Source organism: Parapedobacter composti (genome assembly GCF_900112315.1).
In the GTDB taxonomy this organism is placed as follows: domain Bacteria; phylum Bacteroidota; class Bacteroidia; order Sphingobacteriales; family Sphingobacteriaceae; genus Parapedobacter; species Parapedobacter composti.
On sequence record NZ_FOLL01000007.1, the window covers coordinates 1 to 115,343 of the forward strand.

Sequence of the window (115,343 nt, forward strand, 5' to 3'; positions counted from 1 at the left end):
CAGGTCAATTCAAATCAAAAAATCAAAGAACGACTATAATATATTTATATACAATGCTTTACAATGAATTTTAAAAACTTAACGCATCACTAGTAATTTCAAAATAAGCTTCGCCTGTCATCGTTACACGTCTTTCTTCATCGGAAAAATGTACAGGGTAGGTTAAGGACGAAGCAGCGTTTAGCAGCACATTGGAGCCGTCCGGCAGCGTAACCCGGTACTGGCCTCCCCGGGGGGTCGTGATGGTGTTGTATGCGATTTCAGCAGGCCTCTCCTTTTGCTTCGCCCTATAGCGGATACTACCGTCATTTTTCTTTTCTACCTCCAACCCACCCTGCAAAGCGATCGTGCCCACTTTAGCATTGGACAAGGACACCACCGATCCATCTGCCAAGGTCAACAGCGCCTTGTCGGCTCCGGGAAGAATCAGCGTATCTCCTACCCTGGCTTGCGACTGAACGCCGGTATCCGTCTTAAAGAAATAGATGGACACCCCCGCCAACAGCACCAATCCTATAAACACGGCGGCGTAGCTAAGCAGGGATCGTCTATTTCGCAAAACAGCGATTTGTTTATGGCCTTCCTGCTTTTCTACCGCAGCAAGTAAACGCTTACTCCAACGATCCAGCAGGTTCTGGGGCGCGATATGCTTTATGGACTTAGATTTCCAGTCTTTCTGCGTAATTTCCTCCATCACCCCTTGGGCTTCCGGCTTTCGCAGCAGCTGCTGTATATGTTCGTATTCCTCGGCTGAATAATTATCATCAAGAAACCTTTTTAACAACTCTTTTTCTAATTCAGTCACTTTTTTCTTAAATAAGTATACAAAAGGCTTACCTACAAAAGTTAACCCCTCTATATGTAGAGTCGAAAAAATGCAGCTGTACCACCACTGGTATTGGCACTTTTTTTCAATAAATCATCAGAAGTTATGTTGTTCAGGATTAAAGTCCTGTCAGAAGCGCGGCAATCAAAAAGGTCAGGTAGTCATGATAAAACAACCGCATTCTCTTCAGGGCGGTGGAGATGTGGCGTTCAACCGTATGGCGGGAAATTTCAAGTTGGTTGGCAATCTGGTTATAAGACAGGTTCTCCTCCCGGCTTAGTTGAAACACTCTGCGACATTTTGGATGCAGCGTATTCAAAGCGAGTTGATAGCTGTCGTTTGCTTCCCTGTACCTCATCGGATAATCCGTGGATTCCGCCGAAAAACGGTTATCGTCTTTCATCATTTCGACATCGACATACACCATCTGCTTTTTCCGGAGGTAGTCGATGCATCGAAAATGCATAGCCTTAAAAATATAGCTGGATATATCCTTTTCAATGGTAATTTCGCCTCTCCTTTGCCAGATATCCAGAAAAATATCAATACCAATCTCTTGACTTCTCTCTTCGTCCTTTAAGTAGCGCATGCCAAAATCATATAGTTGCGGAGCGTACCTATTGAATAGCTCGTTGTAAGCCCGAAGGTCCCCTTTTTTGCATCCGTCCCATAGATTGTTGTCTGTCAAGTTTTTATAGTCCACGCTATAGAGAATTAACCGGTACAAACTTGGCTATCACGTTTGATCTTATTGCAAGTCAGTGATTAATTATTTGTTAATTTTGTATGTAGAATTATGAGCCAGCCCCCCCGGTGAAACCCCGAAGGCAGCCGGAAAAACATAACACAATAGTAACCTATTCGTAATCGCCAGCAGACATTAATTAAGTTTCTTGCATAGCAACTTATATCAACTGCATGGACGTTTCTTCAATTGTTATGTGTCTGGGATTTGTTTTGGCGTCTTACTCCGTCGTGGGAAATGACACTATTCAGACCCTGGGTACATTTTTAAGCTCCAATGAACGGAAGAGGTGGTGGGTCCTCTGGTTTTTTGCGGGAGGCATTCTTACTTGTACCCTTATATTTGGTTATTTGGACCATGGCGGGGATGTTTCCTATGGCCGGCTGGAAAAATATCCACTGCCGGATCCTTTTGAGTGGTATTTTCTTTTACCGCCCATTATCCTGCTGCTCCTAACGCGTACGGGGATACCAGTGAGCACCTCTTTTCTGATCCTGATGTTTTTCAATCCGGAAAACCTGATCAGTATGGTAACCAAATCTGTCTGGGGATATGTGGTGGCTTTTGTGGCGGCGGTGGTGCTGTATATCGCCATTTCAAAGATGCTGGAAAAAAAGTTTATTGAACATCCGATTACCCGCAGGGAAAACGGAATATGGACAGTCTTGCAATGGGGTTCTACCGGATTTCTGTGGTCGCAGTGGCTTATTCAGGATTTTGCCAATATTTATGTATACCTGCCCCGCGAGCTGCCCCCATGGGGACTCGTATTTTCCCTATTGGTTATACTCGTGATATTGGCCTACATCATTGCCTCAAAAGGTGGAACCATCCAGCATATCGTCCGGTCGAAGACCAATACGATCGATGTCCGGTCGGCCACGATCATCGATTTCTCGTACGGCATTATTCTTTATTTTTTTAAAGAGCTGAACAATGTGCCCATGAGTACCACATGGGTATTTATTGGTATTTTGGCCGGCAGGGAAATCGCGCTTAATTTTATGTTGCGGAAAAATGAGGGCCGCCGCGCGATGTTCAGAACGCTGGCCGTGGATCTGGCCAAGGTTGTTATCGGGTTGGCAGTAAGTATTCTGTTGGTTTTTGCGGTTAAATACCTGGCCACGTTATGAAACCTCCTGCCCTTTCATAGGCGAAAGGACGTCTCTCCCCGAACTGGCGGTGATGGGGACGCGCGGCAAAGGACTAAGATATATGAACAAAGTTTTACAGCATCATGATGAAAAGCATACTTTTCCCGACCGATTTCTCAAGTGCGTCCCTTAACGCATTCGGTTATGCAGTTAAATACGCCGAGAAAACGCAGGCCAGGCTGGTTGTTTACCATAGTTTTATGCCGGACACGGAACTTAACGAAGAAACCCGCGAAATTTATAAAAAACTCGATATTGAAAACTTCCGTTCTAAGAAGGATAAGTTCCCGCCGTTTGAAAAGCTCATCGAACAGCTCGGTGTAGACAGCGTAACGGTAAAGTATATTGTTGAAGAAGGGGCTTTTATAGAAAATTTCAAAGCATATGTCAAGCGTAAGGAGGACGCGATAGAACTGGTGGTTATCGGTTCGCAGGCAGCAAAAAAAGGAATGTTTGAAGTCTTCCTGGAAACCAACACGGCTATCATCCTTGAGGAAATCAACAAACCGGTAATCGCCGTGCCACAGCGGGCGCGATTTGATGGCGTTATCGATCACATAGCATTTCTGGTGGACTACCGTGAGGATGAGCGGGCTCCCCTGACCCAGGTGATGAAAACTTGCCGGGAATTCGGGGCTAAGCTCCATGTCCTGCATTTTGATTTGGCTCATGGAGAGTCTATCGTGCCGTTAATGGAACGGTTCAAGAAATCCCTCCGCGTGCCGCCGCACACAAGCGATACCGTGTTCCGGTCCATCGACACGATAAACCTGAAGGCGTCCCTTGCTGATTATTGCAGGGCCAACCATATCGATCTGGTCTGTCTGGTTAACCATAAACGTAATTTTTACCAACGCCTTTTTTCTTACAGCCTGGCCCAGGATCTCTTGCGTAATATCGACGTGCCGGTTATGGCTATTTACAACGATTAAGGCGCCGGGTCCCTATTGTAACGGTGAAGAAGGCAAAAAAGTACTTATCTTTATCACAGATCGAATAAAAAGGAACGGGCCATCAACATGAAAGCAAAAAAACAGATGAAAGCAGTTATTTGTACAAGATACGGTTCGCCTGAAGTTTTACAACTGCAGGAAATAGCTAAGCCCGTTCCGAACAGCCATCAAATACTTGTCAAAATTGTCGCAACTGCCGTTAATTCGGGAGATGTAAGGGTTAGGAGTCTTGATGTCAACGGGTTTATGAGGATTATTATGCGCCTGGCTTTAGGGATTTCAAAACCAAGAAAACCAATTCTGGGCACGGTATTTTCGGGTGTTGTTGAAAAAGTTGGAAAAAACGTATCCAAATTCAACGTCGGAGACCGCGTATTCGGGATGACGGGGTTTACGTTCGGCACGTATGCGGAATACATCGCTGTACATCAAAACAGTAACGTAATCGAGATGCCGAATAATGCAACGTACGAAGAAGCCGCAGCTATCGTCTTTGGCGGGCAAACAGCCATTCATTTTTTGGATAAAGCGGGGATAGCTGGGAGGCCAAACCCAAAAGTCCTGGTTATCGGTGCTACAGGTTCCGTCGGCACAGCAGCCATCCAGCTGGCAAAGCATCACCATGCCGATATCACAGCCGTTTGCAGTGCCGAAGGAATCGGGCTGGTGAAAAGCCTGGGAGTAACCAACATTATGCGCTACGACAGTGCGGACCATACCAGGCAGACAGATAAGTTTGACATCATCTTTGACGCAGTGGGCAAAACGCGCAAAAATGAATGGAAACACCTACTGAACAAAAATGGCGTGTACAAAAGCGTGCGTACGGGATATGCTTCCGAAACCATACAGCAACTGATGTTGTTAAAGGAGCTATTTGAAAACGGAAAATATAAAGCGGTAATCGGCAAGACCTTTTCCATGGACGAGGTAGTGGAGGCGCACCGATACGTAGACACAGGCCGGAAAAAGGGAAATGCCGTTCTGAGAATCAGCGAATGAGGGGAAAATGATGCGTAACGCCCAGAACGATATCCGTGAATTCCTGAAAGCGCACGTCAAGCTACGGGGCGGCAGTTCGCAATACGAGAAGTACCTTGCCAGGCCAGGCAGCTTACTTGCTGAAGGCTTCACCGTTGTTGAGGTTGGCGCCGACTTTGAAAAGGTTTCGCAGGTTGACCCTGCCTTTCATACCATCGCATTGTGCATTTCCGGATCGGCAGTCATCAACGGCGGCACCAGCCTGCCTGCCCGGCACATGACATTTATCCCGGCCGGCAGGTCGTTTGTATTTACGGATTTCACCCGCGATTTCCGTGCAGACCTCCTGCTCTTCACTCCCCAGTTCATCCGGAAAGGACTTGCCGTGAACGAGGCAATGGACGACCTGCTCCCTGCGGAAGAGGGTTTGTTGCACTGTTACCCGTTATTTCCTGAGGCTTATGCGGATGTTTCCGCCAAGTTCGCTGGCATCAGCCGTGAACTGGAATGGGCTGCTCCGTTCCAACCGGAGATGGTACGGCTGTATCTTATGCAGATCTTGTACAGCTTTAACCGGGTGTGCGAAACCTGTTTGCTACAGGCTAAATATAAAGACAGCAGAAAATACAGCTTGGCCCATGAATTCCGGAAACTGGTCAATCAGCATTTCCGGGAAGTCAGGTCGGTAGCTGAATACGCATCCATGCTTCATATCACCCCGAAATACCTGAGTGAGTGTACACAGGCCCGGTATCGCTATCCGGCCATAAAACTCATCCATCAGCGGCTACTGCTGGAAAGCGAACTGTTATTGCTCTATTCCTCCATGAGCATCAAGGAGATTGCCCATGTTCTGCGTTTTGACACCACGGCCCATTTTGCCCGCTTTTTTAGATCGTACAAAGGCATTGCACCAGCGGCCTACCGGAGCAAACCGTAAAATTGGTTCTACTTGCCGGAATACCGGTATTGGCGTGAACAGCAATTCCGGCGACCTTTGTATGTATGCTTTCCAGAAGGGAGTTCATCAAACAGGGCTGCGCAGCGGCATCGATGCTGGCACTGCCACACCCATGGACATCGTTAACACCAAAAGACATGATATCAGAAAAAGATTACGACACCATCATCATCGGCGGCAGCTATGCCGGCCTTTCTGCGGCGATGGCCCTTGGCCGCTCACTCAGGAATATTTTGATCATAGACAACGGCAATCCTTGTAATGCACAAACACCGCATTCGCATAATTTCCTTACGCAGGATGGCGAAAAACCCGCTGTGATTGCAAAAAAAGCTTGGGAGCAAGTCTCGAAATACCACACCGTGGAATTCTTGAACGGCCTGGCGGTGGATGGAAAGCAAACGGCTGACGGCTTCTCCATCGTTACCCAATCGGGTGAAACGTTCAGCGCGAAAAAACTCATTTTGGCCACTGGAATAAGCGATACCCTGCCGGATATAAAGGGGTTTGCGGAATGCTGGGGTATCTCTGTTATCCATTGCCCCTACTGCCACGGTTACGAGTTCCGCGGCAAAAACACCGGCATCATGGCCAACGGGGAGCGGGCCTTCCATATAACGTCATTAGTCAACAACCTGACCGATACCATCTCCGTGCTGACTTCAGGCAATGCGGATTTCAGTGCAGAACAAATGGAGAAGTTCCGCAAACACGGCATCCAAATCATCGAAACACCGGTCGCCGAAATCGAACACGAAAACGGGCATCTCAGTCACGTGGTCTTTGCGGATGGCCGAAAACTGGCGTTCGATGCAGTTTATGCGGCAGTTCCATTTTCGCAACATTCAGACATCCCGGTGTTGTTGGGTTGTGAACTGACCGAACAGGGGCACATCAAAGTGGATATGATGCAGAAAACGACGATTGATGGTGTCTACGCCTGCGGCGACAACTCCAGCATGATGCGCTCGGTGGCTTGGGCCGTGGCAACGGGAAATATCGCCGGGGCGATGGTGAATAGCGCCCTTACGGGCGAAACGTTCTGAACCTATTTCTTGGCAAACATTCCCTCGGTCCGGGCGCGTCTTCCTTTCTGGTCTTCGACGGTAAGGATAACCCGGTAGTCGCCTTCCGGAGCTTCTGAAACATGCACATGCTCATGGAAATGGTGGGTAAGTTGCCCTACCAATTGCTCGCCGGCGAACTTGAATTCTTTGCTCCATGCATTTCCTTCTATCGCAACGAACACGCTTTTGATGCCACTGGGGGCAGTCAGTTCCGTTTCCAGGTGGAGGTCGTTGCCGGCGGCGTTGATACCTACGTCCAGGCCGGAAGCGGTCGGCACGGTACTGTCAATGGTCAGCCGGAAATCCGCAGACGCTTCCGTAACGGAACCATCCGCTTCGACGAGGCGGAGTGTCAACCGGTAGTTACCCGGTTCGGCTGTGGCGGGTATCGCCACGTCGGTACGGAAATCCGCCTTGTTTTTTCCGGCGATGCCGTCGCTGTACTGCGCTGCGAATGTCCAGCCTTCATCTGAAACCGGCCGGATCGCAATACTTATTTCAACTATCGCCGCCTCGGCGCTCACCCGTGCCGAAACAGGAAGCGACAAGCCCACGAAGGCTTCCGCTTTTTCGCCCACCTGTAAGTCGGAAATTCCCCTGCCGGGTGAGCTGCAACCGGCCAGCAGGATGATAAGTGCGAATAATAAACCGGGCACGCCGGTCAAACGGTGTCCGGCCCGGTTTAAGCGTGGTATTGTTAACGATGCCATCATAAAATAACGGTTATGCAATTCGATTTAACAACAAAGGTACACAATTGATGGTGATTTGCAACAAAATTGCATCCGATTCACCGGCATGTTCCATCATTTGCAGATACATCGAAATATACGGAACCAGCGCTTATATATGCGAATCCGCAATCGATAACGCTGAAAATGATGGCGCTCTACCTGGGAGTATGGCTGGAGGCTTGCGGCTCGATGGATACTGGTCAATGGTATCACTCATAGGTTGCGGAATGCATCGAGTGAGATTCATTTGCTTCAGACCCGGCCGGAGTCCCTTGTTCCGGTTGCTCTTTCACGGTTGGTCTTGGGAGATCAGCGTTCCATATCGTTTTATATATTTTTCGGAAAATCATCGTGCCAAAGCGTATAGCGCCAATCGTCTGCCTCGCCTTCGGTGAGCAGACACTTTTCCAGGTCGCGCAGGTGCTTCTCCCTGTCGAGATGCTGGCCGATGAACACCAGTTCCGTCTTCCGGTCAGCCCATTGCGGGTGCCATCGCGCCTCAATGGATGTGCGGTGCTCAAGGTAGTCGGCATAGCGGTACCGTTCGGATTCAGGGATGCTGCACCACCACGCTCCCGCGCTCTCAATGCGCAGGCTGCCGCCGGCTTGGCTGAAGCTTATGGCCACATTAGGTCGGGAAGCCATCCAGAACAGCCCTTTTGCCCGGATCATTCCTGCTGGATAGTGCTCATTGAGGTATTTATACCACCGTTGCGGATGAAAAGGCCGTTGCGTGCGGAACACAAACGAAGAAATACCGTACTCCTCCGTTTCAGGCGTGTGCTCATTTTCCAGTTCCTTTATCCAACCCGCTGAAGAAGACGCCTTCTCGAAGTCGAAAAGTCCCGTGCCGATGATATCCCCCGGCAAGACCTTCCCGAAGTGTGACCGGATAATCCTCGCATCCGGGTTCAACTTACGTAAGGCCGCCTCCAACGTACCCACGGTTTCATCCGAAACCAGATCTGTCTTGTTCAGCACGATGACATTGGCAAACTCTATTTGATCGGTGAGCAGGTTCACGATGGTCCGCATATCCCGTTCATCAGTTGTCAACGCCCGGTCAGTGAGCGTCTCATCCGAGCCGAAGTCCCGGAAGAAATTATAGCAGTCGACCACCGTTACCATCGTATCGATATAGCTAAACCGGGAAAGGTCTATCCCGCTGCCTTCATCCACATAGCTGAATGTCTGCGCCACGGGGATTGGTTCAGCGATGCCCGTGCTTTCGATAAGCAGGTAATCGAAACGGTTTTCCATGGCCAGCCGTTCCACTTCCACCATCAGGTCTTCGCGCAGCGTGCAGCAGATGCAGCCGTTGCTCATCTCTACCAACCGCTCTTCGGTTCGCGACAGGGTATTTTCCCGCTCTACCAGCTGGGCATCGATGTTAACCTCGCTCATGTCGTTAACGATAACCGCCACCTTGAGGTTATCTTTATTGTGCAAAATGTGGTTGAGTAAAGTCGTTTTCCCCGCTCCGAGGAATCCGCTTAATACGGTTACCGGCAGTTTCTTTGCTCCCATTGTATTCTATTAATTTTAGTAGCTTCCTTGTAAACACCTCGTTAACAGACCGGCCGATTCACAGCACGCGCTCCGTTGCTATCCGCGTAAACCAAGACACGACACGCCGATGGTGTTCCTCCCCATATAGCTTGATAAATTGCCGCGTCTCTGAATGACTGAGGTTGTTGTAGACCTCCAACCGTTCCCTGGCAAATGCGGCGGTAAGCCGTATCCGGCACCTGCGTTCAATGCAGTCTTTCCAGTCTTCAAAATCCTGTGGTATCATCTGTTAACGTTTTCGAGCATGCCAAAGTTAGGAACTAAAACCAGTAAAAGCAACAAGGTTGCAAATGTATTTATGAGAAGCCAGCGCGGTAAGTATAAAACGATAAAGGCGGCGGAATCCGATACCGGTCCGCCGCCCTCGCACAAACACACAATATGTAAATATTGTAAATATTTAGTGGTGGTGCCCGTGTTCCGCGTGGATTTCGAACTTCAGCTCCAGTACATTTTCGCCCGGAAACGCCGTAGTATAATCGCTGCGGTTCCAATCCGACCGGGTGATATTAGCCTTCACACCGGCGTTCAATTTACGCAACACGTACGTCACTTCCTTGGTGGGCCCTTCATTATCGTGCCCGATGGTGAAGTAGCTCAGTATGCCCGTGGTTTCATATTTCCCCCCCACCGCTGTACCGTCAGCGTATGTTTGCTCCCGCGGCTGGAAAATAGCTCCGCTTTCATCATCGCTGTCAGGATTCAGGACGAAATCCCCGCCGATGAGGAATGCTTTGTATTGATCGGCCGTCGCCTTATCGGCGATGAAATCGTTCTGCACCTCTTTTCCGGTGTAGTCCCAGGCTTTCAGTTCGATTTTGTAGACCGCATCGGCCTCCAGATGCAGGTGGCCATTGGAAGTGGCGATGCCGTTCTCATCGAACTTGACGGTGATGGACTCACCTTCAACAGCACCTCCCAGTCCGTGGAAATGGTCTCCGTGCGGATAAACGCCATCACCGCTGACCTCCGTAAAAATGAGCTCAGCCTTTTCAATCCCTTCCTTCACCGGGTCAGGGTCATTGTTATCCTTATTGCAGGATGCCAGTGAGCATGCTGTAAGTCCTACCAAAGCCAGTGCCGCAAATTTGTTTTGTTTTTTCATTTCCATTAGTATTTAATATCGTTTGTATAAAAAAATGCCTATTGTATTTTTATGCTCAGCCCCCGCATCGTCTGCCAACCCTCGCGGTCGGTCACCCGAATCATGAAGTGATAATCGCCAGGATCCACGTCGGCCGGTACTGTCAGTTCCACGCTGGCTTCATAGATACGCGGCGCGCCCGGAATTTCGAACGAGTTGATGTAGACAAAAGGTTTGACCGGTGTTTTCACCGGTTCCATATCGCATTCGTTCACCTCTGTGCTGTGCGTATGGTGATCGAAATTATCGTGCACATCCAGACTGAAGGATCCCAGCGCGACGTTATCGCTGAATTTTGCCCGAAATACGAAGGTTTCACCGCGCTGGATGGTACTGCACTGCACGGGAAAAGCATCGGCATAGGCAATGTCAATAACCGGATACTCCGTGTCGGTCGTGCCGTCATCCTTGCCGCACGACAGCAACGATGCCATGGCAAAAAAAATGATAATTCGTTTCATGATTCGCTGTGTTTAAATGCCTGTACTGAACTTATGTTTTTGGGTTTACCAATGTTAACTGATGATCAACGTCGGGTCAACAGGAAGGTTTTCGCGCAGGTAAATACGAATCGTGTGCTTTTCTTCCAGCTTGGCACCGTTCTGATCCTGCACCACAATCACAAAGTCGTAAGTTCCTTCCGGCGCATCCTCGGGGATATCAAAATGCTTATGCACATTAGTATTCCGGGCGCCGCGGTATTGATCCCAGGTAACCTCGTAGCTCCATTGCCCGGCATAAGTTTCATCGGGCCGTTGCTCGATCCGGATTTGAATGAAGTCGATCCGTTCGCCTGCCACCACATCCATATCGAAGTGGAAATCCTCGCCGACAACGCCGATTCCGTTGTTGCCCGACCCTATTTCCACGTTCTCCACGGTGGGCATGGCGGGGTCTGCCGGGGAATCCTTCTTGCAGGACGAAACAATCAACGCAGCAGCCCCGATAAATCCGAGGATGAAATTTAATTTTCTTGTTCTCATTTTCTTACTATTTATCCACTACTCTTTAATACTATTGCGATTCGCTATACCGACCGGTATCCGCATGGAGAAGACAATATTCCTGCCCATCTCGGGGAGTTCTATCAGCCGGTAAAAGCTTGTATGATCCATATATCTCGTATTCAGCAAGTTTTGTACCTGCAGGTTCAGGTGAACCTCCTGGTTCGCCACGGATACGGTATACCCCGCCTGTAGCGCCGCCACGCCATAGCCATCAGTCTTCCGCTCGGGGGGCACGATCCGGTATTGTCGGCCCACCAGCTTATAATCCAGCGACACAAAGGGGTTTCCTGCCCTATCCGGAGCCCAGGTCATGTTCATCAATACCGACGGTGGTGGGGCAAACGGCAGCGAAAACCCTTTTTTTGCGCCGGAGAGCTGTTTGGAAAACAGGTATTCCGCAAGCACCTCAGCGGTCAGCGCACTGCTTATGCGACGGGATAGCTGCAATTCGCCACCGTACCGCATTACCCGGCTTTGTTCGTACTGGAATACCTGATTACCCGCTCCATAATAGTGGTCGAAGCGTGCTGTGGGATTCAGGTAAATGTAATTGGGAAAATAATTATAAAACGGACTCACTATGATGCGCCAGCCACCATGTTGCCACGCTGCCGACAGGTCTGCTTGGTACGATTGCTCAGCCGACAATGACGGGTTGCCCTGTTCATAGCTGAAATAATGGTAATTCACCCCGTTGGCCGAAAGCTCCTTGGCAATCGGCATGCGGAAGCTCTTGCCGATGTTAGCCTTCAATGAAACCGCATCAGCCGGGTCGTAATTAATCCCCACGGACCACACCACGCTATTGAAACGGCGGTGCAGGTCTGCAGCCCGCAGCAAGTATTCCTGCGTACCGCTGTCGTCTACCGGTGATGGAAACCAGTCGCGGTATGCCGACATGCGCAAGCTACCGTGGTCATACCGCAGGGCTGCATGCAGCAACGTCTTATCGTTCAGCCGGTATTTATCATACACAAACGCTCCGGCTGTCAGCTGGTCAAACGAAGGCACCAGAAACGTCCACCCGTCAATAGCGTTATCCTGGTACTCGCCATTAAATCCGAACGTCAGCGTATGGCGACCGGTCTCCCAGTGATCTTTCACATTCAGTGAATAAACAAATTTATCAAATTCCCGTTCAAGCCCCATTGGTATACCGAGTGTATCGGGGAACACCGGCGGCATGTAACCGTGGTTGACATACTGGCTGAACTCCTGCCTGAAATTTCGCTGGAATCCCAGTTCCGCCTGCAAGTGGTGCGCTCCGAAATGGACGGCGTTCCGGCTGATCACCTTGAAATGGTTCACTTGCTGGCGGGGCATCAGAATGTCCCTCGCCGAACGGTCGTGCATACCGGCGTCAACCCTGCGCGGTTCCAGGCCATGCGCGTTGGCAAAGAATCCGGCCTTATTGTACGTATTGCTCACATAAAGGACGGAGTTGAACCGCTCACCGAGGTAACCCGCCGTCAGGTGAAGATTCATCTCCTGTCCGGCTGTATTCCGCAGGTGTTGCTTATGAAGTGCTACCGCATAATCATAAACATGCACCGTGTCTGTGGGAACCCGGTAATCGCCATAGCGCTGATAGGTGGCACGCCCATCGCCGAACCATCTGCTCCCGCGGCCTCCAAAACGTACGGAGGTGCCGTAGCTGCCGTTATTGCTTCTCCCCATAAGATCTACCGAAGCCATCGCCGTGTGCGGCGCCGGCGGCGACTCGGGCTTCACGTCAATAGCGCCGCCGATGGCATCCGAACCGTAAACGAAAGATGCGGCACCTTTGATGATTTCCACCTCGCCGGCAGCGAACTGATCCAGTTCCAGGCCATGATCGGCTCCCCACTGCTGGCCTTCATGCTTAACTCCCCTATCCACAACCATTACCCGGTTGAATCCCAACCCCCGGATAAGCGGTTTCGATTGGCCCGAGCCGATGCCGATGGTCTGTACCCCCGGCAACCGCTCCAGCGTTTTCATCAAGCTACCGCCCAGATTCCGGTAGATGAAATCCCGGCCGACGACCTCTACGTTCAGCGATTCGTGCTGTTTTCGCCGCTCCACATGGTTATCGGTAACCAGCACTTCATCAAGTACATGCATCGCACTGTCGAGTCGTATCGCTATCTGCTGGCCATCACGCTCCAGCCGGATTTCAGTCCGGTGGCTCCGGTAACCTTCCTTCTGGACACGGATACTGTAACTTCCCTTTGCCAGCGCGGCAAAGGAAAATTCGCCATCCTTACCGGTGTTTGCCTGCCTGCCGGTTCCCAGCAGCACAACATGAGCGTCTGAAACAGGAGCCCCATCCCCACCAGTCACCCGGCCGGACAACCGGAAGCCCTGTCCGCAGGCGAAACTAACGTAAAACAATCCGGCAACAACACCGAGAACGATTTTCATCGAATATTATAATGTTAAAAAGACTTATGCACAATGCAGATGTACAACCATTTCCGGCTCGGAAACGGAAGAAAACGAACTCACGCAGGCAGTAGACAGCCTGTCTGGTTTGTTAAACTGATTGGGAAACGAGAGGCGGCCCCTTATTGGTGTGCCGGTCGCACAAGCCTTCATTGGGGGCCTTGGCTACGGGATGCGCGGCTAACCTTTTCAATTGAAATAAAGGAGCACACAGCGTAAAAGCCGGTTTAAGCACGGCCTGCGCAGGAATGTAGTGGGTATACAGCTGGCAGAACGTACAATCCTGCATAGCTGCAGCGTCGTCATGATTTTCCTCGTGGTGATTATGGCTCTCACAAGGGGAACCAGCATGATGATGAGTATGCATCGCATACATCAACGGCACGCTGATAACCGCCATCATTACGCTTATCGCGGCTATTTGCATGAATACCTTTGACATCTGTACGCAACGCTTCATAATTCGCAGCAAAGTTGCATTAAAATTCCGTAAATGACAAATCAGGATCGATATTTTTACGACATTGCTTACCATTTGGCACCCACTTAACGTAAAGAAGCCGTCTCGACTTTCGTTGAAACGGCTTCTTTACGCGGTATTCGGTAACCGCATGGCTGATCGATCAATCAACTCAATTCTGCACCAATGCGCTCAAGCAGCCGCTTGGTCGCTTTTATTCCGTCCTCTTCGCTGAGCTCCTTGCCCTCGTATTCGATGCCGATATACCCCCGGTATCCCGCATCCTTGACGATCCGGAGCATCCTCCGGTAATCGATATTGGCCTCGTCGCCGTTCGCATCAAACACGTTGGCCTTAGCGCTTACGCCTTTGGCGAATGGCATCAGTTCCGTTACGCCCTGGTAACGATCATATTCATAAAAATTACCGAAATCAGGAAGACTTCCACAATTGGGTTTGTTTACGCCTTTCAGCACCGCGGCAAGCCAATCGCCATGCGAGGATATGCCCCCATGGTTTTCCACGATGACGTTTATGCCGTGCTTCGCCCCGAACTCGCTCAATCTGCCCAAACCGTCAATGGCGGCATCTTTCACCTCTTCCGGCGTACCTTTACCGGCCGCATTAACCCGGATGGCATGGCAGCCGAGGAATTTGGCTGCCTCTACCCATTTATAATGATTTTCAACAGCCTTGATGCGTTCGTTGTCGTCGGTAGAGCCCAATGGCCCCTCCCCATCAACCATGATCAGCACATTTTTTACGCCGTGGTCCGTGGCCCGCCGGAGCAAGTCGGTCAAATATCCGTTATCTTTCGCCTTGTCTTTGAAAAACTGATTTACATATTCCACGGCGTGGATACCAAACGTTTCAGCGGCCGTCTTCGGAAAGTCAAGATTATCCAACCGTTTTGCAAAGATTGTCTTGTGGAGCGACCATTGTGCGAGCGAAATATCGAAAAACAAAGCATTCTTATGTTCAGACATGGACGACATCGCTACCGACGGTAACACGGACAACCCCAGGGCGCCAACACCCAACTGTTTCAAAAATGATCTTCTATCTGTCATCGTATTTATAATTTGGTCTCTTTTCTCCGCTAAATATTGGCCCAACCATGAGCAAGCACGTCCGCCAGATGCATGGTTTTAATGGGCAGCTGGTGTTTGTCTATATACCCTTGGAGGTGTAACAAGCAGGATGAATCCGTGGAAATGATAAAATCCGCTTCCATTTCCAGTGCGTTATGTACTTTCTGTTCGGCCATGGCACTGGATATGGCTTCAAATTTGACGGCAAAGGTACCTCCGAAACCACAGCAGGTATCCGTATCCCGCATCTCTACCAGTTCCAATCCGTCCACTCTACTTAACAGTTGCCTTGGTTCTTCCTTGATGCGGCATTCCCGCAGGGCCGAACAGGAATCGTGGTACACCGCGCGCCCCTCCAATTCTGCGCCAAAGTAATCCTTTTTAAGCACATTTACCAGAAAATCAGACAGCTCATAACTGTTTCCCTGAATTGCCCGGCAACGGTTATGCACCATGGTATTGGTGAACAAATCATTATATGCATTCTTAACCATCCCCGTGCAGGAAGCCGACGGCGACACGATGGGCTGGTCATCTGCAAAGTCATGCAGGAACTTATTCCCTATTTTCTTAGCCTCATCCCAGAACCCCGCGTTATAAGCCGGCTGCCCACAACAGGTTTGCTGCGGATTATAAACCACTGTGCACCCAGCTTTCTCCAATACACGGACGGTATTGAAAGCCGTTTCGGGGAACAACTGGTCAACGAAACAAGGGATAAAGAGCTGAACCGTCATGCGCTGTATGATATGGCAGCAAATTTAAGGGAATCTTTGACAAATCGATTACGCCTTACCCATTCAGCACATGAATCTGCATCAATACACCCCTATTTGTTCCACATTAATAAATTGATTGGCAACGATATGCGGCTCTGTTGCAATAAATTTAATATACCTTGCACGAACGCGGCTTTCCAACTGAAAGGTATGCCAGATACCCGGATTAGTTAGTGGTATTTCCGTATCTATCACTTTTTCCCAATGTTCGTTGTCTGTGCTCACGTGAAATTCAAGCCTCTTGATGGGGCCATTGTTACTGGCGCGCTGAGTCATTCCAAAACCATTCACGAAACGTTCGGTTTTCATGTCGATAATCAGCCAATGCGGATATGGCGTGGCTCCTCCTGCATAGTTGGTATGCCATATCTGGGTGTTGTTTTGCAGAACGTTGGCCCCAATATTCTGGGTTGGGTTCGTTGTTTGATGATAGCTGCTCACTCCCAGCACATCCCAGCCGTCGGTATTCATCACCGATTCACGGTCCCACCGCGTGCTTACCTCCATATCAATAGCCGCTGATTTTTGACCTAACACTTTGGTGGTTAAAGGACTACCTCCAGGGAAGCGCGTGTCATCTACTTCCACCTGCAGAATATTAGGTACCGTCACGCCTTCCAGCACCAGTATCCCAGCTTCATTGGTTTGCCCTTCATAAATCAAGCTGAAGTCTTCCTGCCCCCGGGGCTTCTCGTACACGTTCAGGTTTACGTTGGAGAGTGGTTCTCCATTTGTCCGTCCGCGTACGGAAATAGTAACATCAGCTTCTGTTTCCTCGGGCCCGCCATAGCTGTCAATATCCAAGTCGCCGCTGCAAGCCATTATCAATAGTTGCCCAATGGATACAATGGCCCACATAAGCAAATTCTTTTGTTTGAATCGTGTCATTGTCATGGTTTATTTCATCTTTAACATTTATTCACACTGCCTCATTGCATGGTTTTGTGGATAGCTGAACGCGTTATCCACCAGCCATCGTGCTTTATAAATCCGCAGATCATTTTGCTGAAAAATGCTCCGTCCATCGGTATCCTTTACCTCATCGGTATACCATTCCCGTTTGGGTTGTATCAAAATGACCGGAAAACCATCCGGTCCGGACGAAATGCTTTTAATTGCATATTGTAATTCCGTATCCAGCATGGAGAACGTTTGGGTCACCAGATTGAATTTGTACACATTAGTGGTTGTGGAAACAAACATCGCGTCTTCGCCATATACCGGAAAAAGGTCGTGGGCGTTGGTTCCAGGCCCGGGGATGTTGATGGTCTCCACTTCCGAGAGGTCTGGCGACTGGCAATTGTTGTTATAGGCGAACGCTTTCAATACCGTATTGGACGTCGCCCAAAGCACCTTCCGAGTGTTATCCCAAACCACATTATGTCCGTCATCAATGGCAATGACACGTTTAAACCCCTCATTCGGGTAGGCCAACGTGTCCACATGTAGCAACGTCAGCCGATTTCCCGTGCTCGATGAGGTTACAATGTTTCCATCTGGGAGTATTTCAGCCGAATGCGGATTCCCGCCGACATTGGCATAAAACAAAGTCTTTTTGTCTTTGATGCGGATCAGCGCTACACCGCCACCTGACGCTGTCATCAATATATACCGTCCGCCATAAACCGGTTTGGCCTCATCCGGCAGGTTAAACCAGGCGATATGGGGAGTAAGGACATTCGACTCAACGGCTGTCCATTCCCAGATAATATTCGCCGTGTTAATGTCAACGATTGCAATTCTGTTTTTTGATTGCTCGGCCAGCACAAGACACCGCTGGCAATCTTCCACCTCAATCAACTCTACAGGCGGCTCAGGTTTTTCAGGAACAGCAGGCGCGTTGCTATTTCCTTTTGAACAAGCGGTGGCGAGCAACGCTATTTTCAAAAATGAATAAAAGGTGGTGATGCTCATCTTTTTTCTGAGGTTCATTATCGTTACCAGTTGGGATTCGGTTGCAACTCTGGGTTCAGTTCGCGCTGCCGGTCGGTAATCGGCCACCAATAGTCGCGTTGCGGATTAAACGACCGAACGACAATTGGATTTCCAGCATGATTGTGTACAGGGCCGTTCATCACCTCTTCGGCAATGCGCCACCGCCTTATATCCGTATAGTAAAGGCCTTCTCCCGCCAATTCTATACGCCGCTCCCGGCGAATAATTTCACGCATTTCGCCCTTGGATAACCCACTGGGAAGCGTATACGGATCTAAGCCAGCCCGGCGGCGGACGGCGTGCAGGGCGTCGTAAACACTTTGGTCGGGCACTTCCGATGCTTCGTTATGCGCCTCCGCATACATCAGCAACACATCGGCATACCGGAGTATCATGTAGTTGATTTCCGACACTGCCGGGATAGTGCTGTTGGGGGCTTCGTCGTAAATGCTGTATTTCTTTTGTGTATAACCCGTATTCACGAATGTACCGGCGGTAACCACCGATCCGCGGAACGTAGCCCCCGGATAAACAATCGTTTGCGCCATGCGCGGATCGCGGTTGGCATAAGGGTTATTAGCATCGTACAAATTTGACTCTTCCTTTGTTTTCCCATCGCGCATCCAGTAGGCATCTACCAAATTTCTCAATGGCGCAACGGTATTGTACTGACGTAGCACAACGTCAAACCCTGTCCCATACTCGGGAGCCTTAAACTGCACGTCAAAAATAGATTCCGAACTATTTTCATTGTCAAGCATAAACAGGTTACGATAATTCGGAAACAAGGCATAGCCGGCGCCCTGCAGCTCCATCACGGCTTTGGCAGCTGCGGCGGCATCCGCCCATCTTTGTGCATTATTGCTGACATTAATTAACGGACTGGCCTCAAAGAGCAAGACACGAGCTTTGAGGGCCAAAGCGGCGCCGCGGGTGGCACGTCCAATATCCGATACGGTTGTATACCGCGGCGGCAATACACCGGCCGCATCATCAAGGTCTATCAATATTTGTGCTACTACCTCGGCCCGTGGCGTTCGGGGTAGGCGCTCCTGGGTAATGTTGGGTTCATCCAGAATGAGCGGGGCGTCGCCATAGTAAGTTGTCAGTAGGTAGTAATAGAGTGCACGAAGGAATTTCGCTTCAGCTTTCATCCTTTCTTTTACGGACTCATCAAGCGGTGAGCGGTCTACCCGGGCAAGAAACATATTACACCGTCCGATGCCTTCATAAGCGTGGTTCCATCGATCATTGATGATGGCAGAATTGGTTGCCGATGTATGGGTGCCCAGCGCAATCACGTTAAAACCGCCCGAATTATCATAATTATAGGCGTTCGGCGTGGCGGTTTCTTCCCATAGCACCGTGGCAGTTCCACCAAATGTACCGCTCTTGGTCAGACTGTTATAACAGGCAGTCAACGCGCCGATGGTCCCTTTTTCTGATTCCCAGAAATTCTCAATGGTATAGCGGTCTGTTGGTATCGTGTCCAACAAATGGCCACAAGACTGGAGTATCATGGCGGTCACCGCGGTATAAAATAGTTTTTTCATGTTCTGTCTCATTAGAAGGTTACGTTCACTCCGAAGTTGACGGTTTTCAAAAAGGGATAATCATAGAGGTTGTCGGTTTTGATGTCTTTTTCCGGATCCCATTGTGTATAGTTCGCGAAAGTGAGCATGTTCTGCCCATTCACGAACACTACCGCGCGACTGATATGTGCCCTGGTTAACCAAGCTTCCGGCAGGTTGTAGTTAAGTTGCACATTTTGCAACCTGAGGTAAGAGGCGTCCTTGAGCCAAAATGTTGAGTTCTGGAAGTTTTCCGTTGCGCCGGTTGCGGTGGTCAACAGTGGGTAGCGGGCATCGGGACGCTCGGGCGTCCATGTATTATCAATCCAATCGCGTGTAATACCGGCTCCATTATTGAAAGGAAAGGCCAGGTTTGCGGTGGGGTAAATACTCAACCCACTTACTCCTTGAAAATACGTGGTTAGTGCAAACCGTTTATAGTTCAAATTGACGCCAAAAGCAAACGTATAGTCAGGCATCGATTGTCCGGTTATGATGCGATCATCACCATCTATCTTTCCATCCCGGTTGATATCCCGGTATTTGATATAGCCCGGCTTCACGGCATTGCTCACCGTGGCACTATAATTGACATCGTCCCAACTTTGATAATAACCATCAGCCAACAAAAGGTAATAAGAATCAATAGGGTATCCCTCCTTGATGATCCGGCGCCCACTGATGATGGTTTCCCCGGCCAAATCGACCACTCTGTTCTTCACGTAATTGATGCTGGCATTGACATCATAGCTAAATTCCCCGATGCGATGCCCGTGCCGTAGCATCAATTCGTAACCTATATTATCCACTACACCGATATTCCGCTGCGGCCCCGACAGGTTACCGATCTGCGCCGGTATGCCGACCGACCGGAGAATGCCCGAAGTACGCCGTTTAAAGACATCGGCAACCACCCCGAGCTTGCCTTGCCAGAGGTCTACGTCTATCCCTGCATTAATAGATGTGGTCGTTTCCCAAGAAATACCCGGATCGTTATAACTGTTTACTGCTGCTCCGGGGCTAATCACGTTTCCGAAGGAATAACGGTATTCATTGCCTACATTGACAATGCTCAAGTAACTATAAAGTGGAACGGACTGATTACCAAGCTTTCCCCAGGAAAGACGCAGTTTCAACTGGTCAATCCAGTCGGTGTCATTCAGGAAGTCTTCGCGATCAATGCGCCATGCAGCCGATACCGCGGGGAAAAAGCTCCATCGATTGTTTGGTGAAAACCGCGACGAACCATCGTAGCGAGAAGTGATTTCTAACAGGTATTTTTCGTCATAAGCATAATTCACACGGCCGAAATAACTCAATAACCTGTCCTGTGATGTTCTCCCCCTTGCAACCTGATTGGTGGAACCTGCATCCAGATCGGTCAATTGGTTATCAAAGAAGCCTTCCGTATAGGCATCGAAACTTCGGTTATTGAAACTTACGTAACTGCTCCCCAGCATAACAGCGAGATCATGCTTGCCCGCAAATGTCTTTTTCCAATTTAGCGTATGGTAGAGCGTTAGGTTTAAATAATTGGAACTCCAATCCCGTACACGAGGTGCCGCGGTATTAAATGCCCGCTGTTCGCCTGTTTTTGGATTATAGGTATACATCTGCGGGATGTGGTCTTTACTGAACCTATCGTGCTTATCGAACCCGATATCACCGTTATAAGTGATACCTAAGGGTAGTTGGACTTCGGTAAATGCTTTTGCCAGAAAACGCTGGTTCTGCCTAAATATGGTTCCTTCTTGCACCTCCATGCGCGGGTTTTCGTAATTATTACGGCCCGGCGTGGGGAGCCATGAATTGCCATAGGTGCCGTTCGCCAGTGTATCAGTCATAATCGGTAGACCGCGCATTGTCACGTTGAAAATCGTGGTTGCCCCATAACCGGGTTCTATGAACTGACGCAAATTACCGGTCACGCTTCCTCCCACCTTAATCCGTTCGGTAACCTGCGCGGTTACTTTCATATCGAGCGAATAACGATTGGCTTCGTCATTTGCGATTAAGATACCTCGCTGGTCCATATACCCCAAGCCAATATTATATTGAGTCCGTTCGTTGCCACCTCGAAAAGCGAGGTTATGTTGCTGAATCTGCCCGTCTTTCAGGATAATATCGAACCAATCAGACGCCGGATATACTACGGGGTCCGTACCTAACCCGTTCCGGTATTCTTCAATCCATGCATCCGTATAATCGCCAACCAACTTGCCTTCATTCAACACCGCTTCATTCCGCAGTTCCATATAACGGATAGGATCCGTTAACACATCCGGCAGAAAGGTGGGGCGTTGAATACCGTACGAATAACTGTAGTTGATGGCATTTCGGCCCTCCCGTCCTCGTTTCGATGTAATCAAGATAACGCCATTTGCTGCCCGCGACCCGTAAATGGCAGCTGATGCGTCTTTCAGTACAGTTATGGTTTCAATATCGTTTGGGTTGATCTCGCTCATCGGATACTCCACTCCATCGAGCAGCACCAAAGGCGCACTGTTGTTAAGCGTACCTATTCCGCGGATGCGGATAGAAGCACCGTCTTGCCCGGGTTGCGACCCTGCCTGATTGACCCACAGCCCCGGAACACCGTGGAGTGCCTGGCTGACGTCGGTAATGGGTTGGTTTTCCTTTTCCTGCATATTCAATACCGATACCGCTCCGGTAAGGTTTTCCTTGCGGGTACTTCCGTACCCTACCACTATTACTTCCTGCAAGTCTTCCGAAACTTCACCGAGCCTCACCAGGAGCGAATTATTGTCGCCGGGGCGGATAATGAAACCGCTTTCTGTGTGTGTTTCATATCCGATAAGGCTTATTACAATATCATAAGCTCTATTAGGACTTAGTCCGCTCATGGCAAACGTTCCGCTGTTGTCCGTTGCCGTCTTTTCAACCACATTTCCTTCATCGACAACTGTTACCAGTACACCACTAAGTGGCCGCCCCGCTTGGTCTATGACGGTTCCTCTAACAACACCTCGCTGCTGCGCGACCGATACTAACGGCAACAACAATATCCATAGGCTGCAACACCATCTGGAAATCCATGATAATCTGCATCTTTTCATAGTATTATGACATTTACATTTATTAATCATTAACCCAAAAGTCTCCCGTCCGGCTCCGAAAAGCCGATTATATCACTTCAATATGTTTACGCTTACTTGTTCCTTATGCGCAGCTTGCCATTGTCATCCTCGTATGTCAAATCGTTCATATTACAGATTACATTTAACATCACATGCAATGAATCCGTAGGCTCAAAGGTTCCCGTAAAGGTCAATCCGTCCAATCTGACTGACGCCAAATCGACAGTTTGGCCATGGCTTGCAGCAATACGGGCAAATACTTCTTTCAATGGTGCTTTATTAAACATCAGACGACCTTTTTCCTCCCATACCACTCGGCTATTCTCGATACGGTCATCGTTTATGATCGGTGCAGGAGTCTTTTGGCTTACAGACCAGCGCCCACTAAGCTCGTTAATATTCAATTCCTCTCCCGGCTTCAGATAAATGTCTGCCAATATTACCCCACTTTGCTCAGTGGCCCGCACAACTACCTTTCCTGTCAATAACTTAACAAATATCCGATTCGGCACCGCCGTGTTTACAACAAAAGACGTACCCAGAGCGGTAGTCGTATACCCTTTGGCGCGCACGGTAAAGGGCCGCAGTGTGTCTCGCGCCACATCAAACCGGGCTTCGCCGTTCAAGTCGATTTCACGGGAAGCATCACTGAAGCCTTTCACATAAGCTATCGAACTTCCGGGCGAAAGGTACACGACCGTACCGTCTTCTAAAGATATAGTTGTAGGATTGTCACCGTCATTGGTGTTGGACACCGTATCAAGCACCGCTATGCTATTTGATTCCAAAGGCAATGCGTCTCGTACCGAAACGGCTCGATATACATTCCAGCAAAGCACAACAACAGCTGCCGCTACTGCTACGCGTATGAAAGGCCGTAACCGCTGAATAATCGGCTTCGGCGGATTGGGCGTAATACCAGCCTTTGACTGAATGAGTGAAAACAATTCGTCGGCGCGCACCGGGTCAATCGGATTTCTACTATCGTCAGATACCTGAAATTCACGCAGCAACTCGTCCCTCCACGCCTCATGCTGGTATTCAAGATAACCCAACAGTTCCTTTCGCTCCTCGTCAGTTGCTTCGTCTCTCCAGAATAGTTCAATAAGATAGCGTATCCGCTTTTCCATATTCATTGTTTCTATAATAAATACTCAGGAAAAGCAAAAAGGGGATGCTTTTTTTTTTAAAATCAAATGTTTTCGGCTAATAAAGCGAAAACCGTTAGACTGGCGGTGCCATAGGGATACTTGGAAATGATGTAATTGCGTATTGCCCGGTTGGATTGTTTGAGATAGTCTTTGACCGAATCGGGCGATATGCCCATCATCGAGGCGACCTCTTCCTTAGACCTGCCTTCAAAGCGGCATAAACGGAACACCTGCCGCTTTCGGGCCGGCAAGGCGTTTACGGCCTCCTCTACCATGGCCAACTGGCTCGTATAATGCTCCTCATCTACCGATTCTTCTGGAACAACCTGCTCGAAAGCCTCATAATTTCCCACATATTCCAAGGACTCATTAACTTTCTTCTTCAGGAAGGAAAGCGCCTTGTTGTAACTGACTACAAAAAGCCAGCCACCCACCGATTGATCAGACCGTATTTTGAAGCGGTTTTGCCACAACGAAACAAAAACATCTTGGAGAAGATCCTCGGCATATTCAGTTCGCTGCACCAGCTTCAGTACGTTGGCATATACAGCCCGATGGTACCGCTCGTACAACAAACCGAATGCATCAACAGAACCAGTGGAAAGCGCAGCTGATAATTGCGAGTCAGATAAATTCTGAGACATCCCCATTACAATTGGTCCATGCAAAATTACTAATAATCAACAAACGCGGCAAATTTACCCCAAAAACGGCCGACCGGAGTACAAAATAAGATTACGAAATTGTTAATTCAACAGCGATAGCTCCTACCTTTCAGCCGGCAACAGCAACATCCGCCACAGCAGCGCCAAGCCCAGCAGGAAAAAAATCCCCAGAAACAAGGCCGAATACCGGATATTGTCGGTCAGTTGCTCAATAAGGGCAAAGGAGAAGAGTCCGATTACAATGGCCACTTTTTCCGTAACGTCATAGAAGCTGAAAAAAGACGCCGTATCTTCTTCGCCTACGGGCAATAATTTGGAGTACGTTGACCGCGAAAGCGACTGTATACCTCCCATTACCAGTCCAACCAAAACCGCCAACACGTAGAAGTGCACTTCATGGCTAATGAAATAAGCCGATACGCATATCGCCATCCACACGCATACCACCAGCATCAATACCCGGACATTGCCGATGTAGCGGGCAAGTACCGACATGAGGTAAGCCCCTCCAATAGCCACCAGTTGGATAATCAGGATGGTGCCAATCAACTTTGCTGCCCCCAAATGCAGCACTTTTTCGCCGAAGGCCGCAGCGACAATCATGACCGTCTGTACCCCCATGGCATAAAAGAAAAATGCGGGCAAAAACCGCTTAATGCCGGGGATGCCCTTCAACCTGTTCCAAACATCGCGCAATTCCGAAAATCCTTTGCTTAACACTTGCTTGGTAACCCGTTCGCCCCGGTGTTCGTCAGGAGGGAGTTTCCGGAACGGTATCTGTGAAAATCCCAGCCACCATACGCCAACAAGGAAAAAAGACAACCGCGCCGGTAAAGTGGGATCCGTAATACCAAACCATTCAGGCTTAAGTACAAACACAAAACAGATCAGCTGCAAGAGCACACACCCTACATATCCATAGGCAAAACCCTGCGCGCTCACGCGATCTTGCTGGTCTACAGTAGCGATCTGCGGCAGGTAGGAATTATTAAACAACACCCCTCCCACATACCCCATGGCCGCCAGAATGAAACAAAAAATGCCCCATTCCAGTGTTTCGAGCCTAAAGAAAAACAAGCCCATACAAGCCAAACTGCCCAGGTAGGTGAAGCCTTTCATGAAAGCCTTTTTGTTGCCCTTGAAGTCGGCCACAGATGACAGGACGGGCAACACCAATGCCATGAACAGGTAGGCAAACGACAGGGCAAAATTGGACAGCGCGGTATTAACCATCGCTATACCGAAAAAGCGGACTTTGTCGCCATAGGCCTCTGTATACGTGATGGCGGTATAATATGCCGGAAAAATGGTTGAGGTAATAACCAGGTTATAAGCGGAATTTGCCCAGTCGAACATGGCCCATGCGCGTATGGTGGGCTTATCGTTTTTTATCAGTTTCATGGTCTATTGAAAAGGCTAATATAGGAAAAAGATTAAGTCCTATCTTTGGGACATGATTATTCAGTATCCTAAACGTTTCGCTGACATGCTGCCGTTGTTATCCGGCGCGCTGGTGGTGGGTTTGCTGTCGCTGGCCTGCAACGGCACAAACGGTAGCCGCTCACACCGCACGAGCGCTCCTGTAACGACCGAAACGGTGACTTTCCGTATGGACACGATCAACACGGGGCTCAACCAGCCTTGGGGAATGGTGTGGTTGCCCGACGGCCGGATGCTGGTTACCGAACGCGAAGGCGCGATTCTGCTGCTCGAACGCGGGGCAGGCACCGGACGCCGCCTCGAGGGGAGTCCTGAAACCTATGTAGGCAGTCAGGGAGGATTGATGGATATCCAACTGCATCCCCGGTATACCGAAACGGGATGGATATACGTAACCTATGCCATGCCCGACGGCGAAGGGGCGGGCACGGCATTGATGCGGTTCAAACTGCAAGGCAACCGTATTGCCGATCAAGAATTACTATACCGAACGGCACCGCCATCAACGTCTGGCATACACTTCGGGAGCCGCCTGGTGTTTGACCGCGAAGGGTACCTGTATTTCAGCGCGGGCGACCACGGCACAAGGGAAGACGCGCAGGATCTGGCCAACGGCCTTGGAAAAATCCACCGGCTGCATGACGACGGGCGCATACCGGCCGATAACCCTTTCGTAAACCATCCGGGCGCCAACGGCAGTATCTGGTCATACGGGCATGGCAACATCCAGGGTATGGCATATGATGCAGTGAACGACATCCTGTACGCTACCGAACATGGTGCGCGCGGCGGCGACGAACTGAACATCATTGAAAAAGGAAAGAACTACGGATGGCCTGTTATTACCTATGGCTTGGATGACGACGGCACCGTCATTTCAGAAAGCCCCGAGCAGGAAGGTATGGAACAACCCATCCACTATTGGACACCCGCCATAGCCCCCTGCGGACTGCTGCTGTATACCGGAAGCAAGTATGCCGGCTGGGAAGGCAATCTTTTCGCCGGAGCGTTAGCGCAACGGCATGTGGCCCGTATCGTGGTCGTGAACAGACGTTACCGCCACGAAGAGAAACTGTTGCTGGATATCGGCCGGATAAGGCAACTGGCACAGGGCCCAGATGGGCTGATTTATGTGCTTACTGAAGATCCCGGCATGCTGCTACGGCTGGTTCCCTCGGCATAAAACAATATTTTTCCGGCCTATTGGATTGCCAAAAACTGCGTATCTTTGTGTCATGAATGTAGACAATCTGCTTGGGCGTGCACTCGACTTCGAATTTCTCTCGAAAGACGAGGGCATCTACCTGTATGACCATGCTCCGACTGCCGAATTGACCTTTGTGGCCAATGAGTTGCGCAAAATACAGGTACCCCACGGTAAGGTCACCTGGCAGATAGACCGCAATGTCAACACCACCAACGTGTGTATTGCCAATTGCAAATTCTGCAACTTTTTCCGCAGGCCGGGGCATGAAGAAAGCTACATTACCGATATCGAGACATATAAGCGTAAAATTGCGGAGACGTTCCGTTATGGTGGCGATCAGCTGCTGCTGCAAGGGGGGCACCACCCTGATTTGGGGCTGAAGTTCTATACCGATCTTTTCAGGGAGCTGAAATCGCTGTACCCGGCGCTGAAGCTACACGCGCTCGGCCCGCCTGAAGTAGCGCATATTGCAAAACTGGAAGGCATGAGTCACATAGACGTGCTCCGTGCCCTCCAGGAAGCCGGCTTGGATTCCCTGCCCGGTGCGGGGGCCGAAATTTTGAACGACCGGGTAAGGCGTTTGATCTCAAAAGGCAAATGCGGCGGCAAGGAGTGGTTGGATGTGATGCGTGCGGCGCATCAAATCAACCTGCCTACTTCTGCAACGATGATGTTCGGCCACATCGAAACGGTAGCTGAGCGCTTTGAACACCTCGTATGGATCCGGGAAGTACAGGAAGAACGGCCGAAAGACGCCCATGGTTTTATCGCATTTATCCCTTGGCCTTTCCAGGACGACGGCACCCTGCTTAAACGCCTAAGGGGCATTACCAACAATGTAACCGGCGAAGAATACATACGGATGATTGCCCTGAGCCGTATCATGCTTCCCAACATCAGGAATATCCAGGCATCCTGGCTCACGGTAGGGAAGCGCGTAGCCCAACTCTGCTTACATGCGGGAGCTAACGACTTTGGCTCCATCATGATCGAGGAAAATGTGGTTTCTGCTGCCGGGGCGCCGCATCGGTTTACCTCCTCATCCATTCAGGATGCCATACGCGAAGCGGGGTTTGAACCCCAGCTCCGCACGCAGAAGTACGAATTCAGGGAAATACCCCAAACGATGGAAGAGCAGGTCATTGACTATTAACGTTGGCGAAGTTTTGGAAAACCTACAACAGCACATAGAAGCCCTTATCTTTGCCTCGGAACACGGCATCGGCATTGCGGAAATCAAACAGGTTATCGACGCCATCGCGGGTCACGAAATCGATGAACAGGCCATCCGGGATGCGGTAGCCGATATCACTGTCCGTTATCAGGCGGATAGCCATGTTTTTGAATTGAAACTGATAAACAACGGATACCAGTTTTTAACAAAACCCGGCTATTACGGAACCCTCAACCAATTGCAAGCGCACCGTGCGAAAAAGAAACTCAGCCAAGCCGCACTGGAAACGCTGGCCATCATCGCTTACCGCCAGCCAATCACCAAACTGGAAATTGAACAGATCCGCGGCGTAAATTGCGACTATTCAATTCAGCGGCTGTTGGAGAAGGAACTCATCAAAATCGTGGGCAAGGCCGATGCCGTGGGCAAACCCATTCTTTATGGCACCAGTGATCTGTTCATGGATCATTTCGGAATAAACAGCACGGCCGACCTTCCCAAATTGAAAGAAATCGTGTCGGAAAACAACACCATAGGGGAAACAAGCGACTAAATTATGCCGGCGATATTTTTTTTAAAAAAAATGTTTTGAAATCAAAAACTTGCTATTTTTATCCTAATAAATCAGTACACATTTAACAATGATTATGAAAACGCCAATGATGCACGACAATGAATTAGCGATTTTGGAGGATGACGTTTTGGTCACGTTTGACGGTGGGCCCGATGATGATGACGATACGGATGACCTTTTCGATGATGAGGATAGTTTTGAGATAGATGAGCTCGATTCGTTGGATGACTTCGATGATTTCGATGACGATGACTATTGATAAAAAAGCCCTTCATATTTGAGAATACTCCTACCTAAACACCCATGAGTAGGCCGCCCCATTGTCGGTATTAACTACAGTGCGGCAAAACAAAACAACACATCTACTATGCTGGCTACCTGCTCATAGTAGGTGTGTTTGACCGTTAACCGGATTACGGTGTTGATTTCTGGTGCAGCAACTCATACAGCTCAATCACTTTCTTCTGCAATTCGATAATCTCCGCTTCACGTTCCTGCAGTTTCTTGTTCACCAAGGCTAATTCCGAAGCGTATTTTTTTTCTTCCTCCGAATCGCTTGTTGCCAGCAGTTGAACAACCGTTAAGCCGAACAGGCGGGAAATCTGGTCCAGCCTTGACAGGTTAACATCCGTTATACCGGTTTCTATCTTCGAAAAAGCCGGGATGGAGATGTCCAGCCGTTTGGCCACATCCTCTTGGCTCCACCCCCGCTGGTGCCGCAACAGCCTGATTTTTTTTCCTAATGCATTCATGGGTAAGATGGTATTGAAAACAAACGCTACTATAACTTATTTTCTTAATAGCTAACTAAGATAATTAAACTTTCACTTAAATAAGAATTTATCGGCAAAATTAACCAGATTAACACCCCCATAATTTCCGGAACTCATAAACAGCAGGTTCTTGCCGTCGGGCTCAAGATCCTGCAAGTAGTGTTTCATGCGCTCGATGCTGCTGAAATATTCCAGGTTGGGTTGGTTGAACGCTTTTTTCAGCGTGTCCGCCGTGATAGAACCGGCGTTCCGTTGTTTCAGTGCCTCTTGGTTGATGAAAACCGCCGGGTATTCCGCCTCTTTCATGGTATCGCGGTATTCACTCAAGTAATCTTCATTGAGGCTGCTGTAGGTGTGCAGCTCAATAATGGCCACCAGGGCCTTCCCCGGAAACTGCTCCTTCAACGCGTGGATACTGGCCCTTAATTTTGCCGGAGTGTGGGCAAAATCCTGATAAACCACGCTGTCGTTATTACTCGCCACATATTCGAGGCGCCTGGAAGCTGCCCTGAATTGCTTGATAGCCGCGTAAAACGCTTCCCGTTCAACGCCCAGCCACTCGCATACCGTAAATGCTGCCGCGATATTAGACAGGTTATGTTTGCCGAAAACCTGCAACGGGATATTACCAAGATGCGTATGCATATAGGTAATTCCTTTATTAATGGTATATTCAGGTGTCCGATAACCATGTTTATTAATCTTGGATTGATCTTCAAGCACCAGTTCCTGCAGGGTCTTGTCTTCTTTGTTATAAACCAACGTTCCCTTAGGTTCAATGCTTTTAATGAATAATCGGAACTGGTTTACGTAGGTTTCGAACGTAGGGAATACGTTTACATGATCCCAGGCTATGCCGCTGATCAGTCCGATATTCGGCCGGTATAAGTGGAACTTAGGCCGCTGGTCCATCGGCGAGGCCAGATACTCATCGCCCTCGATGACAATCAACGGCGCGTCTTTCGTCAGTTTGACCATGTATTCAAACTCATCGAGCTTTGCACCTACCAGGTAATCAAAATCGCGCCCGATTGCCTTAAGCACGTGCATAATCATGCTCGTGATGGTAGTTTTTCCATGGCTGCCGCCGATCACCACGCGCATTTTCTCTTTGGTTTGCTCGTAGATGAATTCGGGGTACGAACAAATGCGGATACCTAATTCCTTGGCTTTTAACAGTTCCGGATTATCCGCCTTGGCATGCATACCCACCACCACCGCATCGATATCCGGGGTGATGCGCTCCGGAAACCACCCCTCCGGAGGAAGTAACCCCGCTACGGCCAGGTTGGTACGTGACGGCTCATAGATGTGATCGTCTGACCCGCTTATGATATACCCTTTCTTGGCCAATGCTATGGCGAGATTATGCATAATGCTGCCGCCGATGGCTATGAAATGTACACGCATAATGATCAATGTTTAACAAACCGTGCCGCAGCCCAGCCGTCCAGCGTATCATGGCTGTCATAAACCAGTCCAACCACTGCACCGGCAGTGGTCAGCGCCGCCAAATCCCCACCTTCATAAAAACCGCTCATATAAAGTACACCGCCATCATCCAGGCTTCGGGCATAGCCGTCCAGGTGCTCCAACAGGATATTACGGTTAATGTTGGCCAGAATAACATCAAACTTCCTCCCTGCTATCCACTCCACCGACCCGCATGCGGTTATGACATGTTCCACCCCGTTGCGCACTTTATTTTCCTCCACACTCGCCACACACACCGGATCGTTGTCAACCGCCCATACCGGCGATGCCCCCCGCTTGGCCGCCAAAATGGCCAGTATCCCTGTTCCACACCCCATGTCCAGCGTACGCTTGCCTTCCAGCTCCGCTGCTAACAGATAACCCAACATCAGGGATGTGGTTTGGTGGTGCCCCGTTCCGAAAGCCATTTTCGGATCGATCACGATTTCATAGGGGTAATCCGGTTTCGGATCATGAAACGTGGCCCGCACATAGCACTGGCCGGCCACCACTACGGGCTCGAAATTACTTTCCCATACCGCGTTCCAGTTCTGCGGCACGATTTCCCGCACGGCATACGTTACCTGGAAGCCCGGGGGTTGGTGCACCAACAGTGACTCGATAGCCTGGAAATCCAGCTGCTCAGAAGCAATATACGCAGCAAAGCCATCTTCCCGGGGCTCGAACGTATCGAACCCCATGCTTGCCAAATCATGCATCAGCACGTCCTGCTGCCACTCCTCTCCGCCGTGACAGGTAAATATGACCTCGCTGTATTTCATGGTATGAAACCTGGAACCGGCTAACGGTTAAACACCTTTACGATGTCGATAAAATCGCGGGATTTCAGCGAAGCTCCGCCGATAAGTCCCCCGTCGATGTCGGGCTGTGCAAAAAGATCCGGCGCATTCTTCGGATTGCAGCTTCCGCCGTACAATATGGTGGCGCTGTCTGCGATCTCTTGCGTATATTTAGCGGCCACCTCGTTCCGGATGAACGCATGGACTTCCTGAGCCTGTTCCGGCGATGCGGTAAGCCCTGTGCCGATGGCCCATACGGGCTCATAAGCGAGCACCACCTGACTGAATGCATCATTGGATAAGTGGAAGATCCCCTTATCCAACTGTTGGCGGATTACTTCAAAATAACGGCCCGATTCTCGTTCTTCCTGTGTTTCACCAATACAAAAAATGGGTATCAAACCATGCTTAAGTGCCGCATCAACCTTCTTGCTCAACAATTCGTCATCCTCATGGAAGTACGCCCGACGCTCCGAATGCCCCAGAATAACATAGGCCGCACCCGTGGATTTCACTTGGGTGGCGGAAATTTCGCCGGTATAAGCTCCTGACTCCTGGAAGTAAATATTCTGTGCTCCGATGGCCACCTGAGGAGTTCCTTTGGCCAGTTGCGCAATGCTATGCAGGTGTATAAATGGACTGCATACGACCACTTGCTGGCTGCCCATCACCTCGTCCTTTGCCATATTGACGATTTCAGAAAAAAGACTTACCCCCTGCTGGTGGTCGAGATTCATCTTCCAGTTCCCGGCAACAATTTTCTTTCGCATAGTGCTTGTTTAAAATAGTTAACAATATAATGTGACAATCAATTTATCCTGTGCGTAATCGCCAGTATCACAACCCCTCCGGAATCACATAGCCGCGTAAGGCGCCACATCTGGATCCCGTTTTTAGAACGGCTAAAATAAAAAAGTCCCGGTAATTACCGGGACCGATATGCAATTATCTGCTATAGCCTTATTTCTTGTTATAACGGCTGCGGAACTTATCGATACGTCCGGCGGTATCAACCAGTTTCATCTTACCGGTATAAAAAGGATGAGAAGTATGCGATATTTCCAGTTTAACCAGCGGATATTCATTCCCATCTTCCCATGTAATGGTTTCCTTGGTATCAACGCATGATTTCGTCAGGAAAGCATAATCATTTGACATGTCCTTGAAAACCACTAACCTGTAATTTGACGGATGCAAGTCTTTCTTCATTTTATTTATGAGTTACTATTATTCCAATTGAATTGAGCGGGCAAAGATAGGGTATTTGAAATTAATTTCCAATATTATTTAGCCGAATTATGCAGAATCCAATCCACGGTACACTATTGGAACCGCAATTCGCCGAAAAATTGGGGCAGGTGGAAATTCGGCACAGGGGCCACAATCCGGTTCCACGCCACAAAGTGCGGCACGGACAGGTCATCCCCGCACTTATAGAAATTACCCCGGCACTGCAGGCCGGCCATTGTGGTGATACGGTGATGTTCAAACACCACCAAAGGAATATTCAACAACAATTGCCATGCGGTATCAGTCCCGTCCGGTACATGGCTTGCTGAAATGCTGCCGTATGCTTTCACCTTCCTGACGGTGTCGGGGTGCAGCCGTTTACGTTTCGCTTTGTCGCTGCCGCCATACCCTATCAATCCCGTTCCGACACAATTAAACTCCAGGTTATAGTAATGCTGTCCATCGAACGACAGGAAAAACTCCACGCAGCTGTCTTTATATACCGGATCGTTGGGCTTGCGATAAACGGCCTTAACGTTCTTCTCCCTGACGTCGTACAGCAGCACCAGGCTGTCTTCCGTATGGGCTATCCGGAAATTCACCGAAGGCCGATAAGGGAATTCCGGCCAGGGCACCTCCGCCAATGCCGTGGCAGGCACTGCGGCCAGGGCCTCCATTACGGTGCTGGCGGGCGTATCATATCCTATCGATGCCAAAAAAGGGATATCCAACTGTTTCATAGGGTCAATTTATTCCGTACCGGCTTTTCACCCGGTTGATGATGCCGAGCAATGCCGGCTCCTCGGCCTCCAGCCGTTCCACAAGCTTCAGTTGCGCCCTGGCACGTTGCAGGTTATGATCGGGATGGTGAGTCTTAAAATAGTGATCACCCTCCAGAAAATCCGTCAGGAACCTAACGGCCTGCATATACGGCAGCAGTAATACCCCTTCCATCAATGAATCCACTTCCCCAACGGTCAGAAAAGGGTGCGCTTCTTCAAAATACCCTTCGGTATAGGCCTCAAACAAGGGAATATTCAACGCTATGCGGCGGAGATCGGCTTCATCCTCCGCAGCACGGTTAATGATGGTGCGGATGGCATCTCCGAAATCATAAGCCACATACCCCGGCATCACGGTATCCAAATCAATCACACACTGCAATCTATCCTCCTCATCAAGCAGCACATTATTGAATTTAGTGTCGTTATGGATAATACGCACGGGGAGTTCTCCGCTGTCTGCCAATTGCAGCACGGTATGCATGCGCCGTTCCCGCTTGCTGATAAATGCCAGCTCTTCCCCCACCCGTCGGCACCGCTGCACGGCATCTGCTGTTACCGCCCGGTGCAGTTTATCCAGGCGCCTGCCGATATGATGGAAGTCCGGCAGCACTTCGCGGATAAGCGCCGCATCCAGATCAGACAGCAATCGCTGGAACTGACCGAATGCCCGGCCGCCTTCACGCGCCTGTTTCGGGGTTCCGACAATATCGTAGCTCCGTGTGTTCTCAAGCAGCACAAACATGCGCCAAAAGTTGCCTTGCTCATCGCGATAAAAAAACTGATCGGTTTTGGTGGGTATCAAGGTAAGCACTTTGCGATCCAGGAGGCGTTCATCTGAATCCCCGTTTGCGCGGTATTTGGCACGCAGGTGTCCGGTAACCAACCGAATATTCTCCATAACGGCTGGCACATCACTGAAAACGTGATGATTAACCCGTTGAAGCAAGTAGCTTCTTTCCCCCGGTTTATCGATCTGCACCCGGTAAGTATCGTTGATGTGCCCCGAACCAAAGGGCATAACGCTGGCAACCGTTCCCCTGACATGGAACTGCCCTACCAGGCCGGAAAGCTGATGCGAACTGAAACTGCTCATATATACAGGATAAATGGCCTGACGGCCGAAACGGATGCAATATGCAAATTCATCCGTTAATTAACACACCAATCTCCCAAACAATCGTTTGCGCGATTTTCAAAAAAAAACCCCGTAAGCGGAATACCGTTTACAGGGCCGGGCTGTGATTATTAAACAATTAACCGATAGGTTTAGCTTCCCATATCACAGGTGCGGCGTCCAGTACATCGGGGCTCACCTCCCTTTCAAATTTACCGAAATTACCAATGAATCGCTTAGCCAGTTGGTTGGCCTGGGCATAGTAAGCCTCCTCATCGGCCCATAGCTTCACCGGATCGAGCACGGTATCGGGCACGCCAGGACATGCCGTGGGATAACGAAACCCGAATACCGGATGCGTCCGGAAGGGCGCCTCCTTAAGGGTTCCATTGATGGCAGCACGTATGATGGACCGGGTATAATCCAGTTTAATACGGCGGCCTACGCCGTACGGCCCGGCAATCCACCCGGTATTGATAAGCCATACATCAATCTGCCGTGCTTCGAGCCTCTTCCGCAGCAGTTCCGCATAATAAGACGGATGCAACGGCAGGAATGCTTCGCCGAAGCACGCAGAAAAAACAGCCCTCGGCTCGCTGACGCCCACCTCCGTGCCCGCCACCTTTGCGGTGTACCCGGATATGAAGTGGTACATGGCCTGCGTGGTGGACAGCCGCGAAACGGGCGGCATCACGCCGAAAGCATCAGCAGTGAGGAAAAAAATATGGTTGGGCGCCGGTGCCATACCCGAAGCTATGCTGCCCGCAATATGGTGGATCGGGTAGGCCACGCGAGTATTTTCGGTTTTCGAGGTATCAGCATAATCCGGTATCCGGGTACCGGGAAAGAAACCGATGTTTTCGATAAGCGCACCAAAGCGCACCGCCCTGAAGATTTCCGGCTCTTTATTTTCATCCAGTCCTACACATTTCGCATAACAACCGCCTTCAAAGTTAAAAATGCCCTTATCGTCCCATCCATGCTCATCATCCCCCACCAGCAAACGACCCGTATCGGTAGACAGGGTGGTTTTCCCGGTACCAGACAGCCCGAAGAAAAGTGCGGTATGCCCCTGCCTGTCCGTATTGGCCGAACAATGCATGGACAGCACCCGCTTTTGAAGCGGAAGAATAAAATTAAGCACGGAAAACATCCCCTTCTTGATTTCGCCGGTATAGCCCGTACCGGCCACCAAAATCACTTTATGGGTAAAGCTAATCACCACAAAATTGGGATTATGCAAACCGTACTTCTCCGGTTGCCCGCAACGGTAACCCGGCGCGGCGAGGATGGACCATTCGGGGCGTGCCGACGGATCCGCAACGGACGGCCGCAGAAAGAGGTTATGGGCAAAAATATTCTGATAGGCAGTTTCGGTAACCACCCGTACGCTAATCTGGTGGCCCGGATCAGCCCCTACCATAGCATCCCTGACGAAAACCGGCTTATCGTTAAAATAACTGCCCACCTGTTCGAACAACTGTTCAAAAGCGGAAGGCGATATCGGTTGATTAATACTGCCCCACCATACCGTATCCCGGGTAAGTTTGTCTTGCACAATGAAACGGTCGTACGGCGCCCGGCCGGTAAAATGTCCCGTATCTGCTGCCAATGCGCCCGTGTCAGACAGGTACCCTTCTCGGCCCGCGACGGCATCTTCCACCAATTCGGCAATGTTTTTTTGATAGTGTACATTTCCATTGCCACGAATGAAAAGATAATCCAACTCAAGAATTGCTTTTTTTGAAGCCTCCATAGCTGTTTTTCAATATATTAAACCAAAAAGAACTGCGACAAAGGTATAGATTAAAAATGCATATTATAAAATTAAAAATACTGAAAATCAGCTTTTTGTATAATTTACACTAAGTCAAAACACTATAAATCAGTGGTGTTTATCGTTTTAGCCGAATTCCAATAAAAATTTACGCATGTTTCCGCGCAATCGTTTACTTATTTTACTGGCATTTTTTATCTTTAATGCATGAGATTATACAGCATTGACACTGGTTTTTTCAAACTTGACGGCGGCGCGATGTTCGGTGTCGTGCCAAAATCGATATGGCAACGCACCAACCCGGCCGACGAACGGAACATGTGTACATGGGCCGCGCGGTTATTGCTCATTGAAGACGGCCCAAGGCTTATTCTGGTAGACACCGGCATCGGCAATAAGCAGGATGAAAAATTCTTCAGCCACTATTACCGGCACGGCGATGCTACGCTCGACAGTTCTTTGGCCGCGCATGGTTTTCACCGCGACGACATTACCGATGTTTTCTTAACGCACCTCCATTTCGATCATGTCGGAGACGCCATCCGCCGCTCGGCCGACGACGGACGGCTGGTGCCGACCTTCAAAAATGCCACCTATTGGAGCAACAAACAGCACTGGGACTGGGCCCTGTTTCCCAACCACAGGGAAAAACCCTCGTTCCTCCAGGAAAACATCATTCCCATCTATGAAAGCGGACAGCTCCGTTTCATTGAAACCGAAGACGGCATCCAGTTTTCAGAGAACATTACCGTTCGGTTCGCTCATGGCCATACCGACGCCATGATGTTGCCCCAAATCAATTACAACGGCAGGACATTACTATACATGGCTGACCTGCTTCCGTCCGCGGGCCACATCCCTATTCCTTATGTAATGAGCTATGACGTGCGTCCGCTGGTAACGATGGAAGAGCGCAAGAATTATTGGCAAGAGGCGGTGGATCATGAATACGCATTGTTCCTGGAGCATGATCCGGTAAACGAATGCTGCACCATACAGCTTACTGAAAAAGGATACCGGCTGAAGGAGACCTTCTCGTTGAACGAATGGCTATAAAAAAGCCGTCCCGGCGTATGCCCGGACGGCTTATGTTTAGTTGTTTAGTTTAGTTAATGCGCCTTTTTAGACCATTATGCCGATGCTAAGCCTTGGCGGATGATATTGAGTGCACCACCGGCCTTGAACCAGCCGATTTGCTGCTCGTTGTAACTGTGGTTAACCGCTATTTCATCCACTGTGCCGTCGGCATGGCGAATCACCAATGTCAGCGGTTTACCGGGGGCGAATTCGGTTAACCCCACGATATCAAAAGTGTCGTCTTCAAGGATTTTGTTGTAATCCTCCTTGTCGGCAAACGTCAATGCCAGCATCCCCTGTTTCTTCAGGTTGGTTTCATGGATACGGGCAAATGATTTGACCAATACCGCGCGTACACCCAAATGACGCGGCTCCATGGCCGCATGCTCGCGCGACGAGCCTTCACCGTAATTTTCATCCCCCACTACGATGGAGCCTATTCCAGCAGCTTTGTACGCCCGTTGCGTAGCCGGTACCGGCCCATACTCACCCGTTAGCTGGTTCTTTACGGAATCCGTTTTATCATTAAAGAAATTGACCGCCCCGATAAGCAGGTTGTTGGAAATATTGTCGAGGTGCCCCCGGTATTTCAGCCAAGGTCCGGCCATCGAAATGTGGTCCGTGGTACATTTTCCCTTGGCCTTGATAAGCAACTTCAAGCCCTTCAAATCTGTACCCTCCCATGCCGGGAACGGATCTAACAGTTGCAAGCGGTCTGATGTGGGCGATACCGCAACCACCACATCGCTGCCATCGGCCGCCGGTGCCTGATATCCCGGATCTTCCACGTCAAAACCTTTCTTCGGAAGCTCATCACCCACCGGCGGATCCAGCTTCACTGCTTCTCCCTTATCATTGATTAAAGTATCGGTGAGCGGATTAAACGAAAGGTCGCCCGAAATCGCGATAGCAGCAACCATCTCCGGCGACGCTACAAACGCAAACGTATTGGGATTACCATCGGCACGTTTGGCGAAATTGCGGTTAAACGAATGAACAATGGTGTTCTTTTCCGCCTTCTCTGCCCCTACGCGCGCCCACATGCCAATACAGGGGCCACAGGCGTTGGTAAAAATCGTTGCATCAAGATCGGTAAAGGTATTGAGCAGGCCATCACGGGCAGCCGTGTAACGTACCTGCTCAGAACCCGGGTTAATACCGAACTCGGCCTTCCTTACCAAGCCTTTGTCAACCGCCTGTTTGGCCACCGAGGCCGCTCTGGACAAATCTTCGTACGAAGAGTTGGTGCACGATCCAATCAGCCCCCATTCCACTTTCAGCGGCCAGCCGTTCTTAGCAGCCTCTTCTTTCATTTTAGACACCGGCGTTGCCAAATCCGGAGTGAACGGACCGTTGAGGTGCGGTTCCAGCTCAGATAAGTTAATCTCAATCACCTGATCGAAGTAACGTTCCGGATCGGCATACACTTCAGGGTCGGCCGTCAGGTGTTCCTTAACGGCGTTGGCGGCATCAGCCACATCGGCACGGTTGGTTGCCCGGAGGTACCGCTCCATGGATTCATCGTATCCGAACGTAGACGTGGTAGCGCCGATTTCGGCCCCCATATTACAGATGGTACCCTTGCCGGTACACGACATAGACTTCGCCCCTTCACCAAAATACTCCACCACACAGCCAGTACCGCCCTTTACCGTAAGGATGCCCGCCACTTTAAGTATAACGTCTTTAGGCGCCGTCCAGCCGTTGAGTTTGCCTGTCAGCTTAACGCCGATAAGCTTCGGAAACTTGAGTTCCCAGGGCAGTCCAGCCATCACATCGCACGCATCAGCTCCACCTACCCCGATAGCCAACATGCCCAAACCACCCGCATTAACGGTATGGGAGTCAGTTCCTATCATCATACCTCCGGGAAACGCATAATTTTCAAGCACCACCTGGTGGATGATGCCCGCACCCGGTTTCCAGAACCCGATGCCGTATTTATTGGACACTGAAGCCAGGAAATCAAAAACTTCACGGCTCTCGGTCGTCGCGACAGCCAAATCCTTCTCAGCCCCTTCTTTCGCACGGATCAAATGATCGCAATGCACCGTAGAGGGTACGGCTACCTTAGGCCTTCCGGCCTGCATGAACTGCAATAAAGCCATCTGGGCCGTAGCGTCCTGCATCGCAACGCGATCCGGTGCAAAATCCACATACGAAACCCCTCGCTCATACGCTTGGGTGGCATTGCCATCCCACAGGTGAGCATATAAAATTTTCTCTGTCAAGGTCAACGGCCTATTTACCACCTTACGGGCAGCGGTAATCCGCTCGCCGTACCGGGCATAGACCTTTTTAATCATGTCGATATCAAAAGCCATCTATTTGCTGTTTTGTTAAAATGAAATGAAAAATAACGGGCGATAAGGTGTCGTTATTTTTATAAAACCCTGCGAATTTACAAAAAAAACCAGTTCAAACTAACGGTAAGGGATCCGCCAAGCAATTTGGAAATATTCTAAACAATTTCAACCTTCCGCTGCATGGGTCTTTCAGGCCGATATCAGATCGGGGGAAATCCGCTTCATTTCGGCAATGGTGTGAATGGGATTTTTAGCAGAAAAGACCGCGTTACCAGCCACCAGCACATCCGCGCCGGCCTTGAGGAGCGCGAGTGCATTATGGTTGCTCACGCCGCCATCCACTTCAATCAGCAAATCGGCATTCCGGTCTGCCGCCATAGCCCTCAGTTCCCTGATTTTCCGGTAAGTGGCTTCAATAAACTTCTGTCCGCCGAAACCCGGATTAACCGACATGATCAGCACCAGATCAACGTCATCGATAATTTCATACAGGTGAGATACCGGCGTACTCGGATTGATGGCCACTCCCGCCGTGCATCCCAATTCCCTGATGGCATGCACCGTGCGGTGCAAGTGTGTGCAGGCCTCATAATGTACCGTAATGTTATCGGCTCCGGCCTCTTTGAACTGCTTGATGTATTTCTGGGGCTCCACGATCATAAGATGCACATCCAGCGGCTTCTTCGCGTAGTGCGCGATGGATGCCAAGACCGGAAAACCAAAGGAAATATTCGGCACAAATACACCGTCCATGACATCGATATGGAACCAATCGGCTTCGCTTTGGTTTACCATAACAATGTCATCATGCAAATGGGCAAAATCTGCAGACAATACGGAAGGGGCAACAAGGTGTTTGCGCTTGGGCATGGCAGTATGGCTTTTTTTGGCAAAGATAATGAATCGCCCCCATTTCTTTACCAAGAAAGCAATAAACCGCCCGCTTATTTATCGGCCAGAAAATCAAACCGATCGCCCAGATCGCTTGTGTACTTACCGGCGGGGAATTCATCGCCGCCGAATTCGTCATCGCTCTGGAAACTGCCGTTAAGCAGCCTGTTCAGCAACTTGCGCACCACCGGATATTCAAACTCCGCTTTATTGAGTTTGATGAGGTACGCATTGTCCGTGATTTCAATACTTGATTTTGTCATGTCATTACCCTTGTTAAAATTGCGCATGTTAAATTACAGCATCTATAATAAGTCAATGTTAACGGTAATTTATGATACCGTTAAAAGCGGCACACCGCCTACATGACTAATTTATTACCTTTGCGCTGTACCCCCATTTCTTCGGTGCGTACCGATTTTTTAGTAAGTTTGGGATAAAATACCATACCGTGGCGAGATTGAAAATTAAATACAAGACAACCCATACCGGCGGCAAATATGCATACATGCTCAAGTACGGCATGATATTGGCAAGCATTGCATTGATCACGGTGTTTCTCCCTAAGCAACCGCGTTTCCGGTACGAGTTTGAAAAGGGCAAGGTATGGATGCATGAAGATCTCATATCGCCCTATAATTTTGCCATCCTGAAGACACAGGCGGAGCTGGAAAAAGACCGCGAAAGTGTGCTTAAATCGGTATATCCCATATATGACCACCATACGGAGGTCCTCGAGCAGCAACTTGCACAGTTTGAGGCAGCCCTGCCTGAAAAATGGCAAGCCGCCAGGCTGGACACGCTGGATGAAAACCTTAACACCTATGAACAGGTGGGCAAGCAAATACTGACCGAGATCTACCAACGGGGGGTCATTGCACTGAATAATAAATTTCAGGGCGACCAACCCCATTATAATTTCACGCTGCTTACCGATAATGTAGCCAAGCAGACCAATACGGCTACCGTATTCACCACTGAAACAGCGCGGGAGTATGCCCATAAAACCATTGCCGGCAAATCAGCCATCAAACAGAAAGCGTGGCTCGCCGATGTGCTGTCCAGTTACATTACCGTAAATTACGTGTTCAACGAGTCCCTGACGGCCCGGCTCGAACAGGACGCACTGTCGAGCATATCGGCCACAAGGGGCATGGTGCAACGGGGCGAGCTCATCGTGGCCAACGGCACCACCATCAATAACGAGATTTATCAAAAAATTGAATCCCTGCGCAAAGCGTATGAAGAAGAAGCCCGCATCGGCGGCAACCGCAGTCTGCTCATGCTGGGCCAGTTTCTCATTGTTGCACTGGTGGTTACCCTGCTGTTTGTCTTCATCTACCTGTTCCGGAAAGACATCTACCACAACAACCGCCTCATTTTTCTGATTCTCATTGTCATTACCGGCATGCTGCTGGTGCTTTCATGGGCCATCAACATAAAACTACCTAATCTCTATTACATCCCCTACTGTATCGTGCCGGTCATCATCCGCATATTGTTCGATACGCGCCTGGCGCTCAATATCCACCTGCTCATGGTGCTGCTGGCGGCCTTTTTTGTACCCAACAGTTTTGAGTTTGTGTTTTTGCAGTTTTCAACCGGCATGGTGGCGATATACAGCATCAAAACACTGGTTAAGCGAGAGCAGTTCCTGATCTCGTCGGCCATCATTTTGGCCACCTATCTCATTGCCTACCTCGGGATGGGGCTCATGCGCGACGGGTCGTTCAGCAACCTCTATTGGTCAAATGTGCTGCCCTTTGTATTCAGCGTGCTGTTAACATTGCTTGCCTACCCGCTTATCTATGCATTTGAGCGCGTATTTGGCATTATATCCGACGTTACCCTGATGGAATTGACCAACAGCAATTCCAAATTGCTCCGCGAACTTTCCTACAAGGCACCGGGAACCTTTCAGCACTCCATGCAGGTGGCCAACCTGGCCGAAGCCGCCATATACAAAATAGGCGGCAACACGCTGCTGGTGCGGGCAGGAGCGCTGTATCACGATATCGGCAAAATGTCAAACCCGCAATATTTTATCGAAAACCAAACCAAGGGATACAACCCGCATGACGGCCTCTCCTTCGAGCAAAGCGCGCAGATTATTATTTCCCATGTGGCCAAGGGAGTCGAGCTGGCGAGAAAACACCAATTACCGGAGGTCATCATTGATTTCATCCGTACGCACCACGGCACCACCCGTGTGGACTATTTCTACCAGTCATACATCAAGTCATTCCCCGAAAAGCTGGTAGATGAAGAAATATTCCACTATCCCGGTCCGATCCCCTTCTCCAGGGAAACCGCAGTGCTGATGATGGCCGACTCCGTAGAAGCCGCATCCCGAAGCCTCAAGGAACCCAACGTTCAAAGCATCAATGATTTGGTAGATAAAATCATCGAATCCAAATTAAGCCAGAAGCAGCTCATCAACAGCAACATCACGTTGCGGGATATTACGCAAGTAAGCGAGATTTTCAAGGACATGTTGAAGAGCATTTACCACGTCCGTATTGATTACGATGCGAACAAGAAAACCGGTGCTGCCCCGAAAACGGATGCCAGTACACCGTAACTGACCGTTAAATGCGTCAACCATCATTTTTTTCGCCTTAGAGGTTTTCAAAATTCATTTTTTTATAGTACGTTTGCACTCGCAAAAAACGGTGAGGTGCCTGAGAGGCCGAAAGGAACAGTTTGCTAAACTGTCGTACTGGAAACGGTACCGCGGGTTCGAATCCCGCCCTCACCGCAACCAGCGAATCAAAAAATATCAAAACCCTATAAACAGCGCGTTTATAGGGTTTTTTCTTTTACATAAACATCTTGATTTAAGCTGTAAAAAGGAATATAATTGTTTGCCTGATTATTTCTAACAACTTGTGGGCACGTTGTGAACTAAATACCGATAGATTTTCCAGTTTTGCCATTCACCAATTCAATATGCATCATGGCAGTAGAAAAACGCGATCCGGCGGCTTTTGTATTAGTAAATTATGGCTAGTTACTAAATAAAGTTAACTTTGAGCAGCTTTTGCCCTCCGATAACCGGGGCACTTCAAAAAAACAATAAATGGCAGTCGAAGTAGGACAAATCGTCAAGAACTTAAACCCCGGCGAGCCGGTGACGATCAATCAAATCCAGGCACTGGGCACCATGGTGTCCCTGAAATACACCGGCATCAATACCAACAAGGTAAACACCAAAGTGATTTCAAGGGAGCAGTTCGAAGCTCTGGAGGTTCTTGCCGACGAAGGATCGTTCAATTTCAGCGGAGACCCTACCCGGTTTGCGCTTTACGCCGAAGCGGAGCGCATCAACTCCGCCTACCAGTTCGATCCACTATTTGCCGTCAATTGCAGTATCGTAGATCCATTGCCTCATCAGGTTGAGGCGGTGTACAAATTCTTGTTGCCGCTGCCGCAGATACGTTTTCTACTTGCCGACGATACCGGCGCGGGAAAAACCATCATGACGGGCCTGCTCATCAAGGAGTTGATGATGCGGGATTTGGTCGAGCGTGTACTGATCGTCACGCCCGGAGGGCTGACCAAGCAGTGGCAGGAAGACGAGATGGGGATGAAGTTCGGCATCCCCTTCACGCTGGTCAACCGCAGCCTGTTTGCGGCAGACCCCAACGTTTTCCACACCACGCCGCGGATTGTCACATCCATCGACTTTGTCAGCCGCGATGATGTCCTGAATGTGGTGAGCAATTCGCATTGGGATTTGGTCGTATTTGACGAATGCCACAAGCTTTCGGCATACGACTACGGCATGAAGCAGTATGCCTCCAGGCGGTATAAGGCCGCGCATACACTCTCGCAGCAATGTGAACACCTGCTGCTGCTCACGGCCACGCCGCACCGCGGCAGGAAGGATACGTTCAAGAAACTCCTGCAATTGCTGGACGAGGATATCTTCGCGACCGAGGATCTGGCCGCCACCCGGATCAAGGAATTGGAACATAACGGCATCAATAAGTTCTTTATCCGCCGTTTGAAGGAGGATATGAAAGACTGGAACGGCCAGCCGCTGTATAAAAACCGCTATACCAAAACGGTGGCCTATCAGCTCACCCCCGAAGAAAAAGAGCTGTACGATGCCGTCACCAGATACCTCACCAAACGCAAGGAGGAAGCCTCGCAAAGCAAAAACATCCACGTATCCCTGGCGCTCACCGTCATGCAACGGCGCCTGGTGAGCTCCATTTTCGCCATAAAGAACACCTTGGAAAAGCGATGGAAAGCCTTGCAGGGTATCGTGGACGAGGTCTCCAAAAACCCGAACCTCTGGAACCAGCGGCACAAACTGGAAGCGTTCGATGTGGACGACATCGACGATTATGACGAACTGGAAGACGAAGAGCGTGACGCGCTGGAGAATATCCTGGCCGACCCGCGGAAGTTCAAGTTGTTTACCACGGCAAAGAGCCTGGGCGAAATCCAGCAGGAGGCTACCGAGGTGAAACGGTTGTACGAGATGGCACAAAGCCTCTACAACCGGCAGCAGGAGGAGAAAAAGTTCCAGGAGCTTCAGGAGTTGCTCAAGTCCAATGGCGTGTTGGACCAGGGGGAAAAGCTGGTCATTTTCACCGAACACAAGGACACGTTGTTTTACCTCGAAGAACGGCTTTCCAAAAGCGGCGGATATCGCGTAGCCACCATACACGGTGGGAAAACGGTCGACGAGCGCAGGCAGGCCCAGTGGGATTTCGCAAAACCTGATACCCAGATCCTGATTGCTACCGATGCCGCCGGCGAGGGCATCAACCTGCAGTTTTGCCGGTTGCTCATCAATTGGGATATCCCATGGAACCCGAACCGCTTGGAACAGCGCATGGGCCGCATCCACCGTTACGGTCAGAAACAGGACGTCCTGGTCTTCAACATGGTGGCGAGCAATACCCGCGAGGGTAATGTGCTGAGGCGCCTGTTGACCAAACTTGATGTTATCCGCGAGAGCATGGGCGACGACCGCGTGTACGACGTCATCCAGGATGTGCTGGAAGGCGTGGGACTCGATGACATTATCGAATCTGTGTTCAACGGCCGGGAAACCGATCTTGACAGTTTCCTCGCCCAAGATACGGAAGTATTGAAATTGAAGTTTACCGAAAAGATAGCCGAACAGAAAGACAAGCTGGCCCATAGTGTCGTCGATTTCAGGGACGCGCGGATATTGAAAGAACATTCCGACGAAAAGCGCCTGCAACCCATATATATCCGGTTGTTTTTTGAGAAGGCATTCAAAAGCCTTGACGGCTCGTTCACCCAGGTCCGGCCGGACATCTACCGTATCGATAGCATGCCCGAGCGGGTGGCTGCCGAACTAAGGACCACCTACAACATCCATTTCGATGCCATCAAGTCCATCCTGTTTTGTTTTGACAAACAGGTATTTCTCGACTACCAGCTTGTGGCCGATTTGGGGAAGGTACATTACATCAATCCGGGCAATCCCGTGTTCGATAGCCTGGTTGCGGTCATTCGTCGGGAATACCGGGAAGATATGATCAAAGGAACCATATTAATTTCGCCCGATGAAAAAGAGGATTACTTTGCTTTTTTTGTAAAAAGCCAAATTGTGGACAACCGGCCAAACAAAGGGGAAGACAGCATCGCCGATGAGCGATTGCTATTGGTGAGCCAGTCACATGATAGGCAGTTTCGCATCACTTCGCCTGCCAAGTTCATCGACCTGCACGCACCGGCAGCATTCGCAAAACCCGTAACCCCGCCACCTGTACAGCATATCGATGACGTTGTGCAATGGAGCTTCCAGCACGTCACCCTTCGGCAATTCGACGATACGCAAGCCCACGTACAGAAAGATACCGAAGACCGGAAACGCTACCTCGAATCGGCTTTTTCACAGGTTATCATATCCCTGCAAGCAGAGATACAGGAACTGCAGACAAAGATGCTGTACGGAGACACGAAGCTCCAGGATAAAATATTGAAGAAACAGGAGCGTATCAACGCATTGATCCAAAAGAAAGCCGGCAGGCTGGAGCGTCTGGGGTTGATGACCCAGCTCAGCCCCAAGGCTCCCGAAATACTGGGTTGCGCCTACGTGTTACCCCTCTCACAGGTGGAATACAACGGGCATTATGGCATGAGCCGCGACGACGAGGCCGAAGCGATAGCCATGCAGACGGCCATGGCGTATGAACGCAGTGCGGGCTGGAGGCCCGAAGACGTGAGCGCCAACAACGAAGGGTACGATATCAAGAGCATCAGCCCGGATGAGCTCAAACGCTATATCGAAGTAAAAGGACGCAGCGGTGCCGATGGCAGCATCATGCTCAGCGAAAACGAAATGAACCGATTGGCCCAGCTGGGCGATTCCGCCTGGCTATACATCGTGCTCAACTGCAAGACCAGCCCAGAGTTGTTCCGGTTGCAGAACCCGGCCAGGACCCTGAGGTTTGAGTTAAAAACCAAAGGCATCCAGTACTTTTTGCCCATGGCAGAGTGGAAAGGAAAAAGCGCGCTGCATGAAACGAAAATACTTGGTAGCTTTGCCGACAATGATTAATTACACAATGACCCCACCCAAAAAACTCATCGAAGTAGCCATGCCGATCAAAGAGATATCGGCCGAAAGCGTGCGGGACAAGTCCATACGCCACGGGCATATCAGTACGCTGCACCTTTGGTGGGCGCGCCGGCCGCTGCCTGTATGCCGGGCGGTGGTTTTCGCCAGTTTGGTGCCGGACCCACTGGACGAAAACTGCCCGCAGGCTTTCCGGGACGCAGTGGAGATGCTATTGGGTAATCAGGCCGAACAAATCGACTACTACGCACCCTATAAGGACATTCCCTGGACATCTGTATATGATCCGATGGAGGATAATCTCCGTAATCGGCTGCAATTGTTTATCGGCAAATTCACGGACGAAATGCAGCAACATTTGCTGTATCATAAGCCAAAGCCTGCTGCGGGTAAGCAGATAGCCGACAGCAGCCTTATCAAATGGGACAACAAAAACAACGAAAAAATCATCAACAAAGCCCGCAAGCTCATCTGGGTGGCTCATAACAGCAAAGAAAATACCGGCGCTACGGCAAATGATCTATTGGCCAGCTTTGACGACCACTACAAAGCCATAAAAGACGCCGAAAAAGCGCTATACCGCCTGCCCGACCGCCACATCGAAACCGAACAAGTGCTGCAGGCCACGGCCAACTTACAGCGGGCCATCGATGCGTTCCTCGATAAAATGCCCCGTGTTTTCGACCCATTCGCCGGTGGCGGCGCCATCCCCCTGGAAGCGGCACGATTGGGCTGTAGAAGCTACGGCAATGACATCAACCCGGTGGCGCATATCATACAGAAGGGCAGCCTGGAGTTCCCGCAGAAATACGGCAAACCCATCAGTTACAGTAAGACGGAGTTCATCAAGCTGTACGGGCAGGATACCTGGGACAAGTTGAGTGGCAGCCAATTGGTCTATCAAAATGGTGAAGCCATCGGGGCGAAGATTGACAACAGGCTCAGTTTCGATGTCGCTTTTTATGCAAGGAAACTTCTCAGCGAAGCGGAAAAGGAAATCGGACACTACTATCCCGCCGATACAAAAGGAGGCAAACCCATCGCCTACTACTGGGCACGGGTCGGCACCTGCAGCAATCCGAGCTGCAAGGCGGAAGTGCCCTTGCTGAAAGGGTTTTATCTGGCCAATACCCAAACCAAGCAAGTCTATCTGCACCCTGTTATTAACGGGAAGCAAATTGATTTTGAGGTTAGGCATGGGAAATGTGATTTGGATGGATGGAATAATAGAGGTAATTTGAAATGCCCTTTTTGCGGCAGCATCACTGATGTCAAGCAAATTAAACAGCAGAATATTAACGGCGGCTTAGGAGAAAGATTGTTAGCTATTATTGTCGATGGACAACACGGCAAAGAATACCGATTGCCCACTCTTTCTGAAATTGCTTCTGCGGCTATTATTCCTACTGTCGAAAGACCCACCGAAAAAATGCAACGCAACTCTGCTGGTGGAGATACATTTAGTTGGGGCGTAACGGAATGGGGTCAAATGTTCTCCCCCCGCCAATTGCTGGCCCTGCAAACCCTCGTGCAAAAGCTGCAGGAAATAAAGGCCGCGTTGCAACCCGATAAGGACGATTATGCCAAAGCTGTGGTAACGTATTTGGGGATTTTGTTAGACAGGGTAATTTTATCCAACACCTCGTTTGGTAGATGGCACAACGGACGTGAAACACTTGAACACCCTTTTGCGAAACAAGCAATTCCCATGATATTCGATTACCCGGAATCAAATATGTTTTGTAACTCCACGGGTAGTGCATATAATCAACTGGAATGGCTCACCCGGTACATTGAATCGGAATCAAATTTTCCATTCGCATCCAAAATGCAAAATGCGAGCAGCGGGGAGAAAAACCAGTTCGCTGAAAAATACCTAACTGCAGTGGTTACTGACCCACCGTACTATGACGCCATCGCTTACGCTGATCTGTCCGACTTCTTTTATGTATGGCTTAAAAGAACTTTAGGAGATGTATACCCGCTCAACTTCGCTACGCCGCAAACGCCAAAAACGGAGGAATGTACGGCGTTAAAACACCATCACAGCAACAGCAAAGACCGGGCTAAAGCGCATTTTGAAGACAAGCTTACCCAGATTTTCGACGCCATAGAGCACCAAACATCCGATATTGTGAGCATCATGTTTGCCCACCAAAGTACCGCCGCCTGGACTACGCTATGCAACTCTATCCTCGGTGCACGGATGAACATCACCGGGTCGTGGGCCATGGATACAGAAATGGCCAATCGCAGTTTAGGTCTGGCCGGGGCTGCGCTGGAATCTTCCGTCACCGTTTCCTGCAAGCCTTCCCAGCGGGAAGGCTTTGGTAGCTACCGCGAGGTGAAGCGCGCCATCGAACAGACCGTGGCCATAGAGGTAGAGATGCTCTACAAGTTGGGCTTTCGCGGAGCGGACCTGCTTACGGCCTGTTTCGGCAAGGCGGTGAGCGAGTTCGGAAAATACCAGCGTGTGGAAAAGGCCGACGGCAGCGAGGTGTCCGTGGCCGAGCTGCTGGAAATGGCCCGCGAAGCGGCATTCAATGCACTGCTCAAAGGGTTTGACGGCGATGACGTTACCAAATTTTATATCGGCTGGCTACAGCTCTTCGGTTTTGCCGAAAGCGATTTCGACGACGCTGCCAAGTTCAGCCGGGTCGGCCTGAGCATCAATGTGGACGAATTGTTCAGGCAGCATATCCTCATCAAAAACGGCAATAAACAAACGCTGGGTACCTATGAGGAGCGCATAATGGCGAGCAAAAGTCTGGGAGATAAAGCCGGCGGCAACCTGATCGACCTGGTGCACCGTGCCATGATGATGTATAAGGGTAGCGACCGCCAGGCACTGTTGCGCTATATCAACGAGCGGGCATCACAGCCGGATGGCAACTTCTGGCGGGTACTCACCTCGCTCTGCGAGGTGCTGCCACAGGGAAGCGACGATTACAAACAGGCCAGCGGCCTGCTGGCCAACAAAGACAGCCTCATCCGGGAGAGCAAAACGGTACAGCAACCCGCCGTGGAACAAACGAGGTTATTTGAATAGCATATGGCAAAAGATTTAACCAATTCGGTTGTAGACCGGAAAAACATCCTCAACAACAATTTTGCGATACAAGAGGTGTATCGGCAAATCGGGTTTTATGGCATTAAGTATGACGGTAAATACCGTTTTACGAAACAACAGGTAGCCAATTATTTTGAAGTTGATATCCGGACGATTGAACGGATCGTGGAGGCTCACAAAGAGGAAATCACGGAAAGCGGTTATGAAGTGTATACCGGTGCTCAACTCAAAAAATTCAAAGATACAATTACGCATTTTATTAATGAAGTAAGGCATCGCGATGTTCCCGACACCGATGTCGGGAACATGCCGGAAACCCCGGAAGATCGGCAGGCCGTTGCTAACTTCTTTGAAGAGGAACTGGATAATCTCTCCAGAACACCGCAATTGTCCGTATTTACCTACAAAGCGTTCCTAAACATAGGAATGTTGTTAACCGGGTCTGAGAAAGCACAAGAACTCCGTTCTGCCATATTGGATATCGTCATCGATGTACTAAACCAAAAAATCGGGGGAAAAGCCAAATATATCAATCAACGCGAAGAGGAATTTCTGCCAAGCGCTATTCGGGAGTACAACTATCGTAAAACGTTCACCGATGCATTGGATAATTACATCACGGAGAATAAATTCAAGTATGCACAATTGACAGATAAAATCTACAAAGCGGTTTTCAAGGAAAATGCCAAGGAGTATCGCCAGATTTTACAGCTGAACGCCAAGGAAAGTGTAAGAAGTACCATGTATGCCGAAATACTGGATTTAATAGCCGGATATGAGAATGGCTTTTCGGCACTTTTGAAAGAGGAATCTGAAACAAACGGCAGGAAACTGACACTCTCCGAAGCGCACAAATTGTTCGCCAAATACGAAAGTCTAACACAGGCGACATTGACACCTTTGAGGGAAAAGGCCAGAAGCCTGATGGCAAGCAGGGACTTGGCTTTTAGGGATGCCTTGCACGAAAAGCTAAAGGACTACATCAATGAAGTCAGCGCCGAAGACTATGAGAAATTTATCGGGGAACGGAGCATGGATCTAGAAAAACGGCTGGAAGAAAACAGGGATGTCTTTAGGCGCTTAAAAGATAGATAACATGGCGTATAACTATTTCGAAACGGACTATGCCATCCGCATCCACGATAAAATCATCGAAATATCGGGAGGTAGTCCGGGGATCAAGGATTTTGGAAATATAGACAGTCCGCTAACACACATTCAAAACGACGATTATTATCCGGAGTTTGAAGATAAAATTACACACCTGATCTTCTCTTTCAATAAATTCCACGCTTTTAACGATGGCAACAAACGGACTTCAATAGCTTTGGGTGCTTTTTTCCTGGAAATAAATGGTTTGGGTGGCTTTGTAGATAAGTTTATCATCGAGATGGAAAACATTGCTGTCACGGTAGCCGACAATATTATCGACAAAGAACTGCTCCAGGAAATTGTCGCCGCTATCATCAACGAACCCGACTATAGCGAAGCATTGAAGCTGAAGATAGTCGACGCTTTGTTACAGGTCGACCACAAAAAAGAGACGTTGAATCTCGGAAAAGGTTTTTACAAGGATTTATAAGTAATCATAAAACCATATGAATATCACCAGCAGCCAACAGGAACAACTCTATAAAGCCTTCGGACTATTTATCGAAGCGTTTCGGTTTTATGTCGTGGAAGTGCTTTCCAAGGAATTTGGCGACAAATGGCCCGCCGCTTTTGTGGATGCCCTGTACCCGGCACAGCGCGAGAGCTGGAACCTCGGATTGAAGTCGGGTTCTTCTCCCGATGCGCTGATCGACTTCCAGTACCTCAAACCGTTTGCATTGAAACATAAAGACCTACTGAAAAAGGATTTCGGCAGGGATACCAACAAACTGGCTACCCGGCTGGAAACCATCTACGACACCCGCAACAAGCTGGCCCATTTCCAGAGCATCACGGGCGACGAGTTTACCGAGACGTTCATCCAGATGAAAAGCATCGCCCGCGCTTTATCCATGGAAGAGCTCGAGCAGGAGCTCCAGGCGTTGCAGCATGCCGAGGAATCCACCCAAAAACCTGCCGTAAAAACAACCGCAGCTTTGCCGCATGAAGCCGCGCCTTGGTTTATGACCGTAAAGCCGCATGCCGATATCCGGCAGGGAAGGCTGGATGAGTCCGTCTTCGCGGCCAACCTCGCGGAAGTCGCGCTGGGCAACGGCCGGGAAGTATATAACAACCACGTGGTCTTCTTCGAAAAAACCTACTTCACCGCAGGGTTGAAAAACGTTGCCAAGACCGTTATCAAAGGCCTGAACGGCACGGAAGATGCTGAAAATCGCGTCATCAGTCTCCAAACCGGCTTCGGCGGCGGAAAAACGCACACCCTGATCAGCCTTTACCATATCGCGCGCCACGGAACGCTACTCGCCCAATCTTCCCATGCCGAAGACCTGCTGGCCTATACGGGCATACCCCGGTTTGAAAAAGCCAATATCGCCGTATTCACCAATACCACCAACGATCCGGCCAACGGTCGGCGGGTGGCCGACGACCTGACCATCAACACCATCTGGGGGGAAATAGCTTACCAATTGGGTGGCCGGGAAGGTTATGAGATCGTACGCAAAAACGACGAACAGCTCATCGCTCCCGGCGGATTGTTCAAAAAGGTGCTTGCTCATGCCAAACCGGCCCTCATCCTCGTGGACGAACTGGCCGACTACTGCGTGAAGGCCGCAGCACGGACGGCGGGGAACAGCAGTTTGGCCGACCAGACCATCAGCTTTATGCAGGAGCTCACCGAAGCGGTAGCGGGCACCGAAAACTGCGTGGCGGTCATCACCCTGCCCGCCAGCCCGCAGGAAGTTGGCAATACGCCCGAAGCACAGGCCATATTGAGCAGCTTGCAGAAACGGGTAAGCCGGGTGGGCGCCGATACGCAGCCCGTAGCAGACGACGAGATCTATGAAGTCATCCGCCGTAGACTGTTCGAGGATATCGGAGACCCCCAAATAATTGAAGCGGTAGTGTCCAGGTACATGGACATGTACCAGCAATACTGGACAGAACTGCCACCCAATGCAAACAAGGGTGAGTACAGGCAACGCCTGTTAAAATCATACCCCTTCCATCCGGAACTGATCGATGTGTTCCGGGTGCGGTGGGCCAGCAATTCGGATTTCCAGCGCACAAGAGGAGTGCTGCGGTTGCTGGCTGCTATCGTGAGCGACCTGTGGAAGCGGCAGCAGTCCTTGCCGGGTGGCAACCTCCTGATCCATTCCGGCCAGATCAACTTCGCCAACCTGGATGCCTTGAGCGGCCAACTGAAAAAACTGTACGGAAACGGCTATGATGCGGTAATTTCAGCAGACGTCTCCGGATCCTCGTCAAACGCATTTAAAATCGATGAAAACAAGTACGACTACGGCCAGTGGAATCTCACGAAATCCGTAGCATCCGTGATCCTGTTGAATTCGTTTGGCAGCGAAGGGAGCAACAAAGGCATCTCCGTCGCCGAGCTGAAATTGAACCTGCTGGTGCCGGACGGCTTCAACCACAACAGCATAAACGGCGCATTGGATGAACTGGAGAACAAGGCCTATTACCTTTACTATGCCCAAACCGGAGGTAATGGCAAGCGGTATTGGTTCCACACCAAACCCAATATCAATATCCTGATCAACCAGGCAAAATCAGACGTCACGCCGGCAGACATCGATGCCGAAACCATCCGCCTGATCAAGCAGCGTACGGCAAACCGCATCCAATTGTTCAACACGATCGTGGACCCAACGGAAGACATGCCCGAACAACTGCGGCCTACCTTGATCATCCTGTCACCCAAGCACCTGTCCAACGGCGGACTGCATCGCGATACCCAGAAATTCATCGAGAAAATTGCCACAAAAAAAGGCACCAGCGAACGGATTTACCGGAATACCATGCTTTATCTCGTAGCCACGGAAATCGGCATATCGAAACTGCAATCCGCTATCCGGGAGTACCTCGCCTGTGCGAAAATACACCAGGACTACGGAGGCCAGCTGGAACCCGAACAAAAATCAGACTTGCGCAAGCGGATGGAAGAAGCCCAAAAGCAATCCGAAGTCGCGCTTGCCGCCGCGTACTCGAATGTCATCAAACACTCCACGAAGCATGGCACCGAAATCCTCGCCATCAAGCAATTCAAAGACAGTCTGGACAGCCAGATCAACACCCATATCATCGGCACATTAAAAGACGAGGAATGGTTGCTGGAGAATGTCGGACTCGGCACGCTCCGTGCAAACAACCTGCTGCCCACCGTAGATAGCCCGATAAAGGTAAAAGACGTGTACGAGGCATTCGTGCGGTTCGACGACAAGCCCATGATCGTGGGCAAAGAGGCCGTATCCAGGAGCCTGCAAAAATACTGCACACACGGAGAACTCGCCATCGCCAGCGGTGATGGAAAAAAATTCACCAAAATCTATTACCAGGAAAACGTGCCGTTCCTCGATGCGGACGACGTAACGCTTTGGCTCGTAGACAAAAGCCTCGCGGTGAAGCACGAAGCCGATTCACCCGTTGCACCCATCCCGCCCCAAACGGTGACCGGATCAGCTAATATCGTCGGTGAGCATCCCCCCAATGTAATATACGGCAGTGAAACCAAAAACGAAGGCAGTGTCCCATCACCGACGCAGTTTAAGTCGCTAGTGATTTCCGGCAGGGTGCCCTCGGTAGACGAGTATACCAAATTGTTTAATTATTTCATCGCACCCTTCGTCATGAACGGAAATAAGGTCGAGATCGACGTGCGTTTCAGGATCAAATCCACGGCCGCTGGTCCATTGACTGAAAACATGATCCAGTACAAGTCCGCAAAGGAAGCTGCGAGCCAATTAGGGCTTGATTTTGAGGAAGAGGAATAAAAGCAATGGAACATTAGAAATGAAGATTTCGTACAAATATTTAGCCACTAACCAAACTTTATCTGAACAATACACAATGATTTATCATTTAAGTGACGAAATTTGAAAAGAGTGGTTGGGCAGGGCCTGAATGGTACGTTTTTATAAAGTACTTTTGGTAAACATGGATCGATGAATGCGGCTGGCTGGGCAGGGACGTCGTTGGAACCTGAAACCTTGGTAGCTTTCTCCCGACTTTTTACTGACTTTCTCCCCACTATCTCCCGCCGTATCTTTGGGACTGCTTTGCCCCTGCTTTGCTTTTTCTTTGGAATTTTGTGGACACGCCGTGGACCAGCCCAAAGCGGGCCGTGGGAGACGGGGGAATTTGGTCAGAAGAAAGGGGGTAGTTAAGGTGCTGTTGGCATGCTATAAGATTAAGGTTCAAAAATCAAACATGTAGTTCGTAAGGTGCAATAGGATTATTGATGAAAAATAGGTCTGTGAACGGCTGAGCTATAAAGAGATTGCCGAAAAGATGCACATTTCCGAACTCTCCGTTAAGAAACACGTCCAGAACATTTTCGGCAAGGTTCTGGTCAATTCCCGGACGGAGCTGGCAAGAAAAATGAACGACCTGTTGGACAATAAAAGATAAATTTCACCTTCTTTCCCTGTTTTTATTTCGGATATTTTCTTATATTGGCGTTCATTTGGTTGCAATGATGGTTTCTGCCACGACGTTCCTTGACAGCTGGGCACAGCATGATAGCAATTTATCGGGATATCCGGTTATGTAGCTGTCTGGATATACAGATAGTTGAATAAGCGGATATTACATATACACCTATCCCTATAGCTGTATATAGCATCCCAAAAAACCGTTTTAAAGCTATTGGGGAATAACCCCTCTTTTTTGTTTAGTGGTGTGCAAGTTGTGCTTTTGTACGTACAGCCCTCGTAACTCGGCCGTACCCACAAAAAGCCTAACTTGCCCCGGAACAGCCCGTCTCCGTTGTCGCGGGTCTGTACCGGGGGAGGAAAAATGTCGCAACTCCATTTTTCTCCGGGCAGGGGTATTAACAGGCGCAAAATGTGATTGTTCGTGTTTTGTTTGTTTCAGCAGATTATGTAAATTTGAAAAAAGGATAGTTGTTATGATAGCGGAAGAAATATTGCCAAGCGGAAAATTCACACAGGCTCAATTGGAGTTGCTTAGGATGTTTTCCAAGCAATACCCCGATAAGGTTTGGGTAGAGGTAAAGGATTTGCTCTCTAAATATTTTATGGAGAAAGCATCCGAAGAAATGGACAACCTATTCGACCAAAAAGGATGGGGAGAGGAAAAAATACAGGAATGGGGTTCGGAACATATGCGGACGCCCTACCAATCCTTTTAATGGCCTTGCCAACCCGTTCCTCGTATCATAAAATTATACAGGCGTTTAACAATCGTCAATTCGAATTGATCATCACCACGCCGATTTTTCTTGAATACGAAGAGATACTATCGGAAAAAGCAAACCCACTTATCGCCAATATTGTACTGGGTGCTTTCCTCGAAGCTCCAAATGTAATTGCTGTCACTGACTATTACTATTGGGAACTTATCCATGCTGATCCAGATGACAATAAATTCACAGATGCTTTTCTTAATGGACAGGCAGATTATCTGGTCACAAAGGATGCTCATTTCAATGTGCTAAAAAGAACCGATTTTCCAAAGGTTGATGTTATCTCTCCCGACAAGTTTTTAGAAATTTTAGAGAAAACCGTTACAAATACGTAACGGAATAAATTTCTCGGTTTCAAAAATATTGGCTAATATTGCCTCTGTAAGTCAGAAACGATGTTTTGACTCCGTAGCTCAGCTGGTAGAGCAACTGACTCTTAATCAGTGGGTCGACAGTTCGAACCTGTCCGGGGTCACGTAAAGGACAGCGCCTTGGATGGGGTTGTCCTTTTTTTTATATCCTCCTGATCTCAATAAGACCAAACAATCTGACTTTTTCTGTGTGTGAAAAGATAGGCAGCGAACATAGCGTGGAGGGAACGATGAAAAAATGGACAACGGAAATACGAGCTATCGATCCGCTTACGGGTGAATTGGCAACATATGCGGGGCCTTATATCGACGCACCGACTTTTGAAGATGCCGAGCGTTTCTGCCAAGCCAATGGACTGGGATACTGTAAGGTAATCGGACAACTGGTGGCAGAGGTAGACAAAGTGACGGGCTTGCGGATTGATTACGATAACATAAACTGAAACAACGAAAGCAGATTAACTTGGCCTGCTCTGAAAATTTTTCCATCTTTAAACCGTGGAAACTGGACGGGGCTTTTCAACATGGATAACCCCATAAGGTTTCGGCATTACTACATATTGTTGTCTTGATAATGAAAATAGCAACCTATAATGTCAACAGCATCAATGCCCGGCTCCCGGTCGTACTTCGCTGGCTGGAAGAAACCCAGCCGGATGTCGTATGCCTGCAGGAACTCAAATCCATCCAGGAAAACTTCCCGGAGACTGCCCTGCTGGACGCAGGCTACGAATCCATCTGGCATGGGCAAAAAAGCTGGAATGGTGTAGCTATCTTATCACGCATCGGGAAACCGGAAGAAATCTGTAGGGTACTCCCGGGAGATCCGGAAGATGCGCATAGCCGTTATATCGAAGCCAAAGTCAACGAGGTAACTATCGGCTGCCTGTATTTACCCAACGGCAACCCCGCTCCGGGGCCAAAGTTCGACTACAAACTCCGTTGGCTCGACCGGCTGATTGCACATGGGCAATCCCTTCTGACTCAAAACACGCCTGTGATATTGACAGGAGATTTCAACGTAATTCCCACAGAAATAGACGTGTACAAGCCTGAACGCTGGGTTGATGATGCGCTTTTCCGGCCGGAAACCCGCGCCGCGTTCAACAGACTGGTTGCACAGGGGTGGACCGATGCCATCAGAAGCCTCTACCCTGATGAAACCATCTACACGTTCTGGGATTACTTCCGCAATGCTTTTGGCCGTAATGCTGGCCTGCGCATTGATCATTTTCTGCTGAGCCCTGCTGTGTTACCGCGGCTACGTGCCGCCGGCGTAGACCGCCATGTGCGGGGATGGGAAAAGACCAGTGACCACGCCCCGGTGTGGATTGAGCTCCAATCCGGCTCACCGACTTGATTTCATGGCTTTAACCACCTTAATGCGGTCGTCATGGAGAAACCGTTCATATTCGGGCGTTTCCCGGCCGTATAATGGAGCAACCTCGCCTTTTTCCACCGGGCAATCGTCCGCCACAGCGATAAACGTATTTGTGTAATTGGTGGTATGTGCTTTCATGCTCGTACGTTATACCGCAAAGCTACGCAATGCAACTGACAACCTATGACCTCCCCGTAATGCCCGCTATGGCAAGCCACGACAAGCGTGGGGGACAACCGGGACAATTACCGACTTACCATCTGACCAGCCGATATGCACTGTCCCAGAAGTTGTATTCCAGGCGGCTCGCGGTGATGAAGGCATCGATCATGCGCTTCCGCATAACCTCCGTGGCGGCCGCCGCCGCATTGTCGCAGCTACGGATAGCCTGCTGCACAGAAGCTGCGAAGTCTTCCCCCGCGTAGGTGTCGATCCACCGCCGGTAAGGATTATCCGCCGCCCGTTGGCCGGCATAGATATGATCGCCAACCGCCTTATATATCCAGAAGCACGGCAACACGGCGGCCATCGCCACCTCAACGGGTTCCAATGCAGCCGTGCTCTTCAGGTAATGTACATAATGATGGCAGGCCGGTTCCATGGCGCTGCGCCCGGAGATACCAAAATCGCTGAAATACGATGCATGCAGCGCGTTTTCGACGACAATGGCGTTTTCGCCGAAGCGCATAAAGGTCAGCGCATCATCGATACCATCTGCGCGCGCCCCTATCAGTGCCAGGGCCCGGCCGAAATGTTCCAAATAGGCCGAGTCCTGTATCATGTAAAACTGAAACTTCTCCAGTGGTAGCGTGCCTTCCTGCAATTCCAAAATAAACGGCATTTCAGTAATCGATTGGTAAATGGGCTCGATAGCAGCCCATGCCTGTTCAGACCAAGTCATGTTTTTTAAGCTTTTGCGGATCAAAAAAGTGATTTAACGGACCGTTCCCCTTGCCTACCAGCACATCTCGTCCGTGGAGAATGGCCCGGTGTACATAATCCTGCCCCGCTCCCACCGCCTCCAGCGTTTCCTTCCCGAGTGCGATATAGCTGGCAATAGCAGCCGACAGCGTGCACCCTGAACCGTGGGTATTGGCAGTGTGAAACCGCTCAAACCCGAATTCATGCACAGCGCCGGTTTCATCGAAATAAAGCGATGTAAGCCGTGGCATATCCAGATGCCCACCCTTCAGCAACACGGAGCGGCAGCCCAGCTTGCGGATTTTTTCGCCTGCCCGATGCATATCGTCCACTGTATGTACGGGCATCTCGGCAAGAATGGCCGCCTCATCCATGTTGGGTGTTAATACATCTGTAATGGGAAAGAGCTTACCTACAATGGCCTCAATGGTATCGTCCTCGATAAGCCTGTCGCCGCTGGTTGCCACCATCACCGGATCAAACACCAAGGGCATCCGCGGGTATCTTCTCAACGTATCCACAACAGTGTCCACCAGCTCGGCCGTATGCACCATTCCTATTTTGACGGCATCGGGAAAAACATCATCGAGGATGGCCTCAAGCTGCTCCTGTACGGCGCCGTATGGAATGGGATAGATAGACCGTACGCCTTGGGTATTCTGCACGGGCAATGCCGTTAACACAGAGGTCGCATAGCATCCCAGTGCCGAGATGGCCTTGATGTCTGCTTGGATGCCGGCACCGCCGCTGCCGTCGAATCCGGCAATGGTCAGAACCGACGGATATCGGTATTGTTTCATCTTCATTTTACGTTTTCGATTACCTGTTTCAATTCGCTGGCGGCCAGCCGGGGGTGTTCTGCCGCACAGATGGCCGACACCACAGCGATGCTATCCGCTCCGGCACGTATAGCCTCGGCCGCGTTGTCCCGGTTCATCCGGCCGATGGCGACCAACGGTTTGGCCGTCAGCCGCCGGATTTTCCGGATACCCGCAATACCCCATTCCGTTACGGTATCCGCTTTGGTGGGGGTGCTGAATACTGGGCTGATGCCGAGGTAGTCTGCCGCGGCCGCGGCGGTGCTTTCCAACTGCGCCAGTTCTTCGATGGAATACCCCAGCAGCCGGCATCCCGGCCACGCATCGCGCACAATCGGCGGGGGCATGTCCCGTTGCCCCACATGAATGCCGGCCGCGCCCACTTGCATCGCTACCCGCAGGTTGTCATTGATAATCAACGGCACTCCGTACCGGTCAGTAACCGCTTTCAACCGTTCTGCTTTCGCCAGAAACTCCGTATCCGACACACTTTTTTCACGCAGTTGGATGATATCCACTCCCCCCAGAATAGCCTCTTCGGCCACCCAAAGCAGATCCCTGCCTCGGCAGTCGGCCCCGGATATCACCAGGTATAACCCATAAGGGAATGAGCGGTCAGCCTTCATCGGTTATCCGAAGGGTAGCGGCAAATTCCGCTTCCGTCAAATTATACAGCTTGTCCAGCAAATTGAGTTGTAAAGTGCCCGGCCCGGCGCTGGCCGTCGCGGCAAGCTCTCCGCTGATACCCATCAGCGCCATCGCTGCGCTCACCGCCTCCAAGGCATCATCCACCACAGCGATGAATGCGCCGATCAGCGCCGTTGCCGAGCACCCCAGTCCGGTAACTTTGGCCATCAACGGATGCCCGTTACGGATATAGACCGTTTTTTTTTCACCCACCACAATATCGACCTCGCCCGAAACGCATACCACACTACCGTACTGCCTGTGGATACGCTTGGCGGCATCCAACGCTTGGTTGCTGGCGGCCGTGCTGTCCACCCCTTTGGTAGCCGTGCCGCCCACATTAGCCAAAGCCATGATTTCCGATGCATTGCCACGCACCACGGTGGGCTTCCGCTTCAGCAGCTCATCAAGGGTAGCATCGCGGTATGCCGACGCCCCCGCTCCAACCGGATCCAGCACCCAGGGCTTGCCCATGCGCTGCACCAGCGATGCTGCCTGCACCATCGCTTCCGTCCAGTAATTGTCCAGCGTGCCGATATTGATCACCAACGACCGGCAGATACGGGCCATATCCGCCAGTTCGGCGTGGCCATGCGCCATAATGGGCGATGCACCCGCCGCCAACAGGGCATTGGCCGTATTGTTCATAACCACGAAATTGGTGATATTCTGCACCAGCGGAGACTGCTGGCGCACGGTCTGTATGTGTTCCCAAAGGCGCTTTTCCATATCTAATAAAATAACTAAATGGCTAAAGCGGATTCCTTGGATTGCTTTTCCCTACGCCGGTATGAGCCGGATCAGGTTCAAAGGGTCTATCTCAATTCTTATCCAGAATACCCCTAAAGCCAATCCAAAGGTACGGAAAAATTTTCAAAACTGACGCTTCGCAAAAACCTTACGCCCGGCCAGCTGTTTCGTATACGGAGTCGTATCTTTGGGCTTCCGTTTAATCAAACAAACTATGGACGCAACCCTATCACTTGACTATAAACTCGGCGGCCAACTGGACATCAACCGTATCGGATACGGCGCCATGCAACTGACCGGCCCCGGCGTATGGGGTGATGCGCCCGACCGCGATCGTGCCAAGCAGGTGCTGCTTACGGCGGTCGAAGCCGGTGTTAATTTCATTGACACTGCCGATTCCTACGGCCCGCACACCAATGAAGTTCTCATCCGCGAAGCGTTGTCTTCCCATTACGCAGATCTTGTCATCGCAACCAAGGGCGGGCTGGAGCGCAGTGGCCCAAACCAGTGGCACAGCAACGGCGACCCCGAATACATCCGGAAGGCGATAGACGGTAGTCTCCAACGGCTCGGTAAAGACACCCTCCAACTGTGGCAACTTCACCGTGTGGATCCGAGGTTTCCCATAGAAGAAACGCTGAGGCCGGTGGCCGATGCCGTGAATGCCGGCAAAATTCAGCATGTAGGCCTCTCCGAAGTAGACATCCCCATCATTGAACGCGCGCAACAGGTGGTACCCATCGTTTCCGTGCAAAACCGCTACAACCTGGCTGAACGCACCTGGGAAAAGGTAGTCGACTATACCGCACAGCAGGGGATCGCCTTCATCCCTTGGTATCCGCTGGCCTCGGGTTCCGCTGACCTCCAGGAAAAAACAGCGGCAATGGCCAAGAAATACCGTACCACACCGGCCCAAATAGCGCTCGCCTGGCTGCTGAAACGGTCGCCCAACATCCTGCTTATACCTGGCACCAAATCGGTGCAGCACTTGGAGGAAAATCTGCAAACGGCGTGGATTTATTTGTCTGACGACGACTACGAGAGCCTCTCAGCCTGATAATACATCGCCGAACCTTTAACCGTAATGGACAATCTGGGTTTCCGGCAAATCATTTACATGCCCCATTCTTCCGCGGTTGTATTCATGGTAGAGCCGGGGGATGTCGGCGCGCGTGTCCGCTATGAAGGGCCCATAGCTCACAATCGGCGCCCGCTGCGGTTCACCGGCATAATACACCAAGCGCGCACCGGCTGCGCCCGCGATCAAGACCAACTCCGTCATTCCCGCCTGCCGGGGCGCATCCAACCAGGCCACCTGCCCTTTTACCACCCGTTCACCGCCCCCCCATACGGCACCCTCAATTACGTAAATGAAGCCCGTGTACGTGGCGGGAACTTCTTGGGTGAACCTGCCCTCCGGGCCGAGCACAACGTCAACCACCGTCAACGGTGTCTGGTTTATGACAGGAGACGTCAACCCGTTACTTGCACCACTGTACACCTTGATTTCCGCTTTTTCCATTTGCTTTGCGGGCACAGATTCCGCTTTGATCGACTGGAAAAAAGGCTCCGTCCACCGCTTTTCCGGCGGTAGTGTCAACCAGAGTTGCAGTATCCGCATGCGCATCTTCGCCGTAATTTCCTCCGTGTGCACGATTCCCTTTCCTGCGGTCATCAGTTCAAAACTGCCCGTTTCCCAGTGTTGCCCGTCACCTTCCAGCACCAGCGTCACGGTTTCAAAACCAGCATGCGGATGCGGGCCGCCCACCGGCGCCCCTCCCGGCAAGTCCAGTTGGTCGTCCATCAGCACAATAAACGGGTCGGTATCTTCAAAGTTACCGCCGCCCACAACCCGGGCCGCCTGATGGCCCTCCCCTAAGAACCCCCGTTCTAAACGCGGGGTCGCGATATTTCTTAATTTCCGCTGTATCATCATTTAACTGTTGAGCCCCTGCCGTAAAGCAGGCACACTATAACCATCATCAATCACCGCCCCCAAAAATCAAACGCCTCCTTAGTTCCGGCAAACGCAGTATCCCGGCTACCCAAACCCCCACCTGCACAAGCACCGCCATTCCAATGGGCTGATGGAGCTGTACATGCATGGCAATGGCGCCTCCCATGTAAGCGGCCAGGAGCAGCAAGCCCACCACCGCCGTGCGCGGTATCAGAAAAAGCAAAAGGGCTACCGCTTCCACCACCCCAATCATAAAATAAGTATCAGCATCAATGCCAGCTGCCGCCGCTTGGGCCAACGCCGTGTCATGGCGCATTAATTTCATCATGGCGCTGAGTGCCAACAGCGCACCTACCATACCGGTAAGCACCCATCCGATAATGTTAACCGTTTTCTGATTCATATGATAATATTTTAAATTCTTTGCAAATTTACCCCCTTAAGCTATAATTTTGTAACCTGTTACACAAAGGATACCGGTTACAAAATGAATACCATACATGACGTTGAAGCCTGCAAGAAAGCACAGCTGGCCGTTCGTGACACGTTAGACGTTGTGGGCGGCAAATGGAAACTCGTGCTGCTCACGGTCCTGCAGCACGGCAAAAGGCGGTTCAAGGAGCTCTCGCGCGAAGTCGGCATCAGCCCACGGATATTATCGAAAGAATTACAGGAACTGGAAATGAACGGCCTGATAAGCCGGACTGTCCGCAACACCAAGCCCATCACCGTTGAATATGCGCTTACGCCGTACAGTGAAACCCTTTCGGACGTCCTGGAAGCGCTGCATCGATGGGGGCAGCAACACCGCGAAAAAATCATCCGCGAAGCTACAGGCAGCCCGCACCCATCCGGGCAAGATCACAGGCTACAACCACAGGCATCAACCCCAGAACACTGAAACGATATGGCATACTGCGACTACATTCCCACCATGCAGCCCGAAGCGCGACGGGCGCTGCATCAAAATTACCATGACAACCATTATGGTTTTCCCATCCATGATGACAACGAACTGTTTGGGCGACTCATTATGGAAATCAACCAAGCCGGACTGAGCTGGGAAACCATTCTCCGCAAGGAAGAAGCCTTCCGCAACGCATATGACAATTTTGACATTGCCAAAGTAGCCGCCTATACAGAGGCCGACCGCAAACGGCTGTTAGCCGATGCGGGCATCATCCGCAACCGACTCAAAATCAACGCAGCAATAGAAAACGCAAAAGCCATCCGGCAATTGCAGAAAGAATACGGTTCATTCGAAAAATGGCTGGAACACCACCACCCCAAACCCCTCTTTGAGTGGGTAAAGCTATTCAAGAAAACCTTCAAGTTCACGGGCGGCGAAATTGTCAACGAGTTTCTGATGAGCACGGGATACCTGCCGGGTGCCCATGCCCCTGCCTGTCCGGTACATGCCGAGGTGTTGAAAGCCAAGCCGAAGTGGGCGGAATAACACGAGCATGCCGCAACTACACGAATTTCTGCAACAACGCAAGCAGCTTCCGGTCGAGTTTATGACCGTACCAATCGTCGTACTGCACATCCCTCCTATTGGAATTCAGCACACCGAAATCGCCGTCAAACTCCCACAGGGCGAATCCGATATCGTGTTCCGTTAATACGGAAAACATATCATCCATCCAGGCCAGTGCCACCCGATGCGGGGTTTCACGCCACGCACCGCATTCGCCGCAGTGCACACCCGTCCCCTGCGCGGCCAGTGTTATCCACGGCGCAAAGTGCTCCCGCAGCCATGCCTTGTCGTACAATGTTCCATTATCCCTATGCGGCCAGGAGACCGCGGGCAGATCATCCGGTTGCTGGAATACCCAGGGCGCCCTGTAGTGCGATACCAACCCCGGGGCGTACCCCCGGCAGCTTTGGGCCACGTCCAGTTCCGGGATGTTGTCGATTACTTCAGTACCGATGTTATTCCCGTCGGCAATAACCAGATGCTTGGGATTAGCCATGCGTATCACATCAAATCCTTTGATGATGAGCGACCGGTACCGCTCCTTCGGCACGGCAGCCCGTTTGGAGAACTGATCATTCATATCCTCCCGCCAACAGGGCTCATTAAGCAAATCGAAACTGATTTGGCTGCGGGTTTTATGGCGGAATACCTTAGCCCAATAAGCCCAATGAAACGCAAATGCGTCCAGCGCCTCCGGATCTTCCCACAGATTGTATGGCTCTTCAAACCCCGCATTAACGCAAAATCCCGGTGCCCGATGCAGATTTAGGCTTACATGCAGGCCGCAATGGTTAGCCGTATCCACCAGATCAACTATCTCGTGCACCCGTTCCACACTGATGCGGCAGACCTCATCCCTGCGGATAGCCCTTGTCCGGTCGAAATCCACGTAGTACGGGTAAGCCATCGGCACACGGACAAAATCGAACCCCCAGTCGGCCATCCAACGGAAATATTCTTCCGGCGTATGCTGCCGCCTGTTTGTTGGATCGGGGTTGAAAAAGTCCAGCACATTGAACCCCTTCCACCGGGGAAGCTTGCTTACCGGCCTTGCGACCAACCCCTCCGCAGCTGACAATAAGGGCAGCCCCGCTGCACTCAATGCCAACGTTCCGGCTTTCTTTATCAGTTCCCTTCTGCGCATACCTTATAAATCATAAACTGCAGCGACTTTTATCCCAGGCTTACATCCAAACAAATTTATCAATTCTCCCGAAATAGCCGCGCTACTAAACGCATTCTTCCTGACACGCCTGTGCAACCCATGAGCCGGAAAAATGTTGCGCTACCAGGCTCCACACTTCCCCGCCGTCCAACTTCTCGCATATACTTCGGTTCAACAACGTATACTCTCCCCATGTATCCAAAACTTCCAGCCATTGCGGGTAGGTACGGCGTTCAAACACTTGCTCATATAACCAATGTGGGTGCAATATTTCGTCAAGCGTCAGCCACCGAACTTTCCCTTTGAATCGCGCAATCACCTCCTTATAGTCATTTTTAGCTGCAAATGGATCGGGGCGGCCGTCTTGATTGACGTGCACATCGGAATGTTCATCAAAGTAATACGTACTTTGAAACTGATAATGGAATTTCGGAGCATAGGTACTCGTTGGTGGCCGCGATTCAACGGTGTTCTCTTCTCCATTTTCCAAACATTCCAGATACAGCCACGCGATGTCGATTAAACGGCGGTTCAGTTCCAAATGGTAAATATGATCCTCAGCCCATATGCCGGAGTAAACATCATTGGAAATGACGGTTCTAAATACCTCTTCGTTACAAAGCAGGTGGTGTTCGTAATCCGTGGCATCAAAAAAATTGTAATAGTACGTGCCTAAATCGTCAATTACTTGGATATCATGCTTGTGTTGCAGCGCAATCAGTCCGGGCAGGGTACTCATTATCATAACAAACATGGGAATAGTTAGTATTCGATGCGGATCCGTTGTATGACGAGGAGGTACAACGCTTCCAACAGCCGCTCCAGTTGCTGGAACAGTCCAACGAACGCAATCACTTCTTCGTCTAACTTGAGCGTACGATCTGAAGCTATGTATACCGTAAACCGATGCAATCCGCGGTGTAGCCCGGGCAAATCAAAGCTACGGATCGCGAGCAAAGGACGCTCATACTCTTCGTCGCTCAAGTGGTGGAACGGAAGATGATGATCATGCTGCCAGAAACAGCCTAACCCTTCGTATGGAAAGCTGAAGTTTTCCGGTTGCAAAAAGTAATCGTCACCATTCTTTGCCAGCAAAGATGCCAAGGCAATAATCTTGTGGAGGGTATGAATTATCCCGTTCGGCTCACTAAGGTTTCCATTATCATCCATACAGAAATTAAGCAGATAATACAGCTGCCTAAGTTTCTCCTTCAGCTCCTCATATTCCCACTTGCTGAAAATCTTCATCAATGTCTTAACCGGCTTTCTTCCTTCTTCGATGGACAGGTAAGCCAATGCAGCAAACCGGTTCTCCCCCGGGCTGTATTCTAGGGCCATGGCAATCACGTACTGTATTTCAATCATTAAAGCTAGTTGAATAAATTGCGGAATTTCGTCCATTGGATTGGTCCGGGTACCATCGTCCAGTTGTTCATGGCTGATTCCCATCCCCCACCAATGATAAAGTATGTTCTTCCACCATTGCAGCCCACCGCCGTCACTTAGCATTCTTTTCAAGGTATCACCCAAAGTCGGTAAATTTTCCCGCTTCAGCGCAAGGAAGTAGTCCCTTTCCCATATATGTCTCCCCTTTTCTTCGGTGCAGACACGAAGCAAATGACCATCGTCCATATCGCGTGCAATCAGCCAGGCAACATCAAGCAGCTTATTCAGCACTTTCCGGAAACGGAAAAGTGTAACCAACCCTTCGCCAAAGGAAAATGAAAAAGGACGATAGTGGCAATGTTGCCATTCCCACAACAAATACTGGCAATCGGCTAACGAATACTGACTAAAGACCTGCTGGAGTACCGTTGCCGGATTTCGCAGCTCTTCCTCGCTCAATGAGTGGGGGTAATCTTCTTCCCATAGCCAAACGGATACACGCTTAGCCATCGGTCTCTGCATAGCATCAATCATTACGTTCAATGGTTTCAAACAATCAATATATCTACTCCTGCGCTACATTACTGGTGGAACCCCTTTCTTCATCTGCCTTACTGCTTCCTTCGTCACCATCGCCATCCACCACCTCAGTCCCATCCTCTCCGTTCATATGGTTATCCCATAACTCCGCTTTCTCAAAAATCGGTTCCAATTCGGCCGCAGCCTCCGCATGGCGCTTATCAGCAATACCGTGAATGAGTTCTCCCAATCTGGATAATGGCATCTTTCCTTCGAACTTGTCAGTCGGTTGGGCAATAACATACGATGGCACCTGTAACGGTAAGCCACCTTGCCGATGGATTACGTACAGCGCTTGCGCGAGCCGAAGCAATAACTCGTGAATAGCGACTATTTTATCGCCGAACTGTTCGTAGTTGGGAGCTCGTCCCCAAGTAAGTCCCAGCATCAAATCATCCAGTGTGGCGTACCACTTTTTCATCGGCTGAAATGAAAAAAATTTACTCAGTGTATCCGCAGGATTAATCTGACCGTCAAAGGAATACTCACCGCGCGAGGCATAGGTATAATAATCATCCCGCGATTTGAAAAAAGCCAGCGGTTCTTTTTGCTTTTTGAGGCCACATTGCTTGAAGATGACATAAGCTACCTCTACCTGCTCGATCAGTTGCCTGCAATGGTATCCGTTCTCCACTGCGTCCGGGCACGCCATCGCCGGATAGGCACCTGCATTCACGGTAAAACTGATATCCCGCATCCAGTGATCGATCGAGGCTTCGTACCGGAAGAAGTTGTCCAGGTAGATCATGGGGTTTTTGATCACCCGTTTGATTACATACCGGAAATTTTCGGCTTTCAGCTTCTTTTGTTTAATTTTCGCCATAATTGTTTCATTTGGGGTTGAAGAAAAATGGTTTGAAAATAATTATTTCTGACAAATCAAATTTAAGAACTATTTTTCTTCAATTCAAAATTTTTTGAAGAATATTTTTATCAATGGATTCTGTTTTGAAGAGAATTAAAGAAATAGCCAATCAGGAAGGCGTCAGCGTAACCGCGCTGGAAGCATCCATAGGCGCCAGCAAAGGCGTTTTCTCGCGGGCTTTGGCCAATGGAACTGATATCCAAAGCAAGTGGCTGGTGAAGTTGGCTGAAAATTATCCCCAATACTCACCCCAATGGCTGCTCACCGGCGAAGGCGAAATGCGGAAGGCGGATGTGCTCCGCGATTTGGAAGAAAAGTATGCCTCGGGGCATTCAACTGACCTGACCAATGAACTGATTAAAGCACTAAAAAAGGTCATCTCTTCCCAGGAAACAACCATTCAGTCACAGGCGGCGACAATCACCGCATTGCAGAAGCGGATCGGTGAGTTGGAAAACGGGAAATAAGAAAAGGCGAAGAAGTGGAGGAAGTCAGACCATGGACATCTTCCCCACCCGCTATTCGCTGCTTTCCGCAACGGCGCTCAACGACTATTTACAGCAATGCTACGCGTTACGCGACACAACATGCCGCCTGCTGATCCACAACGTCAGCGATACCTACCTGCTCGAAAGCTCCGGCACGCGGTATGTCTTCAAGATTTACCGCGATGCGCACCGGAAAATGGAGGAGATAAACGGCGAAGTCGAATTGCTCAACATCCTGCATACGGGCGGGGCTTCCGTAAGCCGCCCGTTGGCGGATAAGGAAGGCCGTTATTTACAACCCTTTCACGCAGCAGAAGGTATCCGATATGGCGTATTGTTTACCTATGCCGAGGGCGAAGTATACACCGCGATGAGCGACCAACAGTTGCTGGAAGTGGGGCGGGGTATAGCCCGCATCCATCAAATCACCGCCGGATTGCAATTAACGCATCACCGCCAACCGCTGGACATGGAAGCACTGGTGGATGCGCCATTGCGCGTCATAAAACCTGCATTCGCTAACGGGCTGGAAGCCGAATACGAATACTTGCGCGATACAGCAACCCGTGTGAAGCAGCAATTGTCAGCGTTTGACCTGCCTTCGTTCAGCCACGGGTATTGCCACTACGATTTCCTGCCCAAGAACTTCCACTTTGACTCGGCCGGCAGCGTCACTTTCTTTGACTTCGATTTTGCGGGAGCCGGATACCTGATTAATGACCTTGCTTCATTCTATGTCCATTTCTTCCTGGATGTGCTTCACCACAAAATGACGCAGCCGGAAGCAGACCGCCAGTTTGCCGTATTTATACGGGGCTATCGTGCTCTCCGGCCCGTGAGTGAAGCCGAATTGGCGTCCATCCCCTATTGGGGATACCTCTTCTGGCTTTTCTACTTCCGCTTCCATTATGAAAACTTCGAATGATAGTATGATGTCTTGGCCGCTCCCTCCTCGTCGGTGGCCAACTCGGGTGCCCAATGAATCAGCGTGCGCAGGTCCGGCCGCTCCGCGTCGTTTTCTGTGGGTGCCTCGTAACGCGGCGCATAAAACTCAACAGCAGGCGAATAAACGGGAACCGTAGCCTGTAACAGCCCCGTAGGCTTGCGAACGCCAAACACCCCCCTTCCTGCATGCGTATAAATGGCGATGACGCTGCCCACTACCGGGATATCCAGCGGAGAGGCCTCCGGATAGGTTTCCCGATACAACGAACTGAAATTTTTGGCAAAACGGATAAGCTCCACACTTTTCACCTCGCTGGGTGGGATATTTGGAATAATATCGTAGCTGTGGCCCGGTACCGGGATACCGTCTACGACGACCAGCGTGGTCTCCCCTCCAATAACCTTCGCCCGGAGGTAACCGCCGTTACCTCCGACCCGTTCGATGCGCAAATCGTCCGGAAAATTGAACAGCAGCACGCTATACAGTCCGTAGGACCACTTCTCCTCCTTATCCTGAATGGCTTTCCCGGCAATGATGACATCGGACTCCCCATATCGATCAAGCACTTTTTGCTGCTGCGGACTGAGCGCCCGGCGTTCTACCAACACTTCGTCCAGCAAGATTTCGCCGGACGAAAGCTGGTACGAATACTCACGTTGTGCGCGCTCCCGCCGTTTCTGCACGATATACGAAACGACACTGTCCACCCGTTCGACGGACCGGCGTTGGTCATAGGCAATCTCCGGAGGCTTTCTTTCATCCAACGACAGGGTATAATTCCGGTTTTTTCCGGATTTATTGGCGCTTTGGATCAGCACATCCAGGGAATCGACAAATTCGTCCCCTAATCCAAAATAGAAACGCCCGAGACTATCCGTGTTTTGCGCAGCCACTGATGAAGTCTGACCGAAAGTCATCAAGGTAAGTGCTATCCCTGCCTGCGCTTTCCTGGATAAAACGCCGCCTACCCTCCCACTGATATATGGAACGGGCTCATTTGGATAGTGAAAGGTGTCTTGTGGTGGCAGCGTATAGTTGTATCGCCGCCATCCTTGCGTAAGCATCAGCGCGTCAAGATCTTCAAACGCCACGTCACCTCCATCCTGGAAATAATAACCGGGTTCCGCGATTTCGCCACGGAGTTCCGACGACAGCAGCAACCGCGTCAGCAGATTCGCCCGTGTTGTCCGTGCATTCCCGACATGGTCGCCATTCATCACCGCGACGGAGATCCTGGCATTGGCGGGCTCACCATCGCTGCCGAGCACCCGCATGGAAAGATCCATTTTATCCCGTTTCCGGTAATCGGCTTTGTCAGCCGATATGTCGATGTGCAGCCGGGTATCCGGTCGTTGATTGAAAAAAAGCCTCTCGGCAAGCGGCTGCATCTGCCTGTCCATCAACAGGAAAGAAATAATCCCTTCGGGAAGTGCTGTAGCCGGCAACGATGTCGCTATATGGCGGTTCTTCACCGATGCCCTGATGTGGTAATACAGTATGCCCCGGCAACTCACCTGGATAATCAAACTATCGGCCTCCCGGCGATTGGAATAAACTGCCAGCCCGATGTTTTCCTTTTCTTTGACAACCGACAGCACGTGCCCTTCACCGGCAACCTCCGGAAGCGGATAACGGCGGGAATCATCTTTGCTGGATGGAGAATCCAATACCGCATAGTACGACACCCCACTGTCAGCGGTCAACGTGAGGCTCCCCATCCCCAGGTGATTGCTTTTGAACGGCACGATGGTATTGCCGTGGCTGTCCATCACAACGCCCGATACGGCGACCCCTTTACCAATGCTATTGATAGCCTTGAAACCGACCTTGCCGGCAATGCCATGTACCAGTTGCCCGCTCTCAGCAAAAAACTGCAAATCCAACGTGCTGTCCTTCAAAGCTACGGTCTTTGTGTAACGGACCCCATGCAGAGTCTCCATATTCAAGGTGGCAAGCGCTGCACCGTTTGGTAAGGGATAGTCAAGCAGATAATATCCGTTGCGTGCTCCCTTTACGGTGAGCGTATCTTTTTTTCCATCAACCGTCAAATAGACCGTGAGCCGCTCCTTGTGTTCCTTGTCTATCATTTGTGGGTTTAGCTGGGCATGCAACCAATAGGTGTTGGGCTCGCGCTCACTCAGGTGCAAGGCGGTTACGGGGTTGCGTCCGATTTCGCTTGATGCGGGATACACGTCTATATAGGTCTGGAAGATGAAATCGTCGCCAAAATTCTTATTCCATTCCGTATAGGCCCGCAGCAAATAGCTCCCCTGCACGTATTGCTCACCCAACTCAAAGCCTCCGGATCCGATGCCATCGGTCAATTTGATACGTTTCCGATCAACAACCTGCTCACCCGGACCGATAAGCTCAACATGAAGCACGCCACTCAGCGCACTGGGGCGGTGGCTTGCAGACTCCACAACCACGGCCTTAAACCAAATCGGCTGATCAGTCGTATACACATCGGCGTCCAATTGGAGGTAAATCTTTTCGGCAAAGGCCGCATGTGCAACGAAGCGATCGGATTGCGCAAAAACGGAGACTGTACACAGCAAAAAAGCGATACCGGCAAGGGTAGCTAAGCTTTTTTTGCTGTACCGGACGGTATCGCCTGCGCCGAAATCCATGTCATCCGACAGTTACATCTACACCAATCACTTCGAAGACATTTCGCCCTTGATCCTGTATTGGCACGGGGTAACCGCCTAAATTCCCGTAAAAAGAAATTCCGAAGCAGATGATTACCGGGTCAGTCGACGCCTCGGGCAACTCCAGCCGGAAGGACTGGGCGGGAATGGTTCGCCGATTCATTGGCAGCAGCTCTTGATGCTGTGCGACAACAGGCAATGGCTCCACACCGGTATTGAACAGGATGGCCCCTACATGAAAACTGCAGCGTTCCACGCCCTTAGGTGCCGCCATCACGTTATCGGGAGACAGCGCCGGAAGCATAACCTCCAGCAGGCCGGTCTCCCGCTGATAGGCACAACGCGGCGGGATAAACAATACATCCTTCAATGCGGCAACCGCATTGAAACTGAAGCCATGAAGCAAGGGCAGGTTTTCGGGCAATACGGTGCGTTCGCCCCGGCCGTGCGTGGTGTCTGACCGGACGACGGCCGTCATACGTGTCGTCAGCCTATTGACTGCCGTTGGATCTTCAAACAACGTATAACGCTCACCCAACGCCAGCCTCGCCGCTACGCGGATGCGTTTCCCCGCACTACTGGCACGCCCGAATTCCGTGTTATTTTCACGTGTCCTCGCGAAGGACGGGGCGGTCTTGATACGTTCCTTACTGGCTCCCGTGCGTTGCCGGACAAGTGCCTTACCGTTGCTTTTGTAGAAAGACAAATCCCCGATTTGTCCTTCAAGGGTAATTGAACTTTTCTGAATGGCCACGGTCTATGGCGCTATTGGTACATTACAAATGTAAGAAAAATCAGGGGTAATCCAATGGTTCCCACGAGTAATCCGGCTATAAAGCATCTGATAGCGCCCTGGATAAAGGTGAACAAAAGGTGAACAAAGGGTGAATAAAAGGTGGATTATCCGTGGGATATACGTGGACTTTCAATTGCCACGAATCGAATGCCCCCGTTTTCCAAGATAAAGCGAAATTCCGCCATCCCGCAGACAGACGCAAACCAAAAGCGGCGGCCCTTGGGATAAAGACCGCCGCTATATTCATAATGTACGGCTCCGTGGCCACAGGGCGTTACCAGATAACTATCCGCTTTTCCTTCGGCAGATACAGCTTATCCCCTTCCTTGATGTCAAACGCTTCATAAAACGCATCCACGTTAACCAGCGGCCCCACCGCCCGGTATTGCGCCGGTGAATGCGGATCGGTCTTCACTTGGTTAATCACGAACTGTTCGGTGGTTTTGGTTCGCCAGATCGTGGCCCAAGAAAGGAAGAAGCGTTGCTGTTGGGTAAATCCGTCTATTTTGCCCGGGTTTCCCTTCTCTTTCAGATACAACTGCAGCGCGTCGTAAGCCACCGATACGCCGCCCAGGTCGCCTATGTTTTCTCCCAGCGTAAACCGTCCATTCACAAACACCCCCGGAACCGGCTCATAAGCTTCAAACTGCGCCACCAACGCTGAGGTAGCGGCTTCAAACTTCGCCTTGTCTTCTTCCGTCCACCAATTGTTCAGGTTGCCGTCGCCATCATACTGCGAACCGCTGTCGTCAAAACCATGCGACAGTTCGTGGCCGATGACCGCGCCGATACCGCCGAAGTTAACCGCCGGATCGGCCTTATAATCGTAAAACGGCGGCTGCAAGATAGCCGCAGGAAAGACAATCTCGTTGGCCGGCGGGTTGTAATACGCGTTTACGGTCTGCGGCGTCATGTGCCATTCCAGCTTATCCACTGGCTTGCCCTGCTTAGCCCGGTTTTCCTCAAACCGCCACCGGCGGGCGCTGAGCACATTGTTGTACAGCGATTTGCCCACTTCCAGCCCGGAGTAATCCTTCCACTTATCGGGATAGCCGATTTTCACCGTGAACCTGGCCAACTTGGCCAAGGCCTTTTCCTTGGTAGCATCAGACATCCAGGCAAGCTGTCTGATGTGCTGCTCGAACGAGCGGATAAGGTAGTCTACCATCTCACTCGCGGCTTCCTTGGCTTCAGCGGGGAAATACCGCTCTACATAAAGTTTGCCCAGCAGTTCACCGGCCATGCCATTCACAAATTCAAGTCCCCGTTTTTCCAGCTCGCGCTGTTCCTTCTGGCCACGCAGTGTCCGCCCCCAAAAATCGAAGCTCAACTCGTCCAGTTCGCGGGTAAGGCTGCCCGCAGCGCCGTTGATCACGTGGAAACGGAGAAAATCCTTGATGGTCTCGATATTTCCGGCGTTCAGCAATCCGTCGAGCTCCTCATAATACTTCAGCTCGCCGATGATGACCGTATCTGCCGTAAAGCCCAGATCGGCCAGGTACTTCGCCAGGTCGATGTTTTTCACGAGATCTTTCAGGTCGGCCACCGCCACGGGGTTATACCGTAACGACGCATTCCTGACCTGCTCCACCGTGAGCATGTGACTGGCCAATTCTTTCTCAAAAGCGATGATTTTAGGGCCTTTCAAATCACGCGTCAGTTGCCCCGCCATCGGAAGCAGGCGGTTGATGTAGTTGCCGTAGTCAGCAAGTGTTTTGGCGTTTGCCTCATCTTCCTTCTGGTAATAGGCTCGACCCAAGCCGAGATTAGCGGCACCGAGATACACCGCGTTAACGTCGCTGTTCTTCATGTGAGCCGAAACATACGTCCCGAACAGTGGATTCCCTCCGATGGGCGCCGTTTCAACGAGATACGCATACAGGTTATCCATATTCCTGATGGCGTCTATTTTTGCCAGAAGTGGCTTTATAGGCTCCATTCCGGCTTTGTCGCGCGCATCAAAATCCGTAAACGACCGGTACAAATCGGCCACTTTCTGCCCATCCGACCCTTGCGCGTGCTGCTTGGCCAGCAACTCCTTCAGGATACCCAGCGTAGCCACATCGGTATTTTCGCGCAACTCATCAAAGCTTCCCCATCGCGCCTTATCGGCCGGTATCTGCACCGTCTTCATCCAATTGCCGTTTACATACCGATAGAAATCGTCCTGCGGGCGTACCGAGGTATCCATAAACTCCAGCTTAATGGCCTGGTGATCCTGAGCAACCGCCATGACCATACCAACAGCCATGGCCCCCCATGTCAAAAACAATTTATTCATGTGCAATTTTTAGTTGCAAACATAGGAAACATTGCGATAAAATCATGTATGTGGCATGTAACGATATGTTGGCACGCCATAAAATTTATCTCAATCATGCATGATATTCAAAAAAAACATAACTTTGCACCAACAAAGCGATAGACCCATGAAGTTCAACACACCCCGCATCGCCTTTGTCTATCGGGACAGGGCCTAAGACCAGACGACAGTTCGTTTGGTACTTCTCCGTTTCAGGCACCGCCTGAAAGCACGTTATTATTTTCAGTTTTATCCATACATCATTCCGATAGGAACATAGTTTATCCGTATCATGCAACATTCATGGAAGCGAACATTCGCTATCATTTGGACAGGGCAGTTTTTATCCCTGCTTAGCAGTTCTGCCGTCAATTTTGCCATTATCATCTGGCTCAGTTTAGAAACCGGTTCGGCCGAAGTGCTGGCCTATGCCGCTATTGCTGCACTTCTTCCGCAAACGCTCATTGGCCCGTTTGCGGGGGTATATATCGATCGCTGGGATCGTAAACGCACCATGATATTCGCCGATGGGTTCATTGCCGCATGTACCCTGGCGATGTCTATGCTTTTTTACATGGGCTATTCTGAGTTCAAATTCATCTACCTTCTGTTGGCCCTACGCTCACTGGGGTCGGCCTTCCACATGCCCGCCATGCAGGCATCCGTGCCATTGCTGGCCCCCGAATCTGAGCTGCTCCGCATCGGCGGCATCAATCAGGTCATCCAGTCGGTATCCAACATCGCCGGCCCCGCCCTGGGCGCGCTGGCCATCGGGCTGATGGATATCAGCTATGTCTTATTGCTCGACATCGGCGGAGCCGTTATTGCCATCACGTCCCTGTTACTGGTGCACATCCCGAACCCCGAAAAAAAACAGGAGCAGCAGGCCGGCATCAAACAAGTTTTGCGCGACCTCGGTCTGGGTATCAGAGCCGTGACCTCCAACAGAGGCATTTCGTGGCTTTTCGGGTCTTCTACCCTCGTCATGTTCTGTATCATGCCCGTGGCGGTGTTGTTTCCGCTGCTCACCCTTCAGCATTTCGGGGGCGGCAAGTTTGAGATGAGCCTCATCGAAGTGGTCTGGGGCATCGGCATGCTGGTAGGCGGGGGGCTGCTCGGCATATTCAAGCCCACGCTCAATAAGGTAATCATCCTCAACAGCATGAACATCATTCTGGGCATCAGCCTGGCGTCGTCCGGGCTGATGCCGCCTGGCGGGTTCATCCTCTTCGTAGGGCTTACCGTTATCGGCGGTATCGCCGCGTCGGTTTACAACGCCAGCTTCACTACCCTATTGCAGGAAAAAATCGATCCGGCCATGCTGGGCCGCGTATTTTCCATGTACTTCAGCATCGCGCTGCTTCCTTCAATGGTAGGCTTACTGGGTACCGGTTTCATTGCCGACTACATCGGAATTACGCAGACCTTCGTGATATTGGGCAGCACGGTAGGCCTCATCGGCATCCTGTCGTTCTTTATTCCCGCGCTGATGCAATTAGACGCAAAGACCGCACAATCTAGCCCGGCCCCGGAAGCAGAAATGGAAGTTTAATGGTAAACGGATATGTGGGAATTTATGTATACTTGCATATGACACACGGACTGGACACCGACAAATCATGAATAATTTCTATTTGCAAGCACTCATAAAAATCGTCGGCATCAGTGCAGCTTCGGGAATCACGTTTTCCGATGGCCTGATCCGCCTGGTCTCCGACAACAGCAATTATCTCTACGAATATCCCATGGATACGGGCCAGCTGACCCGGTATCTGCTCAAGGATGGGGAACATACCGAGCAGGTGGCCAAGGATCGGAAGATGGATTTGGAAGCCATTGTGGAGCGCGGCGATGCGACTTATGTGTTCGGCTCGGGCTCCACCCCTGCCCGGGAGCTTGGGTTTGCTGTTTCAAAAACTGACCGCCGGACCGATACCTTGCAGCTGCATGCGTTATATGACATCATGCGTTCGGCTGCCGGAATCGGTCCGGATGATTTTAATATCGAAGGGGTGGCTGTTTATGGCGCCGATTGGCTATTCCTCAACCGGGGGAACGGACCGGGCGGGCGGAACGTCTTATTTACCGTCCACGGCCCCAGCTTGACTGAAAATCCCCAGGTTTCCTATGAGGAGATAGACCTGCCCGTGATAGACGGCCTGCCCTTTGGGTTTTCGGATGCAACGGTTGCCGGAGATACGCTGTACTTTATCGCTACGGCCGAGGCGGGCCAGTCTACCTACCACGATGGCGAGGTGGGCGGCAGCCTGTTCGGCGCCATCGATCTGGGAAGCCGGAAGCTGCTACACAGCCGGATAATCTCCCGGACGCATAAATTCGAGGGGATTGCCCGCTATCCAACCGAAACCGGAAGCGTTTCGTTTCTGTTGTGTGAAGATGATGACAGTACGACCGATACGACGACTATCTACCGGCTTGATGTGGACCGCTCTTGGTAGCGCCTTAACTTTCGGCAAAAAGATATAATGCCCCGCAATCCCTTCGATTACCGAATATCGCAAATACTCAACGGAGCTGGCCGACGATGTGATCCGTCCGACAAAAAAAAAGCGAACTTTGTCCCCGTTCTGAAATGTCGGTCGTCATGAAGACGAACAATAAATTTTTAAGAAAATGAAAGAATTTGCGTTAATTTTCAGATTAAAAGACATTGCAGATTTCAAACCATCGCCCGAACAAATGCAGGAACGCATGAACTGGCTGGCCAGTATCGCCGCACAGAACAAATTGGTGGACAAAGGCAACACCCTTCTGCCCATTCCGGGAAGTGCAAAAACGGTAAAACCCAACAATGTGGTCACGGACGGCCCCTACACCGAAATCAAAGAATTTATCAGCGGCTACATCGTGGTAAGTGCTGAAAACATTGATGAAGCGGTAGAAATGGCCAAGGCCAATCCGATTTTTAACCAGGTAGGCGGAAACATTGAAGTCCGGGAAGTTTTAAGACGTGAGTGATGAAAGTGCAGCATCAATCACATCATGAGCTTTTACCTCACCTGTTCCGGCAGGAATACGCTAAAATGACGGCTGTTCTATGCCGTCATTTTGGTCTTAAGCACATTGAAATTGCCGAAGATATCGCCAGCGACACCTTTTTAAAAGCATCCGAAAATTGGGCAATTAACGGAATACCCGAGAACCCTACGGCGTGGCTTTACGCCGTAGCCAAAAACAAAACCAAGGATTACTTTAAGCACGTAGCAGTTTTCGAAACGCAAGTCAAAGAAGCCATAAAACCAACTGAAATTGAAGCCGAAAACGATGTTGAGCTGAGCAGCCAGAACATTTCTGACAGCCAGTTAGCCATGATTTTTGCGGTTTGCAATCCCACAAATTCAACCGAAGCGCAAATTTGCTTGGCGTTGCAAATTCTTTGCGGTTTCAGTGTGGAAGAAATAGCCAGTGCTTTTTTGACGAAAACCGAAACGATAAAGAAGCGTTTGCTTAGAGCAAGAGCCAACCTGCGCAACGACGATTTCCAAATCAAATCGTTAAGTGAAACGGCCATCAAATCAAGGCTAGATACCGTGCTAAAAACGTTGTATTTGCTCTTCAACGAAGGTTATTTTTCAAAAACCTACCGCCGGCAAATCCGGAAGGACTTTTGCTCGGAAGCAATAAGGCTGACGTTGATTTTGACAGAAAACCCATTGACCGACACTCCGCAGACGAACGCCTTGCTTGCCTTGATGTGTTTCCAAGGCTCGCGACTTGAAGCAAGAACAAACGATAAAGGCGAAGCCGTTTTGTTTGACGAACAAGACAGGCGTCTGTGGGACACCACATTGATAGCGAAAGGGAATTACTTTCTGGTAAACGCCTGCAACAACAACGAGATTTCAAAATACCATTTGGAAGCAGGTATTGCCTATTGGCACACCGCGCCGGCAGACCAAAACAAATGGCAACATATTTTACAGCTTTACAACCGGCTTATACTTGTTGAATATTCGCCAATAACAGCGTTGAACAGAACGTTTGCTTTTGCCAAAGTTTACGGACATGACAAAGCCATAACCGAAGCCGAAAAATTACAGCTGACAGGCAACACCTATTATCACGAATTATTAGGTTACTTATATGCCGACACAGACCTCGATAAAGCGATTGCACACTACGAAGAAGCTGTCCGGCATACAAAATCCAAAACAGAAAAACTGACCCTGATAAAGGAAATAGCGCGACTGAAAGAAAAAATCAGCCACTGACCAGCATATTTTGGATGGAAAAGGAACTGACGATCAAATCGTGCATAAAGTGCAAAAAAGCGAAAAGCCCGGCGTTTTGGGATTGCCGGACCTTTCTTATCAACCTAAACCTACAATGATAAACGCGGCATTGTCATATATATTGTGAAGGCCATCCAGTTTATCAGCTTTCCTTGTCTGTTCAGCTATTCAACTAATACTTACCTTTGTGGGCTATGCATACAAGCGATGTATCTAACACCATCAAAGTTTCCTTGCTGGAAGCGTGCGAAACCTATGTTGGCCAGCGAATGGAGAATGCCTTGCAAGCCATGGCATCGGCCAGTGCTGCGGCCGCTGATGACACCAAAAGCAGCGCCGGCGACAAGTTTGAGACCACACGGGAAATGATGCAACAGGAGCTAAACAGACATCAGCAGCTCCTGGCAGACGCACGGCGCATGGCACAGGTGTTGGCCGGTCTGGATGTGCGCGCACATCACGGGCCCGCAAAACTCGGCAGCTTGGTAGAAACGAACCATGGTTTGTTTTTCCTCGCCGTTAACGTTGGCCAGTTAATAATTGGCGGAAAGACGTACCGGGTTATTTCCCCAGTATCACCTCTGGGACAACGGTTCATCGGCTCGAAAGCGGGCGACGAACTTGTCTTCAATGGCATGAACTATCGGATAGTAAATGTCACTTGATGGCGGTGATCTAATGCTTTATTGTTAATATGGGTGCACGGATTCCTCCTGATTTCATCCTGCTGTGCTGCGGCATACTGATGTGGCTGTCGGCAACATATTTGCCTCAGTTTGGATTCAATGCGCCTTATCGTTTTGTCGTAGCGGGGGCCACGCTGCTTTGCGGCCTGGTCATCATTTTTTCGGCCAAGGCGGCCTTGGCCAGGCACCGCACGACGGAACGACCCGATCGGCGCTCGCTGCTGCGTGCTACCACGCTGGTTACCAACGGCATTTATAATCATTCACGGAACCCAATCTACCTGGGGATGACCATATTGCTGGGCGGGTGGTGGCTGTTTCTGATGAATTGGATAAGCATTGGGGCATTATTTGTGTTCGTGGGGTTACTCACGAAGTTCCAGATTTTACCCGAAGAAAAAGCACTGGAACGTATATTTGGTGCCGACTACCGCCGCTATAGGAGTCGGGTAAGACGGTGGATTTGATACCAGCCTCTTAAGCGTTGTCTTTTTTACCCCCACAGTTTGTCTCTTCTACCCTATCCTGTTGCCTAACGGTAAAGATATCTTTGTATACAGGGCCGCTATGAACACAGTTCACGGAGCAGCAGCCTGAATTAAAACGCGAATAGACAAACGGGTATGAGAAAACTGATTGCGGCAATCAACATGACACTTGACGGATTCTGCGACCACACCGAGATGATTGCAGACGATGAATTGCACCGGCATTACAGCGAACTGCTAAGCAGGGCAGGCGCCATACTATATGGCAGGAAAACTTACCAGCTGATGGAATACTGGCCCACGGTGGTGAAAAATCCCACGGGTAACCAATCAACGGATGATTTTGCGGCAATCATGGACAACGTCCCGAAAATAGTTTTCTCGCGAACGCTGAAAAACGTAACGTGGGCAAGTGCGAAGCTGGCGGCGCGCGACCTCAACGAAGAGGTTTCAGCGCTCAAGCAACAGCCGGGCAAAGACATCTTTGTGGGCAGCCCGAGCTTGATCGTAAGCTTGATGGCGATGAATCTGATTGACGAATACCAACTTTGCATTCACCCGGTTGTGGCTGGAAAAGGGTTACCGTTATTTAAACACATAACCGACAGGGTTGTCCTCAAACTGATAGAGACGAAAACCTTGGGTTCCGGCACGATAGCGCTTTACTATGAGCCGGCAACGAAATGAACGCCGTGAACGCCTGACCGAACTTGCTTACCGGTTTGCCTATGCCGGCCAGGCACATTTTTGCAGGAATTCAAGACGTTTACCAAAGCGAAAGGCCCGGCGCTTTGGGATTGCCGGACCTTTCTTATCAACCTAAACCTACATAGTAAACGCAGCATTACCGGATATATTGTGCCAGCCAAGCATTACGTTACAACTGTTGCTCAGGTTCTGCAATTATGTGGCAAAAGTTTCTTCACTTTAAGCAACGTGGTTGGGGTTACAGCAGCCCTATCTCAGAAATCCGGTTACCATTCCTGTGGCTGGTTCTGGTCGGCCCACCAGTTGAACCCCGACAGTCCCTTTGCCTTCAGGCGTTCGATAAGTTGCGCGGTATGGTGCTGAATATGACGGATATTATTGATGTGAAGCTCCAAACGGGAATAGGGATACCATTCGAATCCCGAGCTGCGGTCAAAAGGCAAAGCTTCAACAGCTTGAGGCAAATGGTTTTCAAGTTCATCAATGAAACCAAGCAACTCTTCTTTGGTGTGGTGTCCTGCTACCACAACCCCTTCATCAGGGTTTTCCCAATCTTGGCTTCCCCCGAGGCTTTCGGCCCCTTCGATGGCATTTTCCCATAACACATAGTGTTCGGGACCAGCTGCCAAATAAAACTTGACACCCCACAAAATGTGATAGGCGATCTGCCAGTTGGGATTGTTATATTCATCTGTATTCCATTGCTCTTCCGGCATTTTTTCTAAAACTTGGCGAAGCATGCCAAGACCCATGCGCATCTTACGGTCGGAATAATTCAATGGGGATAAAAACCCCATCCCAAGGGAAAGTTTATTGTAAAAAAAGAGGCTGTACGGCAGCCTCTTTTTTTGACGCTTTAACTAACCTCATTTCTGAACACCACGCACAGGAAGGGTAAACCAAAAAGTGCTCCCCTTCCCTAATTCGCTCTCTACCCAGAGCTTACCTTTCAGCCGGGTGATAATTTCATCACATAAATACAAGCCAATTCCCAAGCCCGATATACTTTGGGTAATATCCTCAACCCGGTAGAACCGTGAAAATATATGCGGCAGTTCCGATGACGGTATGCCCCGGCCGAAATCCTGCACTCCCACCTTTACCTCGTCTGCTGAGCATTCCAGGCTCACCCTTACTTCATCGGCATCTGGCGAATACTTGATGGCGTTTGTGAGCAGGTTGGTGACCACCTGTTCGACCCGCTGTGCGTCGCTATATATGACACACGATTTAGCAGCGGCCTCAAACTTAATATGATATTTCGTATTGGTATGACCGATAAGTTCGATGGTTTCTTCCATCAGTTTCTTCAGGTCGAACTCGCCCATCTGCAACTGGAGCTTTCCTGCTTCTATCTTCGATATATCCAACAGATCATTGACGAGTGTTATCAGTTTTTTCATTTGACGCAACGCCTTTTGAGTAAACTGCTTGTTCTTATCATCAATAGGCAACCTTTCTAATATCTGCAGATAGGCGTTTACGCTCGTTAACGGCGTCTTCAACTCATGGCTCGCCAAGCCAATAAACTCGTTCTTCTTGTCGTTCAATGCTTTAACCTCTTCATATAGTTTAGCATTGTCCAGGGCGATGGCAGCCTGAGCTGCAATGGACATAATCAGATTTTCATGGTCGGCCGTGAATTTACCCGGCTCGGGATGGCCGAAGAATAACCCCCCGATAACGTTGCCCGAGCGTGATGATACCGGAACGGCGAGGTAACTCACCACGGGTAAATGCCATTCGGGCATCCCTTGATACGGAAAGTTCCTCCCGTAGCGGGGGGCTTTCGTAATGTCATCGACACGGATGGCGCCTTCACCGGAAAATGCGGGACGCAACACGTCTACCGCACTGGGCATATCCATCTGTTTAAAAATGTCTATTGGCAGGCCGGACGACGTACATAACGTATGAAGCTCGCCTTTCTCATTGCTCTCGTTATAAAAGAAAGCACCAAATTTTGCCCCGGTTAATGCCGTTGTGCCGTCGGTTAACTTTTGCAGTGTCTTTTTCAGATCAAGTTCTTCCGAGATGCTCTTGACCATGGAATTAATGATCTCCAGCCGCTCGGTATACCGACGGGCCGATGCCTGAGCGGCGGTTTGTTCGGTGATGTCACGTGCAATCTTGGACGCACCAATGATTTGGCCACTATCGTCAATAAGGGGTGATACCGTGATTGAAAGTGGTATTTCGCGTCCGTCTTTAGTCATCCGGACGGTATTGAAATGATCCACTTTATTGCCCGAACGGATTTCGCCGATGATGTAATCTTCTTCCTGTATACGATCGGGCGGTATGATCAATGAGATGTGCTGCCCTATGGCTTCTTCCGGCGTATAGCCGAACATCCGCTCAGCAGCTTTGTTCCAACTGGTGATGATGCCTTGCAATGTTTTGCTGACAATTGCATCGTCCGACGTTTCTACGATTGCCGCCAACCGCGCTTTCCGTTCGGCATTTTCTTTCAGTCTAATTTCATACAGCTTCTGTTCGGTAATATCCAGCACCGTACCGATAAACCGGGATGGGTTGTCATGCCGGTCAAAATGAACCTGACCTTTTGCTCTAATCCAGCGCAATTGTTGGTTTTCCTTGCCAATTGCCCGGTATTCAACATCATAATTGCCATTGGTTTTGGCCCTATCAAGTGCGTTGCTGACCGCAACCTTCACGCGCTCACGGTCGTCCGGGTGCAAACCGCCAACAAAATCCTGTTCATAGGTTACGGGCTCATTGTGGTAAATACCGAATAGCTCCCTGCACCGTTCATCCCATTCCAGCTTGCCACTTTTGATATCCAAGTCAAACATGCCGAGCTGTGCAGCTTCTTTTGCAAGTCGAGACTGTTCATAAGCTCTTTCCACTTCAATTTTGGCCTTGACCTGTGCTGACACATCCGTGGTGATGGCGATAACCCCTATAATGGTGCCGTGAGGATCGCGATAGGCCTGATAAACAAAACTAAGGTAAACTACCTCGATTTGCCCGTTTCGCAACAACGTGATAGGGCGTTCATAAGCTTGGTAGGTTTCGCCTGTATTATAAACGTGATCAACCCATTGCTCCAATCCCTGATCCCTCGCATCCGGTAAGCCTTCAAAAATCGGTTTATTCACCACTTCTTCCTGCGGCCTTCCCCAGAGCTCGATCATCAATCTATTGGCCACTTCGACAACGTGATCCGGGCCGGTCATAAAACACATGGCCACCGGTGCCTGAAGAATCAGGTTATAGAGCATTTTCTCACTTTGCTCTATCTGCTGCTTAGCCAATACCACGTCCGTTACATCTGCTGCGGTATTCATGACCCCATAGATGTTTCCGGAGCGATCCTTCAACGGTGTGAAGCTATAATTGAAGTAAAATATCTTCCGCTCGCCGTGGATATCCAAATCCACCCGTTGATTCCGGGCGTTAAAGGGTATGCCTGTGGTGAACACCGTATCAAGTTGTTCATAAATCTGTTGATCCTCGAGTTCCGGCAGTACCTCGGCATACCGCTTGCCAATGATATCATTTCCCTTTCCCCAAACGTCAATTATCGCCTGGTTAGCCTCCACAATACGCATTTCACGACCGGTGTATACCGCTATCGGGAACGGTGCATTTGCGATGATACTGCGGGTTTTATACTCGCTTTCTTCCAGATCTTCATTAGTTGCCCGCAATTCTTCAATAACGGCTGCCAATTCCTCATTAACCGCGCCCAATTCGTCATTAAACGTATATGGCCGATTTAGGTAGTTGGAACCGCCACGTTCCTCAAACCCTGTCTCATTTTGCCGGACATCAAATCCATGCGATTTATCAACCCCTGTTCCAGCGGCGGCCCCCTTTCCCCTGCGGGCGGACCCCATGAGGTTTAATATATCCACACACGAACCGACATAACCAGCAAACGTACCGTCGGCCAGGTAGTAGGGTGCTCCACTATCTGATACCCAACAGTACGAACCATCATGCCGCTGCAACCGGTATTCCATACGGTACGCCTCGCGGGCATCAAAGGCAGCTTTGTAAGTTGCGGAACACCGGGGCAGGTCGTCCGGATGAACACCTTCTGTCCAACCATCGCCTTGTTCCTCTTCCAAAGCGCGTCCGGTAAAGCGCAGCCAGCCCTCGTTGAAGAAATAACGCCGTGCGTCCGGCGACGCGCTCCAAACCATCACCGGCGCATTGTCGACTATGGCCCTATATGCTTCGCCGTCCTGATGAATGGATAGTTTTTTTTTCATGTACAATTATAGGAATAACGTATAACATTTAAACCAACGTACCTACGATCGTCCGGGGGAAATATGGCAATGTTTAACATCGCTATCAAGGGCGCTAACCCAGCCTTAACGTTGCTGCAATTTCGGCCGCCCAGTCTTAATATACGGCCAATATAGCTAAACTATCGAGAAAACCAATAGCTTTGCGTATTTGTTTTTTTAACGTGATTATTTTCCCGGCAACTGCAAGTTGCGTAGCCTTATCCCCGGTCCAACGAGCGCATCGCAAGCCAGAAACATCCATCCAGGCCAAGACCATGATAAGTTATTCACAAACCCCTGGCTTTATTAACATAAATTTAACTTATAAATAACCATTCACTAACATTAAATTTACATTTTTGAGCCATTATAGTTGACACTTATGGATTATCTGTTGCTTATTGTTGCTATTTTACTTGTCCTCGCTATCGCGGATATCATTGTTGGGGTAAGCAACGATGCCGTCAATTTTCTGAATTCAGCAATAGGCAGTAAGGTTACCACTTACCGGAATATTCTGTTGATAGCTTCCGCGGGGATATTAGCGGGATGTTTTTTCTCCAGCGGAATGATGGAGATTGCACGCAAGGGCATATTCCAGCCCCAACACTTCACGTTCGATAAGGTCATGTGGATATTCCTAGCGGTTATGCTGGCCGACATTGTGTTGTTCGATATATTCAACGCGCTTGGTTTACCCACTTCGACAACCGTTTCCATCGTTTTCGAACTGCTGGGAGCCGCAGCCATCGTAGGCTTCCTGTTTGCAGCCGAAAAAGGAGAACCTATCGGCGAAGTGATGAAATACATAAATGTGGAAAGCACATTCTCCATCATTTCTGGTATTTTTCTTTCGATTCTGATCGCGTTTACCGCTGGGGTGGCCGTGCAGTATTTCATCCGATCAGCCTTTACTTTCCAATATGAAAAAAGACTGAAGAGTCTGGGAGCACCTTTTTCCGGCATGGGAATTACCGTAATCATGTATTTCCTGCTGATCAAGGGGCTCAAAGGTACTACATTGGCTCAAGCCGGGTGGGTGCAAACATTGAACGAAAACATCCTGGTTTTCATGGCGCTTCTCCTGGTTACCACAACGGCTATCTGCTTTTGGCTACAACAGCAATTTAAGGTGAATCCCATCAAAATTGTCGTCATTGCAGGCACATTTTCCCTTGCCATGGCGTTTGCGGGCAACGATTTGGTCAACTTCATCGGCGTCCCCATTGCCGGATTGATGGCATACCAAAACTGGGCGGAAAGTGGTGTACCCGCTGATGCATTATATCAGGACTATCTCGCGACGAACGACGTGATTGTGCCCGTTTATATGCTGGGAATAGCCGGACTCATCATGGCACTGACCATCTGGCTGAGTGCCAAAGCCAAAAAAGTAACGGAAACAGAAATCAACTTAGGGAAGCAGGACGAAGATGGAAGTGATGATCGCTTCAAACCCAACAACATATCCAGGCGGGTGGTTAAAACGGCCATGCTGCTGGGCAACGTGTTTGACACGGTTATTCCTCGTAACGTAAAAAGACGTTATAACCTCAGTTTTGAGCGGGATAAATTAAGTAAGGCAACCCGGGTTGACCAAGACGCCCCCGCATTTGATTTAATAAGAGCCGGAACAAACCTGGTGCTGGCCAGTATACTGATTGCCTGGGCTACTTCACTGAAACTTCCGCTATCAACCACCTATGTGACCTTTATGGTAGCTATGGGCACATCGCTTGCCGATCGGGCCTGGGGCCGTGAATCAGCCGTATACCGGGTGGCAGGTGTGCTCAGCGTTATAGGCGGGTGGTTTATCACCGCGCTATTTGCGTTTTCCGTGGCGGCCTTCTTTGCATTCATCATTTACCAGGGAATGCTGGCAACCGGTATTCTGCTGGGTGTCGTCGTTATTTACATCATTATATCCAACATTAAGTTTGCCCACAAAGAGCGTCAGTCCAAGAAAGAGAAGAGCCGACTGAGTTTGTTGGAAGAACCGGATCTGGACGTGTACAGGCGAAACAAAAACATGCTGGTAACCATGGTGGTGGAAGTGTCCGGTCATTACAGTACAATTTTAAATGGGATACGCAGTGGCGATGCAGCGGCAATACGGAAAGCAGACAAAGAACTTTTGGAATTAATCAATTATACGTACAAATTGAAGCGGAATAGCCTCCGGGCCATCCGGCAGCTCGGCGCTGCCGATAGACGCTCGGCAGAGGTTATTGTGTACGGTGCCGACCTGATACAGGACATGCTTCAATCGGCGAAGTTCCTGAGCACTGAAAGTCTTCAGTACATTGAGAACCTGCATGCTCCCCTTGCCGAAGGTTTTATCACCACACTGGAAAACCTGGGGGCCAAAATGGATAAATTCTTCAGGCTGGCGATAAACGAACTCAATGAAGAAGAAGGGCCCGATGTACCCCTGCTCCGCCAAAACCGTAATGAAATCCGAACGTTCATCAACACCAATTTCGGCAACGAACTGGATATCATCCGGCGCAAAAACATCGGCAGCAAGCAAGCGTTACTCCAGACGAGTATTTTCCTGCAGAGCCGTGATATCCAAGCCGTGCTGTTTAGGATATGCAAAATTTATGGTAAATTTGAGAATTAAGCGTATGGGTATTCGCCCTTAGGCACCGGTGTGTATGGGTCATTTGTTTGCCAACACCTTCTCGTAAGCCCTTCTGGGGCGGTTCCGGAAAAAGACCTCGCCGCAGTAAGTGTATCCTGCACGCTCGAAAATTTTAAGCATTGCCAAATTATCAAAATTGGTGTCTGCCCTGACACTGTATATATTGTGTTCCAGCGCATAGTTTTCAATAAAGGCAAACATTAGCTTTGAAAGGCCCTTACCGATATGGCTGTCAGCAATAGCAACCCGGTGGAACACGACAAAATCGCCATCCGTAAGCCATTTGCCTTCAATTCCCGCATACGCCGGCTCGTCATTTATCAAAATGGCACAATATCCAACAATAGTATCACCGCTTGTCATCACAAATCCGGCTTGCTTTTCAATATCATGCTGAATAACTTCCGGATTGGGATAGCCATCCTGCCACTGCTCACTCCCCTCATTCTTCCTGCGGATTATGGCTTGCTGCAAAACCCGCCAGATATCCGTTACATCGCCTTCTTTGGCTGGTCTGAATTGATATTCCATATTATGGTTGTTTCGTGTTTTTCTCTAACGCCACCACCCGGCTTTCAATAGCCTCCATAATTTCTGTTAAGCTACCGGTAGCGTCTTTAATTTGTTGATTATCTGCCATTGTCCGTTCCAGGCGTTCTATCCGAACAGCCAATTCATCGAGCCGCTCCAGCAGCAACTGGGAATCAACAGGTTGTTGTTGCGGCTCCTTTTTTCCGAAGATTGGCCGGGCGGCAACGATTAATGCAATGAGGCCAAGGGCCAGGGCGAAGTATGCAATCATGGTATTGTTTTTTTCTGGTGTGTCGGTTGGAATGCCAAGCTGTTCCGCAGCGGGTTCGTTTAATTCTGCAGGGGTGGCCACTGGCAAGGAAGCCGTGTCTACCGAAGTTTCAACCGGTGGCGGATAGTCCGCATATGGATCAATCAATTGCTCGGTACGGGAAACATATGCCTCGTAGCCTATAAGCTGTTTCCGGTAGCCTTTTCCCGGACGCTCAAAAATATCCGCGAACACTTGGTTCCGCAGAGCCACCAACCCCGCCTCATCGGCAACTGTCATGGAGCGCCAACTATTATACCATCGTTCAATTCCGGCTATCGGCTGACCGGACAACTGTTGTTTAAAGCAATCGTAGTCTAACGTTTCGCAGGATATCCTGAAGTTGGTATCTCGCGAAACCACTTTATCGGTGGCCAGAAAATTTATGGTTTCCCGAATCAGTTCATATTTGGCCCGGTCTGTTTGCTCCTGTCCAAATGCACTCCAAACCGACGTAACCATCGCAATAATCAACAAACTTCTACGCATATCTCCTTAAATTCCGTGTCGGCTGCACTCGAAATGATAGCGGCTTACATTAGCAATCGCCTCCCGCTCAACGGGTGCACCCCTGATATTTAGTAACTCCTGTCAAAGCTAAGCAAAACGACCGCCATCCGCAATTTTTTAGGTGTACGTCTTCAGTCATCGTTAAACTTCGGTAAAAAGGAACGGCGGGGATTAAAAGAAAACGATGAGCAACTGGGAATTATACTTAGCTTTGCAATGACAACGACCATAAAGGAAATTCACTAATACCTAATATAAATGCTCGTTTGGCTTCGGAAATTTTGGCGGAAACTGGTTGGAGATCCTGAACACCTTTCTTCAGAACATCGGGCCTTCAATGTCATCGCAATCCTTACCATCACGCTCATAGCCATCCTTATCCCCTTAAATACCGCCTTAAGGCTGTGGGCGATATCCGCTATGCTGGTGGTTGTAGCAGCCATACTCGTATTCTTGTATATCCGTTCGCGCATATATGGCAAATATGCATTCAGCTTGCTCGTTTATGCGGTATCGAGCTATATAGTGGTAGCCATTACCTTTTTCTACAACGGGGGGAGCGACGGGCCTGCACTTTATTTGTTCCTGCTCACCTACTTGCTTCTCATTGCATTTACAAACCTCCGCTTCCACCGTCTTTGGACCATACTGCACCTATCTATACCCTTGTTTTTGCTGGGGCTTGAATACCTAATGCCACATCGCATAATAGATCCGTATTCAGCTCCCGAGTACCGCTATATCGATATTGCCACCACCTTTATCATTATCATCGTTTGCACGTATGCTATTACCATTTACTTACGCGGCAATTATGAACGGGAAAAAAACAAGGCGGAGCAACATGCGCGGGAAATAGAACTGCAGCACGACCAAATCCGCACACAGAACAGATTACTACAGAAATCGAACAGCGAAAAACTCAAGCTGCTCTCCATCTTGGCCCACGATCTGCGCAACCCTATCAGTGCGATTACAGGCGTATTGGAAATCCTTACGCATGAAGAACTGCCGGAAGAACTGCAAACAAAAATGAAAGGCCAACTGCTCTTGGCTGCGCGCAATACGTCGCAGTTGCTGGAGAACCTTTTGTCGTGGACTTCAAGCCAGATAAAGGGACTGAAACCGATATTTACGAAAACGCGGCCAAGCAGCATCATTGATCACGTATTAAACATCCAGCAGTTTGTAGCCCATCAGAAAAACATCACCATCCACACCGGAATTGACGAAAATTTAATCATTTGGGTGGATGCTGACATGCTGGAACTCATCATCCGCAACTTGGTAAATAACGCATTGAAGTTTACACCCAAAGACGGGACGGTAAATATCTCTCTTGCACGGAACGATGACGAAGGCTGCTGCACATTGGCTATTGCCGATAATGGACTGGGAATAGCCAGCGACAACCTTAAGCGTTTGTTTGAAGTCAACGTCAAATCAACCGCCGGTACGGACAGCGAGAAAGGTATCGGGCTGGGCCTTTTCCTATGCAAAGAACTGACCACCCTAAACCGTGGAAAAATATGGGTACACAGCGCGTTGGGAAAAGGGTCTACATTTTTTGTCTCGTTCCCGTTGACTCCCCCATCCCCTAATTCCTGAAATTCTGAGTGACCATTAACCCGTATTTTCCGCCGTCAAGGATGCCGATACCGACCCGCCCGAACGATTTGTTCAGGATATTGGCCCGATGGCCGGGCGAGTCCATCAACCCGGCATGGGCTATCCGCAATGTTTGGGCAAACGCCAGGTTCTCGCCCACGACCAAGAAGTGTACACCCGCTTGCCGGGCCCGTTGAGCGGGCGTCTCACCCTCTTTATTAATATGGGAAAAATATCCCTTTGCAAACATATCCCGCGAATGCAGCCGGGCAACGGCCGTCATTTCCGGATCAGCAGCCAACGCCGGCAGCCCTTCGGCTTTTCGTTCTTCATTGATAAGTTCGAGCATTTCCGCTTCCAAATCTCCGCGAGCTTCAGGGTTATTTACAGCAAAAGGCAGATCAATCGATTTTTCGGACTGCGGCTCTACAGTGAGGCTATTCATCGTTTGGTTTACGGCCTCTTCAAATACCGGGGCCAGTTTCGCTTCGGCCCACTGTACATGCGGCGTCAGGGCATTCGCTATTGAACTCTCTCGGATTTTCGACGAAAATCCATCAAACATGGCAAGCGCGAGGAGCAACGAACTGATAATAGCGGCGTAAATCATCCCGTTTGCCACTCCAGGGATAATACCCAGTGCCTTATTGGCGACATGGCCATGCACACGTTCCGGTATGCGCTGGACCGGCCTGGCGATTAAAGCGCCGAGTATCACCCGTGCGAAAATGTAAGCGATGATGAACGCCAGCGGAAGCGTCCAGACACCTATGGATATAACATATTTTTCAAAAAAGGCAGCGATATACCGGGATGACCAAATCGCAAAAGCGATTCCGAGGATCAACAGCAGCAAATCAAGGGTTCCGTAAAGGAATCCTTTGTGGTAACCGGAAATAACGCTCATCACAATGACGACAAACAGGATGATGTCTATTACATTCATAATGCCTCCACCTATGGGTTCAACAGCTATATCCTCCTGTTTGTTTATCACTTTCCCCAACACGCCATTGCCCACGGGCTTAAACGGGCCTATCCGCCGCTTCCGGATGTGCCGGAAACCTGTTAACGATACGTCAGCCAAGCCGTGGCTTCACAGTCGCGATTGGCCACAAACCTGATCCACCGTGCCTGGAAACCGTGGGCAAACGTGTGCCTGAAGGTTGCCCCCGGCACTACCGTTACCTCGTCGTAGGTCATCCACGGACCGTGTCCCACAGGCTCTACCTCAATACGAAAGGTAACAGGCTCCGGAGCGTTATGCGACAGCTCTAATGTTCGCTGATCGTAAAAACCAATAAGGTATGGATCCGAAGCGACCCCACGCTTCGCCTCACTGTTTTTCCATGGTCCACCCATTCCCACAGGTTTACCCAGTTTCCACAAGTCATCAATCGTGCCTGCCCAAACGCTTGCCATACCATCGTCCGAGAGGATGATGTGCTTGTTGTCGGACCCACCGGTTATGCCGGTCATCACCAACAGTCCGCGGTATGAAGCATAATCGTGCACCTTCAGTTTATGCGAGGCAATGGGCCGCATTTTGGCAAAGCCATCCGCATTTTCGGCAGGCAGTTCATAAAACGTACCGTGCACATTCAGCAGATCACGCTCTGTAGCCACTTCCCGGCATATCCGTAGCACTCCCCTATCCGTATAAGGAGTGTAATGGTTATCACCCAATGGCAGGCGCCACCGCCGGCCCCGATCATCAACCACCAATACCGAAGCGCTGTCTATGGTGACCACCTCGCGGGGAATAGCAAACTTTTCGCGGATGAATGCTGCCGTGGCAGTATCTTCCATGCGTTTCAGTTTCATATCGCCATCCAATTCATAATACCCTGTTTCACTGAATCCATTCTCCGTGATGGTTCCGGCAAGGATACCGAGCGCGCGGCGGTTATCCCCCAAGCCATACAGCAGCCCGCCTGTTGCCTGCTTTTCATCCACGATGGTAGCCATACCGGTAAACAACGTGGATGCCTGTTGGCGGAAACGGGTCCGGTCGGTATAGGTAAACTGTACGGTCAGTTTCGCTGCCCCAGCATTTCTGACCCGGATCCACTCCCCGGTATCGCCGGCAGGAAACACCCGGTGAACCGGCTTGCCCGGCTGCAGCGTTATCGTTTCCAGCGCGGTCCATTGACCATTTCCGGCCTTATCAACCTCAAATGTCAACGTAGTTTGCTGCGCCCCCTCATTGCTTGCCCATACCGCACGCTCATCCCAACCCGCGAACAGGAAAGGTTCAGATAGGGCACCTGCGGACACATCTTCACGCAGCCATACCGCACCGCTTGCCGTATTAGGACCTAATTGATCTGGCTTATCCAAGGAAGTAAACCAAAGGTTTGAATTGGACTGGCCAGGACCTTCGATCCCCCCCTTGGCTTTCCTTTTGTTCAGAAACTCCTTTTGTGCGGAATCATCGGTGCCGAACACCAATCCATCCCGCCAGCGCGTAAAGTCGCCAATCACCTTCAGGTAAGCCGACCTCGGCCGGATTCCGGTGGTGTTCTCCGCCGTGAACGTGGCCGGAAAGCGCCAGAACAGTCCATGCATGGTCATTAAGTAATCCGGTTCTGCCGCTGTGCCTATATTACGTATGCGGGGCCACTCGGTATTCCATCCATGCGCGCCATCATATGAATGGCTTGCTTTCGGCAGTCGGTAAAAATCCCATCCCCGGCCGGGCGATCGAACACCTACAAGTACCGACTTATGGTCCCACCCCGTAGCCCATATCGGATCAGTTTCCGGATTGGCGTTTCCTTCAATTCCACCGGGGCCGGTTACCTCTACAAACTGGTTGCGCCGTACAATGTTCCATGCTGTACCGTCCCATTCGGCTAACACACCTGCTTCCACATCGAACCGTTTCAGTGCCTCCTGGGTAGCTTCGCCATTATTGGAATATACCAGCACACCCTGACCAGAATAGAGTCCCTTACCGTGAGCACCGGGCAACAGGTGGGCCTCCTGCCCCATTTCCCCAGGTTTCCGCATGGCATTGCCGTCCAGGAACAACGTATCCACTTCCAGCGTATGTACATCTACCGCATAAAACCCCTCTTCCATGGTGCCGTAGTACAACTTATTTGCCGGATCAGCCAGGTGCCTGGCATTACCGGTATGGCGCCCGGGCATACGTTCATACGGAATTGTGCGCACATTCCCCCTGGCGTCTATCGCATACGGGCCAATAAACAACTGGTTGCTTTCCGGATGGATCATCCGGTTCGCCGGCGTGCCACCGATACTTTCTTCCCGTACGATCTGCTGGAGATCCGGTGTGATTTCATATAGCTTGTCGGAAGAGCCGAAAGGCAGATGCGGCCCGTAAGTAATCACCCAAAGCCTATCCGCCCACGGAACTATGGCTCCCGTACCGCATTCACCCTCTTCATTGTAATGTGCCAAGTGCGGATAGATTCCACTATAAGAAGGCTTATGGGAAAGGATACGGTTTTCAGTCGTCTGGCATGTAACAAACAGCAATGCCAGAAACATAGCCGAGATCAGATTAGTTATGTAGGACATTATTATTTATCATTGGTTCGCGGCAAAGGTAAATAAATTTCGGATACCCTTAAACTCGAATCCGCGATTTACGGATTTTCCGCCTAAAACGGTTAACAAACAACAATCCTACGATAAACCCGCCGATGTGCGCCGCGTATGCCACCCCACCTGCTTGCTCACCTCCCAACGCCCCAAGACCGTTGCTCACCTGGAACACAAACCACAAGCCGATAGCCAGAATAGCAGGCACTGAAATAATGAAAAAGAAAAACCAAAAATTGATACGCTTACGAGGAAAAAGCACAACGTATGCTGCCAAAACCGCGGAAATGGCTCCCGACGCCCCTAAGCAGGGAATGAGCAAATCATGCCCGAGGAAGAATGTCGTGAATACGTGGCACAAGCCGCTCAGCACGCCGCATAGCAGGTAAAAAAGCAGGTAACGGAAGTGGCCCATCCGGTCTTCTACGTTATCCCCGCATATCCACAGGTACAGCATATTGCCAGCCAGATGCCCGATGCCCCCATGCATGAACATGGCCGTGATGAGCGTAAACCAAACAGGAATGCCGGTGGGCTGCAATCCCGGCAACTCGAACGACTCCCCCAGTATGGGATCTACAATAAGCTGGCTGTCAGTAACGATATCCTTTCCGGTCAGAATTTCTGCGGGGATGGTAGCATAAGCATAGGTGAAATAAATATCGTAGCCAAACCCCTGGAGAAAGATAAAAACCAGTATATTGACAATAATCAACAGGTAATTTACAAAGGGAAATGATTTCCGGTCGTGATTCTCGTCTCCGATGGGCAATAGCATAATATACCTTTTATAAAGCTACGAAAATAGAAACATTTTGTTTACAGCTCTTAGCTGTTTATTTGCATACTAAAAATATTAGTATTATCTTTACTGCCCCAATCTGATAACATGGCTGCGATGAGGGTAGATAAACGCGAGATAATGAACCGGTTGAGGCAGGATATCCTACGTTTACAAGGAGATGTTCCAACGGCAAGCTCCGCAGCACAACACATAGGGCTCGGTCCGGTGGAAAAAGCTTTCCCAAACGGTGCTTTCCCTGTCCGCGGTATACATGAGTTCATTTACGGAGGTCAAGAAGAAGCCGCCGCCACAAGTGGTTTCTTAAGCGGGTTGCTCTCCAGGTTCATGAAGGATAGCCGTGTGTGCCTGTGGATTAGCGCGTCAAGGGCACTTTTTCCTCCTGTCCTCAAGGCCTTTGGTGTAGATCCGCACCACGTTATTTTCGTGGATATGGCACGGGAAAAGGACGTTATGTGGGCGATGGAAGAGGCCCTGAAATGCGGTGGGCTTGCCGCCGTGGTCGCTGAAGTACAGACACTGGATTTCATCCAGTCAAGGCGGCTTCAGCTGGCGGTAGAAAAAAGCAGGGTAACCGGTTTTGTAATCCGCAGCACCTCCCAGAGCATCGGGGCCACGGCCTGCGTTGCCCGCTGGCATATCCGGCCAATAGCCAGTGCGCTGGATGAAGGGATGCCCGGCGTAGGTTTTCCCAGGTGGGAGGTGGAGCTGCTGAAAGTGCGCAATGGCAATCCCGGCCGCTGGAAGATGGAATGGGCTCATGGGCGCTTCCTGCCCCTGGCACCCCGGCAGACGCAGCCCCTCATGTCCGGTTGGGACAGGAAATCAGGATAGTTTACCCATGGAAAAACGATATGCTTCGATAGTGTTCCGCCACCTGACAGCAGACAGACTGGCCATCCGGTATCCCGGGTTGCGATCGGTACCGTTTGTGCTGGCAACCCCCATGCATGGCCGCATGGTCATCACGGCAGCTAATGCCCTGGCAGCAGCAGAGGGTGTAATCCAAGGAATGGTAGTAGCGGATGCCAAGGTGTGTCTGCCAAAGCTGGTGGTGATGAACGAACCGCCGGGATTAGCCCAACGGCTGCTCCGGGCGCTGGGCCTCTGGTGCATCCGCTATACCCCCGTCGTAGCGGTTGACCCTCCCGATGGGCTGCTCCTGGATATCAGCGGGTGTGCCCACCTTTGGGGCGGCGAGCGTAGCTACCTGAAAGAAATCGTCACACGGCTGCGGGGCAAAGGCTATGATACACGCATGGCCATTGCCGGCACCATAGGGACGGCGTGGGCGGTGGCGCGTTTCGGCAAGGCAAGTCCCATCATAGCCAATGGCACGGAAGTGGAGGCGCTCCGTCCCCTGCCGCCTGCCGCCCTGCGGCTGGATCCTGATACCGCGGATAGGCTTATCAGGCTGGGCTTGCGTTCCGTGGGCAGCTTCATGGACATGCCGCCCGCCGTATTGCGCAGGCGCTTCGGCGGGGGCCTGCCCGCCAGGCTGCGGCAGGCGCTGGGGCAGGAGGCTGAATACATTGCCCCGCTGCGGCCTGCGCCCCCTTATGATGAACGGCTGCCCTGCCTGGACCCCATCCGCACGGCCGCAGGCATTGAGCTGGCCATCGGCCGGCTGCTGGATACGCTCTGTGCACGCCTGGCCGGCGAAGGCAAAGGGCTACGGAAAGCCGTTCTGAGGTGCCACCGGGTGGATGGCAAAACCGTTCAGGTAACCATCAACACCAGCCGGCCATCGGCCAGCGTGCCGCACCTGCTCAGGCTGTTCCAGTTGCAGCTACCCCGGATTGAGCCGGCTCTGGGCATTGAGCTGTTTGTACTGGAAGCCCCCACGGTGGAAGACACGGCCCCTGTACAGGAAGCCCTGTGGGCCGGAAACCCGGGATTGGAAGACACAGCTTTGGCGGAGCTGCTCGACCGCCTGAAAAGCCGCAGCGGTACCCGCGCTATCCGCCGCTACCTGCCCGCTGAACACCATTGGCCGGAGCGTTCCATCAAGGAAGCAACAACCATCGCCGAACGACCGGCCACGGCATGGACTACCGACAAGCCGCGGCCAGCACGGCTGCTGGCCACGCCCGAGCCTGTGGAGGTGACAGCGCCTATACCGGATTATCCGCCCATGCTGTTCCGCTACAAAGGTGAGGTACACCTTATTGCGAAAGCCGATGGACCGGAACGCATTGAACGGGAATGGTGGATGGAATCCGGCGAACACCGCGACTATTATTGCGTGGAAGACCAGCATGGAAAGCGCTATTGGCTGTTCCGCTCAGGTCATTACAGGGAAGGCGAACCACAGCACTGGTTCTTACATGGATTTTTCGCTTGAAGCATGGGATACACGGAATTGCAGGTAACCACAAACTTCAGCTTCCTGCGGGGGGCTTCTCATCCCGAGGAACTGGTGGAACAGGCGGCAGCGCTTGGCTATACCGCTATGGCCGTAACTGACCGTAACAGCTTTTCGGGCCTCGTGCGGGCGCATACCGCTGCCAAGAAGCATGGTATACGCCTCATCCCCGCCTGCCGGCTGGACCTGCTGGATGGTCCCAGCCTGCTGGCCTACCCCACCAACCGTGAGGCTTACGGACGCCTCTCCTCCCTGCTCACCAAAGGCAATCGAAGGGCCGAGAAAGGCCAATGCCACCTATACAAAGAAGATGTGTATGCCCATAGCGAGGGATTGCTATTCATTGCTGTGCCACCGGAAAAATTGACGGCCACCTACGAGCTGGAACCAAACTATGCAAGACTCATTACGGAATACCGGGAAACGCTGGGCGACCGCCTTTGCCTGGGTGCTGTGCGCACATATACGGGTGATGACACCAAACGGCTGTTCCGTATCCATCAACTCTGCCAGCAGCTGTACATGCCCATGGTGGCAATGAATGACGTACATTACCACTTGCCGGAGCGGCGCGAATTACAGGATGTGCTGACCTGCATCCGCGAAAAATGCACCATCCACACCGCCGGATTCCGGCTGCATGCCAATGCCGAGCGGTACCTCAAACCCCTGGATGAAATGGAGCGCCTCTTCCGGCAGTACCCAGATGCCATCCGCAATGCGGAGGCGGTGGCGGAGGCTTGCCACTTTTCACTGGATGAACTGCAATATGTCTACCCCGAAGAACTGACCTCCGAAGGACGTACCCCGCAGGAAGAACTCGTACACTTAACCTGGGAAGGGGCACGCAAACAGTTCGGGGAGGATATCCCCGAAAAAGTGCGGCAAAACCTCAACCATGAACTGGCGTTCATCGAAAAGAAAAACTATGCCTCCTATTTTCTGACGGTATATGATTATGTGCGCTTCGCGCGAAGCCGTAACATCCTGTGCCAGGGACGCGGCTCGGCAGCCAATTCAACGGTATGCTATTGCCTGGGCATCACTTCAGTAAACCCCACGAAAATCAACCTGCTCTTTGCCCGCTTCATGTCGGATGCCCGCGACGAACCTCCCGATATTGATGTGGATTTCGAGCATGAGCGGCGCGAAGAAGTGATCCAGTATATTTACCAGAAATACGGGCGGCACCGTGCGGCCATCGTGGCTACCGTTACACAGGTACGTGCCAAGGGTGCCATCCGCGACGTGGGCAAAGCCATGGGGCTGTCGGTGGATGCCGTGGGGCGCCTGGCCGGCACCATCGGCAGCCATTGGGATGACCATTTCGACCCGCAACTGCTGATCGCACAAGGCTTTAATCCCGGCGATCCGCTCCTGCGCAAGGTGCTGAAGCTGACCTACCAGTACATGGGTTTCCCACGGCAGTTGGGCCAGCATACGGGCGGATTCGTCATCACGCAGGGTAATCTCCATGAACTATGCCCCATCATGAACGCCCGCATGGCAGACCGCACCTGCCTGGAATGGAACAAAGACGACCTCGAAGCCCTGGGCTTCCTGAAAGTGGATGTGCTGGGTCTGGGCATGCTTACCTGCATCCGCAAGGGGTTTGACCTGGTTAAGCAACATTATGGTCGTGACCTCACACTGGCCAGCATCAATAAGGAGGAAGACCCCAAGGTATACGAGATGATCAGCCATGCGGACACGCTGGGCGTATTCCAGATTGAAAGCCGCGCGCAGATGTCTATGCTGCCGCGCCTGCGACCCCGGGAATTTTACGACCTGGTCATTGAGGTAGCCATCGTCCGGCCCGGCCCCATACAGGGCGATATGGTGCACCCCTACCTCCGCCGGCGAAACAACGAGGAAGCCATAGACTACCCCTCCGAAGAAATCAAGGGCATATTAAAGCGTACGCTGGGTGTCCCGCTATTCCAGGAACAGGCCATGGAAATCGCCATCGTGGCGGCGGGCTTCCTCCCGGAGGAAGCCGATGAACTGCGCCGCAGCATGGCCACCTTCAAAGCTAAGGGAGAGGTGAGCCGCTTCCATGAAAAGATGGTAAGCGGCATGGTGAAACGGGGCTACTCCGAAGACTTTGCCAACCGCGTGTTCCGGCAGATTCAGGGATTCGGCAGCTACGGCTTTCCGGAAAGCCATGCCGCTTCCTTTGCGCTGCTGGTATACGTTTCCTCCTGGCTGAAATGCCATTACCCCGATATTTTTGCCGCGGCGCTGCTCAACAGCCAGCCCATGGGCTTCTACCAGCCCGCGCAAATCATCATCGATGCCCGCAAGCACGGGGTAACGGTGTTGCCGGTAGACGTAAACCACTCCCATTGGGACCATACGCTGGAAGGAGAATTCGGCCAGCGCTACCACGCCTTGCGCCTCGGCTTCCGGCAAGTAAAAGGCATGGGACAGGAGGATGCTGAAACCCTGGTAAACGCCCGTGGCAGCGGCTATGCCTCGGTAACCGCACTGGCCGATGCCGGGGTATCGGCAGCAGCACTGGAACGGCTGGCCGATGCCGATGCGTTCCGCTCACTGGGCCTCGACCGCCGGCAGGCACTATGGAAAATAGCCGCATTGCCCGACAGGCCCCTTGCGCTGTTCGAAGGACAACCGGCAGCTCCGGAGGAAGGCCAGGTAGCACTGCCTCTGATGACCCCGGGCGAACACGTGGTGCAGGATTATGCCAGCACGGCGCTATCACTGAAAGCCCACCCCGTGAGCTTCCTGCGGGAACAGCTAAACCTGCTGCACGTGACACCTACAGGTGCATTGTCTACACTGGCAGACGGCATGCTGGTAAAAGTATGCGGCCTGGTAACCGTGCGGCAACGGCCCGGCACGGCCAAGGGCGTGCTGTTTGTCACCATAGAAGACGAAACCGGCTTCGCCAACCTCGTGGTATGGGGCAAGTTGTTTGAAAAATACCGACGGGCCATCCTGCAATCCCGGCTGCTTATGGCCACGGGCAAACTGCAAATCGAGGGCGAAGTTATCCATGTGATTGTGCACCAATGCTTCAACCTCAACGGATGGCTGCGCGGGCTATCCGCAACGCCAGACAGTCCGGAAGTAAACCAAGTGTTCTACAAGGGCCGGAATTTCCAGTAAAGGCACCGCTGCCTCCTTTGGTCAACAGCCAAAATTACCGAACCGCCATGAACAAGAAAGGAAAACATAGCGCCCTAACACATTGCTGCGGTAATCGCTTACGCCGTTGCGGCTGACAGTGCGGCCGACGTTGGTATTTTGATTTGACAGGTCATGGAATTCCAAGGAAAAAATGAAAATGACAGGCAGAGGCTTTGTTATGGAAAGCTCATCCAACTCAATGGTCTTGGCTTCCAACATTACTTTTCCCATCTCATACTGTTCTCCATTGCTCGGTATCTCGCCTTGCACGCTTTTGACCTTGTACCCAAATGAGTGATGTGCACCTGAAACCGGACATCTTTTACGTTTTTGAAGATAAATTTGCCCTTATCCGAACTGACAGTGGCCAACGTATCACCAGCCGACACCAACCGCACATTGGCTCTGCTCACTGCCGCTCCCGTAGAATCTACCAATGCGCCACTTAATGTGCGGCCGCGGGACTACCCCAGTAATGTAGTGGCTATGAAAAGCGCCGGCAATATACTGACTGCATACCGCATGCCGGAATCATTTTCTTCTTCTTCGTACCAACGTGATACTGCCTGCCGAAACGATAAGTAAAGGCAGGACAGCAAAGAAAACAATCTTTTGGTGATTAACGCCCTTACGGGTTACCTTCACCACGCGGTCTGTTGCCCTATCCCCATTGGGACTGTAAGGATACGCACCATCGGAGAACCACCGGAACAGGCGGTTAATCACAAATGATGCATTTTGAGCTGCGGGCCGTTGAATCTCCGTATTGCTCATAAAGTCGGCATCACCAGACACGATGATACGCTGCTCGCGGCCGCCAACCTGTCTACTGGCCGCCACCAATAACGTGAGCCGCTCCTTACGCTCGGCGACAGGATTAAACTTCACCTTTTCCACTGCGAGATCAAAAGCACCAATCTTATTCCAAGTAGCAACGGAATCAGTCACGAGAATTGGTGTAATCCGGAAACCCGAGGTATCGGCAACACGTATGGCCGCCGTGCCCCGCATACTTATTCTGGCTCCATCGAAAAAGCCGAACCCTAAGCTGTCTGCCTGCCTTGAAAACCGTCCGTATACCAAATCAGGCTCATCATACGCACTCTCCTGCATAACCGTACCCGGCACCAGCTCAACGCCTAACCGACTGGTAATCGGATTGATAGCGGCCTGCTTACCTGGCTCACCAGCTAGCATCAGATTACCGCCACGGTCGATATACCGGTTAATTTTAGCCAAGCTCGCAGCGTCATAAGCCGTTATCGGATCACAAATCATCAATACAGCAATATCCGTTGGTATTTCACCAATTGTATCCAATGCCACGGGCTTGGTATCAAAACCCTGATTAATTAACGACGCACGTATACTCAGTCCTTGCGTGACGACCTGGTAACTTCCATTATCTATCCTGTCTATGGCACGCTCGCCATTAGCCGCTAGCGTCCACACTGTCGCTGCGCCGTCAACCAGCCGCTTGAACGCCGCCATCACCTCACTTTCACCAGGATATTGGAGCATATCATCATACATGCGCAGGGGGGTAACCTTACCTTGATATTCAAGCATCCGCACGAAACCGTTTTCCTCGGTACGCAAGTCCATTGCTCGCCGTATGGCCTCCGGCGGCAATACCTTACCAAAGTCGAATCCGCGGACTTTAGCTACATGGCGGGCCTGTGCTTCCAGTGTCTTGGTGGTATCCAAACCGTACCGCACCGAGTCATAATAATTCACATAAACAAGCTCCATATCCGGCAGGAAGCGTTGATAGCGCTCAAATTGTCGGCGATCAGGAATCCTGTTTTTTGGCTCACCGTACGTTACCTTTCGGTCAAGTAAATTGGTATAGCTGGTCAGGCGAACCGGTCCATTGAGCCTGGCAATCAAATCCTGTGATTTTCGGCTTAGCGTTTGGTCATCCACGCGGGTAGTATCCCAGTACAAGATAAATGAAGGGCGGGAAGCGATGAAAATTACCCCCACCAGTGCAGCCACCAATGCAGTATACGTCCCGATGCGCACAGCCATCGGTCGGCGTTTACGTCCGGCATCCAGCTTCAACATGGCAAGGATTAAAAAGAATACCGTAACAGCAAGGAAATAAATTGCCTCACGGGTGGTAAGCAGCCCGTTAATAATCCCATCCATTCTGCCCGAAAGAGCAATCCAATACGTGACTTCCCGCAAGCCATCAATATTCTGGCCTATGCGTCCCACGTAGTTCAGTGCCGACAAAGCGGCCAGCGTACTAACGGCCGCCACGATGGGGTAGCCCGTAAGACTGGACATGAACAGACCGATGGACAAGTAGGTGCTTAACAACATGAACAAACCAAATGTACCTCCCAACACAAACCCTACGTCCAGCGATTCAACGGACCCCAAGGCCGCTAACATATATACCAGCACCACGCCGCAGAGCAACAGGCCATACCCCATCATGCCAGTAAATTTCCCTAGTACAATCTGTAGGTTGTTCACAGGCGAAGATTGGAGCAGTTTAATGCTGCCACTGCTGATTTCCCTGCTCATCAACCCCATGGTTAATAAAGGAATATAGAGGTACAATGTCTTGGAGATAGCCGTTAGCAGGCCCGTATCTCCCGAAAACAGCGCCCGGGTCAGCGCAGGTAATTGTCGGCCAAGTTGTTGCTGCGTTTCCATTTGGTAGAGCATATCCGTATACGTCATACCACATTGGATCACAAAGATGGCCAGCAACAGCCAAGCAATGGGAGAATAAAATAGCACAGCCAGCTCCAAACGCGCAATTTGAATAATCTTTTGCATGCTATACCTCCTTAGCGGCGTTTTTTGATAATTGAGCAAAGACACCATCAAGAGACGTCTTCTCCAGATAGATTTCTTTAAGGTCCCAACCGTGCTCCAATGCATGGCCGATAACTGTTTTTGTGATGTCTGCGCTCCCTTCAAAACGGCAGCGATACATGCGGGGACCAATAAGCTCCACCTCGGTAATACCAGGTAGCCGTATTTCATCCATCGCCGTTGGAGGCTGATCAAGCGTTACCACGAAACTATTGGGTGCAATGTAATTATTGAAGGCGTACATGGTGTCTGCAAACACTACCCGACCCAGTTCAATCATAATGATATTATCGCACGTTGCCTGAACTTCAGATAAGATGTGCGTGGATAGGATAACGGCCCGTTCTTCAGCAATCTCCTTTATGAGCTTACGAACTTCCAATATCTGATTAGGATCCAATCCGTTGGTAGGCTCATCCAACACCACCAGCTTAGGTTGATGTATAATGGCTTGAGCAATACCTACCCGTTGCTGGTACCCCCCCGAAAGGTTGCTGAGCAGCCTGTTGCTGAAGTGGGTTATGCCACATTTCGCTTTAGCCATATCCATGGCAGCTTTAATGTCGCTTTGGGGCACTGAGCGGAGATAAGCGCAGTGGCGCAGGTATTCATCAACTGTCAGTTCGAGATGCAGCGGTGCTTTCTGCGGAAGGAAGCCTATCAACTTTTTCGCTTCCACCGGATTATCGCGCACACTTATCCCGTCAATGTGGGCATGTCCTTCCGTCTGGTTGATAACCCCGCACAGAATATTCATCGTTGTGGATTTGCCAGCGCCGTTGGAGCCGAGTAATCCCAGTATACCCTGTGAAGGGATTTCGAAATTAATATCACGAATGGCCCAGTCGCGCGTGTAGCGATGAGACAGGTGTTCGATTTTAGCTATGTATGATTTCATGATGGAAATGTTCGGATTTATTTACGTCTTCTGTTAATGATGGTCAGTGCACCCCAAGCAGCCAGCAGGGCTGGCACCACAAAAACCATTGCCGCGCGAATCAGCCCCACTTGCTCCTTTCTGATACGCAATCGGTTATCAATGGATTTAGGTCGCTGGGTATCTGGCGGGTATTTGCCATCACTATACCAGCGCAGCAATTCTGTAGCCAAAGCACCATTTCCGGCCCGCACATTGAAGCGGGCGAATTCCGCTTTACTTAGGAAATCCGCATCGCCCGCCACTAAGATGCGCTGCTGGCGTTCTCCCACTGCGCGGATTACCGCCACTGCCACTGCTTGAGCTACGCGCGTATCCGCTCCCGGCTGGAAAATCGGGCGCTCATTCTTCAGGTCTACCTTACCTAATTTATTCCATACATAACGCCCGTCCGTTTCAAGCACTGGCACCGCCTTAAACCCAGCCGTATCCCGGTAAGAAAGGGCGGTGGCACCGGGCATGGTAATGACTGTATCCGCCGTTTTAGGAAAACCCGTATTCGCCATATCCGAAGCAAATCGGGCCTGGATCAAATCAATTTCAAGCTCAGCACTCTCTTGTAACAGCACCCCTTCGTTGAAAGACACGCCAAAACGCTCAGCAATCGGGTTAAGGATATGCTGCTTATTCGGCTCTCCAGTAAGTAGCAAGTTGCCCCCGTCACGTACGTACTGATGGATGCGCTCCAGTTGCTGGGCATCATAGGGCTGATAAGGGTCTGCAATGATAAGCAAGTCCAAGCTATCTGCATGTAACAGTGGGCTATCCGGCACCACCGTAACCCATTCGGCACCCTGATTAATCCAAGACGATCGGGTGCTACGCACGGTTGTAAACGCCGCGTAGTCCTTATCACCATCGCCGTGTATACTGCGCTCTTCATGCCCCGTGAGCATCCCCGCCCGGAAAGGCCCATCCAGCAACCGCTTGATTGCTGCGATCACTTCCGATTCCTGTGGATAAGCCGCTATGTCATAAAACATCCGCAAGGGTGTAGATTTCCCATCAAGGGTAAGCATGCGCACCAGCATGCCCTGTTCAGGAGTCAGATCAATGTGCTTGCGGAGAGAATCAAGCGACCAGATTCCCGCGATATCGTACCCCCACGCAATGGCTTTGCGCAACGCTTGTTCTTCAATCGGCACATTCGGATCCAGCCGGATAGACGCTGCCGTGTCGTAGTAAACCACGTAGTCCATCTTCATCTGCGGCAGGTAGCGTTCCATCTGTTCCAAATTCGTCTTTTCCAGGTTACGGAATTTCGGAGCACCGATATTCGCATAGCCGCCCAGCACGTTCGCATAGGTTGTAAGCTCCACCGGCCCCGTTACACGCTTAATTACGTCAAGGCTTCGCGGTGTATAAGATTGGGTATCAAAGCGGGTAACATCCCAATAACCACTCAACTGGGGCAGCGAAGTCACATAGCCAAGCGCAGCCACAGCAACCACCAACCCCACGTACCGGACAGTATTGGCCGCGGCCGACCGGATAATACGGCCAGTGTTGAGCTTCATTCCCGTGAGCACAAGAAACAACACAATGATGAGCAAGAAGTAAATGATATCCCTGCTACTCAATAGTCCCCTCAGTGCATAACCGGTGTGCCTATCCATGGCAAACCAATACGTAATGTCGCGCACCACCTCTATTCCCTTGCCCAACTCGCCGATGTAGCTAAGCCCGCCAAGTACCGCCAATGTGCTGATTGCAGCCACCACCTGATAGCCCGTGAGGCTGGAAAAGAACAGACCGATAGCCGCATAGGCTGCAAGCAGCAGAAAAAGGCCGAACAGTGCACTACCAATGAAGCCCCAGTCCAGGTGTTCGATGGCGATAGCACCGATGCACACGTAGACTGCCAAGATAGCAATCAGCATCAGGCAATATCCCAGCATGGCCATATACTTGCCCCATACAATCTGCCGTACGGTTATTGGCGACGACTGCAGCAATTTAATTGAGCCACTGCCGATTTCGCGGCTCAGCAACCCCATGGTCAGCAGCGGCAAATAAAGATACAGGTATTGCCTCATCGTGGCGAAGAAGCCTTTGCTATCGCTGAACACCTCCTGTGTAAGCGAAACGTTTGCAGTCCCTTGCAGCTGTTGTGATGCTTCCCAACTGGCTAAAAAATCGGTAAACGCCACCCCCCCCTGTATGGTAAAGATGACCAATAGTAGCCAAGCAATAGGCGAAAAGAATAAAATACTTAGCTCGGTCCGAGCGATTTGAAGTGATTTTTTCATTCGTAATTGATAAAAAACAGGATACTTAAATAAATAGATTTAGTCTCCTATTTTCATGTTATAGTAGCTATTATCGTTGGGTTGCTGTAGTCAATATACGACCGAAACCGCTGTACCTTTTGATGTTTGCAACATCTATCCATGCTTCCCCTTGATTGATTAGCGGCATAATATATAGCCTTCCTTGGTCACCGTCAAACGTACCCATAATCAATTGCCTGTTGTTGCGACTAAAATAAGGCTCTCCACTAGTCCGCATAGGATAGTCGGCTTGTTGATATACCTTCAAAGAAGTAATTTCCTCGCCAGCCTCTGTTGTATAACGCAACGCGTAAGTGGGGATAGACGTGCCATACATAGCGGCATAGATCTTATTTTTTGTCGCATAAAGTACTACGTTCTGATCGTCCAGTAGCAGAAAAAATTCTGCTTTATCAACTTCCGGCGCGCCAGCAAAGGTTATCAATGCTCTCGGCTTAGACGGGATAACGACCCAATTGACATTATCGTATTCCGCTGCAGCCAGGACATAAAGTGCCAGTTCGCCGGATTGTTCATCTTTTAGCAGGTGGAGAAAGTCGCCATTGGAGTAAACCCCGGCTGCAACATTGATTTTCCGGGGTACGTCATTGGGATTGAAGGGACCATCCGTCACTGCAGGCACCGGTCGGAAAACCCTATCCCCAAAAGATGAAGGGCTTTGCTGATATACGAAGATATCGTGAGATTCGGAATAAAAACTGGTGACTACATTGGGATAATTATTCCAACCATTTATTGCAATATGGGCTGGAATCGGATAAGCGCTTTCAAACGGCAAACCATATTTAGAAATTTGCAGCCAGTTGGCATAAAGCTGATTGTTAATCACCATCATATCATTCTGTACAACTCCGCCCAAAAACTGAGCTCCATAGTCACTTTGAGGTGCATAAAATAATTCCTCGTTTTGTTTATCAAACGTATAATCCAGCGTTTTAATAGTAAACAATGAATTTGATGTGCTGCCTAACATGGTTTGGCCCGAACCTTGTATTTGTGTGAATCTCAATTGTTGCACTAATCCCGGCAATGTATAGCCGTTCACCGATGAAAAGACATTGTAGCGAATGGTTTCCTGGTTGTAATTCGGAGTGACCTGCGGTGACATTAGATGGCTGATATCCGTCGTGGTACCATCATGTGTTTCCGCAATTACCACCCCTTCTCCAACACTATTGCGGATGATAAGCGGCCAGGCAGTTAAATATTCGAGATCCGTTTGTGTATCCGTAATTTTCAACAATAACTGATGACTGTCGCCTGCATCAGTCGGTCTAAATGAAACCTCATATTCGAGTTTTTTTTCGTTGGAGATGGACAGATAATCGATTGACCCAGGATCCGAGTTAATCATCCATTCATAAACCAGATTTTCGGCTGGCAATCCATTCGTGTTGATTTTCGGATCCACAACGAGCGTTTCGAACTGGAACACGTAAATGACCGACTGGCCAACAGTATCCACTTCGACGGCAGCTATCTTATCAGTGTCCAGAGAGCTTAAATCGTCTTTACATCCAGCAAAGACAATAAAGAATAAGCTTATAGAAACTAACCGTTGGTATATTGTTTTCATGTTTTCTGCAAACTAATGGTTACGTTAATCATATTTTGACCGGGTATAATATAATGGCACAATCGGCTGTCCCGCCGCGGCCCCGTCATCGTGCCTTAAGATGTCATCCGGATGGTCGATATTCCATTGCTTAATGTAATCACCGAACTTGGTGCCGAGCACTTCTGCCCCGGCCTGTCCATAAGCCCGAAACTCAGTAGCCGTGAAATTAGTAAGCCCTGTTGTCAACACGAATATGCGAAAGGCCTGAGTACTTCCGGCCGTTGAGAAGAATGTCCGAAAGTACACTCCCCATGTAGGCATGATCGCTTGATTGCTCCAAGTGACACGAAAGCGTTGCTTTTCCTTGATACCAGGCACAAAGTGCTCGTTTCCACGTACCCTCAGGTGAAGCATGGCGATGCTATATTCTAGCTCATCCGTATTCCTAACGTTTACATATAATGTATCTACAAGCTTTCCAGCACCAATTTTACCCCCAAGAATCTGGTATTGAAATGATTCTGCTGTAGTCAACGTATCGTTCACCACCTCTACCTCAAACGGTCTGTCATAATCCACGGCAAATCCGTTAATGGTCATCGGAATTTTGATGGTTGCCTCATCATTTACATCGGTGAGAAAGGAATAGTCAATACGCTGGATATTCCGAACACCTCCATATTCAAATAGAATTGCGGGTAGCGCCGAGAAAGCTTGCGGTTCGGATTTCTCGCATCCAACCATCGAGGACATCAAGAAAACACTCAGAAAAATCAGTTTATTTCGTTTCATCGCTAAATTACTGGATTCGGTTACCAAATTCAATTTCATTTGCCGGATACGGCAGCATATAGATATTATCATCGGCAATAATCTCCGACGAATAATTTGGAATATGCGTAAGCCCTAAACGCTTGTAATAAAAAAACAGTTGTCCCTCACTTACATATTCCTTACGGTATTCCTTCAGCAGTTCCTCGTCAAAAGCCTGCCTGGAAAGGTCATTTGGCAAAAGCGTTGTAATCCGGCGGCTCGCTCTTACCTCATTGAGCAGCCCGATTGCCTTGGGCAAATCACTTGAAGCATAATATTCAGCAGCGATATAGTACATTTCCGGTAACTTGATAAGCGGCATCAGATTATTATCAACGTGTCCGTTGGCTTGCATCAATTTTACGGGAACCATTCCTAACGCCTGTGACTGCAATAAGGTATTATACCGAACATCAACTGCACCAATACCAGGAACGGCAGTTTCATAGACACTTTCCGCAAGCGCATTGGGTATTTTTAACGTATTATAATCTGCTGCGTTCGATGCTGACAAATAAGGATTGACAATATCAGCAAACCTGTCAATATAGAGCGCAAACAAATGCTCTTCGGTCATCGTTTGGTTGACGGTCACGTCTGTCGTTGAACGCAAGAGCATAGCTGGGGATGAAGTAATCACTTCTTCCGCGATAGCGGCAGCTGAAGATATCCTCCCATCCCAACTCAAAACCCTTGCCTTAAGCGATTTAACAGCGAAATAATTCAAACGCAAAGTTCTATCATTATAAAAGCCATCGCGATTTACTTCATTATAATATCCCTCCGGCCGTTCTGGGTTTGGATAAATCGGGTCATCTTTAAGCAGTTCGATGGCACCATCAAGATCTTGCAGCATTAACTGAAGAGTTTCCGCATACCCGCGTTGGGGAATGATGTCATTTTTAAAGGATGTGACATAGGGTATTGCCGGATGGTCGGCTAATTCAGGCCGATGCATCAGGCCAGAACGACCAAATAAACGTAACAGATCGAAATGTAAAAAAACCCTTAATCCCAGAAGCTCTCCTTTCACCAAATTCTTATCGACCGGATTCCAGGGAAAATCTGCCTGTTCAAGATGATATAATGCATTGTTTACATTAGCAATCATCTGATAGGCAGTGTTCCAAACGTTTTGAATTTGGGTTTGGCTCCTTACATGCTCATAGTTGAACTGCTGTATATTGAAGTATCTGGCCAGGTTTTGAAGTCCTCCATATTGCTGCGATAGCAAATCCACTAAATTATAGGTCATGTCCTGCGCATACAGCTCGGCACCTCCCATGCCGATGTATATTCCCATCAATGCATCATGAAAACCGTCTGCCGATGCGAATTGGTGCTCGGCATGAATTTGGTCACTTGCGGTCACATCAAACCATTTTTCGCAAGACTGCAACAGTCCCAAACAACTAATTATCAGTACTGTCATTAAATACTTTTTCATATCATCTGAATTAAAAGGTAGCGGTTAATGAAAACGACATCGTCCGGGAAAACGGATAGCTTGTCCCTCTTTCAATACCAATTGATGAAAATGTTCCCAGTTCGTTCATGTTTAACGCAAGCCGCAAACGCTGAAGCCGGGCAGTAGTCAACCATCGCTGATTGTAAAAATCATAATAAAGATTGGCAGCGCCGATGGTAAGCTCCCTACGATCCTGAACGAAACGTGTGGTCGCTCTTGTAACCTCCTGGGCAGGAGACACTGACCCATTTTCATTTTCTATATTGTACTGGCTCAGGCGCTTAAACAGCGCATTTTGACCGGGGTACAACCAGCGTCCTGTCAATACGCGTTTATCGACATTGTAATTGATATCCACATTCTCTACTCGGTCAACCAAAGTCTGATTGTATAACTGTCCGCCACCTAGATAACGAGCGGACACAGCGATTCCGAAACCGTTAAATTCCGCACTGAATCCCAAAACACCCTGATACTTGGGACGGGCTACCCCCGCTACTATCATGTCATTGGCATTCCACTCGAACGTTGTATTTCCGTCTTGATCCAGGTAGATCTCCAGTCCCGTAGCCGGATCGATTCCCAATGACGGCACCGCCCAGATCGCGTCCATGGACATTCCATCTTGGTATCTGTGCACCGGTCTATTATTTCCTCTATCCGCTGCTCTGGCTTCCATCCGGCTATTGAAGACTTTCATCGCATCCGACAACTCGATGATTTTACTTTCATTGGTTTCAATACTGGCGTTCAGACTGATGAAATTGCGGCCACGTTGCCAAACCATGTAGTTGGCAAAAACTTCGATCCCCTGATTCTTGACCCTACCCAGATTATCCTTTACCGAACTGAATCCAGTTGAGTTCGGCAGACTGACGTCCGCCAACAAATTCTCGGTATACCGTTCATAATAGTCAAACCTAAGCCCAAATCCTTTCACTTTCGCATCCAACCCTATGTTGTAATCGAACGATGACTCCCACTGTAATAATGGATTTGCCATATTGACCAGCTGTGATCCCGGGAAACCCTGATAGAACGATTCGAGTATATATCTATAGGTGGCAATGGAGGCATTTGTATTGAAATTCTGATTGCCAGTTGCCCCCAGCGATCCTCTTACACGCAGTTGTTCAACTACCGGATTATCTTTAAACCAAGATTCATTATGAAAGTTCCACCCCAAACCAGCGCTCCAAAATGAAGCCCAGCGTTTGTCGGCACCGAACTGTGAAGAAGCATTAGCCCGGTAAGTCAAATCGGTGAGGAAGCGGTTATCCCACATGTAAGAAAAAGCAGCCAAGACGCCCATATCCCGAGTAATACCATCAACACCTGTTGGCCTGCTGTTTAATGCGTAATTTCTTGCGAAGATAATATCCCGTAACCGATCACTGGGAAATCCCTCAGCCAAGTAAAGACGTTCACTAAATGATCGCTCACTGATATTGTATCCTAAATTCCCGAACAAATAATGCCTATCAATTTCTTTTGCATAATTGACGTTTAGGTCTCCTGAATAATAAACACTTTTCCCTGTGTTAACCTGATAAGAACCCTTTCTTACCTGATCAGCTCCATAATATGTCTCAAATCTCGTATGGCTACCGGGGTAAAACTCATCGGCATCACTACGTTTCAAATCTGCGCCCGCTCTGAGGGTGGCACGTAATCCTGGGATCATGGTCCACTCTAAATAGAAATTATTTGTAAGGTTCAAATAGCTGCTTTCAATCTTTGAGTTGACAGTGGAGTTGTACAACGGATTAGTAACCCGTGAACCATCCAATAATGTCTCTGCATAATAAGGTATGGTGCCATCTACATTCTCGGCGCGCCAATACGGGTTCATTTTGACATAATCATCAAATGTTCCATAACCGGACTCAACTCCTCTGTTTGAGGTAACGCTAGTTATATTGCGAAACAAAAAATTATCAAGCCGATACGACGCGTTTACACTGCCGCCTACATTACGGCGCCCTGATCCAATCATAACGCCCTTCACGTCATTGTAAAGCAAATCCGTGAGTACGCGAAGGTCACGGTTGCCAAGTTCCACGCTTAATGAGTGTCTTTGTCCAACGCCGTTCTGCAAAGGCTTGGCTAACCAATAGGTATCCAAGCCCTCCAACGCGAGTTTTCTTCTTTGATTATATAGCCGATTTAGATTGACGTACTGCCCAGGAGCGTCGTAGACTCCTGAATTAGCAATATACATCCCGTCAATCACTTCTGCCTGCAACTTCTCCATAGCATTGGTTAGGTTATAACTCGTCAGATCCGGCAATTCCACATTGACGCTGGCGTTGTAGGTCACCAACGGTTTATCGCCAATCATCCGGTTGGTTTCAATAACAATGACCCCATTGGCTGCTTTCGAGCCATACAACGCCTTAGAGGCAGCATCACGGAGGATGGTTACACTTTCAATACGGTTGATATCCAAATCAAAAATTCGCTCGATACTCGCCTCAAATCCATCGAGGATAAACAAAGGTTGAGTGGGGTCTTTGAGGTAATTGCCTTTCATTCCGCCTACTACGTCTTCCTCCAGAATAGGTAAACTTCCGTTGCCCCGCACCTGTATCTGCGGCATGGTATTCGGATTGGAACCCATTTCAAAATTATCCAGCACCATGGAGGGGGAGATATTTTTAAGCGCCTGAAAAACGTTGACGTTGCCCGCACGTTTCAATTCTTCTTTTGTGATGGTCTGTGCGGCGCCGGTATAGCTTTCTGCCTTACGCTGATAAACGCCTGTTATCACAACGTCCTCCAGCAATTCCTGCGACAGCTTCAGGGTTACATTAACCTGCGGCCTGCCACGTAGCGGTTCCGTTAAGGTTTGGTATCCCACCATGGTAAACCGGAGCGTATCATCCAACGATCCCACCGGAACACGGAACCTGCCATAGCGGTCGGTGCGGGAACCAACCGACCGGTAAGTCGCGGAGAAGGCTTCCACGTTAACGTTAGACAGTCTATCGCCATGTTCATCGACGACCAACCCCTCTACGTGCAATTGCTGACGTTCCGTTGGCAACGCTACGGCATACGTACGGGGTTTGGGGGATAATGTCACGATACCGCCATTGATCGACCATGCAAT

97 protein-coding genes, 2 tRNA genes, 1 pseudogene and 1 riboswitch (1 of these 101 running past the window's edge) are annotated in these 115,343 nt (G+C 50.3%); of the genes and pseudogenes, 40 read left to right on the top strand and 60 right to left on the bottom strand.

What is annotated here, in order from left to right; all coding sequences use genetic code 11:
* Positions 1 to 70: 70 nt before the first annotated feature.
* Together BM030_RS09020 and BM030_RS09025 are read right to left on the bottom strand one after the other, a co-directional pair.
* The gene (locus BM030_RS09020; protein ID WP_244518813.1) at positions 71 to 805 is read right to left on the bottom strand and encodes a FecR domain-containing protein; all 735 of its coding nucleotides are present in this window, start codon (positions 803 to 805) and stop codon (positions 71 to 73) included.
* A gap of 139 nt (positions 806 to 944) precedes the next feature.
* Positions 945 to 1,529, bottom strand: a complete 585-nt coding sequence (locus BM030_RS09025; RefSeq protein WP_170845680.1) for an RNA polymerase sigma-70 factor — start codon at positions 1,527 to 1,529, stop codon at positions 945 to 947.
* Positions 1,530 to 1,744: 215 nt separating this feature from the next.
* Between BM030_RS09025 and BM030_RS09030 the strand changes: the two genes are divergently transcribed.
* The 5 genes from BM030_RS09030 to BM030_RS09050 all read left to right on the top strand — a co-directional run bounded on the left by BM030_RS09030 (position 1,745) and on the right by BM030_RS09050 (position 6,666).
* The gene (locus BM030_RS09030) at positions 1,745 to 2,704 is read left to right on the top strand and encodes a hypothetical protein (protein WP_090973272.1); all 960 of its coding nucleotides are present in this window, start codon (positions 1,745 to 1,747) and stop codon (positions 2,702 to 2,704) included.
* Between the two features lie 104 nt (positions 2,705 to 2,808).
* Complete coding sequence (locus BM030_RS09035; RefSeq protein WP_090973273.1) at positions 2,809 to 3,657, top strand: universal stress protein; 849 nt, start codon at positions 2,809 to 2,811, stop codon at positions 3,655 to 3,657.
* Positions 3,658 to 3,762: 105 nt separating this feature from the next.
* Positions 3,763 to 4,680, top strand: coding sequence for an NAD(P)-dependent alcohol dehydrogenase (locus BM030_RS09040; RefSeq protein WP_090973412.1), 918 nt, complete (start codon positions 3,763 to 3,765; stop codon positions 4,678 to 4,680).
* 7 nt (positions 4,681 to 4,687) lie between these two features.
* On the top strand, positions 4,688 to 5,599 hold the full coding sequence (locus tag BM030_RS09045; RefSeq protein WP_090973274.1) for a helix-turn-helix domain-containing protein: 912 nt from the start codon (positions 4,688 to 4,690) through the stop codon (positions 5,597 to 5,599).
* A 158-nt stretch (positions 5,600 to 5,757) separates the two neighbouring features.
* Entirely contained in the window at positions 5,758 to 6,666 is a 909-nt protein-coding gene (locus BM030_RS09050) for an NAD(P)/FAD-dependent oxidoreductase (protein WP_090973413.1), read from the top strand.
* 2 nt (positions 6,667 to 6,668) lie between these two features.
* On the opposite strand, the gene BM030_RS09055 is transcribed toward BM030_RS09050, so the two are convergent.
* The 17 genes from BM030_RS09055 to BM030_RS09135 form a co-directional block, all read right to left on the bottom strand.
* On the bottom strand, positions 6,669 to 7,400 hold the full coding sequence (locus BM030_RS09055; protein ID WP_090973275.1) for a DUF4625 domain-containing protein: 732 nt from the start codon (positions 7,398 to 7,400) through the stop codon (positions 6,669 to 6,671).
* A 348-nt stretch (positions 7,401 to 7,748) separates the two neighbouring features.
* The gene (locus BM030_RS09060; protein WP_090973276.1) at positions 7,749 to 8,948 is read right to left on the bottom strand and encodes a GTP-binding protein; all 1,200 of its coding nucleotides are present in this window, start codon (positions 8,946 to 8,948) and stop codon (positions 7,749 to 7,751) included.
* Between the two features lie 58 nt (positions 8,949 to 9,006).
* Positions 9,007 to 9,216: a hypothetical protein gene (locus tag BM030_RS09065; protein WP_090973277.1), complete on the bottom strand. Its 210-nt coding sequence runs from the start codon at positions 9,214 to 9,216 to the stop codon at positions 9,007 to 9,009.
* Positions 9,217 to 9,390: 174 nt separating this feature from the next.
* The gene (locus tag BM030_RS09070; RefSeq protein WP_090973414.1) at positions 9,391 to 10,095 is read right to left on the bottom strand and encodes a hypothetical protein; all 705 of its coding nucleotides are present in this window, start codon (positions 10,093 to 10,095) and stop codon (positions 9,391 to 9,393) included.
* A 38-nt stretch (positions 10,096 to 10,133) separates the two neighbouring features.
* Positions 10,134 to 10,595 carry a DUF4625 domain-containing protein gene (locus BM030_RS09075; protein WP_090973278.1) on the bottom strand — a complete coding sequence of 154 codons (462 nt, stop codon included), beginning with the start codon at positions 10,593 to 10,595 and terminating at the stop codon, positions 10,134 to 10,136.
* A gap of 54 nt (positions 10,596 to 10,649) precedes the next feature.
* On the bottom strand, positions 10,650 to 11,117 hold the full coding sequence (locus BM030_RS09080) for a DUF4625 domain-containing protein (RefSeq protein ID WP_090973279.1): 468 nt from the start codon (positions 11,115 to 11,117) through the stop codon (positions 10,650 to 10,652).
* 18 nt (positions 11,118 to 11,135) lie between these two features.
* On the bottom strand, positions 11,136 to 13,544 hold the full coding sequence (locus tag BM030_RS09085) for a TonB-dependent receptor (RefSeq protein ID WP_090973280.1): 2,409 nt from the start codon (positions 13,542 to 13,544) through the stop codon (positions 11,136 to 11,138).
* Positions 13,545 to 13,656: 112 nt separating this feature from the next.
* On the bottom strand, positions 13,657 to 14,025 hold the full coding sequence (locus tag BM030_RS09090) for a hypothetical protein (protein WP_170845681.1): 369 nt from the start codon (positions 14,023 to 14,025) through the stop codon (positions 13,657 to 13,659).
* 167 nt (positions 14,026 to 14,192) lie between these two features.
* Positions 14,193 to 15,095: a sugar phosphate isomerase/epimerase family protein gene (locus BM030_RS09095; RefSeq protein ID WP_090973282.1), complete on the bottom strand. Its 903-nt coding sequence runs from the start codon at positions 15,093 to 15,095 to the stop codon at positions 14,193 to 14,195.
* Between the two features lie 29 nt (positions 15,096 to 15,124).
* On the bottom strand, positions 15,125 to 15,853 hold the full coding sequence (locus BM030_RS09100) for a (Fe-S)-binding protein (RefSeq protein WP_090973283.1): 729 nt from the start codon (positions 15,851 to 15,853) through the stop codon (positions 15,125 to 15,127).
* Positions 15,854 to 15,934: 81 nt separating this feature from the next.
* Positions 15,935 to 16,783: a discoidin domain-containing protein gene (locus tag BM030_RS09105; RefSeq protein WP_170845682.1), complete on the bottom strand. Its 849-nt coding sequence runs from the start codon at positions 16,781 to 16,783 to the stop codon at positions 15,935 to 15,937.
* Between the two features lie 27 nt (positions 16,784 to 16,810).
* Positions 16,811 to 17,827, bottom strand: a complete 1,017-nt coding sequence (locus BM030_RS09110; RefSeq protein ID WP_244518815.1) for a DUF6528 family protein — start codon at positions 17,825 to 17,827, stop codon at positions 16,811 to 16,813.
* A 5-nt stretch (positions 17,828 to 17,832) separates the two neighbouring features.
* Positions 17,833 to 19,383, bottom strand: coding sequence for a RagB/SusD family nutrient uptake outer membrane protein (locus BM030_RS09115; RefSeq protein WP_090973416.1), 1,551 nt, complete (start codon positions 19,381 to 19,383; stop codon positions 17,833 to 17,835).
* A gap of 11 nt (positions 19,384 to 19,394) precedes the next feature.
* Positions 19,395 to 22,478, bottom strand: coding sequence for a SusC/RagA family TonB-linked outer membrane protein (locus BM030_RS09120; RefSeq protein WP_170845683.1), 3,084 nt, complete (start codon positions 22,476 to 22,478; stop codon positions 19,395 to 19,397).
* Positions 22,479 to 22,570: 92 nt separating this feature from the next.
* Positions 22,571 to 23,629 (bottom strand): FecR family protein, encoded by a 1,059-nt coding sequence (locus BM030_RS09125; RefSeq protein WP_170845684.1) that lies wholly within the window; start codon positions 23,627 to 23,629, stop codon positions 22,571 to 22,573.
* Between the two features lie 62 nt (positions 23,630 to 23,691).
* A complete protein-coding gene (locus tag BM030_RS09130) occupies positions 23,692 to 24,294 on the bottom strand; it encodes an RNA polymerase sigma factor (RefSeq protein ID WP_170845685.1) in 603 nt (200 codons plus the stop codon).
* A 123-nt stretch (positions 24,295 to 24,417) separates the two neighbouring features.
* Positions 24,418 to 25,716, bottom strand: coding sequence for an MFS transporter (locus BM030_RS09135; RefSeq protein WP_090973288.1), 1,299 nt, complete (start codon positions 25,714 to 25,716; stop codon positions 24,418 to 24,420).
* A gap of 52 nt (positions 25,717 to 25,768) precedes the next feature.
* Between BM030_RS09135 and BM030_RS09140 the strand changes: the two genes are divergently transcribed.
* The 4 genes from BM030_RS09140 to BM030_RS09155 all read left to right on the top strand — a co-directional run bounded on the left by BM030_RS09140 (position 25,769) and on the right by BM030_RS09155 (position 28,969).
* The gene (locus BM030_RS09140) at positions 25,769 to 26,938 is read left to right on the top strand and encodes a PQQ-dependent sugar dehydrogenase (RefSeq protein ID WP_090973289.1); all 1,170 of its coding nucleotides are present in this window, start codon (positions 25,769 to 25,771) and stop codon (positions 26,936 to 26,938) included.
* 52 nt (positions 26,939 to 26,990) lie between these two features.
* Positions 26,991 to 28,115 carry a cyclic dehypoxanthinyl futalosine synthase gene (mqnC, locus tag BM030_RS09145; protein WP_090973290.1) on the top strand — a complete coding sequence of 375 codons (1,125 nt, stop codon included), beginning with the start codon at positions 26,991 to 26,993 and terminating at the stop codon, positions 28,113 to 28,115.
* 13 nt (positions 28,116 to 28,128) lie between these two features.
* A complete protein-coding gene (scpB, locus tag BM030_RS09150) occupies positions 28,129 to 28,689 on the top strand; it encodes an SMC-Scp complex subunit ScpB (RefSeq protein ID WP_090973291.1) in 561 nt (186 codons plus the stop codon).
* Positions 28,690 to 28,783: 94 nt separating this feature from the next.
* Complete coding sequence (locus BM030_RS09155; protein WP_139215858.1) at positions 28,784 to 28,969, top strand: hypothetical protein; 186 nt, start codon at positions 28,784 to 28,786, stop codon at positions 28,967 to 28,969.
* A gap of 154 nt (positions 28,970 to 29,123) precedes the next feature.
* Here the strand turns inward: BM030_RS09155 and BM030_RS09160 are convergent, their stop codons facing one another.
* From BM030_RS09160 to pckA, 8 genes are all read right to left on the bottom strand, one after another.
* Positions 29,124 to 29,462 carry a helix-turn-helix domain-containing protein gene (locus BM030_RS09160; RefSeq protein ID WP_090973293.1) on the bottom strand — a complete coding sequence of 113 codons (339 nt, stop codon included), beginning with the start codon at positions 29,460 to 29,462 and terminating at the stop codon, positions 29,124 to 29,126.
* A 72-nt stretch (positions 29,463 to 29,534) separates the two neighbouring features.
* A complete protein-coding gene (locus BM030_RS09165; protein ID WP_090973417.1) occupies positions 29,535 to 30,893 on the bottom strand; it encodes a UDP-N-acetylmuramate--L-alanine ligase in 1,359 nt (452 codons plus the stop codon).
* Between the two features lie 5 nt (positions 30,894 to 30,898).
* Positions 30,899 to 31,738, bottom strand: coding sequence for a 50S ribosomal protein L11 methyltransferase (prmA, locus tag BM030_RS09170; RefSeq protein WP_090973294.1), 840 nt, complete (start codon positions 31,736 to 31,738; stop codon positions 30,899 to 30,901).
* A gap of 20 nt (positions 31,739 to 31,758) precedes the next feature.
* Complete coding sequence (gene tpiA / locus BM030_RS09175; protein ID WP_090973295.1) at positions 31,759 to 32,526, bottom strand: triose-phosphate isomerase; 768 nt, start codon at positions 32,524 to 32,526, stop codon at positions 31,759 to 31,761.
* A 190-nt stretch (positions 32,527 to 32,716) separates the two neighbouring features.
* Positions 32,717 to 32,965, bottom strand: a complete 249-nt coding sequence (locus BM030_RS09180; RefSeq protein WP_090973296.1) for a type B 50S ribosomal protein L31 — start codon at positions 32,963 to 32,965, stop codon at positions 32,717 to 32,719.
* Positions 32,966 to 33,078: 113 nt separating this feature from the next.
* Complete coding sequence (locus tag BM030_RS09185) at positions 33,079 to 33,726, bottom strand: carbohydrate-binding family 9-like protein (RefSeq protein ID WP_090973297.1); 648 nt, start codon at positions 33,724 to 33,726, stop codon at positions 33,079 to 33,081.
* A gap of 4 nt (positions 33,727 to 33,730) precedes the next feature.
* Positions 33,731 to 34,864 (bottom strand): phosphotransferase enzyme family protein, encoded by a 1,134-nt coding sequence (locus BM030_RS09190; protein ID WP_090973298.1) that lies wholly within the window; start codon positions 34,862 to 34,864, stop codon positions 33,731 to 33,733.
* A 160-nt stretch (positions 34,865 to 35,024) separates the two neighbouring features.
* Positions 35,025 to 36,641 (bottom strand): phosphoenolpyruvate carboxykinase (ATP), encoded by a 1,617-nt coding sequence (pckA, locus tag BM030_RS09195; RefSeq protein WP_090973299.1) that lies wholly within the window; start codon positions 36,639 to 36,641, stop codon positions 35,025 to 35,027.
* 228 nt (positions 36,642 to 36,869) lie between these two features.
* On the opposite strand from pckA, the gene BM030_RS09200 reads away from it, so the two are divergent.
* Complete coding sequence (locus tag BM030_RS09200; protein WP_090973300.1) at positions 36,870 to 37,718, top strand: MBL fold metallo-hydrolase; 849 nt, start codon at positions 36,870 to 36,872, stop codon at positions 37,716 to 37,718.
* A gap of 74 nt (positions 37,719 to 37,792) precedes the next feature.
* On the opposite strand, the gene BM030_RS09205 is transcribed toward BM030_RS09200, so the two are convergent.
* From BM030_RS09205 to BM030_RS09215, 3 genes are all read right to left on the bottom strand, one after another.
* On the bottom strand, positions 37,793 to 40,063 hold the full coding sequence (locus tag BM030_RS09205; protein WP_090973301.1) for an aconitate hydratase: 2,271 nt from the start codon (positions 40,061 to 40,063) through the stop codon (positions 37,793 to 37,795).
* Positions 40,064 to 40,234: 171 nt separating this feature from the next.
* Entirely contained in the window at positions 40,235 to 40,915 is a 681-nt protein-coding gene (gene rpe / locus BM030_RS09210) for a ribulose-phosphate 3-epimerase (RefSeq protein ID WP_090973418.1), read from the bottom strand.
* Between the two features lie 74 nt (positions 40,916 to 40,989).
* The gene (locus BM030_RS09215) at positions 40,990 to 41,199 is read right to left on the bottom strand and encodes a hypothetical protein (RefSeq protein WP_139215859.1); all 210 of its coding nucleotides are present in this window, start codon (positions 41,197 to 41,199) and stop codon (positions 40,990 to 40,992) included.
* Positions 41,200 to 41,444: 245 nt separating this feature from the next.
* Between BM030_RS09215 and BM030_RS09220 the strand changes: the two genes are divergently transcribed.
* The 13 genes from BM030_RS09220 (at position 41,445) to xth (ending at position 58,636) form a co-directional block, all read left to right on the top strand.
* Complete coding sequence (locus BM030_RS09220) at positions 41,445 to 43,517, top strand: HD family phosphohydrolase (RefSeq protein ID WP_244518824.1); 2,073 nt, start codon at positions 41,445 to 41,447, stop codon at positions 43,515 to 43,517.
* A gap of 90 nt (positions 43,518 to 43,607) precedes the next feature.
* Positions 43,608 to 43,694 (top strand) — tRNA-Ser (locus BM030_RS09225).
* A 321-nt stretch (positions 43,695 to 44,015) separates the two neighbouring features.
* Positions 44,016 to 47,483, top strand: a complete 3,468-nt coding sequence (locus tag BM030_RS09230) for a helicase-related protein (protein WP_090973304.1) — start codon at positions 44,016 to 44,018, stop codon at positions 47,481 to 47,483.
* A complete protein-coding gene (locus BM030_RS09235) occupies positions 47,443 to 50,550 on the top strand; it encodes a DUF1156 domain-containing protein (protein WP_211657564.1) in 3,108 nt (1,035 codons plus the stop codon). Before BM030_RS09230 ends, BM030_RS09235 begins: the two co-directional genes overlap by 41 nt.
* A gap of 3 nt (positions 50,551 to 50,553) precedes the next feature.
* A complete protein-coding gene (locus tag BM030_RS09240) occupies positions 50,554 to 51,666 on the top strand; it encodes a DNA-binding protein (protein ID WP_090973305.1) in 1,113 nt (370 codons plus the stop codon).
* A 1-nt stretch (position 51,667) separates the two neighbouring features.
* Entirely contained in the window at positions 51,668 to 52,153 is a 486-nt protein-coding gene (locus BM030_RS09245) for a type II toxin-antitoxin system death-on-curing family toxin (RefSeq protein WP_090973306.1), read from the top strand.
* A gap of 16 nt (positions 52,154 to 52,169) precedes the next feature.
* Positions 52,170 to 55,472 (top strand): DUF499 domain-containing protein, encoded by a 3,303-nt coding sequence (locus BM030_RS09250; RefSeq protein ID WP_090973307.1) that lies wholly within the window; start codon positions 52,170 to 52,172, stop codon positions 55,470 to 55,472.
* A gap of 490 nt (positions 55,473 to 55,962) precedes the next feature.
* Positions 55,963 to 56,109, top strand: a complete 147-nt coding sequence (locus tag BM030_RS20455) for a helix-turn-helix transcriptional regulator (protein ID WP_397235564.1) — start codon at positions 55,963 to 55,965, stop codon at positions 56,107 to 56,109.
* A 499-nt stretch (positions 56,110 to 56,608) separates the two neighbouring features.
* Complete coding sequence (locus BM030_RS19650) at positions 56,609 to 56,851, top strand: hypothetical protein (RefSeq protein ID WP_139215860.1); 243 nt, start codon at positions 56,609 to 56,611, stop codon at positions 56,849 to 56,851.
* Positions 56,809 to 57,240 carry a PIN domain-containing protein gene (locus BM030_RS09265; RefSeq protein ID WP_170845686.1) on the top strand — a complete coding sequence of 144 codons (432 nt, stop codon included), beginning with the start codon at positions 56,809 to 56,811 and terminating at the stop codon, positions 57,238 to 57,240. The genes BM030_RS19650 and BM030_RS09265 overlap by 43 nt, the downstream gene beginning before the upstream one ends.
* Before the next feature lie 67 nt (positions 57,241 to 57,307).
* A tRNA-Lys gene (locus tag BM030_RS09270) sits at positions 57,308 to 57,380 on the top strand.
* Positions 57,381 to 57,464: 84 nt separating this feature from the next.
* Positions 57,465 to 57,719, top strand: a complete 255-nt coding sequence (locus tag BM030_RS09275) for a hypothetical protein (RefSeq protein WP_090973311.1) — start codon at positions 57,465 to 57,467, stop codon at positions 57,717 to 57,719.
* A 131-nt stretch (positions 57,720 to 57,850) separates the two neighbouring features.
* Positions 57,851 to 58,636, top strand: coding sequence for an exodeoxyribonuclease III (gene xth / locus BM030_RS09280; protein ID WP_090973312.1), 786 nt, complete (start codon positions 57,851 to 57,853; stop codon positions 58,634 to 58,636).
* On the opposite strand, the gene BM030_RS19860 is transcribed toward xth, so the two are convergent.
* From BM030_RS19860 to thiM, 5 genes are all read right to left on the bottom strand, one after another.
* On the bottom strand, positions 58,625 to 58,795 hold the full coding sequence (locus BM030_RS19860) for a hypothetical protein (protein ID WP_170845687.1): 171 nt from the start codon (positions 58,793 to 58,795) through the stop codon (positions 58,625 to 58,627). The genes xth and BM030_RS19860 overlap by 12 nt on opposite strands.
* Before the next feature lie 115 nt (positions 58,796 to 58,910).
* The gene (gene tenA / locus BM030_RS09285; protein WP_090973313.1) at positions 58,911 to 59,558 is read right to left on the bottom strand and encodes a thiaminase II; all 648 of its coding nucleotides are present in this window, start codon (positions 59,556 to 59,558) and stop codon (positions 58,911 to 58,913) included.
* On the bottom strand, positions 59,545 to 60,384 hold the full coding sequence (gene thiD / locus BM030_RS09290; RefSeq protein WP_244518817.1) for a bifunctional hydroxymethylpyrimidine kinase/phosphomethylpyrimidine kinase: 840 nt from the start codon (positions 60,382 to 60,384) through the stop codon (positions 59,545 to 59,547). The genes tenA and thiD overlap by 14 nt, the downstream gene beginning before the upstream one ends.
* The gene (gene thiE / locus BM030_RS09295) at positions 60,381 to 61,022 is read right to left on the bottom strand and encodes a thiamine phosphate synthase (RefSeq protein ID WP_090973315.1); all 642 of its coding nucleotides are present in this window, start codon (positions 61,020 to 61,022) and stop codon (positions 60,381 to 60,383) included. Before thiE ends, thiD begins: the two co-directional genes overlap by 4 nt.
* Positions 61,012 to 61,812 (bottom strand): hydroxyethylthiazole kinase, encoded by an 801-nt coding sequence (gene thiM / locus BM030_RS09300; RefSeq protein ID WP_090973316.1) that lies wholly within the window; start codon positions 61,810 to 61,812, stop codon positions 61,012 to 61,014. Before thiM ends, thiE begins: the two co-directional genes overlap by 11 nt.
* Positions 61,813 to 61,843: 31 nt before the next feature.
* A riboswitch (TPP riboswitch) is annotated at positions 61,844 to 61,937 on the bottom strand.
* 110 nt (positions 61,938 to 62,047) lie between these two features.
* On the opposite strand from thiM, the gene BM030_RS09305 reads away from it, so the two are divergent.
* A complete protein-coding gene (locus tag BM030_RS09305; protein ID WP_090973317.1) occupies positions 62,048 to 62,890 on the top strand; it encodes an aldo/keto reductase in 843 nt (280 codons plus the stop codon).
* A gap of 18 nt (positions 62,891 to 62,908) precedes the next feature.
* On the opposite strand, the gene BM030_RS09310 is transcribed toward BM030_RS09305, so the two are convergent.
* Both BM030_RS09310 and BM030_RS09315 read right to left on the bottom strand, forming a co-directional pair.
* Positions 62,909 to 63,769, bottom strand: coding sequence for a pirin family protein (locus BM030_RS09310; RefSeq protein WP_090973318.1), 861 nt, complete (start codon positions 63,767 to 63,769; stop codon positions 62,909 to 62,911).
* A gap of 46 nt (positions 63,770 to 63,815) precedes the next feature.
* Positions 63,816 to 64,193, bottom strand: coding sequence for a DoxX family protein (locus BM030_RS09315; RefSeq protein ID WP_090973319.1), 378 nt, complete (start codon positions 64,191 to 64,193; stop codon positions 63,816 to 63,818).
* Positions 64,194 to 64,277: 84 nt separating this feature from the next.
* Here BM030_RS09315 and BM030_RS09320 point away from each other — a divergent pair, with 84 nt between their 5' ends.
* Both BM030_RS09320 and BM030_RS09325 read left to right on the top strand, forming a co-directional pair.
* A complete protein-coding gene (locus BM030_RS09320; protein ID WP_090973320.1) occupies positions 64,278 to 64,691 on the top strand; it encodes a winged helix-turn-helix transcriptional regulator in 414 nt (137 codons plus the stop codon).
* 6 nt (positions 64,692 to 64,697) lie between these two features.
* Positions 64,698 to 65,246, top strand: coding sequence for a DNA-3-methyladenine glycosylase I (locus BM030_RS09325; protein WP_090973321.1), 549 nt, complete (start codon positions 64,698 to 64,700; stop codon positions 65,244 to 65,246).
* Between the two features lie 16 nt (positions 65,247 to 65,262).
* Here BM030_RS09325 and BM030_RS09330 read toward each other — a convergent pair whose 3' ends face one another.
* The 4 genes from BM030_RS09330 to BM030_RS09345 all read right to left on the bottom strand — a co-directional run bounded on the left by BM030_RS09330 (position 65,263) and on the right by BM030_RS09345 (position 69,220).
* A complete protein-coding gene (locus tag BM030_RS09330; protein ID WP_090973322.1) occupies positions 65,263 to 66,411 on the bottom strand; it encodes a glycoside hydrolase family 5 protein in 1,149 nt (382 codons plus the stop codon).
* Between the two features lie 85 nt (positions 66,412 to 66,496).
* Positions 66,497 to 67,177, bottom strand: a complete 681-nt coding sequence (locus tag BM030_RS09335; protein ID WP_139215861.1) for a hypothetical protein — start codon at positions 67,175 to 67,177, stop codon at positions 66,497 to 66,499.
* 17 nt (positions 67,178 to 67,194) lie between these two features.
* Positions 67,195 to 68,328, bottom strand: coding sequence for a hypothetical protein (locus BM030_RS09340; protein ID WP_170845688.1), 1,134 nt, complete (start codon positions 68,326 to 68,328; stop codon positions 67,195 to 67,197).
* 55 nt (positions 68,329 to 68,383) lie between these two features.
* On the bottom strand, positions 68,384 to 69,220 hold the full coding sequence (locus tag BM030_RS09345) for a hypothetical protein (RefSeq protein WP_090973325.1): 837 nt from the start codon (positions 69,218 to 69,220) through the stop codon (positions 68,384 to 68,386).
* A 125-nt stretch (positions 69,221 to 69,345) separates the two neighbouring features.
* Here BM030_RS09345 and BM030_RS09350 point away from each other — a divergent pair, with 125 nt between their 5' ends.
* Both BM030_RS09350 and BM030_RS09355 read left to right on the top strand, forming a co-directional pair.
* A complete protein-coding gene (locus BM030_RS09350; protein WP_139215863.1) occupies positions 69,346 to 69,729 on the top strand; it encodes a hypothetical protein in 384 nt (127 codons plus the stop codon).
* Positions 69,707 to 70,675, top strand: coding sequence for a phosphotransferase enzyme family protein (locus BM030_RS09355; protein ID WP_139215864.1), 969 nt, complete (start codon positions 69,707 to 69,709; stop codon positions 70,673 to 70,675). Before BM030_RS09350 ends, BM030_RS09355 begins: the two co-directional genes overlap by 23 nt.
* Here the strand turns inward: BM030_RS09355 and BM030_RS09360 are convergent.
* The 3 genes from BM030_RS09360 to BM030_RS09370 form a co-directional block, all read right to left on the bottom strand.
* The gene (locus BM030_RS09360) at positions 70,657 to 73,326 is read right to left on the bottom strand and encodes a hypothetical protein (protein ID WP_090973328.1); all 2,670 of its coding nucleotides are present in this window, start codon (positions 73,324 to 73,326) and stop codon (positions 70,657 to 70,659) included. The genes BM030_RS09355 and BM030_RS09360 overlap by 19 nt on opposite strands.
* Before the next feature lies 1 nt (position 73,327).
* Positions 73,328 to 74,101, bottom strand: coding sequence for a hypothetical protein (locus tag BM030_RS09365; protein WP_090973329.1), 774 nt, complete (start codon positions 74,099 to 74,101; stop codon positions 73,328 to 73,330).
* Between the two features lie 316 nt (positions 74,102 to 74,417).
* On the bottom strand, positions 74,418 to 76,424 hold the full coding sequence (locus BM030_RS09370; protein WP_090973330.1) for a M13 family metallopeptidase: 2,007 nt from the start codon (positions 76,422 to 76,424) through the stop codon (positions 74,418 to 74,420).
* A gap of 310 nt (positions 76,425 to 76,734) precedes the next feature.
* On the opposite strand from BM030_RS09370, the gene BM030_RS09375 reads away from it, so the two are divergent.
* The 7 genes from BM030_RS09375 (at position 76,735) to BM030_RS09405 (ending at position 82,559) form a co-directional block, all read left to right on the top strand.
* Positions 76,735 to 77,997, top strand: coding sequence for an MFS transporter (locus BM030_RS09375; protein WP_397235566.1), 1,263 nt, complete (start codon positions 76,735 to 76,737; stop codon positions 77,995 to 77,997).
* Positions 77,998 to 78,064: 67 nt separating this feature from the next.
* Positions 78,065 to 78,904 carry a DUF6929 family protein gene (locus BM030_RS09380; protein ID WP_090973332.1) on the top strand — a complete coding sequence of 280 codons (840 nt, stop codon included), beginning with the start codon at positions 78,065 to 78,067 and terminating at the stop codon, positions 78,902 to 78,904.
* Between the two features lie 175 nt (positions 78,905 to 79,079).
* Entirely contained in the window at positions 79,080 to 79,424 is a 345-nt protein-coding gene (locus tag BM030_RS09385; RefSeq protein ID WP_090973333.1) for a YciI family protein, read from the top strand.
* Entirely contained in the window at positions 79,424 to 80,677 is a 1,254-nt protein-coding gene (locus tag BM030_RS09390; protein WP_090973334.1) for an RNA polymerase sigma factor, read from the top strand. The genes BM030_RS09385 and BM030_RS09390 overlap by 1 nt, the downstream gene beginning before the upstream one ends.
* Positions 80,678 to 80,892: 215 nt before the next feature.
* The gene (locus BM030_RS09395; protein ID WP_090973335.1) at positions 80,893 to 81,363 is read left to right on the top strand and encodes a hypothetical protein; all 471 of its coding nucleotides are present in this window, start codon (positions 80,893 to 80,895) and stop codon (positions 81,361 to 81,363) included.
* 29 nt (positions 81,364 to 81,392) lie between these two features.
* A complete protein-coding gene (locus BM030_RS09400) occupies positions 81,393 to 81,851 on the top strand; it encodes a methyltransferase family protein (RefSeq protein ID WP_090973336.1) in 459 nt (152 codons plus the stop codon).
* Positions 81,852 to 82,007: 156 nt separating this feature from the next.
* A complete protein-coding gene (locus BM030_RS09405; protein WP_090973337.1) occupies positions 82,008 to 82,559 on the top strand; it encodes a dihydrofolate reductase family protein in 552 nt (183 codons plus the stop codon).
* Positions 82,560 to 82,846: 287 nt separating this feature from the next.
* Here BM030_RS09405 and BM030_RS09410 read toward each other — a convergent pair whose 3' ends face one another.
* Both BM030_RS09410 and BM030_RS09415 read right to left on the bottom strand, forming a co-directional pair.
* Positions 82,847 to 83,377, bottom strand: coding sequence for a DinB family protein (locus BM030_RS09410; protein WP_090973338.1), 531 nt, complete (start codon positions 83,375 to 83,377; stop codon positions 82,847 to 82,849).
* Between the two features lie 69 nt (positions 83,378 to 83,446).
* Positions 83,447 to 86,821, bottom strand: coding sequence for a PAS domain S-box protein (locus BM030_RS09415; protein ID WP_090973339.1), 3,375 nt, complete (start codon positions 86,819 to 86,821; stop codon positions 83,447 to 83,449).
* A gap of 403 nt (positions 86,822 to 87,224) precedes the next feature.
* On the opposite strand from BM030_RS09415, the gene BM030_RS09420 reads away from it, so the two are divergent.
* A complete protein-coding gene (locus BM030_RS09420; protein ID WP_090973340.1) occupies positions 87,225 to 89,465 on the top strand; it encodes an inorganic phosphate transporter in 2,241 nt (746 codons plus the stop codon).
* Positions 89,466 to 89,504: 39 nt separating this feature from the next.
* Here the strand turns inward: BM030_RS09420 and BM030_RS09425 are convergent, their stop codons facing one another.
* Positions 89,505 to 90,017, bottom strand: coding sequence for a GNAT family N-acetyltransferase (locus BM030_RS09425; RefSeq protein ID WP_090973341.1), 513 nt, complete (start codon positions 90,015 to 90,017; stop codon positions 89,505 to 89,507).
* 1 nt (position 90,018) lies between these two features.
* Positions 90,019 to 90,816, bottom strand: coding sequence for a hypothetical protein (locus tag BM030_RS09430; protein WP_139215865.1), 798 nt, complete (start codon positions 90,814 to 90,816; stop codon positions 90,019 to 90,021).
* Positions 90,817 to 91,095: 279 nt separating this feature from the next.
* Between BM030_RS09430 and BM030_RS09435 the strand changes: the two genes are divergently transcribed.
* Positions 91,096 to 92,445 (top strand): sensor histidine kinase, encoded by a 1,350-nt coding sequence (locus BM030_RS09435; protein ID WP_090973343.1) that lies wholly within the window; start codon positions 91,096 to 91,098, stop codon positions 92,443 to 92,445.
* On the opposite strand, the gene BM030_RS09440 is transcribed toward BM030_RS09435, so the two are convergent.
* The 3 genes from BM030_RS09440 to BM030_RS09450 are packed head-to-tail and all read right to left on the bottom strand — an operon-like array spanning position 92,435 to position 96,793.
* Positions 92,435 to 93,532: a CvpA family protein gene (locus tag BM030_RS09440; RefSeq protein ID WP_211657565.1), complete on the bottom strand. Its 1,098-nt coding sequence runs from the start codon at positions 93,530 to 93,532 to the stop codon at positions 92,435 to 92,437. The two genes, BM030_RS09435 and BM030_RS09440, sit on opposite strands and share 11 nt — an antisense overlap.
* On the bottom strand, positions 93,514 to 95,991 hold the full coding sequence (locus BM030_RS09445; RefSeq protein ID WP_090973344.1) for a hypothetical protein: 2,478 nt from the start codon (positions 95,989 to 95,991) through the stop codon (positions 93,514 to 93,516). The genes BM030_RS09440 and BM030_RS09445 overlap by 19 nt, the downstream gene beginning before the upstream one ends.
* A gap of 49 nt (positions 95,992 to 96,040) precedes the next feature.
* A complete protein-coding gene (locus BM030_RS09450) occupies positions 96,041 to 96,793 on the bottom strand; it encodes a rhomboid family intramembrane serine protease (protein WP_090973345.1) in 753 nt (250 codons plus the stop codon).
* A 120-nt stretch (positions 96,794 to 96,913) separates the two neighbouring features.
* Between BM030_RS09450 and BM030_RS09455 the strand changes: the two genes are divergently transcribed.
* From BM030_RS09455 to BM030_RS09465, 3 genes are read left to right on the top strand one after another with little or no spacing between them, the layout of a single operon-like run.
* On the top strand, positions 96,914 to 97,651 hold the full coding sequence (locus BM030_RS09455; protein WP_090973346.1) for an ImuA family protein: 738 nt from the start codon (positions 96,914 to 96,916) through the stop codon (positions 97,649 to 97,651).
* Positions 97,652 to 97,658: 7 nt separating this feature from the next.
* Positions 97,659 to 99,161, top strand: a complete 1,503-nt coding sequence (locus tag BM030_RS09460) for a Y-family DNA polymerase (RefSeq protein WP_090973347.1) — start codon at positions 97,659 to 97,661, stop codon at positions 99,159 to 99,161.
* 3 nt (positions 99,162 to 99,164) lie between these two features.
* Positions 99,165 to 102,311, top strand: a complete 3,147-nt coding sequence (locus BM030_RS09465; RefSeq protein WP_090973348.1) for an error-prone DNA polymerase — start codon at positions 99,165 to 99,167, stop codon at positions 102,309 to 102,311.
* A gap of 21 nt (positions 102,312 to 102,332) precedes the next feature.
* Here BM030_RS09465 and BM030_RS09470 read toward each other — a convergent pair whose 3' ends face one another.
* The 9 genes and pseudogenes from BM030_RS09470 to BM030_RS09510 all read right to left on the bottom strand — a co-directional run.
* A complete protein-coding gene (locus BM030_RS09470) occupies positions 102,333 to 102,602 on the bottom strand; it encodes a hypothetical protein (RefSeq protein WP_170845679.1) in 270 nt (89 codons plus the stop codon).
* Positions 102,551 to 102,772 (bottom strand): annotated as a pseudogene (locus BM030_RS20460) (carboxypeptidase-like regulatory domain-containing protein); the annotation flags it as partial. The gene BM030_RS09470 and the pseudogene BM030_RS20460, both read right to left, overlap by 52 nt.
* A 91-nt stretch (positions 102,773 to 102,863) precedes the next feature.
* A complete protein-coding gene (locus BM030_RS09480) occupies positions 102,864 to 105,125 on the bottom strand; it encodes a Gldg family protein (protein WP_090973351.1) in 2,262 nt (753 codons plus the stop codon).
* 1 nt (position 105,126) lies between these two features.
* The gene (locus BM030_RS09485) at positions 105,127 to 106,062 is read right to left on the bottom strand and encodes an ABC transporter ATP-binding protein (protein WP_090973352.1); all 936 of its coding nucleotides are present in this window, start codon (positions 106,060 to 106,062) and stop codon (positions 105,127 to 105,129) included.
* A gap of 17 nt (positions 106,063 to 106,079) precedes the next feature.
* Entirely contained in the window at positions 106,080 to 108,350 is a 2,271-nt protein-coding gene (locus BM030_RS09490; RefSeq protein WP_090973353.1) for a Gldg family protein, read from the bottom strand.
* A 70-nt stretch (positions 108,351 to 108,420) separates the two neighbouring features.
* On the bottom strand, positions 108,421 to 109,968 hold the full coding sequence (locus BM030_RS09495; protein ID WP_090973354.1) for a PKD-like family lipoprotein: 1,548 nt from the start codon (positions 109,966 to 109,968) through the stop codon (positions 108,421 to 108,423).
* 24 nt (positions 109,969 to 109,992) lie between these two features.
* Positions 109,993 to 110,742: a DUF4843 domain-containing protein gene (locus BM030_RS09500; RefSeq protein ID WP_170845689.1), complete on the bottom strand. Its 750-nt coding sequence runs from the start codon at positions 110,740 to 110,742 to the stop codon at positions 109,993 to 109,995.
* Between the two features lie 7 nt (positions 110,743 to 110,749).
* A complete protein-coding gene (locus BM030_RS09505) occupies positions 110,750 to 112,210 on the bottom strand; it encodes a RagB/SusD family nutrient uptake outer membrane protein (protein ID WP_090973356.1) in 1,461 nt (486 codons plus the stop codon).
* Between the two features lie 10 nt (positions 112,211 to 112,220).
* A protein-coding gene (locus tag BM030_RS09510) for a SusC/RagA family TonB-linked outer membrane protein (protein ID WP_244518818.1) crosses the window boundary here: on the bottom strand, positions 112,221 to 115,343 show its 3' portion. Its footprint extends 243 nt past the window's final position; 3,123 of the gene's 3,366 nt are visible here — the last part of the coding sequence; its start codon lies beyond the right edge, outside the window — the gene reads right to left on this strand; the stop codon is at positions 112,221 to 112,223.

Bases quoted from the DNA above. Each gene is read 5' to 3' on its own strand.
- BM030_RS09040 (WP_090973412.1), top strand. From the start codon at position 3,763: ATGAAAGCAGTTATTTGTACAAGATACGGTTCGCCTGAAGTTTTACAA.
- BM030_RS09245 (WP_090973306.1), top strand. From the start codon at position 51,668: ATGGCGTATAACTATTTCGAAACGGACTATGCCATCCGCATCCACGAT.
- pckA (WP_090973299.1), bottom strand. From the start codon at position 36,641: ATGGAGGCTTCAAAAAAAGCAATTCTTGAGTTGGATTATCTTTTCATT.
- BM030_RS09335 (WP_139215861.1), bottom strand. From the start codon at position 67,177: ATGATAATGAGTACCCTGCCCGGACTGATTGCGCTGCAACACAAGCAT.
- BM030_RS09500 (WP_170845689.1), bottom strand. From the start codon at position 110,742: ATGAAACGAAATAAACTGATTTTTCTGAGTGTTTTCTTGATGTCCTCG.
- BM030_RS09305 (WP_090973317.1), top strand. From the start codon at position 62,048: ATGGACGCAACCCTATCACTTGACTATAAACTCGGCGGCCAACTGGAC.
- BM030_RS09050 (WP_090973413.1), top strand. From the start codon at position 5,758: ATGATATCAGAAAAAGATTACGACACCATCATCATCGGCGGCAGCTAT.
- tpiA (WP_090973295.1), bottom strand. From the start codon at position 32,526: ATGCGAAAGAAAATTGTTGCCGGGAACTGGAAGATGAATCTCGACCAC.
- BM030_RS09430 (WP_139215865.1), bottom strand. From the start codon at position 90,816: ATGCGTAGAAGTTTGTTGATTATTGCGATGGTTACGTCGGTTTGGAGT.
- BM030_RS09180 (WP_090973296.1), bottom strand. From the start codon at position 32,965: ATGAAGAAAGACTTGCATCCGTCAAATTACAGGTTAGTGGTTTTCAAG.
- xth (WP_090973312.1), top strand. From the start codon at position 57,851: ATGAAAATAGCAACCTATAATGTCAACAGCATCAATGCCCGGCTCCCG.
- BM030_RS09110 (WP_244518815.1), bottom strand. From the start codon at position 17,827: ATGAACCTCAGAAAAAAGATGAGCATCACCACCTTTTATTCATTTTTG.
- BM030_RS09405 (WP_090973337.1), top strand. From the start codon at position 82,008: ATGAGAAAACTGATTGCGGCAATCAACATGACACTTGACGGATTCTGC.
- BM030_RS09230 (WP_090973304.1), top strand. From the start codon at position 44,016: ATGGCAGTCGAAGTAGGACAAATCGTCAAGAACTTAAACCCCGGCGAG.
- BM030_RS09320 (WP_090973320.1), top strand. From the start codon at position 64,278: ATGAATACCATACATGACGTTGAAGCCTGCAAGAAAGCACAGCTGGCC.
- prmA (WP_090973294.1), bottom strand. From the start codon at position 31,738: ATGAAATACAGCGAGGTCATATTTACCTGTCACGGCGGAGAGGAGTGG.
- BM030_RS09400 (WP_090973336.1), top strand. From the start codon at position 81,393: ATGGGTGCACGGATTCCTCCTGATTTCATCCTGCTGTGCTGCGGCATA.
- BM030_RS09185 (WP_090973297.1), bottom strand. From the start codon at position 33,726: ATGAAACAGTTGGATATCCCTTTTTTGGCATCGATAGGATATGATACG.
- BM030_RS09100 (WP_090973283.1), bottom strand. From the start codon at position 15,853: ATGACGGTTCAGCTCTTTATCCCTTGTTTCGTTGACCAGTTGTTCCCC.
- BM030_RS09325 (WP_090973321.1), top strand. From the start codon at position 64,698: ATGGCATACTGCGACTACATTCCCACCATGCAGCCCGAAGCGCGACGG.
- BM030_RS09380 (WP_090973332.1), top strand. From the start codon at position 78,065: ATGAATAATTTCTATTTGCAAGCACTCATAAAAATCGTCGGCATCAGT.
- BM030_RS09505 (WP_090973356.1), bottom strand. From the start codon at position 112,210: ATGAAAAAGTATTTAATGACAGTACTGATAATTAGTTGTTTGGGACTG.
- BM030_RS09125 (WP_170845684.1), bottom strand. From the start codon at position 23,629: ATGGAAAAGCGGATACGCTATCTTATTGAACTATTCTGGAGAGACGAA.
- BM030_RS09030 (WP_090973272.1), top strand. From the start codon at position 1,745: ATGGACGTTTCTTCAATTGTTATGTGTCTGGGATTTGTTTTGGCGTCT.
- BM030_RS09095 (WP_090973282.1), bottom strand. From the start codon at position 15,095: ATGACAGATAGAAGATCATTTTTGAAACAGTTGGGTGTTGGCGCCCTG.
- BM030_RS09115 (WP_090973416.1), bottom strand. From the start codon at position 19,383: ATGAAAAAACTATTTTATACCGCGGTGACCGCCATGATACTCCAGTCT.
- BM030_RS09315 (WP_090973319.1), bottom strand. From the start codon at position 64,193: ATGAATCAGAAAACGGTTAACATTATCGGATGGGTGCTTACCGGTATG.
- BM030_RS09205 (WP_090973301.1), bottom strand. From the start codon at position 40,063: ATGGCTTTTGATATCGACATGATTAAAAAGGTCTATGCCCGGTACGGC.
- BM030_RS09105 (WP_170845682.1), bottom strand. From the start codon at position 16,783: ATGACACGATTCAAACAAAAGAATTTGCTTATGTGGGCCATTGTATCC.
- BM030_RS09410 (WP_090973338.1), bottom strand. From the start codon at position 83,377: ATGGGGTTTTTATCCCCATTGAATTATTCCGACCGTAAGATGCGCATG.
- BM030_RS09265 (WP_170845686.1), top strand. From the start codon at position 56,809: ATGGGGTTCGGAACATATGCGGACGCCCTACCAATCCTTTTAATGGCC.
- BM030_RS09080 (WP_090973279.1), bottom strand. From the start codon at position 11,117: ATGAGAACAAGAAAATTAAATTTCATCCTCGGATTTATCGGGGCTGCT.
- BM030_RS09130 (WP_170845685.1), bottom strand. From the start codon at position 24,294: ATGTCTCAGAATTTATCTGACTCGCAATTATCAGCTGCGCTTTCCACT.
- BM030_RS09090 (WP_170845681.1), bottom strand. From the start codon at position 14,025: ATGAAGCGTTGCGTACAGATGTCAAAGGTATTCATGCAAATAGCCGCG.
- BM030_RS09415 (WP_090973339.1), bottom strand. From the start codon at position 86,821: ATGAAAAAAAAACTATCCATTCATCAGGACGGCGAAGCATATAGGGCC.
- BM030_RS09330 (WP_090973322.1), bottom strand. From the start codon at position 66,411: ATGCGCAGAAGGGAACTGATAAAGAAAGCCGGAACGTTGGCATTGAGT.
- BM030_RS09340 (WP_170845688.1), bottom strand. From the start codon at position 68,328: ATGGCTAAGCGTGTATCCGTTTGGCTATGGGAAGAAGATTACCCCCAC.
- BM030_RS09140 (WP_090973289.1), top strand. From the start codon at position 25,769: ATGATTATTCAGTATCCTAAACGTTTCGCTGACATGCTGCCGTTGTTA.
- BM030_RS09190 (WP_090973298.1), bottom strand. From the start codon at position 34,864: ATGAGCAGTTTCAGTTCGCATCAGCTTTCCGGCCTGGTAGGGCAGTTC.
- BM030_RS09370 (WP_090973330.1), bottom strand. From the start codon at position 76,424: ATGAATAAATTGTTTTTGACATGGGGGGCCATGGCTGTTGGTATGGTC.
- rpe (WP_090973418.1), bottom strand. From the start codon at position 40,915: ATGCCCAAGCGCAAACACCTTGTTGCCCCTTCCGTATTGTCTGCAGAT.
- BM030_RS09455 (WP_090973346.1), top strand. From the start codon at position 96,914: ATGAGGGTAGATAAACGCGAGATAATGAACCGGTTGAGGCAGGATATC.
- BM030_RS09160 (WP_090973293.1), bottom strand. From the start codon at position 29,462: ATGAATGCATTAGGAAAAAAAATCAGGCTGTTGCGGCACCAGCGGGGG.
- BM030_RS09390 (WP_090973334.1), top strand. From the start codon at position 79,424: ATGAAAGTGCAGCATCAATCACATCATGAGCTTTTACCTCACCTGTTC.
- BM030_RS19860 (WP_170845687.1), bottom strand. From the start codon at position 58,795: ATGAAAGCACATACCACCAATTACACAAATACGTTTATCGCTGTGGCG.
- BM030_RS09075 (WP_090973278.1), bottom strand. From the start codon at position 10,595: ATGAAACGAATTATCATTTTTTTTGCCATGGCATCGTTGCTGTCGTGC.
- BM030_RS09460 (WP_090973347.1), top strand. From the start codon at position 97,659: ATGGAAAAACGATATGCTTCGATAGTGTTCCGCCACCTGACAGCAGAC.
- BM030_RS09220 (WP_244518824.1), top strand. From the start codon at position 41,445: ATGCTCAAGTACGGCATGATATTGGCAAGCATTGCATTGATCACGGTG.
- BM030_RS09445 (WP_090973344.1), bottom strand. From the start codon at position 95,991: ATGTCCTACATAACTAATCTGATCTCGGCTATGTTTCTGGCATTGCTG.
- BM030_RS09345 (WP_090973325.1), bottom strand. From the start codon at position 69,220: ATGGCGAAAATTAAACAAAAGAAGCTGAAAGCCGAAAATTTCCGGTAT.
- BM030_RS09385 (WP_090973333.1), top strand. From the start codon at position 79,080: ATGAAAGAATTTGCGTTAATTTTCAGATTAAAAGACATTGCAGATTTC.
- BM030_RS09235 (WP_211657564.1), top strand. From the start codon at position 47,443: ATGAAACGAAAATACTTGGTAGCTTTGCCGACAATGATTAATTACACA.
- thiD (WP_244518817.1), bottom strand. From the start codon at position 60,384: ATGAAGATGAAACAATACCGATATCCGTCGGTTCTGACCATTGCCGGA.
- BM030_RS09200 (WP_090973300.1), top strand. From the start codon at position 36,870: ATGAGATTATACAGCATTGACACTGGTTTTTTCAAACTTGACGGCGGC.
- BM030_RS09425 (WP_090973341.1), bottom strand. From the start codon at position 90,017: ATGGAATATCAATTCAGACCAGCCAAAGAAGGCGATGTAACGGATATC.
- BM030_RS09155 (WP_139215858.1), top strand. From the start codon at position 28,784: ATGAAAACGCCAATGATGCACGACAATGAATTAGCGATTTTGGAGGAT.
- BM030_RS09215 (WP_139215859.1), bottom strand. From the start codon at position 41,199: ATGACAAAATCAAGTATTGAAATCACGGACAATGCGTACCTCATCAAA.
- thiE (WP_090973315.1), bottom strand. From the start codon at position 61,022: ATGAAGGCTGACCGCTCATTCCCTTATGGGTTATACCTGGTGATATCC.
- tenA (WP_090973313.1), bottom strand. From the start codon at position 59,558: ATGACTTGGTCTGAACAGGCATGGGCTGCTATCGAGCCCATTTACCAA.
- BM030_RS09065 (WP_090973277.1), bottom strand. From the start codon at position 9,216: ATGATACCACAGGATTTTGAAGACTGGAAAGACTGCATTGAACGCAGG.
- BM030_RS09480 (WP_090973351.1), bottom strand. From the start codon at position 105,125: ATGCAAAAGATTATTCAAATTGCGCGTTTGGAGCTGGCTGTGCTATTT.
- thiM (WP_090973316.1), bottom strand. From the start codon at position 61,812: ATGGAAAAGCGCCTTTGGGAACACATACAGACCGTGCGCCAGCAGTCT.
- BM030_RS09070 (WP_090973414.1), bottom strand. From the start codon at position 10,095: ATGAAAAAACAAAACAAATTTGCGGCACTGGCTTTGGTAGGACTTACA.
- BM030_RS09120 (WP_170845683.1), bottom strand. From the start codon at position 22,478: ATGAAAAGATGCAGATTATCATGGATTTCCAGATGGTGTTGCAGCCTA.
- BM030_RS19650 (WP_139215860.1), top strand. From the start codon at position 56,609: ATGATAGCGGAAGAAATATTGCCAAGCGGAAAATTCACACAGGCTCAA.
- BM030_RS09395 (WP_090973335.1), top strand. From the start codon at position 80,893: ATGCATACAAGCGATGTATCTAACACCATCAAAGTTTCCTTGCTGGAA.
- BM030_RS09310 (WP_090973318.1), bottom strand. From the start codon at position 63,769: ATGATGATACAGCGGAAATTAAGAAATATCGCGACCCCGCGTTTAGAA.
- mqnC (WP_090973290.1), top strand. From the start codon at position 26,991: ATGAATGTAGACAATCTGCTTGGGCGTGCACTCGACTTCGAATTTCTC.
- BM030_RS09165 (WP_090973417.1), bottom strand. From the start codon at position 30,893: ATGCGTGTACATTTCATAGCCATCGGCGGCAGCATTATGCATAATCTC.
- BM030_RS09085 (WP_090973280.1), bottom strand. From the start codon at position 13,544: ATGAAAATCGTTCTCGGTGTTGTTGCCGGATTGTTTTACGTTAGTTTC.
- BM030_RS09060 (WP_090973276.1), bottom strand. From the start codon at position 8,948: ATGGGAGCAAAGAAACTGCCGGTAACCGTATTAAGCGGATTCCTCGGA.
- BM030_RS09045 (WP_090973274.1), top strand. From the start codon at position 4,688: ATGATGCGTAACGCCCAGAACGATATCCGTGAATTCCTGAAAGCGCAC.
- BM030_RS09450 (WP_090973345.1), bottom strand. From the start codon at position 96,793: ATGCTATTGCCCATCGGAGACGAGAATCACGACCGGAAATCATTTCCC.
- BM030_RS09420 (WP_090973340.1), top strand. From the start codon at position 87,225: ATGGATTATCTGTTGCTTATTGTTGCTATTTTACTTGTCCTCGCTATC.
- BM030_RS09055 (WP_090973275.1), bottom strand. From the start codon at position 7,400: ATGATGGCATCGTTAACAATACCACGCTTAAACCGGGCCGGACACCGT.
- BM030_RS09035 (WP_090973273.1), top strand. From the start codon at position 2,809: ATGATGAAAAGCATACTTTTCCCGACCGATTTCTCAAGTGCGTCCCTT.
- BM030_RS09250 (WP_090973307.1), top strand. From the start codon at position 52,170: ATGAATATCACCAGCAGCCAACAGGAACAACTCTATAAAGCCTTCGGA.
- BM030_RS09490 (WP_090973353.1), bottom strand. From the start codon at position 108,350: ATGAAAAAATCACTTCAAATCGCTCGGACCGAGCTAAGTATTTTATTC.
- BM030_RS09495 (WP_090973354.1), bottom strand. From the start codon at position 109,968: ATGAAAACAATATACCAACGGTTAGTTTCTATAAGCTTATTCTTTATT.
- BM030_RS09435 (WP_090973343.1), top strand. From the start codon at position 91,096: ATGCTCGTTTGGCTTCGGAAATTTTGGCGGAAACTGGTTGGAGATCCT.
- BM030_RS09135 (WP_090973288.1), bottom strand. From the start codon at position 25,716: ATGAAACTGATAAAAAACGATAAGCCCACCATACGCGCATGGGCCATG.
- BM030_RS09465 (WP_090973348.1), top strand. From the start codon at position 99,165: ATGGGATACACGGAATTGCAGGTAACCACAAACTTCAGCTTCCTGCGG.
- BM030_RS09240 (WP_090973305.1), top strand. From the start codon at position 50,554: ATGGCAAAAGATTTAACCAATTCGGTTGTAGACCGGAAAAACATCCTC.
- BM030_RS09360 (WP_090973328.1), bottom strand. From the start codon at position 73,326: ATGGATTTCGGCGCAGGCGATACCGTCCGGTACAGCAAAAAAAGCTTA.
- BM030_RS09485 (WP_090973352.1), bottom strand. From the start codon at position 106,062: ATGAAATCATACATAGCTAAAATCGAACACCTGTCTCATCGCTACACG.